The 112612-nt window shown below is 62.0% G+C and carries 110 protein-coding genes and 2 pseudogenes (2 of these 112 only partly in view); 64 read left to right on the forward strand and 48 right to left on the reverse strand.

Annotated elements, in window-relative coordinates; genetic code table 11:
- A protein-coding gene (locus DDQ68_RS06735; RefSeq protein WP_109655615.1) for an efflux RND transporter permease subunit crosses the window boundary here: on the forward strand, positions 1–649 show its final stretch. 2621 nt of this gene lie to the left of the window's left edge; the window shows 649 of its 3270 coding nt (coding positions 2622–3270); the start codon falls outside the window, past its left edge; its stop codon occupies positions 647–649.
- A gap of 29 nt (positions 650–678) precedes the next feature.
- Here the strand turns inward: DDQ68_RS06735 and DDQ68_RS06740 are convergent, their stop codons facing one another.
- A complete protein-coding gene (locus tag DDQ68_RS06740) occupies positions 679–1683 on the reverse strand; it encodes an IS701 family transposase (RefSeq protein ID WP_109654472.1) in 1005 nt (334 codons plus the stop codon).
- A gap of 127 nt (positions 1684–1810) precedes the next feature.
- On the opposite strand from DDQ68_RS06740, the gene DDQ68_RS06745 reads away from it, so the two are divergent.
- The 4 genes from DDQ68_RS06745 (at position 1811) to DDQ68_RS06760 (ending at position 5624) form a co-directional block, all read left to right on the forward strand.
- Positions 1811–2953, forward strand: a complete 1143-nt coding sequence (locus tag DDQ68_RS06745; protein WP_109655616.1) for an efflux RND transporter periplasmic adaptor subunit — start codon at positions 1811–1813, stop codon at positions 2951–2953.
- Positions 2954–3379: 426 nt separating this feature from the next.
- Positions 3380–4204 (forward strand): BON domain-containing protein, encoded by an 825-nt coding sequence (locus DDQ68_RS06750; protein ID WP_109655617.1) that lies wholly within the window; start codon positions 3380–3382, stop codon positions 4202–4204.
- Complete coding sequence (locus DDQ68_RS06755) at positions 4204–4608, forward strand: hypothetical protein (RefSeq protein WP_109655618.1); 405 nt, start codon at positions 4204–4206, stop codon at positions 4606–4608. Before DDQ68_RS06750 ends, DDQ68_RS06755 begins: the two co-directional genes overlap by 1 nt.
- 179 nt (positions 4609–4787) lie before the next feature.
- The gene (locus tag DDQ68_RS06760) at positions 4788–5624 is read left to right on the forward strand and encodes a DUF6544 family protein (protein ID WP_109655619.1); all 837 of its coding nucleotides are present in this window, start codon (positions 4788–4790) and stop codon (positions 5622–5624) included.
- Positions 5625–5812: 188 nt separating this feature from the next.
- On the opposite strand, the gene DDQ68_RS06765 is transcribed toward DDQ68_RS06760, so the two are convergent.
- From DDQ68_RS06765 to DDQ68_RS06780, 4 genes are all read right to left on the reverse strand, one after another.
- The gene (locus tag DDQ68_RS06765) at positions 5813–6124 is read right to left on the reverse strand and encodes a hypothetical protein (RefSeq protein ID WP_109655620.1); all 312 of its coding nucleotides are present in this window, start codon (positions 6122–6124) and stop codon (positions 5813–5815) included.
- A gap of 178 nt (positions 6125–6302) precedes the next feature.
- Complete coding sequence (locus DDQ68_RS06770) at positions 6303–6677, reverse strand: hypothetical protein (RefSeq protein ID WP_109655621.1); 375 nt, start codon at positions 6675–6677, stop codon at positions 6303–6305.
- A 284-nt stretch (positions 6678–6961) separates the two neighbouring features.
- Entirely contained in the window at positions 6962–8014 is a 1053-nt protein-coding gene (locus DDQ68_RS06775; protein WP_109655622.1) for a response regulator, read from the reverse strand.
- The gene (locus tag DDQ68_RS06780; protein ID WP_109655623.1) at positions 7992–9602 is read right to left on the reverse strand and encodes a sensor histidine kinase; all 1611 of its coding nucleotides are present in this window, start codon (positions 9600–9602) and stop codon (positions 7992–7994) included. The genes DDQ68_RS06775 and DDQ68_RS06780 overlap by 23 nt, the downstream gene beginning before the upstream one ends.
- Before the next feature lie 412 nt (positions 9603–10014).
- Here DDQ68_RS06780 and DDQ68_RS06785 point away from each other — a divergent pair, with 412 nt between their 5' ends.
- The 5 genes from DDQ68_RS06785 to DDQ68_RS06805 all read left to right on the forward strand — a co-directional run bounded on the left by DDQ68_RS06785 (position 10015) and on the right by DDQ68_RS06805 (position 14038).
- Positions 10015–10338 carry a thioredoxin domain-containing protein gene (locus DDQ68_RS06785; protein WP_211320238.1) on the forward strand — a complete coding sequence of 108 codons (324 nt, stop codon included), beginning with the start codon at positions 10015–10017 and terminating at the stop codon, positions 10336–10338.
- A 186-nt stretch (positions 10339–10524) separates the two neighbouring features.
- The gene (locus DDQ68_RS06790; RefSeq protein ID WP_109655624.1) at positions 10525–10974 is read left to right on the forward strand and encodes a BLUF domain-containing protein; all 450 of its coding nucleotides are present in this window, start codon (positions 10525–10527) and stop codon (positions 10972–10974) included.
- A 401-nt stretch (positions 10975–11375) separates the two neighbouring features.
- Entirely contained in the window at positions 11376–12506 is a 1131-nt protein-coding gene (locus tag DDQ68_RS06795) for a PAS domain-containing sensor histidine kinase (RefSeq protein ID WP_109655625.1), read from the forward strand.
- Between the two features lie 501 nt (positions 12507–13007).
- A complete protein-coding gene (locus DDQ68_RS06800) occupies positions 13008–13508 on the forward strand; it encodes a general stress protein (RefSeq protein ID WP_109655626.1) in 501 nt (166 codons plus the stop codon).
- 119 nt (positions 13509–13627) lie between these two features.
- Positions 13628–14038, forward strand: coding sequence for a phosphohexomutase domain-containing protein (locus DDQ68_RS06805; RefSeq protein ID WP_109655627.1), 411 nt, complete (start codon positions 13628–13630; stop codon positions 14036–14038).
- Here DDQ68_RS06805 and DDQ68_RS06810 read toward each other — a convergent pair.
- Both DDQ68_RS06810 and DDQ68_RS06815 read right to left on the reverse strand, forming a co-directional pair.
- Complete coding sequence (locus DDQ68_RS06810) at positions 14026–14466, reverse strand: transposase family protein (protein ID WP_109654769.1); 441 nt, start codon at positions 14464–14466, stop codon at positions 14026–14028. The genes DDQ68_RS06805 and DDQ68_RS06810 overlap by 13 nt on opposite strands.
- Positions 14467–14471: 5 nt before the next feature.
- Entirely contained in the window at positions 14472–14975 is a 504-nt protein-coding gene (locus tag DDQ68_RS06815) for a transposase family protein (RefSeq protein WP_109654390.1), read from the reverse strand.
- A 95-nt stretch (positions 14976–15070) separates the two neighbouring features.
- Between DDQ68_RS06815 and DDQ68_RS06820 the strand changes: the two genes are divergently transcribed.
- The gene (locus tag DDQ68_RS06820) at positions 15071–16297 is read left to right on the forward strand and encodes a phosphohexomutase domain-containing protein (protein WP_245897355.1); all 1227 of its coding nucleotides are present in this window, start codon (positions 15071–15073) and stop codon (positions 16295–16297) included.
- Positions 16298–16367: 70 nt separating this feature from the next.
- Positions 16368–17792: an alpha-glucan family phosphorylase gene (gene glgP, locus DDQ68_RS06825; RefSeq protein WP_109655629.1), complete on the forward strand. Its 1425-nt coding sequence runs from the start codon at positions 16368–16370 to the stop codon at positions 17790–17792.
- Here glgP and DDQ68_RS23420 read toward each other — a convergent pair.
- The 3 genes from DDQ68_RS23420 to DDQ68_RS06835 all read right to left on the reverse strand — a co-directional run bounded on the left by DDQ68_RS23420 (position 17789) and on the right by DDQ68_RS06835 (position 19412).
- Positions 17789–18400 (reverse strand): IS630 family transposase, encoded by a 612-nt coding sequence (locus DDQ68_RS23420; RefSeq protein ID WP_245897320.1) that lies wholly within the window; start codon positions 18398–18400, stop codon positions 17789–17791. The two genes, glgP and DDQ68_RS23420, sit on opposite strands and share 4 nt — an antisense overlap.
- A 35-nt stretch (positions 18401–18435) precedes the next feature.
- Positions 18436–18879 carry a helix-turn-helix domain-containing protein gene (locus DDQ68_RS23425; protein WP_211320155.1) on the reverse strand — a complete coding sequence of 148 codons (444 nt, stop codon included), beginning with the start codon at positions 18877–18879 and terminating at the stop codon, positions 18436–18438.
- A gap of 332 nt (positions 18880–19211) precedes the next feature.
- A complete protein-coding gene (locus DDQ68_RS06835; protein ID WP_109655630.1) occupies positions 19212–19412 on the reverse strand; it encodes a YqaE/Pmp3 family membrane protein in 201 nt (66 codons plus the stop codon).
- A gap of 43 nt (positions 19413–19455) precedes the next feature.
- Between DDQ68_RS06835 and DDQ68_RS06840 the strand changes: the two genes are divergently transcribed.
- The gene (locus DDQ68_RS06840; RefSeq protein ID WP_109655631.1) at positions 19456–19668 is read left to right on the forward strand and encodes an alpha/beta fold hydrolase; all 213 of its coding nucleotides are present in this window, start codon (positions 19456–19458) and stop codon (positions 19666–19668) included.
- 156 nt (positions 19669–19824) lie between these two features.
- Here DDQ68_RS06840 and DDQ68_RS24230 read toward each other — a convergent pair whose 3' ends face one another.
- On the reverse strand, positions 19825–19950 hold the full coding sequence (locus DDQ68_RS24230) for a hypothetical protein (protein ID WP_281271090.1): 126 nt from the start codon (positions 19948–19950) through the stop codon (positions 19825–19827).
- Positions 19951–20297: 347 nt separating this feature from the next.
- Here DDQ68_RS24230 and DDQ68_RS06845 point away from each other — a divergent pair, with 347 nt between their 5' ends.
- The 5 genes from DDQ68_RS06845 to DDQ68_RS23755 all read left to right on the forward strand — a co-directional run bounded on the left by DDQ68_RS06845 (position 20298) and on the right by DDQ68_RS23755 (position 25647).
- Positions 20298–20690 (forward strand): hypothetical protein, encoded by a 393-nt coding sequence (locus tag DDQ68_RS06845; protein ID WP_109655632.1) that lies wholly within the window; start codon positions 20298–20300, stop codon positions 20688–20690.
- Positions 20691–21349: 659 nt separating this feature from the next.
- The gene (gene katG, locus DDQ68_RS06850) at positions 21350–23614 is read left to right on the forward strand and encodes a catalase/peroxidase HPI (protein WP_109655633.1); all 2265 of its coding nucleotides are present in this window, start codon (positions 21350–21352) and stop codon (positions 23612–23614) included.
- 719 nt (positions 23615–24333) lie between these two features.
- Positions 24334–24471 carry a TMEM175 family protein gene (locus DDQ68_RS23750; RefSeq protein WP_245897357.1) on the forward strand — a complete coding sequence of 46 codons (138 nt, stop codon included), beginning with the start codon at positions 24334–24336 and terminating at the stop codon, positions 24469–24471.
- 75 nt (positions 24472–24546) lie between these two features.
- Entirely contained in the window at positions 24547–24675 is a 129-nt protein-coding gene (locus DDQ68_RS24235) for a hypothetical protein (protein WP_281271091.1), read from the forward strand.
- 267 nt (positions 24676–24942) lie between these two features.
- Positions 24943–25647 carry a VOC family protein gene (locus tag DDQ68_RS23755; RefSeq protein ID WP_245897359.1) on the forward strand — a complete coding sequence of 235 codons (705 nt, stop codon included), beginning with the start codon at positions 24943–24945 and terminating at the stop codon, positions 25645–25647.
- Between the two features lie 27 nt (positions 25648–25674).
- On the opposite strand, the gene DDQ68_RS06865 is transcribed toward DDQ68_RS23755, so the two are convergent.
- Together DDQ68_RS06865 and DDQ68_RS06870 are read right to left on the reverse strand one after the other, a co-directional pair.
- Positions 25675–26619: a sugar phosphate isomerase/epimerase family protein gene (locus DDQ68_RS06865; RefSeq protein ID WP_109655634.1), complete on the reverse strand. Its 945-nt coding sequence runs from the start codon at positions 26617–26619 to the stop codon at positions 25675–25677.
- A gap of 135 nt (positions 26620–26754) precedes the next feature.
- Positions 26755–27543 carry an NIPSNAP family protein gene (locus DDQ68_RS06870; RefSeq protein WP_109655635.1) on the reverse strand — a complete coding sequence of 263 codons (789 nt, stop codon included), beginning with the start codon at positions 27541–27543 and terminating at the stop codon, positions 26755–26757.
- A gap of 132 nt (positions 27544–27675) precedes the next feature.
- Here DDQ68_RS06870 and DDQ68_RS06875 point away from each other — a divergent pair, with 132 nt between their 5' ends.
- Positions 27676–28308, forward strand: coding sequence for a hypothetical protein (locus tag DDQ68_RS06875; protein WP_109655636.1), 633 nt, complete (start codon positions 27676–27678; stop codon positions 28306–28308).
- Between the two features lie 142 nt (positions 28309–28450).
- Here DDQ68_RS06875 and DDQ68_RS06880 read toward each other — a convergent pair whose 3' ends face one another.
- From DDQ68_RS06880 to DDQ68_RS06900, 5 genes are all read right to left on the reverse strand, one after another.
- Positions 28451–29170, reverse strand: coding sequence for a dienelactone hydrolase family protein (locus DDQ68_RS06880; protein WP_162549907.1), 720 nt, complete (start codon positions 29168–29170; stop codon positions 28451–28453).
- A gap of 102 nt (positions 29171–29272) precedes the next feature.
- The gene (locus DDQ68_RS06885; protein ID WP_109655638.1) at positions 29273–30733 is read right to left on the reverse strand and encodes a GH1 family beta-glucosidase; all 1461 of its coding nucleotides are present in this window, start codon (positions 30731–30733) and stop codon (positions 29273–29275) included.
- The gene (locus DDQ68_RS06890) at positions 30730–31779 is read right to left on the reverse strand and encodes a glycosyltransferase family protein (protein ID WP_109655639.1); all 1050 of its coding nucleotides are present in this window, start codon (positions 31777–31779) and stop codon (positions 30730–30732) included. The genes DDQ68_RS06885 and DDQ68_RS06890 overlap by 4 nt, the downstream gene beginning before the upstream one ends.
- 183 nt (positions 31780–31962) lie before the next feature.
- The gene (locus tag DDQ68_RS06895; protein ID WP_109655640.1) at positions 31963–32892 is read right to left on the reverse strand and encodes a UDP-2,3-diacylglucosamine diphosphatase; all 930 of its coding nucleotides are present in this window, start codon (positions 32890–32892) and stop codon (positions 31963–31965) included.
- A complete protein-coding gene (locus tag DDQ68_RS06900) occupies positions 32889–33128 on the reverse strand; it encodes a hypothetical protein (protein WP_109655641.1) in 240 nt (79 codons plus the stop codon). The genes DDQ68_RS06895 and DDQ68_RS06900 overlap by 4 nt, the downstream gene beginning before the upstream one ends.
- 232 nt (positions 33129–33360) lie before the next feature.
- On the opposite strand from DDQ68_RS06900, the gene DDQ68_RS06905 reads away from it, so the two are divergent.
- On the forward strand, positions 33361–33963 hold the full coding sequence (locus DDQ68_RS06905; RefSeq protein ID WP_109655642.1) for a hypothetical protein: 603 nt from the start codon (positions 33361–33363) through the stop codon (positions 33961–33963).
- 321 nt (positions 33964–34284) lie between these two features.
- Here the strand turns inward: DDQ68_RS06905 and DDQ68_RS24665 are convergent, their stop codons facing one another.
- The 4 genes from DDQ68_RS24665 to DDQ68_RS24670 all read right to left on the reverse strand — a co-directional run bounded on the left by DDQ68_RS24665 (position 34285) and on the right by DDQ68_RS24670 (position 35488).
- Positions 34285–34539 carry an integrase core domain-containing protein gene (locus DDQ68_RS24665; protein ID WP_369076537.1) on the reverse strand — a complete coding sequence of 85 codons (255 nt, stop codon included), beginning with the start codon at positions 34537–34539 and terminating at the stop codon, positions 34285–34287.
- A gap of 156 nt (positions 34540–34695) precedes the next feature.
- Complete coding sequence (locus tag DDQ68_RS06915; protein WP_109655644.1) at positions 34696–34965, reverse strand: hypothetical protein; 270 nt, start codon at positions 34963–34965, stop codon at positions 34696–34698.
- 202 nt (positions 34966–35167) lie between these two features.
- Entirely contained in the window at positions 35168–35311 is a 144-nt protein-coding gene (locus tag DDQ68_RS22655) for a hypothetical protein (RefSeq protein WP_162549908.1), read from the reverse strand.
- An 18-nt stretch (positions 35312–35329) separates the two neighbouring features.
- Entirely contained in the window at positions 35330–35488 is a 159-nt protein-coding gene (locus DDQ68_RS24670; protein WP_109658345.1) for a transposase, read from the reverse strand.
- A 30-nt stretch (positions 35489–35518) separates the two neighbouring features.
- On the opposite strand from DDQ68_RS24670, the gene DDQ68_RS06925 reads away from it, so the two are divergent.
- Both DDQ68_RS06925 and DDQ68_RS06930 read left to right on the forward strand, forming a co-directional pair.
- Complete coding sequence (locus DDQ68_RS06925) at positions 35519–35962, forward strand: helix-turn-helix domain-containing protein (RefSeq protein WP_162549909.1); 444 nt, start codon at positions 35519–35521, stop codon at positions 35960–35962.
- Positions 35963–35967: 5 nt separating this feature from the next.
- Positions 35968–36666, forward strand: coding sequence for an IS630 family transposase (locus DDQ68_RS06930; protein ID WP_109655646.1), 699 nt, complete (start codon positions 35968–35970; stop codon positions 36664–36666).
- Between the two features lie 177 nt (positions 36667–36843).
- On the opposite strand, the gene DDQ68_RS06935 is transcribed toward DDQ68_RS06930, so the two are convergent.
- On the reverse strand, positions 36844–37284 hold the full coding sequence (locus DDQ68_RS06935; RefSeq protein WP_109654769.1) for a transposase family protein: 441 nt from the start codon (positions 37282–37284) through the stop codon (positions 36844–36846).
- Between the two features lie 5 nt (positions 37285–37289).
- A complete protein-coding gene (locus DDQ68_RS06940; protein WP_109654390.1) occupies positions 37290–37793 on the reverse strand; it encodes a transposase family protein in 504 nt (167 codons plus the stop codon).
- Between the two features lie 262 nt (positions 37794–38055).
- Between DDQ68_RS06940 and DDQ68_RS06945 the strand changes: the two genes are divergently transcribed.
- Positions 38056–38856 (forward strand): hypothetical protein, encoded by an 801-nt coding sequence (locus DDQ68_RS06945; protein WP_109655647.1) that lies wholly within the window; start codon positions 38056–38058, stop codon positions 38854–38856.
- Positions 38857–38885: 29 nt separating this feature from the next.
- Here DDQ68_RS06945 and DDQ68_RS06950 read toward each other — a convergent pair whose 3' ends face one another.
- The 5 genes from DDQ68_RS06950 to DDQ68_RS06970 form a co-directional block, all read right to left on the reverse strand.
- Positions 38886–39299, reverse strand: coding sequence for a hypothetical protein (locus DDQ68_RS06950; protein ID WP_109655648.1), 414 nt, complete (start codon positions 39297–39299; stop codon positions 38886–38888).
- Positions 39300–39390: 91 nt separating this feature from the next.
- Positions 39391–39915, reverse strand: coding sequence for an META domain-containing protein (locus DDQ68_RS06955; RefSeq protein WP_109655649.1), 525 nt, complete (start codon positions 39913–39915; stop codon positions 39391–39393).
- 34 nt (positions 39916–39949) lie between these two features.
- Entirely contained in the window at positions 39950–40777 is an 828-nt protein-coding gene (locus DDQ68_RS06960; protein ID WP_109655650.1) for an META domain-containing protein, read from the reverse strand.
- A gap of 75 nt (positions 40778–40852) precedes the next feature.
- Positions 40853–41125 (reverse strand): hypothetical protein, encoded by a 273-nt coding sequence (locus tag DDQ68_RS06965; protein ID WP_109655651.1) that lies wholly within the window; start codon positions 41123–41125, stop codon positions 40853–40855.
- Between the two features lie 151 nt (positions 41126–41276).
- Entirely contained in the window at positions 41277–42521 is a 1245-nt protein-coding gene (locus tag DDQ68_RS06970) for a helix-turn-helix domain-containing protein (RefSeq protein WP_109655652.1), read from the reverse strand.
- A 669-nt stretch (positions 42522–43190) separates the two neighbouring features.
- On the opposite strand from DDQ68_RS06970, the gene DDQ68_RS06975 reads away from it, so the two are divergent.
- From DDQ68_RS06975 to DDQ68_RS07005, 7 genes are all read left to right on the forward strand, one after another.
- Complete coding sequence (locus tag DDQ68_RS06975) at positions 43191–43661, forward strand: hypothetical protein (protein WP_109655653.1); 471 nt, start codon at positions 43191–43193, stop codon at positions 43659–43661.
- Between the two features lie 127 nt (positions 43662–43788).
- Positions 43789–45339, forward strand: coding sequence for a carboxylesterase/lipase family protein (locus DDQ68_RS06980; protein ID WP_162549910.1), 1551 nt, complete (start codon positions 43789–43791; stop codon positions 45337–45339).
- Positions 45340–45464: 125 nt separating this feature from the next.
- Positions 45465–45953, forward strand: a complete 489-nt coding sequence (locus DDQ68_RS06985; protein WP_109655655.1) for a DUF2541 family protein — start codon at positions 45465–45467, stop codon at positions 45951–45953.
- 73 nt (positions 45954–46026) lie between these two features.
- A complete protein-coding gene (locus DDQ68_RS06990) occupies positions 46027–46257 on the forward strand; it encodes a mechanosensitive ion channel family protein (protein ID WP_109655656.1) in 231 nt (76 codons plus the stop codon).
- Entirely contained in the window at positions 46254–46835 is a 582-nt protein-coding gene (locus tag DDQ68_RS06995; protein WP_109655657.1) for a mechanosensitive ion channel family protein, read from the forward strand. The genes DDQ68_RS06990 and DDQ68_RS06995 overlap by 4 nt, the downstream gene beginning before the upstream one ends.
- Before the next feature lie 69 nt (positions 46836–46904).
- A complete protein-coding gene (locus DDQ68_RS07000) occupies positions 46905–49199 on the forward strand; it encodes a patatin-like phospholipase family protein (RefSeq protein WP_109655658.1) in 2295 nt (764 codons plus the stop codon).
- A 162-nt stretch (positions 49200–49361) separates the two neighbouring features.
- Positions 49362–49550 carry a helix-turn-helix domain-containing protein gene (locus DDQ68_RS07005; RefSeq protein WP_109655659.1) on the forward strand — a complete coding sequence of 63 codons (189 nt, stop codon included), beginning with the start codon at positions 49362–49364 and terminating at the stop codon, positions 49548–49550.
- Between the two features lie 402 nt (positions 49551–49952).
- Here DDQ68_RS07005 and DDQ68_RS07010 read toward each other — a convergent pair whose 3' ends face one another.
- The 4 genes from DDQ68_RS07010 to DDQ68_RS07025 all read right to left on the reverse strand — a co-directional run bounded on the left by DDQ68_RS07010 (position 49953) and on the right by DDQ68_RS07025 (position 53824).
- Positions 49953–51764 (reverse strand): DUF262 domain-containing protein, encoded by a 1812-nt coding sequence (locus tag DDQ68_RS07010; protein WP_109655660.1) that lies wholly within the window; start codon positions 51762–51764, stop codon positions 49953–49955.
- 44 nt (positions 51765–51808) lie between these two features.
- Positions 51809–52546 (reverse strand): IS630 family transposase, encoded by a 738-nt coding sequence (locus DDQ68_RS07015; RefSeq protein WP_162549911.1) that lies wholly within the window; start codon positions 52544–52546, stop codon positions 51809–51811.
- Positions 52504–52974 carry a helix-turn-helix domain-containing protein gene (locus DDQ68_RS07020; protein WP_109655662.1) on the reverse strand — a complete coding sequence of 157 codons (471 nt, stop codon included), beginning with the start codon at positions 52972–52974 and terminating at the stop codon, positions 52504–52506. Before DDQ68_RS07020 ends, DDQ68_RS07015 begins: the two co-directional genes overlap by 43 nt.
- 334 nt (positions 52975–53308) lie before the next feature.
- On the reverse strand, positions 53309–53824 hold the full coding sequence (locus tag DDQ68_RS07025; protein WP_109655663.1) for an NUDIX domain-containing protein: 516 nt from the start codon (positions 53822–53824) through the stop codon (positions 53309–53311).
- A gap of 297 nt (positions 53825–54121) precedes the next feature.
- On the opposite strand from DDQ68_RS07025, the gene DDQ68_RS07030 reads away from it, so the two are divergent.
- Positions 54122–55621: a DEAD/DEAH box helicase gene (locus DDQ68_RS07030; RefSeq protein WP_170121919.1), complete on the forward strand. Its 1500-nt coding sequence runs from the start codon at positions 54122–54124 to the stop codon at positions 55619–55621.
- A 112-nt stretch (positions 55622–55733) separates the two neighbouring features.
- Positions 55734–56213, forward strand: coding sequence for a hypothetical protein (locus DDQ68_RS07035; RefSeq protein ID WP_109658346.1), 480 nt, complete (start codon positions 55734–55736; stop codon positions 56211–56213).
- Between the two features lie 142 nt (positions 56214–56355).
- On the opposite strand, the gene DDQ68_RS22660 is transcribed toward DDQ68_RS07035, so the two are convergent.
- The 3 genes from DDQ68_RS22660 to DDQ68_RS07050 form a co-directional block, all read right to left on the reverse strand.
- Positions 56356–56532, reverse strand: a complete 177-nt coding sequence (locus tag DDQ68_RS22660) for a hypothetical protein (RefSeq protein ID WP_162549912.1) — start codon at positions 56530–56532, stop codon at positions 56356–56358.
- A 729-nt stretch (positions 56533–57261) separates the two neighbouring features.
- A complete protein-coding gene (locus tag DDQ68_RS07045) occupies positions 57262–57855 on the reverse strand; it encodes a helix-turn-helix domain-containing protein (protein ID WP_109655665.1) in 594 nt (197 codons plus the stop codon).
- Between the two features lie 274 nt (positions 57856–58129).
- Positions 58130–59908: a L,D-transpeptidase family protein gene (locus tag DDQ68_RS07050; protein ID WP_109655666.1), complete on the reverse strand. Its 1779-nt coding sequence runs from the start codon at positions 59906–59908 to the stop codon at positions 58130–58132.
- 230 nt (positions 59909–60138) lie between these two features.
- Here DDQ68_RS07050 and DDQ68_RS07055 point away from each other — a divergent pair, with 230 nt between their 5' ends.
- The 3 genes from DDQ68_RS07055 (at position 60139) to DDQ68_RS07065 (ending at position 70299) form a co-directional block, all read left to right on the forward strand.
- Positions 60139–61980: a M1 family metallopeptidase gene (locus DDQ68_RS07055; RefSeq protein WP_109655667.1), complete on the forward strand. Its 1842-nt coding sequence runs from the start codon at positions 60139–60141 to the stop codon at positions 61978–61980.
- 149 nt (positions 61981–62129) lie between these two features.
- On the forward strand, positions 62130–62999 hold the full coding sequence (locus tag DDQ68_RS07060; RefSeq protein ID WP_109655668.1) for a cyanophycinase: 870 nt from the start codon (positions 62130–62132) through the stop codon (positions 62997–62999).
- A gap of 580 nt (positions 63000–63579) precedes the next feature.
- On the forward strand, positions 63580–70299 hold the full coding sequence (locus tag DDQ68_RS07065; protein ID WP_109655669.1) for a polyketide synthase: 6720 nt from the start codon (positions 63580–63582) through the stop codon (positions 70297–70299).
- Between the two features lie 29 nt (positions 70300–70328).
- Here DDQ68_RS07065 and DDQ68_RS23430 read toward each other — a convergent pair whose 3' ends face one another.
- Positions 70329–70550, reverse strand: coding sequence for a hypothetical protein (locus DDQ68_RS23430; protein ID WP_109655670.1), 222 nt, complete (start codon positions 70548–70550; stop codon positions 70329–70331).
- A 19-nt stretch (positions 70551–70569) separates the two neighbouring features.
- On the opposite strand from DDQ68_RS23430, the gene DDQ68_RS07075 reads away from it, so the two are divergent.
- Entirely contained in the window at positions 70570–74622 is a 4053-nt protein-coding gene (locus DDQ68_RS07075; RefSeq protein WP_109655671.1) for a non-ribosomal peptide synthetase, read from the forward strand.
- An 81-nt stretch (positions 74623–74703) separates the two neighbouring features.
- Here DDQ68_RS07075 and DDQ68_RS07080 read toward each other — a convergent pair whose 3' ends face one another.
- Positions 74704–75633, reverse strand: a complete 930-nt coding sequence (locus DDQ68_RS07080) for an isoaspartyl peptidase/L-asparaginase family protein (protein WP_109655672.1) — start codon at positions 75631–75633, stop codon at positions 74704–74706.
- Between the two features lie 147 nt (positions 75634–75780).
- Between DDQ68_RS07080 and DDQ68_RS07085 the strand changes: the two genes are divergently transcribed.
- From DDQ68_RS07085 to DDQ68_RS07100, 4 genes are all read left to right on the forward strand, one after another.
- Complete coding sequence (locus DDQ68_RS07085) at positions 75781–76215, forward strand: DUF3127 domain-containing protein (RefSeq protein WP_070742470.1); 435 nt, start codon at positions 75781–75783, stop codon at positions 76213–76215.
- A 131-nt stretch (positions 76216–76346) separates the two neighbouring features.
- Positions 76347–76979 (forward strand): AlbA family DNA-binding domain-containing protein, encoded by a 633-nt coding sequence (locus tag DDQ68_RS07090; RefSeq protein WP_109655673.1) that lies wholly within the window; start codon positions 76347–76349, stop codon positions 76977–76979.
- A gap of 45 nt (positions 76980–77024) precedes the next feature.
- Positions 77025–77414 (forward strand): helix-turn-helix domain-containing protein, encoded by a 390-nt coding sequence (locus tag DDQ68_RS07095; protein ID WP_211320143.1) that lies wholly within the window; start codon positions 77025–77027, stop codon positions 77412–77414.
- On the forward strand, positions 77333–77974 hold the full coding sequence (locus DDQ68_RS07100) for an IS630 family transposase (protein WP_245897119.1): 642 nt from the start codon (positions 77333–77335) through the stop codon (positions 77972–77974). The genes DDQ68_RS07095 and DDQ68_RS07100 overlap by 82 nt, the downstream gene beginning before the upstream one ends.
- 408 nt (positions 77975–78382) lie before the next feature.
- Here DDQ68_RS07100 and DDQ68_RS23760 read toward each other — a convergent pair whose 3' ends face one another.
- Positions 78383–79930, reverse strand: coding sequence for an alpha/beta hydrolase-fold protein (locus DDQ68_RS23760; RefSeq protein WP_245897361.1), 1548 nt, complete (start codon positions 79928–79930; stop codon positions 78383–78385).
- Between the two features lie 174 nt (positions 79931–80104).
- Here DDQ68_RS23760 and DDQ68_RS07115 point away from each other — a divergent pair, with 174 nt between their 5' ends.
- From DDQ68_RS07115 to DDQ68_RS07150, 8 genes are all read left to right on the forward strand, one after another.
- Positions 80105–80809 carry an esterase family protein gene (locus tag DDQ68_RS07115; protein ID WP_109655675.1) on the forward strand — a complete coding sequence of 235 codons (705 nt, stop codon included), beginning with the start codon at positions 80105–80107 and terminating at the stop codon, positions 80807–80809.
- A gap of 43 nt (positions 80810–80852) precedes the next feature.
- Complete coding sequence (locus tag DDQ68_RS07120) at positions 80853–81950, forward strand: ATP-grasp domain-containing protein (RefSeq protein WP_109655676.1); 1098 nt, start codon at positions 80853–80855, stop codon at positions 81948–81950.
- Positions 81951–82126: 176 nt separating this feature from the next.
- Entirely contained in the window at positions 82127–83224 is a 1098-nt protein-coding gene (locus tag DDQ68_RS07125) for a carboxylate-amine ligase (protein WP_109658348.1), read from the forward strand.
- 98 nt (positions 83225–83322) lie between these two features.
- Positions 83323–84156, forward strand: coding sequence for a type 1 glutamine amidotransferase (locus tag DDQ68_RS07130; protein WP_109658349.1), 834 nt, complete (start codon positions 83323–83325; stop codon positions 84154–84156).
- 71 nt (positions 84157–84227) lie between these two features.
- Complete coding sequence (locus DDQ68_RS07135; RefSeq protein ID WP_109655677.1) at positions 84228–85442, forward strand: hypothetical protein; 1215 nt, start codon at positions 84228–84230, stop codon at positions 85440–85442.
- A gap of 55 nt (positions 85443–85497) precedes the next feature.
- Positions 85498–86007, forward strand: a complete 510-nt coding sequence (locus DDQ68_RS07140) for a YkvA family protein (RefSeq protein ID WP_109655678.1) — start codon at positions 85498–85500, stop codon at positions 86005–86007.
- Between the two features lie 55 nt (positions 86008–86062).
- Positions 86063–86362 carry a hypothetical protein gene (locus tag DDQ68_RS07145; protein WP_109655679.1) on the forward strand — a complete coding sequence of 100 codons (300 nt, stop codon included), beginning with the start codon at positions 86063–86065 and terminating at the stop codon, positions 86360–86362.
- Between the two features lie 37 nt (positions 86363–86399).
- Positions 86400–87263, forward strand: a complete 864-nt coding sequence (locus DDQ68_RS07150; protein ID WP_109655680.1) for a LysM peptidoglycan-binding domain-containing protein — start codon at positions 86400–86402, stop codon at positions 87261–87263.
- 189 nt (positions 87264–87452) lie between these two features.
- On the opposite strand, the gene DDQ68_RS07155 is transcribed toward DDQ68_RS07150, so the two are convergent.
- Positions 87453–88319: an SDR family oxidoreductase gene (locus tag DDQ68_RS07155; protein ID WP_109658350.1), complete on the reverse strand. Its 867-nt coding sequence runs from the start codon at positions 88317–88319 to the stop codon at positions 87453–87455.
- Between the two features lie 170 nt (positions 88320–88489).
- Here DDQ68_RS07155 and DDQ68_RS07160 point away from each other — a divergent pair, with 170 nt between their 5' ends.
- From DDQ68_RS07160 to DDQ68_RS07170, 3 genes are all read left to right on the forward strand, one after another.
- Positions 88490–89350 (forward strand): NAD(P)-binding domain-containing protein, encoded by an 861-nt coding sequence (locus DDQ68_RS07160; protein ID WP_162549914.1) that lies wholly within the window; start codon positions 88490–88492, stop codon positions 89348–89350.
- A 37-nt stretch (positions 89351–89387) separates the two neighbouring features.
- Positions 89388–90683 carry a BaiN/RdsA family NAD(P)/FAD-dependent oxidoreductase gene (locus tag DDQ68_RS07165; protein WP_245897363.1) on the forward strand — a complete coding sequence of 432 codons (1296 nt, stop codon included), beginning with the start codon at positions 89388–89390 and terminating at the stop codon, positions 90681–90683.
- A gap of 140 nt (positions 90684–90823) precedes the next feature.
- Positions 90824–91276, forward strand: coding sequence for a PA2169 family four-helix-bundle protein (locus DDQ68_RS07170; RefSeq protein ID WP_109655682.1), 453 nt, complete (start codon positions 90824–90826; stop codon positions 91274–91276).
- A gap of 213 nt (positions 91277–91489) precedes the next feature.
- Here DDQ68_RS07170 and DDQ68_RS07175 read toward each other — a convergent pair whose 3' ends face one another.
- Both DDQ68_RS07175 and DDQ68_RS07180 read right to left on the reverse strand, forming a co-directional pair.
- A complete protein-coding gene (locus tag DDQ68_RS07175; RefSeq protein ID WP_109655683.1) occupies positions 91490–93529 on the reverse strand; it encodes a DEAD/DEAH box helicase in 2040 nt (679 codons plus the stop codon).
- 833 nt (positions 93530–94362) lie between these two features.
- Complete coding sequence (locus DDQ68_RS07180) at positions 94363–94557, reverse strand: cold-shock protein (protein ID WP_068239330.1); 195 nt, start codon at positions 94555–94557, stop codon at positions 94363–94365.
- Between the two features lie 150 nt (positions 94558–94707).
- Here DDQ68_RS07180 and DDQ68_RS07185 point away from each other — a divergent pair, with 150 nt between their 5' ends.
- Positions 94708–95130 carry an acyl-CoA thioesterase gene (locus DDQ68_RS07185; protein ID WP_109655684.1) on the forward strand — a complete coding sequence of 141 codons (423 nt, stop codon included), beginning with the start codon at positions 94708–94710 and terminating at the stop codon, positions 95128–95130.
- An 8-nt stretch (positions 95131–95138) separates the two neighbouring features.
- Here the strand turns inward: DDQ68_RS07185 and DDQ68_RS24940 are convergent.
- Positions 95139–95276, reverse strand: a pseudogene (locus DDQ68_RS24940) (IS701 family transposase); the annotation flags it as partial.
- A gap of 397 nt (positions 95277–95673) precedes the next feature.
- On the opposite strand from DDQ68_RS24940, the gene DDQ68_RS07190 reads away from it, so the two are divergent.
- On the forward strand, positions 95674–96306 hold the full coding sequence (locus DDQ68_RS07190; protein WP_109655685.1) for an outer membrane beta-barrel protein: 633 nt from the start codon (positions 95674–95676) through the stop codon (positions 96304–96306).
- Between the two features lie 21 nt (positions 96307–96327).
- On the opposite strand, the pseudogene DDQ68_RS24945 reads toward DDQ68_RS07190, so the two are convergent.
- Positions 96328–97416, reverse strand: a pseudogene (locus DDQ68_RS24945) (IS701 family transposase).
- A 41-nt stretch (positions 97417–97457) separates the two neighbouring features.
- Positions 97458–98342, reverse strand: coding sequence for a sugar phosphate isomerase/epimerase family protein (locus DDQ68_RS07205; protein ID WP_109655688.1), 885 nt, complete (start codon positions 98340–98342; stop codon positions 97458–97460).
- A 645-nt stretch (positions 98343–98987) separates the two neighbouring features.
- Between DDQ68_RS07205 and DDQ68_RS07210 the strand changes: the two genes are divergently transcribed.
- On the forward strand, positions 98988–99554 hold the full coding sequence (locus DDQ68_RS07210; RefSeq protein ID WP_109655689.1) for a gluconate 2-dehydrogenase subunit 3 family protein: 567 nt from the start codon (positions 98988–98990) through the stop codon (positions 99552–99554).
- On the forward strand, positions 99541–101259 hold the full coding sequence (locus DDQ68_RS07215) for a GMC oxidoreductase (protein WP_109655690.1): 1719 nt from the start codon (positions 99541–99543) through the stop codon (positions 101257–101259). The genes DDQ68_RS07210 and DDQ68_RS07215 overlap by 14 nt, the downstream gene beginning before the upstream one ends.
- 11 nt (positions 101260–101270) lie before the next feature.
- Here the strand turns inward: DDQ68_RS07215 and DDQ68_RS07220 are convergent, their stop codons facing one another.
- The gene (locus DDQ68_RS07220; RefSeq protein ID WP_342767442.1) at positions 101271–101792 is read right to left on the reverse strand and encodes a GNAT family N-acetyltransferase; all 522 of its coding nucleotides are present in this window, start codon (positions 101790–101792) and stop codon (positions 101271–101273) included.
- A gap of 74 nt (positions 101793–101866) precedes the next feature.
- Between DDQ68_RS07220 and DDQ68_RS07225 the strand changes: the two genes are divergently transcribed.
- Both DDQ68_RS07225 and DDQ68_RS07230 read left to right on the forward strand, forming a co-directional pair.
- Positions 101867–102511 (forward strand): methyltransferase domain-containing protein, encoded by a 645-nt coding sequence (locus DDQ68_RS07225; RefSeq protein WP_109655691.1) that lies wholly within the window; start codon positions 101867–101869, stop codon positions 102509–102511.
- A gap of 145 nt (positions 102512–102656) precedes the next feature.
- Positions 102657–103769 (forward strand): glycoside hydrolase family 43 protein, encoded by a 1113-nt coding sequence (locus tag DDQ68_RS07230; RefSeq protein WP_109655692.1) that lies wholly within the window; start codon positions 102657–102659, stop codon positions 103767–103769.
- Positions 103770–103934: 165 nt separating this feature from the next.
- On the opposite strand, the gene pncA is transcribed toward DDQ68_RS07230, so the two are convergent.
- Positions 103935–104552, reverse strand: coding sequence for a bifunctional nicotinamidase/pyrazinamidase (gene pncA, locus DDQ68_RS07235; protein WP_109655693.1), 618 nt, complete (start codon positions 104550–104552; stop codon positions 103935–103937).
- Between the two features lie 119 nt (positions 104553–104671).
- Between pncA and DDQ68_RS07240 the strand changes: the two genes are divergently transcribed.
- Positions 104672–105409, forward strand: a complete 738-nt coding sequence (locus tag DDQ68_RS07240) for an SDR family oxidoreductase (protein ID WP_109655694.1) — start codon at positions 104672–104674, stop codon at positions 105407–105409.
- A gap of 79 nt (positions 105410–105488) precedes the next feature.
- On the opposite strand, the gene DDQ68_RS07245 is transcribed toward DDQ68_RS07240, so the two are convergent.
- Positions 105489–106391 carry a dienelactone hydrolase family protein gene (locus DDQ68_RS07245; protein ID WP_245897365.1) on the reverse strand — a complete coding sequence of 301 codons (903 nt, stop codon included), beginning with the start codon at positions 106389–106391 and terminating at the stop codon, positions 105489–105491.
- Between the two features lie 382 nt (positions 106392–106773).
- Between DDQ68_RS07245 and DDQ68_RS07250 the strand changes: the two genes are divergently transcribed.
- The 6 genes from DDQ68_RS07250 to trpB form a co-directional block, all read left to right on the forward strand.
- Positions 106774–108207, forward strand: coding sequence for an anthranilate synthase component I family protein (locus tag DDQ68_RS07250; protein WP_109658354.1), 1434 nt, complete (start codon positions 106774–106776; stop codon positions 108205–108207).
- Positions 108208–108388: 181 nt separating this feature from the next.
- A complete protein-coding gene (locus DDQ68_RS07255; RefSeq protein ID WP_109655695.1) occupies positions 108389–108958 on the forward strand; it encodes an anthranilate synthase component II in 570 nt (189 codons plus the stop codon).
- Positions 108959–109155: 197 nt separating this feature from the next.
- Positions 109156–110151, forward strand: coding sequence for an anthranilate phosphoribosyltransferase (gene trpD, locus DDQ68_RS07260; protein ID WP_109655696.1), 996 nt, complete (start codon positions 109156–109158; stop codon positions 110149–110151).
- A gap of 128 nt (positions 110152–110279) precedes the next feature.
- Complete coding sequence (gene trpC, locus DDQ68_RS07265) at positions 110280–111110, forward strand: indole-3-glycerol phosphate synthase TrpC (RefSeq protein WP_109655697.1); 831 nt, start codon at positions 110280–110282, stop codon at positions 111108–111110.
- Between the two features lie 19 nt (positions 111111–111129).
- Positions 111130–111825, forward strand: a complete 696-nt coding sequence (locus DDQ68_RS07270) for a phosphoribosylanthranilate isomerase (RefSeq protein ID WP_109655698.1) — start codon at positions 111130–111132, stop codon at positions 111823–111825.
- A gap of 48 nt (positions 111826–111873) precedes the next feature.
- A protein-coding gene (trpB, locus tag DDQ68_RS07275; protein ID WP_109655699.1) for a tryptophan synthase subunit beta crosses the window boundary here: on the forward strand, positions 111874–112612 show its 5' portion. 470 nt of this gene lie beyond the right edge of the window; 739 of the gene's 1209 nt are visible here — the first part of the coding sequence; the start codon lies at positions 111874–111876; its stop codon lies beyond the right edge, outside the window.

Consider the following 112612-nt stretch of genomic DNA (forward strand, 5'->3'; position numbering starts at 1 on the left):
GGGCTCGGTGGTGGAGCTGCGCGGCCTGGCCAAGCTGCTCACCGAAACCCTGAGCAGCCTGCAAACCGGCCTGGGCCTGGCCGTGGTAGTCATTTTCCTACTGCTGGCTGCCAATTACCAGTCGCTGAAAGTGGCCGCCGTGGTGCTCGTGACAGTGCCGGCCGTGCTGGCCGGCGCGCTGGCCCTGCTGCTGCTCACGGGCCAGACCCTGAACCTGCAATCGTACATGGGCGTCATCATGTCGGTGGGCGTGTCGGTGGCCAACGCCGTGCTCATCGTCACCAACGCCGAAAGCCTGCGCCTGCGCTACCGCGACGCCGTGGCCGCTGCCCGCCTAGCCGGCGCGGCCCGCCTACGGCCCATTTTGATGACCTCGCTGGCCATGGTGGCCGGCATGCTGCCCATGGCCTCGGGCCTGGGCGAAGCGGGCGAGCAGTCGGCCCCGCTGGGCCGGGCCGTGATTGGGGGCCTGCTGGCCTCCACAGTGGCGGCCCTGTTCGTGCTACCGGTGGTGTTCGCGGCCTTGCAGCGTAAGACGACGTTCGCCTCCGTCTCGCTCGATCCCGACGACCCGGCGAGCGCTACCTACGACGGCTACGAAGCGCCCGCTACCGAGCACAGCCTGAGCGAACAGCCGGTGCTGGTGTAAAAAAGAGTTAAAAGTTATAGGTTTAGGACTTACGCAAACGCGAGCGAAGGCTGGCGTAATTCATGTCGCATATACTCATCCAAAAAGCCTTGTTTGAGCTGATAGACGGTTTGTTTGGTTTGGTAGGCGGCTTGTTTAAGGCAGGTCCAAGCGCGCACGGCCAGGGCAATATGATTGCGCTGACTGCGGGCCAGCCGGCACTGGCAGGCCTGCACGCCGGTGAGTTGCTTGAGTTCGCGGTGAAACTGCTCAATCGTCCAGCGGACGCTGCTTTCGTGTTCGGCAGCGGCCGTGTGCAAGGGCTCAACCTCGTTGGTGAGGAGGTAGTCCGTCCGGTGGGTGGACACCAGTACGCGGAAGAGTTTCAGTTTGAAATCTTTGGGCATGCCCTTCACTTTCAGGATTTTGCCAGCTTCTACTTCGGCGGCCGACCAGCACAGGCAGGCCACGGGCTGGTAGGGCTGCTGGCCGCCGGAATCATCGACGAGCCGGTTGCTTTTCAGCGGGCAGTAAAATGTTTTGCCTTCGTCCAGCAGCCACTTGAACAGGGCCGTGGTGGCGTACCAGCTATCCATGAGCACCGTGCGGTATGGGATACTGCGCGGGGCCAATTGCCCGAGCATGTCGGCCACATGGTCGAGCTTGGTCTTGCCGTCGGTGTCGGGGGCGAAAAGGCGGTAGTCAATGAGCCAGAACTGGTCGGTTTCGGGGTTGACGTACACACACGTCACCAGGCCGATGCCGGCAATCACGCCGTGGGCGTTGCCGCTGTACTGGCGGCGTACGAGTTCGATGCGCCGGCTGTGGTGCTTGTCGAGCACCGTGTCGTCAAACAGGACGTAGCCCCGCGCGCTGAGCATCACCTGTGGGCGTACTTGCTGCCAGAGCTGGCGGGGGGTGAAACGCCGGGTTTTGAGAAAATAGCGCACGTTGTCGTGCGAGAGGCCCTCCAGATGCTCGGCCAGATACGTCCCCGTGTAGTTGACCTGGCTGCTCACCAAAAACTGCCCGTACAGTTGTGCCGTCACTTTCATGGCTTTTCCTTTCAAGTTACACTTTTTGCGTAAGTCCTAAGGTTAAAAGTTAAAGATCCACCGTGATTTCTAATTGGCTTAACCATTGATTTTCAACTACTAATCTTCATCTTATAACTCCTTTATTATGCCCTTTCCCGCTCCTTTGTTGCGTGCTTTGGCTGCGCTGGGCCTGGCGGCCACGGCGGCTCTGTTCGGCGGCTGCAACTCGACCGACGCCGCGCAGGGCCAGGCCGCCGCCGAAGCAACCGCTGCACCGGCGCCGGCCGATGTGCGCTACGATGCCGTGCGCGTCACGGCCACCCAGCCGGCCCAAAGCCTTAGCCTGCCCGGCGAGCTGGACAGCTACTTCCAGACCGACATCATGCCCCGCGTGAGCAGCTACGTGAAGGCCCTGCACGCCGACATTGGCGACCACGTGCGCCGGGACCAGGTGCTGGCCGAGCTGGACGCGCCCGAGCTAACGGCCGCCCTGAGCGAGGCCCGCTCCAAGCAGAGCGTGACCCAGGCCAGCTTCCAGGCCAGCCGGGGCACCTACCGCCGCCTGCGCCAAACGGCCCGCACCGCCGGGGCCGTGTCGCCCCTCAGCCTCGACCAGGCCCGCACCCAGGCCACCAGCGACAGCCTGAACGTGGTGGCCGCCCGCGCCCACTACCAGGCCGCCGCCCAAATGGCGGCCTACCTGCGCCTCACGGCTCCGATGGCCGGCGTCATCACCGAGCGCAACGCTGCCCCCGGCGCGCTGGTGGGGCCCGGCGGCCAAAGCACCGTGCCCCTGTTCCGGCTCAAGCAGCTCAGCCGGCTACGCCTGCGCGTGGCCGTGCCCGAAGCCTATGTGGGCGACATCCACCAGGGGGCCCCGGTGCAGTTCAATGTGCGCACCTTTCCGGGGCGCACGTTTGCGGGCAGTATTGACCGCGTGGCGGACAACGTGACGCCCGGCACCCGCGCCGAAACGGTGGAAATCGACATCCCTAATCCCCAGGAGCAACTAAAACCCGGCATGTTTGCCTCAGCTACCATTCCCATCAAATCTCCCAAAACCAGCCTCTACGTGCCCAAGTCGGCCGTGGTCAGCACCGCCGAGCGCACCTACGTCATCCGGGTAGTAGCCGGCAAAACCGAGCTGGTGGACGTGCAGAAAGGCGACGAAAACGCCGGTCAGGTGCAGGTGTTCGGGCCCCTGAAAGCCGGCGACGTAGTACTGAAAGCGGGTAACGAGGAAATCGTGGCCCAGCAACCGGTGCAAGTGGCACTGGTGGGCCGGTAGGCACCCGCCCGGGCCCCGCATCCCGGGGGCTTCGCGGCAGAGCCCGCCCCGCTGATACCAGCCAGTAGCTACTGCGCGCGCTGCCCTGCCAGCGCAGTTTTCAGGTCCGGGTACGGCCCGGTCGGCCGGCTTTTTCAGCCGGCCGACCAGCTGACTCGCCGCCAGTTGTTTTCCCTGATGAGAACCGGTCGGGCGGCTGAAAGAGCCTGCGGCCCGGCAGCAGCCAGACTGTACCTGGATCCAAAAAATGCGCTAGTATACTCATTACCAGATTTTCACAGCGAATAGGGAGAACCCATTTAACCGATGAGCATGACGTAAATCAGCCTTTTGGCTGACCCCCATCAGCGCGGGTGCTCCTGCCAGGGCGGAGCTTTGCTACCGTTCCACGCGGCCGGCCGGGGCCTCTCCTTTTCCCTCCCCACCATGTTCCTCCCCACTGGGTTGCCCACCACAGAAGCGTACCTGGTCGCCGCAATCGGCCGCCTGGCCGCCGCTGCCTACGCTGCCGGGACCGGCCGCGCCGAGGCCCGCAGCCCACTGGCAGCCCACTGGAATCCTGGCTACGCCCAGGCCCACCCGGATTTCCGTCCCCAGCCCGATATAACTGTGGCCCAGGCCGTTCGGGCGGCGCTGCGCGCCGAACCGTGCCTCGCCGCCCTGCTCCTCGCAGTGCAGGTGCGCGCCGGGGTGGCAACGCTGCTGGGCACGCTCAGCAACCTGCGCGCCCGGCAAGCCGCCGAGCAGGTTGCGCGCGCCGTAGCAGGTGTGCGGGAGATACATAACTTGCTGAAGGTCCGCAGCAATGAGCCCGACGCCACTATTCAGGCGCAGGTGCGGGCAGCCCTGCTGCACGACCCCTACGTACACCGCTGCCGCTTTGCGGTACAGGTGGCCAACGGGTGCGTGCAGCTGTCGGGGGTGGTGGTGGACTGCTTCGACCGGGAGCGGGCGGCCGACGTGGCCGCTGGCATCAACGGGGTGGTTGAGGTGATAAACCACGTGCACCTGGCGGGGGCCCCCACCCAGGGCCCGCCCCGCGGCGAGGCCTGGGATGCCCAGCTGGCCCAGCACCTGCACCCCTACCGGCCGGCCTTGTTCCACAACCAGCTGATTGGCCCAGGCGTGTGGGCCGGCCGCGTCGCGCTCAGCGGCGCCGTGGAGCCGTGGCTGGCCCGCCAGCAGGCCGGGCGCGGGGCCAACCTCGACGGCGCCACGGACGTGAACAACCACTTGCTTATCAGCGCTTGATGGGTACTGCACCGGCCCCAACGCACTTCGCCGGGGCCCCCACGGGCTTCACGGCCCAGCACCGCACCCTGGGCCGGGCGGCGGCCTGGGCGGTGTTTGGCTTGGGCGTGGCCTACGCGGCTGTTACAGGGCTTGGCATGTATGGGCTTCGGTCGCCGGCTGACCCAATCGGCGAGCCCTTCTTTTCCCTTATGGAGCTGCTCATCGTGCTCATGGTGCCGCCGCTGGTGGTCAGCCTGGTGGCGGTGCAGGCCTCGCCCGCCCGGCCAGGAAAAGATACAGCGCGGCGGCCCTGGCGTTTATGCTCGTGCTGGCCGGCATCACGTCCAGCGTCCACTTCGTCATCCTGGCGGTGGGCGGGCCGCTGGCGGCAGCTGTATAAAAAACCTGGCGCTAAGTATTGAGCCTTAGCGGGAGACTTCGAGCAGCCCTTAGCTGACAGCTATTAGCTTTCTTATTGATGATTAGATTATTGCATCGGAATTAATGTATGATTAATTCAGGCCAGGAGGCACCTACCCCCCCCCAACCAAGCCGTAGCCGCTGCTCCAACCCCTATTTCCTCCCCTCAACCAACGCGGCTATGAACCAGAAACTCGCGTGGCCGCTGGCCGCGGCCGCCCTGGCCTTGCCCGTGCTGGGCACCTTGCTGGGCCGGGCCCTGGCCGCCCGCCAGCTACGCCGCGACGTGGGGTGGCTGTTTGCCCAAGCCACCGGTGCTGCGCCCCAGATTTTTTGCGGGGTGCAACCGGCCGGGCTGCCCGCGCCGGTGCAGCGCTATTTCCGCCGCGTGCTGCCCGAGGGCCAGCCCTACCTGCGCGGCCTGCGCTGGCGCCACACCGGGCAGTTCAAAACCGATTTGAAAAAAGACTGGGTGGCCATTACCGGCGAGCAGTACGTGACGGCCGACCCGCCCGGCTTCATCTGGCAGGGTTCCACGCGCTGGTTCACGGCCCGCGACGAATACATGGCCGGCCGCGGGGCCCTCACGGTGCGCCTGTTGGGGGCCCTGGCCATTGTGCAGGGCCACGGCCCCCACTACGACCAGGGCGAGCTGCTGCGCTGGCTGAGCGAGAGCGTCCTGCTGCCCACCGCGCTGCTGCCCGGCAGGTGGCTCCGCTGGCAGGCAGTGGACGCGCATTCGGCCCGCCTACTGTTCACCTACCGGGGCGAGGAGCTGGCCTGCCTCGTGCGCTTCAACGACGACGACGAGCTGGTGCAGTGCGAAACCCAGCGCTACTTCGGCGACGATGCCTTGCGACCGTGGGTGGTGCGCTGCGCCCACTACCAGGAATGGCACGGCGTGCGCATCCCCACTGTGCTGGAAGCCAACTGGCTACTAAGTAGTCGCGCAAAAGTAACCGTAGCAAAAAAGGCGGTCATGCTGAGCGCAGTCGAAGCATCTCTACCGCAACAGTAATTATTTACTTACGAGGTAGAGATGCTTCGACTGCGCTCAGTATGACGTTCAATTCAATACGCTTACTTATGCGTGAGTACTTAGACGGTTACTTGCAGCCCTACGCCCGCTTCACTATGCGCGCGCTGGCCTACGACTAGCTGCGGCCGTTTTAAGCCTACCCATTTCTTCCTACCAGGGCCCCGGCGCTACGCCATGTTCCGGCTCACCTTGCCGTTATGGACGAACCACTCGACCGGGCGGCGCTCGGCCGTGGGCTCGGGGTAGTCATCCAGGTAGCCGCAGCGTAGCAGGAACTGGGTGGGCTCGGCCAGACCCAGGGCACCGTTGGCTTGCTGGGCGAAGGGCGCTTCCTCCAGTACCTGCGTCATGGGATGCAAGGCGATGCCGCGGCCCCACACCTGCACCCAGAAGCGCTGCACCCGCCGGCCGGTATCGAGCAGTATGGGGGTGGCACGGTCGGGGCTGGTGAGCATCAGCCAGCCCCCCGACTGGCCCACCTGCTCGGCTACCTTGGCCAGGCCAGCTTCCCGGAAGCTCGGTTTCAGTACCGTGGCCGGGGTGTAAAAATGCTACATCCACCACCCGGCTACCCCCCCGACTTCCATGCTGGCGGGCGTGAGGCCGTCGCGGTGCCGGGCGGCTTCCTGGCCCGAAAACCGAACCCAGCGTTAGCTCCTACTCGGCCGCGTCGCGGTAAGTTTGCTGGTGATTAGCGGCCAGGGTTTGGGGGTCCAGCCACTGGCCCTGGGGCGAGTCGCGGCGGAAGAAGTGGTAGCCGGGCTCGCCGGCAGTCAGGGCGCGCACGTCAGCCGGGGCCAGCGGCTGGTTGCGGTAGCCGGTGCGCACCGTGCGGCGGCGCAGCAGGCCCGCAATGTCGACGGCGGGCAGGCCGGCGGCCTTGGCCAGGGCCACATCCATTACACTGTCCGCCTGGTTATTGTCGGCCAGTAGCTGCCAGTGGCAGGCGTAGCCGAGGTGGGCGGCGGCGGCTTCCAGGTTTTGCAGGAAGGCCCCGAGGGACAAGATGGTTTCGCGCTGGGTGGGGTCCACGGCCAGCAGCCAGCGGGTGCGGTCGTTGCCGATGGTCCACTGGAAGGGCGCGCGGAGCCTTTTACTGCGCCCGGCCGGGCCGGTGGCTAGGCCCTACCGGCTTCGTCGCGCTGGGCCTGCTGGCGCTGCCACTTACGCCCCTGGCCCGCGTATTTGGCTTCGTGTCGCTACCCCTGGTGCTGTACGGGGCCGTGCTGGGCATCGTGGGGGCCTACGTCGCGGCGGCGGAGCTGCTGAAGCGCTGGTTTTACCGGCGCTACATGAACCAGTAGCCCACGGTGGGCTTACCAGCGCGCCCGGCGCAGCTTCTCCGGTTCCAGTATCCGGATGTTCTTGGGCGTCAGCTCAATCAAGCCGTTCTGGTTAAACTCGCTCAGGGTGCGAATCAAGGATTCGGGGGCGGTGCCCACCATGGCCGCCATGTCGTCGCGGGTGAGCTGGATGGTGGCGTCCGGGTCGTCAGCCGTGGGCGCGTAGAGGCGCAGCAGCGTATCGGCCACGCGCCGGCGGATGGAGCTGTAGGCCATCGCCAGCAGCTGCTGCTCGCGCTCGCCCACGCGGCCCGCCAGCAGGTGAATAAACTGCTGGCTGACCGCCGGATTACGCAGCAGCAGCTGCGAAAAATCGTCTTGCGGAATGTACACCAGCTCCGAATCATCGACGGCCACGGCCGAGTCGGTGTGCGGGGTGTTGCCCAGCAGGGCCAGGTAGCCAAAAAACTCGCCGGGGCCATAGAAGCCGGTAATCAGCTCCTTACCAGCCTCGGTGGTTTTCACGGTTTTGATGCGGCCGGCCTGCACGAAATACACCCGCGTGGGCTCGTCGCCTTCCAAGTACACGTCCTGCTTGCGGCGCACCGGGTGCGCGCGGCGGTCGGCCGAGAGGCCAGCCAGGTTGCCCACGGCGCGGGCATCGTCCAGAAACTCATCCAGGCCCCCGGCCTTCAGGTCGTAGTCGGGCTTGAGGTGCTGAAAGCGGTCGAGGCGGCCGCTTACGGCGTTCAGCAGCTCGTTCTCGCTAAAGGGCTTGGTGAGGTAATCGTCGGCGCCCATCTCCATGCCGCGGCGCTGGTCGGCACGCTCAGTTTTGGCGGTGAGGAAGATAAACGGCACGCCCGCCAGCTGCGGGTTCTGGTTGAAGATGTGCAGCACGCCGAAGCCGTCGAGCACCGGCATCATAATATCGCAGATGACGAGGTCGGGCCGGGCGGCCAGAGCGTTTTCGATGCCGATTTTACCGTTTTCGGCGGTGTGCACAGTGTAGCCGGTCAGGGCGAGCAGCTCGGCCGTATTTTCCCGGATGAAGGCATCGTCCTCAATCAGCAGAATCGTTTTCATAGGGAACGGTGATGGTGACGGTGGTGCCCTGGCCCAGGGTGCTGCGCAGGGCAATGGTGCCCCGCAGCAGCTCCAGGTAGCTGGCAATAATGTAAAGACCTAGCCCGGTGCCGGGCACGGTACTGACACTGCGGGCCCGGAAAAACCGCTCGAACAGGTGTGCCTGGTCTTCTTTGGAAATCCCCACACCCTGGTCTTCCACACTCAGCACCAATTGGTTGGCCTGGCAGCTGGCCCGCACTGTAACGACTGAGTTTTCGCCCGAATACTTGAGGGCGTTGGAGAGCAGGTTGACCACAATTTTGCGCAGCAGCGACGAATCGAGGTGCACCGGGTCGGGGCATTCCACCAGCCGCACAATAGTTTGGCCGGGCTTGCGCAGGCTTTGCACGTCGGCCAGGGTTTCGGTGAGCAGCGTGGCCAGGTCGAAGGTGGTGGCCCGCGTCTCCATGGTGCCTTCCTCGATGCGGCCCACCGAGAGAAACTCTTCCAGGATGGTGTTAAGGTGGTTAACCGAGGTTTCAATACGCTTCAGGTGGCGCACGCGCTGGGCCTGCTGGTCGCCGCCGGGGTACTTGCCAATGAGCGTGGCCGAAGTGAGCACGGCCGTGAGCGGCGTACGAAACTCGTGCGAGGCGATGCTCACGAAGCGTGATTTCAGCTCGCCCAGCTCGCGCTCAGCGGTCAGGGCCAGGGCCAGCTCCTGACCGCGCTTTTCGAGGTCGGCCAGGGTGCTGAGTAGGGCGTGGGTGCGGTCGGCCACCTTCTGCTCCAGTTCGGCGTTGAGGCGGGCAATTTGCTGGTGCTGGGCAATTAATTCCTGCTCGGCCGCTTGCTTGAGGCTGATGTCGAGCATGTAGGCCACCACGTACAGCTCCTCGTCGAGGTAGAAGTAGCTCAGGCTGACTTCTACCGGAAACACCGAGCCATTCTGGCGCTGGCCTTGCAGCACGCGGCGCACGCCCGCGCTGTGCACCTCCGGGCGCTGGTTGAACGTTTCGCGCAGCAGCTCGTGCTGGTAGCCGGCGGCACCGGGCACCAGCACCTCGATGCGCTGGCCCAGCAGCGCGGGCAGGGTGTAGCCAAACAGCTGCCCGGCCAACTCATTGGCCGACACCATAATGCCGGCTTTATTGCAGACGATGATGCCGATGGTAGCATTGGCAAACACCGCCTCGAAGCGGCGCACGCTGTGGGCCAGGTCCCGCTCGGCCCGTTGCAACGGGCTTTGCTCCGTGAGGCACACGAGGAGCGTGGCGCGGTCCTCGGCTTCAAAATACGTGAGCCGCATGTAGGCCAGAAACGGCTCGCCGATGTGGCGGCGAATGGTCGTTTCCTGCTCGTGGTGGCCTTCGCGCTGCGTGAGCTCGCACAGGCCCCGCCACTCAGCGACCGTCCAGGGCGGCGTACGCAGCGAGTGGTCGGGGTCGGTGAGAAAGGCTTCTTCCGAGGCGTAGCCCAGCAGCTGCACGGCCACGGGGTTTACCTGCGTAAACCAGCCTGTTTCAACATCATAAATACCCACAAACTCGCGGGAGTGCGTGTAGAGCAGGTTGGAGAGAGTGATGGTGTAGGAAACCGGAAGCATGGGCGGGCGCGAAAAAAACGGGGTTCTGGGCTAAGCCTCGCTCGAATCAAAGGTCGGCGGTAAGCGGGGCCCTTCTCATGACGAACGTCAGGTATTTACCCGACAACTGTCATAGCAGTACCCCAGACGGTCCGATAGTTTTGCGACACCTGCTAATTGAAATTGGCAAGGCCGTTCCTATAAGCGCCACTGCGCTGGCCGGGTAGACGCTTGGGGCTTTGGCTTCTGACAACTGCCCCCCAGTCCCTGCGGCAAACTAGATAGCACTATTGTATTACCCTTATCTCAAATTAACATGACACGTATTAACTATCTAAGCAAGTATTCTCTTACTTGCGGGCACGGTAAGGCACTACATTTACCTTTGTTCTTTTTTCCTATTGCCAGCCAGTTGCTTGCCATGTCCAATCCTGTGTCCGCCCCAACCTCTGCTCTGGCCGCCGATGCGGCCGTGCTGCTGGTGCTGCTGCCAACGGTAGGCACGGCCCTGCAAGTGCGGGCGGCCACGCTGGCGGCCCTCCAAGTATTGCAGCAGCGGCTGGGGAGCGCTATCCGGGTACTGTCGGTGGACGATACCAGCCATCCGGTCGTGGTGCACAGCTTCCGGGCAACCACCTTGCCGGCCTTCGTGCTGATGCGGCAGGGCGTGGAGCTGTGGCGGCAGCAGGGCCTACCCGAGGGCGAGTTCATCGTGCCCCAGTTGCTGGCCCGGCTTGCCGAAGTCCCCGCCAATTAGCTGGCCGGCCGAGGCTGGCGGGTGTTGAGGCTGGCGGGTATTGAGGCTAGCGGGTATTTTAATACGTTTGAATTGGGTTGATTATCAAAAAATACGCGTAACTTCACTGCCCTTATAATGGTAAGCGCCGCGTTAGCCAGGAATAGTCTTCTTCATCGGCGGGCTCGTATCTAAATTACTGACACCATGGGCCTGTACCACCTCATTTACCAAAGCCGAGCCCTGCAGCCCTTCGATACGCCGGCCCTGACGGCACTGCTGTACCAAGCCCGCGCCTTCAACCGCGCGCATCATCTTTCGGGCCTGCTGCTACACACGCCCGACGACCGGTTTTTTCAGATTCTGGAGGGCGAGGAAGACGTGGTGCGGACGCTCTACTACGACCATATCATGGCCGACCCGCGCCACTACCGCTGCCGCCTGGTGGGCGCCGGGGCCTGCGCCGAGCGCAGCTTTGCCGATTGGAATATGGGCTTCCGCGTGGCCAGCGCCGCGGAGCTGCACGCGCTGCTGGCCGCCGCTACCCCCACCGGGCAAGTGCCATTTGCCCCGCAGCCCCGTGTGCGCCCCGAGCTGCTAAAGATGCTGCTGGATTTTGTAGCCAACCACGAGCTGGAACCCATTAGCCACTCGTAATCACCGGGTTGTTAGCTGTTTATAATAATTTTTAAGTAAGATTCCGCGTCCCGATCCGACGGTGAAGCCGTCCAACCAGTTACCGTGTGCTCCGTCTGGCCGGTCGTACGGGCATCGTTCACGCAACAACCGGTCGGACGGCTTCACCGTCGGATCGGGGCGTGGGCAACCGTAGTAAGCAAAAGCTGCGGCTTGTCAGCCTGGGACCTGATTTTCGTCATAGAAGCTGCTTTCGGGCGAGCGTAATCTTGTAGTGTGCCACTCGCACCGCGCCCGCTGGGCGGGCGAGTGGCATTTTTCGAGGGGCCCTACCCCCGTTTTGGCGGTTGCAGGGCCCCGGCATCGTCAATGCCGGGGCCACCCGCGCATCATCCCAGCCTCACTTTATCGATTAAATACTAATGCCAGATTTAGCCGATTTCTTTCAGGACCAGGCGGAAACCAGCACCCACGTTCAGTTTGTGTACGACCTCACGGCGGGCAGCATCGTGTACGTCAACGCCGCGTATGAGCAGGTTTTCCAGGGCACCTGCGGCCTGGTGAACGCTGAGCTGCCGGACTTGCTCCAGCGCCTGCACCCCGACGACCGGGCCTACCTGGCGCACTACTGGGCGCGGTGGCAGCAGGGCCCGCCCGCCAACGAGGTAGAGGTGCGCCTGCTGCAAGCGGGCCAGCCGCACCAGTGGTTCTGCCTCACGCCCTCTTACCAGCAAGATGCGCAGGGCCGGGTGCTACTCGGGGGCACCCTGCGCGATACCAGCGTGCTGAAGCGCTACCAGGAAAACGCCGACCTGTTCAACAGCCGCAAAAACGCCACGCTCGAAATTCTCTCGCACGACCTCAGCGGCGCGTTCATCATGGTACAGCAGATTGCCGAGTTTCTGCGGGAGGAAGTAACCGCGCCGCTCAACAGCCGGGTGCCCGATATGCTGGGCGTGCTGGAAACCACCAGCCGCGACAGCGTAAAAATGATTCGCGAGCTCATCAACCTGGAGTTCCTGACCTCGGCCAATACCGACCTGAAAGTGGACCGCGTGGACGTGGGGGCCGTGCTGCGCGTGCCCCTCGACCAGCTCCAGACCGGCCAGCGGGTGCTCGGCCACGCCTTCACCTACACGGTGCCCGCCGAGCCGATATACGCCAACATCGACGTCAATAAGTTCACGCAGGTGCTCATTAACCTGGTCAGCAACGCCTTCAAATTCACCCCCGACGCTGGCCTCGTGGCCGTGCACATCGAGCCGGGCCCCGGCGTAGTCCGCATTCGCGTGGTAGACGAGGGCATCGGCATTCCACTCGCCATGCAGCCGTACTTGTTCGAGCGGTTTACCAAGGCCCGCCGGCCGGGCCTGCGCGGCGAAACCACCACCGGGCTGGGCCTGGTCCTGTGCAAAACCATCGTGGAGTGGCACCACGGCCACATTTCCGTGGCCAGCCAGGAGGGCCAGGGCAGCACATTCACCATCGAGATTCCACGGGCCGAAACCGTGGACACGACGGCTCCGGTGGGAGCGGTTGAGGTGCTGAAGTAAGCCTAAACCACCAATTCGCCACCCCGCGAACGTGACGCACACGCTGGCACAGCTGCCGGCTCATGGGGGCAGCCGCCAGCAAGGCATTCGAGCAGCGAAAATTACGGGGGGCCCAGCGGCCCTCGATAAGCGCGATACCCGCAGTTCCGCAAAGCTGCGAAGCAGAGCCGTAGTACCGCCCCGCCTTAGCGCGGCCAGCGTCGTGGCGCACTATGAGAGTACCCGCCGCCCGCCGCTCGCTAATGGCCCCGACCAAGTGGCTGGTATAGGTCAGGGCTTGGCCGGCGGGGCAGAAAAAAATAGGCAACCAAATGGAAGTGCCTGACACAAAAACGTGTTAAAAATCAACACTAAGCATAATATTAGTCATGCGGACGGCTGCTGACCGCGCGTAACTTTGCATTACCGCTTCGCTGGGGCCGCCGCCGGGTAACGGGCCAGCGCGGGGGCCATTGCTTGCTGCCCATTCACTTTTAAGTACCATCCAAAACCCTTCCCTTTATGAAACAAAACCAGATAATGTCGGCGCTCTACGACACCCACGCGCAGGCTGAGCGGGCCGTCGAGGAGCTGCAAACCAACGGCTACGACATGAAGCAGCTCTCCATCGTGGGCCAGGAATACCACACCGAAGAAAAAGTAGTGGGCTACTACAACGTGGGCGACCGCATGCTGAACTGGGGCGGCACCGGCGCGTTCTGGGGCAGCATCTGGAGCCTGCTGTTCGGCTCCGCGTTTTTTCTGGTGCCAGGATTCGGGCCGCTGCTCATTGCCGGGCCATTTGTGATAACGCTGGTGGCAGCCCTTGAGGGGGCGGTGGTGGTGGGCTCCGTCGGCGCGCTGGCCGGGGCCCTGGCCAGCATCGGCATTCCGGAGAATAGCGTGCTCGAATACGAAACGAAAATCAAGGCCGGCAAATTTCTGCTCATCGCGCACGGCACCACGGCCGAAGTAGCACGGGCCCGCGAAATCCTGGGCGTGGGCGAACTCACCACGATGTAGCCCGATAGACAAGCTTATTGGCAGTCGAGGGCCAGGCGGAATCCGTCTGGCCCTCATTGTAGTCGGCCATCGGCGGCCAGCAACTGAATCAGGAAATTACCCGCCCCCTGCCCCGCATTATGCAGATAAGCCCTTTGGCTGGCCGGCCGGCCCCACCCGATATCCTGGTTAATATTCCCCAGCTCATCGCGGCCTACTACACCGACGCGCCGGACCCGAATATTCCGGCCCAGCGCGTGGTATTTGGCACGTCCGGGCACCGGGGCTCGTCGCTGACCCGGACGTTCAATGAGGCGCACATCCTGGCCATTACCCAGAGTATTTGCCTTTACCGGAAAGCCCATCAGATTGACGGCCCGTTATTTATGGGCATTGACACCCACGCCCTGTCTGGTCCGGCGCTCGAAACGGCCCTGGAGGTGCTGGCCGCCAACGGGGTGCAGGTGCGGCTGGCGGGCAATGAAGAATACACGCCTACGCCGGTTATCTCGCACGCCATCGTGACCTATAATAAAGCTTATTCGGCGTAGTTAGCGAGTTTCGCGTGGACAGGTGCGCGATAGGCGCGGTGCGGGCTGCGCACGCGCAGGTTGTGCAGCCCACAGGCCACGACCATGACCGTATCGCGCACCCATTCGCCGCGCAAGCGGATAGTGCCCTGCACCATGTGCAGGCGCTTGATACCGCTGTGCGCGTGTTCGATAACGACGCGCAACGGACTCAGCAACTGGTTATACAGCTTTTGGGCAAACGTCAACTCCCGCTTCGGCGGCTTCTTGTGGGGCATCTCCACCACGACCCCGGTCGGGGCGTGGCCCAGCAAGCCCAAATCCTGCCGTAACACGCAGCCCGCCGGTAGGTGCAGCGCGTACTCGTCGGCCAGTTTTTTGTCGTGCGCTCGCCCGCTTTCCGTAGCCGAGAGAAAATGCACGTACTGCGTGGAATCGCATAAGGTCATGTTTTTCACGCGGTGCGCTTTTTTTTGGCGCTGTACTCCTCGGCCTGGGCCTCCCGGTCCGTGTTACGTGGTACGCCCCGCTCGACCCCGTCGTAGGCAAAGACCGGCTCCGGGTGGTTAGCCAGGCGCTGAGCCAACTCGCCGCCGTCGCGCACGGGCAGCAGCCCGCGCCGGGCCAGCACCTGGTTGAGCACGCCCAGCAGGGCGGTAGCCAAGTGGCTGACGCGCGCTTGCGAAATGCCAAAGCTGGCGGCCTGGTGCTCTTGCAAGGCGTTGCTTTTGAGGTAGGTGAGCAGAAAAAAGAGCTTTATATCGCTGCCCGCCAGCACGGCGTTGGCCCGCTCGCGGTGGGCGGGGAACGCCCGTTTGGTTCCTTCCAGGGTGTGGTAGCGGTGGTGGCGCTCCCAGGCCGGGGCAAAGTCGGTCAGCAAGTCGTCAAACTCCGCCGCTCGCAAGCTGGTTAGGGCCAGAAACTGGCGGGGCCGCTCGCGCAAACTCAGGTAATCCATAGCCAAATTTACGCCTCGCCTACGGGTAGTAACTTAACACACACTTCCGAATTAGCTTTAATACAGGCCGGCAGAGCGGCTGGGCCGACGGCATCGTGCTGACGCCCTCGCACAACCCGCCCCACGACGGCGGCTTCAAGTACAACCCGCCCCAGGGCGGCGGGGCCGCTACGGCCGTCACGCAGTGGATTGAAACCAAGGCCAACGAGCTGCTGGCCAATGGCCTGCGCATGGTGCAGCGCATGCCGCCAGAGCAGGCCCGGCGGGCCCCCACCACGCAGCTACACGACTACCTCAACCCCTACGTGGCCGACCTGGGCAATGTGGTGGACATGGACCTGATCCGCGACAGCGGCCTCCACCTGGGCGTTGACCCGATGGGCGGGGCCGGGGTGCACTACTGGGGGCCCATCGCGGCGCGCTATAAGCTGAACCTCACGGTTATCAACCCGGCGGTGGACCCCACGTTCCGGTTCATGCCCGTGGATTGGGACGGGCAGATTCGGATGGACCCGTCCTCGGCCTACGCCATGCAGGGCCTGATTGCGCAGAAGGATGCGTTCGACATCGCCTTTGCCTGCGACACTGACCACGACCGGCACGGCATCGTGACCCGCAGCCACGGCCTGCTGCCGCCCAACCACTACCTGGCTGTGTGCGCCGATTACCTGTTTCAACACCGGCCCGACTGGGGCGGCGCGGCGGCCGTGGGCAAGTCGGTGGTCACCAGCCAACTGCTCGACCGGGTGGCCGCCCGCTTGGGCCGCCCACTGTACGAAACGCCCGTCGGCTTCAAGTGGTTTGCGGCGGGCCTGCTGGATGGCTCGCTGGGCTTTGCGGCCGAGGAAAGCGCCGGGGCATCGTTTGCGCGCGGCAACGGCCAGGTCTGGACCACCGACAAGGACGGGTTCATCCCGGCGCTGCTGGCAGCCGAAATCACGGCTCGCACCGGCCACGACCCCGGCCAGCGCTACCAAACCCTCACCCGCACGCTGGGCGAGCCGGTAACGGACCGCGTAGAAGCGCCCGCCACGCCCGCGCAGCAGCACCTGCTGGCAACCCTGACGGCCGGCCAGGTAGCCGGCACCGAGCTGGCCGGCGAGAAAATCACCGCCATCCTAACCCAGGCACCAGGCAACCACGCCCCCATCGGGGGACTGAAAGTAACGACCCAGAACGGGTGGTTTGCCGCCCGGCCTTCGGGCACGGAGGCCATCTATAAGATTTACGGCGAGAGCTTTCTGGGGCAGGAACACCTTGATAAGATTATGACGCAGGCCCAGGAGATGGTCGACGCGGCGTTAGCGAAATCGCCTTCCTAAACTGCCCTGACGTTGCGCCTCACGGGACCCCTGTGAGGCGCACGCAAAAACGGCAAACATCCCTCCCAGCATGAATACGGACAACCTCAATTTCAGCCGGCAATACGGTTTCATGCCCACCGAGCTGTCCGGCCTCGATACCCTAATGGAACTGGCCCTGGACCTGCAATGGTCGTGGAACCACGCGGCCGATGCCCTGTGGCAGCAGCTCAACGCCGAGCTGTGGGACCGGACCCACAACCCCTGGGTGGTGCTGCAAACGGCCTCGCGCGAGGCCCTGGAGCAGCACCTCGCCGACCCCGCTTTCCGGGGCCAGGTGGCGGCGTTGATGACGCAAAAACAGCAGGCCGCCGACCGCCCCAAGTGGTTTCGGGAGCAGCACCCGGCGGCAACGCTGAGCTGCGTGGCCTACTTCAGCATGGAGTTTATGTTGAGCGAGGCGCTGCCGATTTACGTGGGCGGGTTGGGCAACGTGGCCGGCGACCAGCTCAAATCGGCCAGCGACCTGGGCGTGCCCGTGGTGGCGGTGGGGTTGCTTTATCAGCAGGGCTACTTCCGGCAGGAGATTGACCGCCAGGGCGCGCAGCAGGCTTTATTTCCCTATAACGACCCCGGCCAGCTGCCCATCACCCCGCTACGGCTGCCTAACGGCGAGTGGCTGCGGCTGCCGATTCGGCTCTCGGGCTTCCCGGTATGGCTGCGCACCTGGCAGGTGCGGGTGGGCGGCGTAAGGCTCTACCTGCTCGACAGCAACGACCCGGCCAACCTGCCGGTGCACCGCGGCATCACGGCCGAACTGTACGGCGGGGGCATGGAGCAGCGCATCCAGCAGGAAATCATTCTTGGGATAGGCGGCTGGCAACTGCTTAAGGCGTTGGATATTAAACCTGATGTGTGCCACCTCAACGAGGGCCACGCGGCCTTCGTGGTGCTGGAGCGGGCGCGGGCCTGCATGCAGGAAACCGGCCTTGGCTTCGAGGCAGCGCTGGCCGTGACGCGCCCCGGCAACCTGTTCACCACCCACACGGCCGTGGCGGCGGGCTTCGACCACTTCAGCCCGGCGCTGGTGGACCAGTTTCTGGGTGACTACGCCCGGCAGGAGCTGGGCATCGACCTCGATACCCTGCTGGCGCTGGGCCGCCAGAGCCCCACCAACCCCACCGAGCCGTTCAACATGGCGCTGCTGGCCATTCGGGGCTGCGGGGCCGTGAATGGCGTGAGCAAGCTGCACGGGGTGGTGAGCCGGCAACTGTTTGGCGGGCTGTTTCCGCGCTGGCCTACCGAGGAGGTGCCGGTAGCCCACGTCACCAACGGCGTGCACATGCCCAGCTGGGACGCCGAGGCCGCCGACGATATCTGGACCACCGCCTGCGGCAAAGACCGATGGCGCGGCGACCTCGCGGCCCTGGCCCAAACCATCACACAGGTGCCCGACGCTGCCCTGTGGCAGCTGGCGAACAGCTGCCGGCAGGACCTAGTGGTTGAAAAACATTAGCTAGTCGGGTATAATTTAGCTAGTTTGATGCGAGCGTCGGCCGTTTTGAACTGCCAGTTGCGGGGCTTAGGCCGCGCATTCTGGCGGTCTTGCCACTGTTCTACCACGTGGCGGACCTGCTCGCTGGAGGTGAACGGCTGGTCGAGGACCTGGCGACTAAGGACGGAGAATTCGATTTCGGCCATGTTCAGCCAGGAGCCGTGGGCCGGGGTGTAGGTGATGTCCATCCGTCGCAGATAGGCCTGGGCCACGGCAGGCGGAAAGTGGGCGTAGAAAAAGCTGCGCTTGTGCGTACGCAGGTTATCCATGACCCAGTGCACCTTCTTGGCCTCGCGGTAGGTCGAGTCCATCTGCCGGGCCACAAACTGCACCCAGGTGGCGGCTTTGTGGTCGGCCTCGACCGTCAGGCAGCGCCAGCCCCGTAAGGGCTCCGTGGCCACGAATAACTCCACCACGCCCCGGCGCACGTATTCCGAATCGCGGCAGCGCTGGCCGGTAGAGGTGATAAACGTTTCGTAATCCAGTAGTTGCTTGGGCGACTCGTCCAGGCAAACGACCGGATAGTCTGCGTCATAGGGTTGCTCGTAGAGGTCGAGTACCTGCTCCATCTGACAGACAAAAGAAGCGCTCTGCTCCGCCGGAATCACCCACTGCTGCGGGCCGTTGAACGGCTTGAGTTCGTTTTTTTTAGCAGCCGCGCCACCATCGTGGTCGAGATATGTTCGACCACTTGGAGTTCGACCAGCTGGTCGGCCAGCAACTGGAGCTGCCAGCGGGGCTGCTCGTCGGGCGGGGTCTGGCAGAGCAGGGCCAGTAAATGGGCTTCCACCCGCCCATCTATCTTCTTGTCCGAACGCGTTTTACGCGGCTTCGGCTCAAACAGGGCCATCCCTTCTTCGCAGAACTGGCGGCGCACCCGTTCGACGGTTCGGGTACAGACACCCAGCACGGCGGCTAGGTCGGCCGCCGGCCGGCGGCCAGTCTGTTCGTCGCTATTCAACAGAATCTGAATTCGTTGCAGTTTGGGCGAATGGCTTTTGTATTTCTTTTGCCAGCCTTCCAGGGTCTGGCGTTCTTCTGGGGTCAAATGCAGCCGATACCGTATCATATAGCAAGTGCTTTTGGAATAAACACCAACCGACTCAGTACTGTTTTTCAACCAGTAGTCCCCGCAGCGGCCCAAAGCTGCTTCAGCAACCCGCCGCCCGCGCCCGGCCCCGGCGGGGGCATGATGAACATCATGGGTTTCGCGGATTATCGTCAGGGGGTGGGCTTGGGGGAACGGCCAACTTTACCAGGGCCGCCCCGCTGGCCGGGGCTTGGGCCTGATTGCCGGACTACTCGCTACCCTTATGAACCGCTGCTACGCAGCGCAGCATCGGGCCGCAGCCGCCGGGGCCCCCGCCGGCTGCGCACGGGCTAGCGGGGGCCCCGGGCCAGGGCAGCCAGCGTTTCGCGGTGGCGCTTTTCGGCCTGGTCCTGGTTGTGCGACGCCACGGCCCAGATGGCGGCCGGAATCCAGCCGATGAGGGTGATGTGCAGCACCCCGCAGAGCAGGCCCTTGAGGAAGTGGCCCCGGAACATCATCGAAATGCCGGGCAGCAGGATGGCGAACAGCATGGCACAAGAGGAGAAAGGGTGGAGCGAGCAAACATAGTGCATTTTGCACCCCGGGGCCCCGGCGCTCATCGTGGCCGGCGACGGCAACGTGATTACCCTCACGCACACGGCGGCCATCTACTGCCACTTGCCGCGCGCCCAGTTTTGGGTAGTGCCCAACAGCGGCCATAGTACCCCCGTCGAGCACGCCAACGAATTCAACCGCAAAACCGACGCGTTCTTTCAGACCAGAGCCATTCCCGCTCGCCCGCACTAACCGCGCTTAATGACCGCCCGGGCCAGGGCCACTCACAGCGCGCCAAAAGCAGCCAGCAGGGTTGCCAAGTGCGGGTCGTCAATAGCAACCTGCGGGAGCACTAAGTGCCGGCGGTGCGCCTCCAGGTAGCCAATCAGCCAGTGAAATTCCGCCGTTTCAACCCAGGGCCGTGGCCCAGGCAATGGCATGGCGGCGCGCGGTTTCGGTCAACAGTTCTTCCATAATGGTATCTAGGGCCAGGGCCGCGCCAGCAGCGGCCCCGAAAGCCCGGAAACTACGCAAATGCTCCGTGATTTATACGTAAATACGGTACGTTATAATCGCCGCCGGCCCTGCTTTTGCACGGCGCAATGTATTTTCCGGAGCACTGGGCCGAAGCTGCCCCCCGCCCTGGGGGCCCCACAAGCGGCGGATTCAGCCGCAGCGGCCAGGCAGCAACAAGCGGGGCCCTTCAAAAACCGGCCAGAAGTTTGGGCGAGCGCGCCATGCTTTTCGTCGGGCAATTTTCACCCTTGAGCTAAATTATTACCCCTTCCCCTAGCACCTAATTATTAGCAGGTGTAATCTTGTGAGTCAATTCGTTCCCCCTATATATTATTTCTAGATAAACCTTTAAAAAAGCATATTCTATGGCCTATCTATACGACTTATTATTAGCTGAGTATTTGCAAGTGTGGCTGCACCAAGTGCACCTGGCCGACGCCTGGGCATCCGACGGCGAGGCGCGCGTGCGGGCGCTCGTCCAGCACGTGTTGGCGCAGGCGGGCCGGCTGCCGGCTGAGGCGCACCCCAACGCGCCCGCCCTGCTGGCCGCCTTGCAAGTGCTGGCGCGGCGGGCGGCGCAGGGCCCCGCGCCAGCCGCGGCGCTCAAGCAGGAGTTGACCGCGGCGCTGTACACCGCCCTGCGGCGGAGCACCGCGGCCGCCAGGGCCCCAGAGGCCGCACCCCAGGCGTTTGCCTTTTCACCCCCACCCGAGTTCGCGCCCCGGCCCTCGGCGACGGACTTTGTGAACTGGACGTAGGAACGGGATGACGCAGCACGGGAAGCAGCAAGCCGTTTCCCCCTATTTGCAATCGACACGTACGGGGCCCCGGGGCGCGAGCAACCCGCACTGGGTTCTGGAAAGATGCACCCGGACAATCGCGGGGGAAATGTGAACTAAAGTGGTAAAAACAACTCTTATTAGGCCGGCAGGGCACAAATACCGGGCGACAACCTATCCTGGTATAACATAATTCTATTTTCGCTTCTGCAAATCTGGGACGTACTTTGTAGTAGTTCATACACACTTCTGACTTCCCTTTTTAGCTATAGCAGCAGACCTAAACGGCCACCCGGCCAGCAACGATGCGGGCTTGGCCTGCAAACGCTTACGGTAGCAAACCATGCTTAGTGCGCGAGCAGGCGCGGGGCTGGATCCAAAGCTCTTCCAGCAGTACAGACTCGGGCGGGTACCTGGTTTTCCCCCGTCCGGCTTTGGCCGCAGCCGGCACGGCTTCTCTGCCGAATTATGCGCCGCCGATGACTCACCATCACCTGGTTGGCTTGGGGCCCCGCCGGAAGCCATGGTTGCCGCAACTGCCAGCCAAGGGCACAATAATAATGATGCGCTGTAAATCAGTACGAAACAGGGATAATCCCTTCCAAACCGAAATTTCAATTAATCATAATTCTTAGATAATGGCTAAAGAACACAACAAGCACGCGCCCGCCGCCAACACCACGGAGTTTTTCATGAACGATCCCTCGGCGGCCAAGTGCCCATTTTTGGAAGGGCAGGCGCAGCAGGCGGCCGGCGGTGGCACCCGCAACCGCGACTGGTGGCCCAACCAACTGCGGCTCAACATCCTGCGCCAGCACTCGACGATGTCGAACCCGATGGGCGAGAACTTCAACTACGCGGAGGAGTTCAAGAAGTTGGACTTCAATGCGGTGAAGCAGGATTTGTTTGAACTGATGACCACCTCGCAGGACTGGTGGCCGGCCGACTACGGCCACTATGGGCCGTTCTTTATTCGCATGGCCTGGCACAGCGCCGGCACCTACCGCATCGCCGATGGCCGCGGGGGTGCGGGCTCGGGTATGCAGCGTTTTGCGCCACTCAACAGCTGGCCCGACAACGCCAACCTCGACAAAGCCCGCTTGCTGCTGTGGCCGGTAAAGCAGAAATACGGCGAGCAGATTTCCTGGGCCGACCTCATGATTCTGGCCGGCAACTGCGCCCTCGAGTCGATGGGCCTGAAGCCGTTTGGCTACTCGGGCGGCCGTGCCGATGTGTGGGAGCCGATGGATGAAATCTACTGGGGCTCGGAAAAAGAGTGGCTCGGCGACAAGCGCTACACCGGCGACCGCCAGCTCGAAAACCCGCTAGCCGCCGTGCAGATGGGCCTGATTTACGTGAACCCGGAGGGCCCCAACGGCAACCCCAACCCGCTGGGCTCGGCCCGCGACATCCGCGAAACCTTCGGCCGCATGGCCATGAACGACGAGGAAACCGTAGCCCTGATTGCCGGCGGCCACACCTTCGGCAAAACGCACGGCGCGGCCGACCCCGCCCAGTACATTGCGCACGAGCCCGCCGCGGCAGGCATCGAGCAGCAAGGCAAGGGCTGGCTGAACTCGTATGGCACCGGCAACGCCGGCGACACCATCACCAGCGGCCTCGAAGGTGCCTGGACCGCCACGCCCGCCAAGTGGGGCAACGGCTACTTCAACAACCTGTTTGGCTTCGAGTGGGAACTGACCAAGAGCCCCGCCGGTGCCCACCAGTGGAAGCCCAAGGGCGATGCCGGCGCGGGCCTGATTCCCGACGCCCACGATCCCAACAAGTCGCACCAGCCGTTTATGCTGACGACGGACATCGCCCTGCGCGAAGACCCGATTTACGAGAAAATCTCGCGCCGCTTCCACGAAAACCCTGAGGAGTTTGCCGATGCTTTCAGCCGCGCCTGGTTCAAGCTCACGCACCGCGACATGGGGCCCCTTTCGCGCTACGTAGGCCCCGAGGTGCCCGGCGAAGTGCTCATCTGGCAAGATCCGCTGCCCACTGCCGATTACACGCAGATTGACGAGCAGGATACCAACGCATTGAAAGACCGGCTGTTGGCCTGCGGCCTCACGGGCTCGCAGCTCATCCGCACGGCCTGGGCTTCGGCCTCCACGTTCCGCGGTTCCGACAAGCGCGGCGGTGCCAACGGTGGCCGCCTCCGCCTGGCACCCCAGAAATACTGGGATGCCAACAACCCAGCCGAGCTGGCCAAAGTGCTCGACACGCTGACCGGCATCCAGACCGAGTTCAACGCTGCGCAAGCCGGTGGCAAGCGCGTATCGCTGGCCGACCTGATTGTACTGGGCGGTGCCGCCGGTATCGAGCAGGCTGCCAAAGAAGGTGGCTACGACGTGCAGGTACCCTTCCACCCCGGCCGCACCGACGCTTCGCACGAGCAAACCGACGTGCAGTCGTTCGAGGCCCTGGAGCCGCACGCCGATGGCTTCCGCAACTACCTGCGCGCCAACCACGAAGCCGCTCCCGAGGCGATGCTCATCGACCGGGCGCAGCTGCTGACCCTCACAGCCCCCGAAATGACGGTGCTGGTAGGCGGCCTGCGCGTGCTGGATACCAACTTCGACCACTCGAACCACGGCGTATTTACCGACCGCCCGGGCACGCTCACCAACGACTACTTCGTGAACCTGCTCGACATGGGCACCACCTGGGAAGCCACTTCGGAGGCTGACCAGCTGTTTGAAGGCCGCGACCGCAAAACCAACGTGGTGAAGTGGACCGGCACCCGCGTCGACCTGATTTTCGGCTCGAACTCAGAGCTGCGCGCCATTTCCGAAGTGTACGGCACCAATAACGCCGGCCCCAAATTCGTGCGCGACTTCGTAGCCGCCTGGGCCAAGGTGATGGACGCCGACCGCTTCGACCTGGCGAAATCGTAAGGTTGGGCTGGCGAAGTATTTCTTGCTGCTTATGTTGAAGAAGCGCCGCCCTGGCAACGGGGCGGCGCTTTTTTGTGGGGTTGCCTTAGTCTCATTAATATGGTGGCAGAATCCAAGGCCTAAGGTGCGGTATGAAGCCGTTTTCATTGCTCCGAAACTGCCTATATAGTAGTGCCAGCGTCTGCTTAACAGGGACTGTAGTCAACACTTTTGGCAGTTGCGGATTGAGTGGCGTTTATGTGACTGTAGCGCTGATATAGTCTGTAAAGAAGCACACTATAAATAAGGGGCGAAAAACTAAACGACTGTGGACTAGAAGTCCATAGGTTTGGGTTGCGAATGGAATTCGCGGGTTTCGGCTCAGACCAACTGAAAGAAACCACTGAAAATGGGCTAGACCAGAATGAATTCTATTCCAACACGCTTCCTGCTACTCATATCATAAGCAGACCATACGCTTTAACTACCTGGCAAAAGCGCAACGACCCAAAGGGAGTAGCAACTAACGTCTTACCCTGAAGGGCATAGCTTGAACTAGCATGCTTGAAAAGTCAAATTGACGCAAAAATTCAAGGAGAACTCTTTTGAAGAAATTTTTAAAGCAATAAAAAAGCCGCTTCAATAGTGGCTTTTTATTGCTTTAGCTTCCCACCTTCCCTACCCAATGTCAAAAAAGCCGCCTCGAAGCATTTAGCAACGGTATACTCACCATCACGGTATTGGAGCTTAAGGTGCTGCACAGCGCCGACTTTGTGGCGTTGCGACGGCTGCTGCCCGTGTTTCTGAGTTACGTGCTGAGCTTCGTGTACGTGGGCATTTACTGGAATAACCACCACCGCTCAGCAGCACCCGGCTGATTAGTGGCGGGGTGCGGTGGGCCAACCTGTACTTGCTGTTCTGGCTCTCGCTTATCCCCCTTCGCCACCGGCTAGATGGGCGAAAACCACTTTGCGCCGGCCACGCTGGCCGTGTACGGCGGCGTGCTGCTGGGGTCGGCCGTGGCGTATTTCGTGCTGCAAAACACATCATTGCCGTCAATAGCGGGTCGGCCTCGCCGCTAGCGCGGGCGCCGGGGCAGGACTGGAAGGGCAAGCTCTCACCGGTGCTCTACGTGGCGGGCATCGTCAGCAGCTTCTGGCTGCCCTGGCGGGCGCGGCCTGCGTGGCCGTGGCCTTCGTGTGGCTGGTGCCCGGCCCGCGCATCGAGCGCACGCTGGCCCCCGAGAACCCGGACTAGCGGCCCGGCCGGGGCCCCAGCCGGGGATTCCGGGGATATCCAGTACCTTGCCCCCGCCGGGGCTACCGTTTTAGCCCCCCCGCCCTGCGCCCATGCCTACAAAAATTCTCGCTATTCAGCCGTTGCCGGCCCGGCGCCTGGCCCGCGCCACGGGCTACCAACCCAAAGCCGGGGCCCCGCCCGGCGCTATTGCGGCGGCTGGCCCCGGCGGCTCCCTGAAAACAGCAGCGGCCAACCAGTTACTGGGCGGTGAGCAGCCCAGCAACTGGCCAGGAGGGCATCGCCGCTTGTGTAGCGGCGCAATTCAAGGCGCTGGGGCGGTAACCCGGGGCTGGAACGCCATGAAGAAGTATTTACTAGCCGGTTTGCTGGCCGTTGCCACCGGGGCGGCAACGCCCCTGCCCGCCACGGCGCAGGGCCCCACGCTGCTCAACCACGTGGCGTTGTACGTGGTCGATTTGCAGAAAAGCGCGGACTTTTACAAAAACGCGCTACTGCTACCCGAGCTGCCAGAGCCCTTCAAAGACGGCAAACACGTGTGGCTGCGCGTGGGGCCCCACAGCCAGCTGCACATCATCCAGGGCAACAAGGCGCAGGCCCACGACATCAACACCCACCTGGCCTTCAGCGTGCCGGACCTACCCCGCTTCATGGCGCACCTCGACCGGCTACACGTGCGCTACGGCAACTGGCGGGGCGAAGCCGGGCAGACCACGCCCCGGCCCGACGGCGTGCAGCAGATTTACCTGCAAGACCCCGACGGCTTTTGGCTGGAAGTCAACAACGACAAGTTTTAGCAAGAAATTTTAGCGGGCCCCGGGACCCTACCCCAGCGTTTTCAGCACCTTTTCCAGCAGGGCTTTGGTTTTGCGTACGCCGTCTTCTTCGCTGGCCACTTCGCCTTCGTACTCGATGCCCACGTAGCCGCGGAAGCCCGAGTCTTTGATGATTTTGAACATCTTGTAGTAGTCGGTTTCCACACAGTTGCCGTTGGCGTCGAAGTCGAAGGTTTTGGCACTCACGCCCTTGGCCACTGGCATCCACTCGCGCACGGCTTTGTACTTGTCGTACTCTTCGATGCACTTGCCGCGGTAGAGGTCGCCGGTGTCGCGCCGGATGCAGAAGTTGCCGAAGTCGGGCAGAATCCCCACGTTGGGCTTGCCCACCTGCCGGACGGTGGCCAGCAGCCACTCGCCGTTGGAGGTATAGCTGCCGTGGTTTTCCACTATCACGTTGATACCCGCTTTTTGGGCGTACTCGGCCAGGCGGGCCAGGCCGTCGGCGGCGGCTTTTTGCACCTCCGCGGCCGTGCCCTTGCCGAAGGCGTTCACGCGCACGGTGGGGCAGCCCAGGTACTTGGCCGCGTCCACCCATTTGTAGTGGTTTTCGACCGCCTTGATGCGCTCCGTCTCGGTGGGGGCCCCCAGGTCGCCCTCGCCATCGACCATAATCAGGTGGTTTTTCACGCCGTTGTCGTGGCAGCGCAGCAGCAGCTCAGCCAGGTATTTCGAGTCCTCGGCCTTGTCTTTGAAGAACTGGTTCACGTACTCCACCACACCGATGCCATACTGCTTTTTGGCGATGACCGGGAAGTCCAGGTTACTGATCTTGTTGCTGAACAGTGCCTTGTGAAACGACCATTCGGCCAGGGAAATTTCAAAAAAAGCCTTGGCCGGCAGTTCCCGAGCCGCTAAAGCCTGCGGCGCCACGGCGGCGGCGGCTATCAGGGCCGCGGCGTTTTTCAGGAAATCACGACGGGAAGCAGGCATAAGGCGGGGCGGGTTTGAACGGGATGGGAAAGATGTTCTTTTAAGCTATTGGGACTGTTCAGCAACGTCCTTTAATACGTCATGCTCGTCTGGCGTCCGCGCAGCCGAAGCATGACGTTCTCCCAGATTGGTTACTTACAAATCCGAGTAATTCGCGGGCCGCAAGAACGTGATGTCGATGTGCGCCACGTTGTTCTGGTACTCCGGCAGGCCCGACAGCCGCTTCCACTCAGGGTCGGCGCTGAAGGCTTTCCAGTGCGCCTCCCGGTCGGGCATGTTTTTGAACGAGGTCATGTACATCAGGTTCGGCATTTTCGGCCCGAACAGGACTTCGCCGTAGAAAATGCCGTTGAAGCCAAGCCGGTCGAAGAGCTTGATTTCGCCGCCTGCGTTAAACATCTGCACCTTGTTACGGAAGATTTTCTCGCTGGCGCCCTCGTAGCTGCGCAGCTCGTACACCCGCTCGCTCTTGGGCGCGGCGAGGTTGGGGGCCCGCAGACCGGTCATTTCATCAAGAGCTTTGATGAAAATGTTTTCCTGGCGGCCGTAGGCCGGGCTGGTGTAAGCCGCGTTTTCGTAGCCGCCACCGGCTATCAACATCTTGGCATCCACGGTTTTGTCTACCTGTTCCCACTGCTTCATGGAGGTGTAGGGCGTGAACACGTACACGCGGCGGTCGGCGGCGGTATCGTTGCCCACCGGCTTGAACACGCCGATGGCGGGGATACCCGCCGCGTGCAGCGCCGGCACGTACTGGTGCTGCAAAAAGCTGTCGACGAGCGCCTCCTGCCGGCTGGTTTTGAGGTGGTACACCTTGAGGGCAAAGTAGGCTGGGCGCGGCGCCGCGGGCCGGGGGGCGGCGTGGGCGCCGGCCAGCCCGCCGCACAGGGCCGCGGCCAACGGCAGGAGCAGAAGTTTTTTCATGGTTTGGGTGGGATTTGTGCAAGTTGGGCGGCCGAAATTTAGCACTGGCCGCGCGGAAAAAGCCGGCGGGCGCCGAAATTTGCGAGCCCCGCCGGGCCGTGGCCCGGCGCGCTTTTCTCCCTTGCCCCTGCCGTGTCCGATTCAACGCCTCCCCCTACCCTGCCGGCCCTCACCGATTTCGCCTGCTTCTGCCTCTACGGCCTCACCGACAACCCCTACCGCCAGGCGGCCGACGTGGCCCGGTTCGGCCAGCTTTACGACCTGGTGGTGGGGCCCCACGGCGGCGTGGGCGTCGGCAGCACCTTACACCCCTACCAGCTCGTGAGCCCGGCCGGCGTCACGGTGTGGTACGCAGCCTTCGCGCAGCTCTACGCCCAGCCGGGCCGCGACGCGCTGTTTGGGGCCCTGATCGAGGAGCAGGCGCGCTACGTAGTGGTCCCGCCGGCCTCGTTCGCTGACTTCCACGTGTGGCCCGACGCGCGGCTGACCAGCGCCGCCAACCCAGTGTTCAGCCACTACATCCCGTTTGTGCTGCCGCTGCTGGTGCGCAAGGGCCCCGGGGCCCTGCGCTGGGACACCGAAGCCGCCGCCGCCACCGCCGAGCCCGAACGCTTCCGCACTTACCGCAACGCCGTGAATGAAGCTCTGCGCTTTGTGCAGCCCCAGCCGGCGTTCGTGCTGGGCTTTGCCGGGTTCGACGAGCAGCACCCGACGCGGCTTATCGACCGGTTCATCGCAGCCAAGCCCCTGCTGGGGGCCCTGTAGCGGGCGCGGGCTTCGCCCCGGAACGACAACAGAACAATTCCAAGAGAACGTCATGCTTCGCTGCGCTCTGCATGACGTTCTCTTGGAATTGTTCTGTCGGCAACGATTTTAAAAACGCGCCACCGAAAAATCGAGCGGCTCCTTACTTCGTCGCCTTAAACTTATCAGCCAAAAATGCCAGCGTAAGAGCCCAGGCCTCATGGGCGGCGGCGGGGTTGTAGCCGGGGCGCTCGTCGCAGTGGAAGCCGTGCTCGGCGTCGGAGATGACGGTGTTGACGTAGAGCTTCCCGGCCGCGTCCACGGCCTCGATAACTTCCGCAATGCTCTCCTTCGAAATGTGCTCGTCGCGCCCGCCCCAGAAGAACAAGTGCGGGGCGTGCAGGTCGGCGGCGCGGTCTTTGATTTGCTCGATGCCGCCGCCGTAGTACGACACGCCGGCCGCCAGCGGCAGCACGGCGTTGGCCAGGAACGAGACGCGCCCGCCCAGGCAAAACCCGACGCTGCCGATTTTGTCGGCCACCACGCCGGACTGGCCCGTGAGCCAAGCGTAGGCCGCTTGCAAGTCGGCCGTCAAGTCGTCGTTGTTGATGGCCATGTAGTGCGACATAGCGCTGGGAAAGTCGTTATAGGGGATTTCCAGGCCCGACGCGGCCGTGCGGTGAAACAGCTCGGGGGCCACCACGGCGTAGCCGGCCTGCGCCAGCCGGTCGGCTACGCTGCGGATGTAGTGGTTCACGCCGAAGGCTTCCTGCAATAGAATGATGCCGGGTACCGCACCGTTGGCTGCGGCGGGCTGGGCCGCGTAGACCAGCATGGTGGTGCCGTCGCCGACCGACAGGGAGAGGGTTTGGGAAGTACTCATAAGGTTTGGTATTTGGGAGGGGAATAGAATAGCGCGAATTAAAGGCATACGCAACCAGCCGCAGCGCGGCGGGGATGACCAAGGGGCCCCGCCAGCTTGTACCTAGTCGGCCGCCCCGCCCGCAGCTTGCCGCTGCGCGGCGGCACCGGAGGCCCCGGCCGGGGCCCCGCGCAGGAAGTCGCGGTACCACAGGCCCGAGTCCTTCACGGTGCGCGCCTGGGTTTCGTAGTCGACGTGCACCAGACCAAACCGGGGCCCGTAGCCCTCGGCCCATTCAAAATTGTCGGTGAGCGTCCAGGCGAAGTAGCCGGCCACGTCGACGCCCTCGCGCCGGGCGCGCAGCACTTGGCCCAGGGCCGCCTGCAAGTAGGCCCGGCGTTGGGCATCGGGCACGCCACCATCGGTTTTCACATCTGGGAATGCTGACCCACTTTCAGTTACGAATAATTGTGGTGCATTTGAATAAGCGCTATATTGTTTTAACATTTGGCAAATACTCTCCGGGTACACCTCCCAGCCCATGTCAGTGTGGGGTACGCCACGCTGCTTGGCGGGCACCAGCGTAGCCCATTGCAGCGGCAGCCAGGGCGAAAACCTCACCACCTCGCGGGTATAGTTTTGGACACCCCAGAAGTCAAAATCGAACGCCAGCCGCTGGTCGTCGCCGGGCTTGTAGTAGCGCTCCAGCAGCCAACGCAGGGCGGGCAGCTCGGCCACGGGGTAGCCCAGGCCCAGGGCGGGCTCCACGAAAAAGCGGTTCAGCAGAGCATCGGCGCGGCGGGTGGCGGCCTCGTCGCGGGCGTTGCCGGGGCGGTGCGGCGTGAGGTACGAGCACGAAAACGTGGTGCCGATGCGGACCGCGGCGGGCAGAGCGGCCCGCAGGGCCCGGCCGCCCTCGGCCTGGGCCAGCGTGGCGTGGTGGGCCGCCGCCAGAAACGCCCCCAGGTGCCGCCGCCCCGGCGCGTGCACGCCCAGCAGGTGCCCCGCCCCCACGAACACCATCGGCTCGTTCAGCACCATCCAGTGCTGCACCCGGTCGCCGAGGCGGCGGGCCAGCACCTGAGCGTAGTCGGCCAGCCAGCCCACCACGCTGCGGTTGGCCCAGCCGCCCTGAGCTTGCAGGGCGCTGGGCAGGTCCCAGTGGTACACCGTGAGCCAGGGGCGCAGGTCGCGCTCCAGGCAGGCGTCCACGAGGCGGTCGTAGAAGTCGAGGCCGCGCCGGTTTACGGGCCCCGTGCCGCTGGGCAGCACCCGCGGCCAGGCCACCGAGAATCGGAAATCCGTCAGCCCCATGGCCTGGGCCAAGTCGAGGTCGGTGGCGTGGCGGTGGTAGAAATCGGTAGCCACCCGCCCGTGCTCACCGCGCCGCACGGCCCCCCTGCGCCGCGTGAAGTCGTCCCAGATGCTGGGGCCCTTGCCTTGCAGCTGCCAGGCGCCCTCGGTTTGGTAGGCAGCCGCAGCGGCCCCCCAGTGGAAATCGGGTCCAAAATCGGCGCGGGTGAACGCCGGGGGCCCCGAGGGCGGAAAGAACGCCGCGGGCAAAGCAGAAGAATCGTCGGTCATGCGCGAGGCGCGGGGGCGGAAGCGGTCAGCGAAGAAACAGGGGGCTGGGGCCCCGGCCGCTGCTCGGCCAGCATCTGGTCGAGCACGGCGGCCGTGCGGTCGGGGTAGTCAACGGGAACGACCCGGCCTTGGTGCAGCCACTCGTCTAATGTGGCCAGATGCTTGTCTTTGAGGTTCTTAATAACGGGTATATTCATTTGGATAAGCGCCGCGGCGTTGCATTGTTGCTCGTATTGCTGCTTCATGGGTACCACGAGCAGCTTTTTACCCAGGTACAGAGCCTCGGCGGGCGTCTCGAAGCCAGCCCCGCACAGCACCCCCGCCGCGCGCGCCAGGCTGTCGAGGAAGGCCCCGCCGCTCACCGGCCACACCCGCACGTTGCCGTACTCAGCGGGCTCGGCACTGTGCTTGCTGAACACCTCCCAGCGCGTGGCCCGGCTCAGGTAGCGCAGGCGCTCCACGAGCAGTTTCTCCTCAAACGCGGGCAGGTACACCGTGTAGTGGCCCTCGTTGGTGGGCACTAGGGCCCGCACCTGCTGCCGGATAACGGGCGTGGCGATACCCGGCGCGTACTCCCGGAAGTGGAACCCATACTGAGCCGTGCTCGGCGCGTAGTGGCGCAGCACGGCCCGGCCGGCGGGGTCCTCCACGGCCGGGCGCGGGGCGGCGGGGTGCAGCACGGCGCACTGGTGGCTGAGGGCCACGCAGGGCACCTCGCGCAGCCGGCACGCCCAGCTGGCCACGGGCTCGAAGTCGCTGATGACCAAATCGTAGTCTTCCACCGGCAGCGCGCGCACCTCGCGCAGAAACTTGGCCGAATTGAACTGCCAGAACGTTTTCACGAAGTTGATGCCGCCCTTTTTACCGAACAAAAACCCCATGCCCTGGGCCCGGTAGCGCACGTCGAACGGCAGCGCCAAATCGGCCGGCGGGCCGCTGATCAACAAATCTAACTGGTCGCAGCGGGCTTGCAGCAGCGGCACCACGTCGAGGGCGCGGGCCAGGTGGCCGTTGCCGGTGCCCTGAATGGCGTAAAGAATGCGCATAGAATAGAAGTGGGGCTTTGTTACAACTGTATTTGCCTGGCCGTAGAACGTCATGCTGAGCGAAACCGAAGCATCTCTCCCGCTGACTAAACTCAACAGATTGGGTTAGTTGCGCGGGAGAGATGCTTCGGCTTCGCTCAGCATGACGTTCTACGGCCAATAATCAAAAACCAGCAGTCAAAATCATTTAATCTTAAATTCAGCCAGCAGCCCCGCCAATAGCTGCGCGGGGTGGGCGTCGGCGGCGGTATCGGTGGCGTCGTCGGGTTCGGCTAGGCCCTGCATGCAGGGGTCGTCGGCGTAGCGGTACAGCGCCCAGCCGGCGGCGGCGGTGTACTCCAGGGCTGTCAGGTTTTCGACCCAATCGCCGGAGTTGAGATAAGTGATGGGGCCCTTGGCGGTGGCGATTTCCTTGATTTCGGGTTGGTGGATATGGCCGCAGGCCACGTAGCGGTAGCCGTCGTCGGCGGCAATGGCGGCCGCCGTTTCCTCGAAGTTATTGACGGCGGCCACGGCGGTTTTTACCCGCTCCTTCACCAGCTTGGACAGCGCCACTCGGGGCCGCCCCAGCTTATCGAGCAGAAAATTGGCGAACCGGTTGATGAGAATCAGCAAATCGTAGCCCTGCCCGCCGAGCTTGGCCAACCAGCGCGAGTGCCGCATAGTCACGTCGAACACGTCGCCGTGGAATAGCCAGGTGCGGCCGTGGGGCAGGTCGAGCACCAACTTGTTATCCAAATGAAACTGCCCGATTTTGAGGCCCGCGAACTTGCGCAGCAGCTCGTCGTGGTTGCCGGTGAGGTAGTAAATTTTGGTACCCTTGGCGGCCAGGCCAGCCAGGTAGCGCACCACCCGCATGTGGGCAGGCGGCCAGTAGTTCTTGCTGAACTGCCAGATGTCCACGATATCGCCGTTTAGCACCAGCACCTGCGGCCGGATGCTTTTGAGGTAGCGCAGCAGCTCGCGGGCGTGGCAGCCGTACGTACCCAAATGGATATCCGACACCACTGCTACGTGCACCCGGCGGCGCTTGCTGCGGCCAGCTTTGGGCGGTGGGGCCCCTGGGCCGGCGAGGCCTATTTTTTCAAATGAGAAAGCCAGGGATTCGCTCATGCAGCGGCGGGCTGGGGAATGGGCGCGCGGCCCCGCCGGGCTTCGGGCCGGCGCGGGCGCACAGCGGGGCCGGCCCAGCGGGGGGGCTGGTTGGTGCGCCCGCCGCCGCCGAGCGCCGAGCGCAGGCTGCCCGGCAGCCGCAGTCCAAAGGCCACGCCCAGGGCCAGCTGAAACAGCTCATACAAAAACCAGCGCCCCAGGCGGCGCCCCCACGAAACCAAAGCCGGGAAATGCATGGCACGAACGATTAAGAAGAGGAATAATACCTATCCTCAAATTTCGGCCCCTCGTATGACGCGGCGGTTACGGGCGGGTTACGTTTTGGTAAAAAAACAAGGGCCGGGCGGGGCCCCAGCCGGGTGGTTTGCGGCGGCGATTGTTTCTTTACGGGCTGAAACGAGCCGATTTTAGTCTTTTTTATCCACCAGGGAATATCCTCTGGCTTCTACCCTATTTTATCTTTATCCAATGCACAACGCTACCACCCAGTCCCTGCGCGGCCTGCTATTCATGGCCGGCCTGGGGCTGGGCACCGCCGGGGCCGCCCGCGCCCAGGCCCCCGATGCCAGCAAGTTCACCACCAACAAGCGCCATTACGTGTTCGCACAGCGCGACGCCGAATCGCCGGCCGTGCAAAATGTGACCAAGAACACCGACGAGGAAGCTGACGTGAATGGCACCTACACCCGGCTGGCCTACCGCCCCTACGCCCAGATGCTCACGGAAATCGACGAGCTGCGCCGCCTGCACACCTGGGCCGACACCACCTATCAGCGCCGCCTGGCTGCCCTGCCCCCCGGCGGCACGCTCCAGGTCACCATCCGCCGCAAGGGCCCCGGCAGCGCCAACCTAAGCAACCTCGTCATAGTAGCCACCGACAAGGCTGGCCAAGAAGTGTTCAAGCTGGTACCGCCCCCCACCCCAGGCCGCTTCTTCGGCCGCGACCTCTACCAGGCCCAGGGCCTGCTGCCCCTGCCCAAAGCCGGGCCCCAGGAGCTGAAGGTGCGCGTGGGCGACGCCAAGCTCTACCTGGCGTTCGAGTACGTGGTGACGGTGCCGCCGGTGCAGTAGCCAGTAAGCTGGTAGTTGGAGCTAAGCAGCATAGTGCTGGAAGGCAAGCGCTATCAAAACCGGTACTGCACGCAGAATTACAAACTGTATTTCCGAATAGTGTAAAAATGTTAGCGGTGGTCCAAAGCGGGGTGATTCCAGCATTTAATTCTGCTTCTTGACACACTGTTTTCCGCTTTTCTGACTCTATTCAAGTAGTTTCCATTAGAATGCGCTAACAACTGAAAATAGGATATTACCCCACTTTGGACCACCGCCAAAATATTTACACTATTCGGAAATACAGTTTGTCTTGGTATGAGAGAAACTGAGGTGGTCCGATTACGCTGGACAGTTTAGGGCATTAAGTTGAAAAAGCTGTTGGTGAGTATGATACGGCAGCTGATAGCCGATACTAGAATGCAAACGCTCGTGATTATAGTAGTCAAAATAGTCGGCCACGCTGGCCTGAGCGTCGGCTAAGTCGGCGAAAACGGGCCGCTCGCGCAGTTCGAGAACCTCCGTTTTAAGACGGGACCAGCGGCTTTCAGCTTGGGCGTTATCGTAGCAATCGCCTCGCCGGCTCTGCGAACGCACGGCCTCGTGGTTGTGGAGCAACTGCCGGTAGGCGTTGCCGCACTACTGCCCACCTCGGTCGGAGTGGACGAGCAAGCCGGGTGTGGGTGGTTGCGCCCAAAAAGCGCTGCTAATGAGTTCCTCCGGCATTGAGGTACCGACCTGCCAGCCCAGCACCTACTTGCTGGCCATATCCTGGTTCGCGCATAGGTAGGCCCAGTCGCCGTTCGCCAGCGGCAGGTACGTAAGGTCGCTGACCCAGAACCGGTTGGCCTGGGTGGGCTTGGGTTGGTCGAGCAGCCGGTTGGGCGCGCAGCGCAGGCCGTGGGTGGCGTCGGTGGTGCGTGGGGTATAGGCCTTGGGTTGCAGCGCGTGCAGGGCTCGTCGGCGCAGGGCGGCGCGTAGGCGCTGGCGGCCCACCTGGTAGCCCTTTTGGCGCAGGGCCACCCGCAGCCGGCGGGTGCCGTAGCGGCGCTTGTGGTGCGCAAAGACCTGGACCAGGGCCGCTTCCCACGCGGGCGCAATCTGCTTTTACGCTGTTGCTGAGCTTGTTGCCACGCATAGTATCCACTGACCGGCACGCCCAGCACCTGGCAGGGCAGACGCACGGGGTACTGGCCGCGCTGCGCCTCGATAAAGCGGTAGCGGCTCATAGGTTGTCGGTCGCCGAGAAGATGGCAATGGCTTTTTTTAAAATATCCAGTTCCTGGGCCTGCCGCCGATTGGCGGCCCGCAGCTGCCGCAACTCGGCCGCCGTGGCCGGGTCCAGCTCCGCCCCACGGGCGGCCGCCACGGGCGTGAGCGCTTCCTTCTACCACTTATAGAGGCGTTTGGGGTCGCTGTTGAGCGCGCGTGCAGCGGCCTGGGTCGAGCGGCTTTCCCCGGCTAGGCGCAGGGCTTCAGCTCGGAAGGCGGCATCATAGCGCCGACGTTTACTAGTGGTCTGACAACTTAATTCCGTTTGTAACAGTAACGAGTGGACACCATCCGTTTTTCGCTAATGCCCCGCCTCACCAAACCCGTCAATCTACCGCCTGCCGATGCCGCCAAATTGCAGGCGATTGTCAAAAAAGGCACCCACAAGAGCCGCAAAATCGCGCGTGCCCGTGCCCTACTGGCCATGAGCAGCGGCAAAGGAGCCGCCGCCGTGCAGGCCGAAGGGGGCATTTCCACCACCCAGTACTACCGCCTCAAGCGCCGCTACCTGGCCGGGGGGCTGGCCCAGGCGCTGGAAGAGCGCCCGCGCAGCGGGCAACCGCCGAAGGTGACGCCCGCCCTGGAAGCACGTATCACCAGTCTGGCGTGCAGTGAATTGCCGACCGGCGCGGCCCGTTGGACGCTCTCGCTGCTCAACGAAACCCTCGTCTGCCTCGACTACGGACCGGCCGTTTCCAAGGAAACGATTCGCCAGGTGTTAAAAAAAGCCACCTCAAGCCCTGGCTAAAAGAAATGTGGTGCATTGGCACCATCACGGGCGAATACCTGGCCAATCTGGAGGACGTGCTCGACGTCTACAGCGCCCCGGCCGCAGCGGGCGTGGTGCGCCTGTGTTTCGACGAGCGGCCCTGCCAACTGCTCGACCACGTGCTTACGCCGCTGCCGCCCAAGCCCAACGCGACCCAAAAAGAACACCAGGAGTACGTGCGAAAAGGCGTCTGCAACGTGCTGCTGGCTTATAACATCGACACAGGTCAGCGCCACTTGCAGGTGACGACGACCAAAAACAAGGGCGATTACGCCCGTTTTATGGACTGGCTCGTGCAAACCCACTACCCCGAGGCGGCCAAAATCCAGCTCGTGCAAGACAATTACAGCACCCACACCTACGGGGCCTTGTACGAACACCTACCCCTCGAGACGGCCCGCTACCTGCGCCACACCCTCGAATTCCACTACACGCCCAAGCACGGCTCCTGGCTCAACATGGCGGAAATCGAATTTGCCGCCCTCTCCCGCCAGTGCCTGGCCCAGCGTATCGCCACCCAGCAACGACTCGAACAAGAGGCATTGGCCTGGCAAGCCAAGCGCAACGCCGCCGCCACCAAAGTCAATTGGTCCTTCACCACCAAAAAGGCCCGCGATAAGTTGAAAAACAGATACGCTGAATTAACCAAAAAAACTGACGAAACTAAGTTGTCAGACCACTAGGTTGGGGGCTGTCTTTCATGACGTTCGAAAGTTAAGACCCTATTCTGTCCAGATTTACCCGACCACCTCACATTTGTACCAAACTTTTAACCAAGGCCACGTATGCTTGGTGAGCGGTGGGTGCAGGCTGGTTCACACCCGATATTAACGCCGTTAAATCGGTGAAAAGATTAAAGCTTATTCGGCGTAGTTAGCGAGTTTCGCGTGGACAGGTGCGCGATAGGCGCGGTGCGGGCTGCGCACGCGCAGGTTGTGCAGCCCACAGGCCACGACCATGACCGTATCGCGCACCCATTCGCCGCGCAAGCGGATAGTGCCCTGCACCATGTGCAGGCGCTTGATACCGCTGTGCGCGTGTTCGATAACGACGCGCAACGGACTCAGCAACTGGTTATACAGCTTTTGGGCAAACGTCAACTCCCGCTTCGGCGGCTTCTTGTGGGGCATCTCCACCACGACCCCGGTCGGGGCGTGGCCCAGCAAGCCCAAATCCTGCCGTAACACGCAGCCCGCCGGTAGGTGCAGCGCGTACTCGTCGGCCAGTTTTTTGTCGTGCGCTCGCCCGCTTTCCGTAGCCGAGAGAAAATGCACGTACTGCGTGGAATCGCATAAGGTCATGTTTTTCACGCGGTGCGCTTTTTTTTGGCGCTGTACTCCTCGGCCTGGGCCTCCCGGTCCGTGTTACGTGGTACGCCCCGCTCGACCCCGTCGTAGGCAAAGACCGGCTCCGGGTGGTTAGCCAGGCGCTGAGCCAACTCGCCGCCGTCGCGCACGGGCAGCAGCCCGCGCCGGGCCAGCACCTGGTTGAGCACGCCCAGCAGGGCGGTAGCCAAGTGGCTGACGCGCGCTTGCGAAATGCCAAAGCTGGCGGCCTGGTGCTCTTGCAAGGCGTTGCTTTTGAGGTAGGTGAGCAGAAAAAAGAGCTTTATATCGCTGCCCGCCAGCACGGCGTTGGCCCGCTCGCGGTGGGCGGGGAACGCCCGTTTGGTTCCTTCCAGGGTGTGGTAGCGGTGGTGGCGCTCCCAGGCCGGGGCAAAGTCGGTCAGCAAGTCGTCAAACTCCGCCGCTCGCAAGCTGGTTAGGGCCAGAAACTGGCGGGGCCGCTCGCGCAAACTCAGGTAATCCATAGCCAAATTTACGCCTCGCCTACGGGCAGTAACTTAACACACACTTCCGAATTAGCTTTATTATAACTTGCCAGCTTACAGCGGTTTTGTAAACGAGGTATGTGGTTGTCTAGCTCCCCTCTCCGGGAGAGGAAGGCTGGCGGCGAGGTTGGCCGGCCGCGCCGTGAACACGGTTTCTAAAACTGCGCTAGCAGTTAGCTAAGAAGTACCAGCGGCTAGAGTTCCAGCAGTTAGTTCGGCTACTATTTCTAGTTTTCAATCTATGTGGCGTAGCCTGTTCGACACACTTTTTTTCACCCTGGCTTATCCGCTGTCGCTGCTGTTAGCGGTAGCAGTGGGCTACTTGTTTGCCGAAATAAGCTACCGCCGCCGCGGCCGGATTTGGAAACCATCCGGCATTGAAAACGCGCTTGTTACCATTTTCGGGCTCCTCCTGTCCTTCACCCTGCTCTCGTCCAACAATTCGCTTAAAGAGCGAACGGTTCTGATTCATCAGTCGTCGGATGCCGTGGCCGAATTGTACCGGGAAAGCGAGTTGCTGCCGGCTGCCGGTCCTGTTATCGTCCGGGGCTTACTGCTGCGGTTTTTGGCGCTGGAGTTGGCCGAGCATCGCCCCAAACCACTACCCGACCCGGCGCACGCACGCAAAATTATGGTTCTCTATCGCCAGGCCTGGCAACAGCTTCGCGACGCTACCAGGGCCGCTACCCTCCGGCCCGACGATGTGCGCCGGCTACTACCGGCCTTTTACAAGCTCAACAACGCCACCTCCCGGCTGCACTATTCTTACCAGGAAGGCACTCCCTATTCTATTATCGCGCTGCTGCTAATTTCGTCCTGGGCGATTGGGGTGCTGGTGGGCTTCAGTAACAGCGCCCAGGAAACCCGCCATTACTTCGTGCCCATCCTGTTTGTGATTATTTCCGTGCTGACCGTGCAGGCCATCCGCGACCTCGACAACCCCGAGGTGGGCTTTATCCGACCCAACTATAACAACCTCCAGGATTTGCAGCGCCTCATTGCGCAGGACCAGCTTCCCGCGCCCCGTCGCGCTGGCAATTGAGTGGTCAAGGCTGCGGGGCACAGGCCACTTTACTCAGCTTGTATTGGTAGCCTTATTGGGGGTTCACTAAGACCCATTTGCCTCCTTTTTCGGTGCGTGCGCCACCGCAGCGAGTCGCCGGTGAGGGTGAATGTTACCTCGTGCACCTGAGTCTGACCCTCGCCGGCCCGCTGCCAGTCGGCCACGATTTGCTGGCCGATCAGGGTACCGCTCAGGGGGCCCCGGGCGTGGTCTTTTTCGGCGGGCAGCACCGCCAGCTCGCCCGTCACGGCCGCGCCACTGATGCTGAGGCGAACCAACGTAGTGTCACGCCCCAGTACCTGCCGGTAGCAGACTTGGCAGGCCTGCGCGGCCGGAGCCGTGGCGGCAGTTTCGGCAGGTGGGGAGGAAGTAGTGGAGGCCGAACGGTTATCACAGCCGCTGAGCAGTGCTAGAATAACCACTGCTAAAACCGGCTTACGCAAGTTACTTGGGTTCATCGTGTTTCCTTTAGTAGCAAGAGTCTTAATGAGGACTGCTGGCTGGGCACCCAGGTTATTTTTCCGGGGTCACCGGGGTGGCGCGAAACCGGGCCACGATGGCCGTGCCATCGCGTAGTTCCAGGGCCGCATCGGTCACGTAGTAGGACTGCACGGTAGTCAGGGCCTGCACCATCCGGGTTTCCGTTTGAGCGGCGGCGGGCTCGGCGCACATCATGCGCGTGGTGGCCAGCGGCGAAAACGTCATTCGGCCGGTGCCGGTCAGCTCGAAGGTGCCAGTCAGACGGTTGCAGCCAGTGGAACCGCTCAGCCGGCTGGGCGGGAAGAAGAGCAGGTGCGCCTCGCGGGCGTCGCCGGTAGGCGTCACGGGCTGGCCGGCAGCTTCGGTCAGGGCCCAGCGGTGCGCAAATAGCTTCTCGCTGCCCCCGCCCGGCGGCTCAGCCGAAGTAGCAACGGGCACAGTGGGCACAACGGTCGGGCCGCCGGGCGCTGGCAGCGCCGCAACAGTGGCGGCCGGCCGGGTTGGCTGGCAGGCGGCGGCCAGCAGCGCGGCACCCAGCAGTAGGGTTTTGGTTAGCATAAGAATAGAGAAGCAGGCTGGTTAGGGCGGCGCGTCAATCGACTTTCTTAAAAACCAGTTGGTTAACTCGGTTTTTTAACGTCAGCCGGCGGTTTTCAAGGCGGTAGGTAAAGGAATTCCCGGAAAGAGCGCCCAGGAATTTGCGCTCGAAGGGCAGGGCAGGGCAGGCCAGCATCGTGCCGCGCAGGGTGCCGAACTTCAGGCCGGCCCGCTCCGGCGTCAGCGAGCCGCCGAAGCCGTTGCAGCCAGCAAAACCCAGGGCTTCCTCGCGGGTCAGGTTCAGCTCCAGATACGGCTTATCCTTGGTGGCAAATTGCGCGGCGGCCACGGCCTGCCCATCAATGGATTCGAGGGCCCAGATGTCGTGCAGCCGGTAGTCGCCGAGGTAGCGCCCGCAGCCGGTAAGTTCGCGGGCGACCGGCTGGGCAGCCATCCGGGCCTGCACCGTGACGGTGTAAGGCGACACCTCGCCCGACATGTTGTTTGGGCAGGGGCGCTGCGCGATGGTCACGGTCAGCTCTCCGGCCGCTGTCAGGGCCCGGTAGCGCAGCACGGGCGCATCCTGGGCCTGGTTGGGGGCCGGCAGGGGCACAACCAGGGAGTCGGCGCCGGCTACGGTGCGAAAGCGCATCTGCCCCTGATTGGTCAGCTCCAGCGACCAGAACGGCTCGCTGCCCATCGCCACGAAGTCCACGCCACGACGGCGCTGGGCATCCCAGCGGCCAACGAGCTCGGTTTTTACGGCCGCCGGCCCGCTGCTGGTTGGCTCGGCGGCGGCGGGTAGAGTCTGCTTCGGCAGGGCCGCCGGGGCACAGGCCGTGGTGAGCAGACTTAGGGCAATTAAAAGCGCACAAGAGTTCATGAGTCGACTTTTAGGAGTGCGTCTCTCCGTTGTTATGAGCCGGTAGGCAAGCCGGCTTGCCTGCTACAATTCGGACTAGCTCAGCAAACCGGCCAGGTCAATCTGGTCAAGGTAGGACTGCAAATAGATGGGCTCGTGGAAGGCGCGCAGGAGTTCAAAATCGGAGGGGGTAGGAAAGTAGATTTCTACGAAAAAGGCGTCCACCTGATATACACGGACCAGGCCCGACGCGCCCGCCGGGCGGGCCGCCAGGTAGTAGCCCTGCTCCCAGACGAAGGTGAGCTGCGCGGGCGGCGGCAGCTGATTGAATGCCGCGAGGGCGCGTATGATTTCCGCCGCTGATGCCATTTGCCGCGGCCTTGTGGTAAAGACCAGTCGCAAACGTAGGCTACTCACCGGGCGCGGGCAAGCCTAACCCAGCCCAATCGCGTTACACTTTCTAATATGTGACAGCAAAGGCCGAAGCTACTGGCGCGGTCGCTATCCAATTATCTGCTAATCAATAAGAAGAGGTGATCTGGGCCATGTACTCGGAGGGCGTGCAGCCGCTGAGCTTCGTGAAGGCGCGAAAGAACGTGGTGCGGTTGCTGAAGCCCGCTTCCAGGGCCAGGCCCTCCAGCGTCAGCTGCCGCCATTCGGGCCGGCCCATGCGCGCCTTGACGTACTCGACCCGGTAGCGGTTGAGGAAGTCACTGAAGTTCATTGCGTATTCCTGGTTGATGAGGGCCGAGAGGTGGTGGGGCGGGATGCCGGTTTCGGAACCCAGGTCCTTAATGCCGTAGCCTTTGCACAAGAACGGCTGCTGCTCCCGCATATGGACTTCCAGGCGGGCGCGGTAGGCGTGTTTGCGCTCATCGCTCAGCGAGTAGGCGCGCGCCAAGTCTTCTTTCTTATTGGCGGTGGGCGACTCGGTGGACGGGGCTGCTGCTTCGTCGGCCACCGGCACTGCCTCTGGCTCGGCGGCGGCCGGGTTGCGCATTCCGTACAGAACCTGGGGCTGGAAGAACAGCAGCGTGGAGGCCACCAGCAGGTAGCTACCCAGCGCGCAAACGGCGAAAATAGTCACGTAGGTGCCATTCAGAGGCAGCAGCATCGCCAGCAGCACGGGCGGATAGAGAAGCAGGTTGAGTAGCGTAAACACACGTAGCCAGCGCAGCAGGGCCTCGTTTTCGGGGTGGCGGGTGGCGGGTACCCGCCGACTAAACTGCCACAGCAGCCGCCCCTGCATTAGCCCATAAGCGGTACCGAGCCCAAACTTGAGTACCGGATGATAGTAGGCCGGCAGAAGGCCCTCCTGCTGCTTGGTGACGCCCGCCACATCCACCAGCAGCAGCTGCAGATAGTGGACTTTATAGGCGGTTCCGTGCAGTAAAAAAGGCAGCAGCTCCAGGGTATGCAGCCCAAAGGGTATGAAGAATAGCCAGTCGAAGCGGCGAAAGCGAAGTTCCTGATTCAGCACCGAGCGCACATACAGGTAAGCACAGGGCGCAACCAGGTAGTGCAGCGGCATATTCACCCGGAATAGGTGCGGCACCACGAAGATGGCGTGGTTGATGAGCAGCGCACTGGTAAGCGCAAACAGGGCCACGCTGAACAGCGATACGCCCAGCAGGCGGTTGGCATGGCGCTGCACGTTATTAACGAACGCCAGAATCGCGCTCACGAGCAGGCCGACGAAGGCGCTCAGAAACATGAACACCATGAGCAGCTCAGCGTGGGGCATCAGGGGCAGGTCGGGAATCATGCGGGCAGCGCGTTAGAGCGGTTCCGAAGTTAGTGAAGGTAGGGGCAGGGCTTGCCCCCGCCCGGACGTTCGCGCCAAGTCTACCGATTCCGTTCAACGACGGGCGGAGACAAGCCCCGCCCCTACCTCGTCCAAACTGTATGGTAACTGCGAAACCGCTCTAGGACTGGCGTTCGTTCTACTAATGTACTGCTACCGCACAAGTGCTGCACGGGTCGAAAGGCTGGCCGCAGGCAAAGGTGGAGCAAGTGGCGCCCCGGTTGCAGGTTGCATGTTTTATTGAGCTATAGTAAGATAGAACTGAAAGTTTTGAAGAGCCGACTTTCTCCGGATCCTATCGCCAAGGAAGCTATTTCTGTTCCTTAACACTCCACCTAGCTCCCACCGGAAGACAAGGGCCATGTATTATTATATCTTTACAAATCAAATAGTTATAAGCCTACTTCGGTTTTTTCAGGGCGCTATTCTGTTACATTTTACAAAGTGTAACATGCTGGGGCAGTCCGCGCTTGGTGCCAGAAAATGGCTCCGCTACTATTACAATTGGAAGCGGCTGGCTAGCCGGGCGGGCGGCGCTGGCCTCCCCCGGAAACGACCAGTGAGCCGGACTATTCCCGGCGCTTCGTTCGACAAATTCTTTTTCTCAGCATCCTTAAACATCCCTTCCGTATGCGTAAACGACTCATCCAATCGGGCCTGGTGCCCCTAATTTTTCTGCTGCTGGGGTGGGTATCGCCAGCCGCCGCGCAGGTATTATCGCCTCGCGGGCAGTTGCGCGACTCGCTGGTGCGGGTCTATGATGTCCGCACAATTTATGGCTATGGCGATAAGTACATCATGGGCGGCAAGCAGGTGCCGTTTCGTAAGCTGAAGACGGAATTTACCACCGGCATAACCAGCGACCTATACCAGCAGGGCCGGCGAGACCGGACCGTGAGCCACCTGCTGAGCATAACGTCCGTGGTCGCGCTGGTGGGCAGCTCGGTACTAAGCAAGAATCACCAAGCCGGCAGCATTGCCCTGCAAGTGGTTGGCATTGGCCTCAACCTGGGCAGCCTGCGTTTCAGCAGGAGGTCTAACGAGCTGGTGGACCGGGCCTTGTGGCAGCGCAACAGGGACGTCTTATTTGGCGGCCGCTAACGCGGGTTTTTCGGCCTGGGGGCCCGTTACTCACACTATCAGCTGTCCCGACGGGGCTCATTCAACTCCAGTTTTCAACATCCAGCTTCCAGGCACCATGCAAAGATTATCTACGCTACTCTTACTTATGGGCTTGCTCCTAGCCCGTATCCCCTCGGCCACGGCCCAGGACGACGGCGGGCTGGTGGCGACTACGGAGAAGGGCCAGGTCCAGGGGCAGCGCGTGGGGAATGTGCTCATCTTCAAGAGCATCCCCTACGCCGCCCCACCCGTGGGGGCGCTGCGCTTTGCGGCCCCGGCCCCGCACCAGCCCTGGCCAGGCGTGCGCGACGCTACCCAACGCGGCCCGACCGCGCCGTTTAACCGCCCGCCGGAAGGGGCCATCGATGGCCAGCCCATTTTCGGGTCGGGCTGGGTGAAGGGCGATGATTATCTAACCACCAACATCTGGACGCCCGCCCTGACCGGCCCAGCCCGGCCCGTGCTGGTGTTCATCCACGGGGGCGCGTTTGTGCTGGGGACCAGCGACGTGCCGCTCTACGACGGCACGACCTTCGCCCAAAAGGGCGTCGTGCTAGTTTCGCTTAACTACCGGCTAGGCATCGAGGGCTTCCTGAAAATCAAGGGAGTGCCGTCCAACCTGGGCATCCGCGACCAGCTGGCGGCCCTACGCTGGGTGCAGGCCAACATTGGCCGCTTCGGGGGCGACCCGGCCAACGTGACCATCTTTGGCGAGTCGGCCGGAGCGATGAGCGTGGCCACGCTGATGGGCAGCCCAGCCGCGAAGGGCCTGTTTCGGCGGGCCATTATGATGAGTGGCTCGGGCCAGGCCGTGCTCAGTGGCAAGCAGGCCGACCTCATCGCCGCCAAGTACGCCAGCGTGCTGAAAATCAAAAATACCGCCGAGGCCTACCGCCGGTTTACCCCCGAGCAGTTGCTGGCCGCCCAGCAAAAAGTCACGCCCAAAATGGTGAAGCTCAATACCGATGAGTACGCCGACCCGGGCTCGGGTACCGTACTTTATTTTCCGGTGATTGACGGTGACATCGTGCCCGCCATGCCCATGACCAGCGTGCAGCAGGGGGCTAGTGGCGCTAGTGATCTGCTGTTGGGCTACAACTCCGACGAGGCCAACTATTTCCTGATTCCGTCCGGGCTACTAAAGAAAATCAAGTCCAACTTCGTTCTGTTCTTAGCCGTGAAGCGGCTTCATCCCGCCCCGGCGGCCCTGATTACCGTGTATAAGCAAGCCTACCCTACCAAGAGCCTGGGCGAGCTGCTTTCTGCCATGGTCACGGCCTACCAGTTTCAGGTACCTTCCGTGCAGCTGGCCGATGCCCACGCCCGCCAGCCCGGCCGCACCTACATGTACGAGTTTGCCTGGCCGTCCTCGGTGGCCGGCGGCACCTACGGAGCCTACCACGGGCTGGGGCTGCCCTTCGTATTCAACCAGCGCGCCCTGGCAACGGGGCCACGCGGCATGCTGGGCCCCGGCGGCGGCCCCGCCGAGCTAGCCGAAAAGATGCAGGACGCCTGGGTGGAGTTTGCCAAAACCGGCAGCCCCGGCTGGGCCCCCTACACCACCGCCGAGCGCCAGACCATGCTGATCAATACCACCTGGCAGCTCCAAACTAATCCGCACGCGAAGGAAATCCGGGCTTGGGAAGGCGTGCGCTGAGAAAAAAAAGGGGGGGGGGGAGGAATACGGCGCTGGTTTAGCCACAGCTGCTGGAGAAACTTTGGTTAGCACGCCATTTCTTGATCAATCACCGCCGGCAACCGCTGGTCTATTCTCCCTTACCGATGAAACGGTCCCTCTTCTTTTATGCGCTGCTGAGCGTGCTACTGGCTTCCCGGCCCGGCGTGGCGCAGGAAATGGTTCAGCCTACGCGGCCCCAACCGCCGCGGCCGCCCTATCCCCCGCAGCCGCCCCGGCCGTCAATTCAGCCGCCACGCCCGCCTGCCAGCGGCTGGATTCCCGTCGCCATTATTGCGGTGCGGCAGCCGGTTGGGCATGCCGGCACGGTGCTGGGCGGGGCCTACCACAGCTTCCGCTACTTAAAGCTCCGGGTCAACAACCGAGCCTTGACCCTAGACCACCTGCTGGTGAGCTATGACAACGGGCCAGCGAGCAGCCTGCCGCTACGCTACCGCCTGCTGCCGGGCCGCGATAGCGCTCCACTCAGCCTGCAGAGCCTGGGCGGCCGCTCTATCCGCCGCGTTGACCTCTGGTATAGCACCGACGGCGGGCTGTTCAACCCGGTCAGCGTGACCATCCTCGGCATGCGCTAGCCTTTTCGCCCCGTATTCTGGTCATTGCCCCCTGCTATTTTGCCAACCTCTCGCTTTAATTCTTTCTACGTCCATGGAACGTCTTTCTGCTTACTCCGAGCAATTGCAGGCCATGATTTTACTCTACCTGCCACGGGTGGTCATGGCCGTAGTGGTGCTAATAGTGGGCTGGTGGGTTATCCGGCAGGTGAGCCATATAGCATCGCGTGCCATGTCGCGCCTCGACGTATCGCTGCGTGGCTTTCTGACCAGCCTGGTGAGCGTAGTCTCAAGGTGCTGCTCATTATCAGTGTGGCTGGCATGATGGGATTGCAAACTACTTCGTTCGTGGCCGTGCTGGGCGCGGCGGGGCTGGCTGTAGGGCTAGCCTTACAGGGCACGCTGGCTAACTTCGCCGGAGGCGTGCTCATCCTCATGTTCAAGCCTTTCGCGCCGGGCGACGTGATTGAGAGCCAGGGCAAAACGAGCATGGTCAAGGCCATTCATATCTTCGATACCATCCTGAGTACCCCGCAGGGCGACACCGTAATTTTGCCTAACGGCGCACTCTCCAATAATATTCTGATTAACAAGACTATCGAAAACCGGGCGCTGGTCGAAATTCTGCTGGACGTGGACGGCCAAACCAACCTCGACGAGTTGCGCGCCTTGGTTCTGCCGCTGCTCACGGGCCACGCACAGGTACTACCGGACCCGGCACCCAGCCTGGGCATTGTGGCGCTGGTGCCCGGCGGCATGAACCTTGCCTGCCGGGCCTACACCCTGCCCGGCGACAACGCGGCAGTCCACGGCGCGCTCATCGAGCAAATCCAGCGCGTGCTACTAAGCCATGGCATTCAGGCGCCGGCTAAGCAGAAAAAAAAAGACAAAAAAACGGCGTAAAGCTTTCGCCCGCCGCAGGAAACCCCGTTGCCTACCCCTGCTTCCCCGCAAGCCCCGCTGCACAACCCCATGAAGCACGACTACCGCCCGGCTGCCCAACCCATTCCATACCAGCGCTGGCTGGGCTTGGCGTTGCTGCTGCTGTTACTTACCGTTGGCCTGGCCTGGGGCCAAACTCCGGCCCAGCGCCCGCGCATGGGCCTGACGCTGAGCGGCGGCGGGGCCCGCGGCCTGGCCCACATCGGGCTGCTCAAGGCCCTGGACTCGGCCGGCGTACGGGTCGACTACGTGACGGGCACCAGCATGGGGGCTGTGGTTGGCTCGCTGTACGCGGCGGGCTACTCCGGGACCGAAATTGAACGGATAGCCCGGGGGTTGGATTGGGACGCGTTGCTCACCAATGCGGCCCAGCTCAGCACGATTACGCTACCGGGAAAGGACGATTTTGGTCACTACCTCCTGGAGCTACCGGTGGTAAAGGGCAAGTTCCAGTTTCCCAACGGCGTCATCGAATCGGAGGAGCTATGGCTCAAGCTCAGCGAGTTATTCCTGCCCTACTACCGCACCAAAGATTTTGCGCGCTTCCGGCGGGGGTTTCGGTGCGTGGCAACGGACATCATTTCCGGCGAGCCCGAAGTGCTGCGCACGGGTGAAATCGTGGCGGCCATTCGGGCGAGCATGGCCATTCCGTCGGTGTTCACGCCCGTGCAGTACCAGGGGCACCAGCTGGTGGACGGCGGAGTGGTGCGCAACTTTCCGGTGTCGGAAGTGCAGGCGATGGGCGCGGGCGTCATCATCGGCAGCAACGTGTCGGCCGGGGCCTACACCGAAACCAGCCTGCGCAGCCCCGTGGACGTGCTGCTCCAGATTTCCTCGTTTAAGGACAACGCGGACTTTAAAGCACAAAAAGCCCTTTGCAGCCTATACGTCGATTATCCGTTGGGGAATTACTCAAGCGGCAGCTTTTCGGCCGCGGGGCCCATCATTGCACTGGGCTTGCAGCAGGGCCGGGCTGTGTATCCGAAGCTGAGGGCCCTGCGTGATTCGCTGGATGCGCTCTACGGCCCCGCCCCGCCCTACCCCCCCGCAGCCCGGCGAGCCGACTCCGTTTACGTTGAAGGATATCAGGTACGGGGACTGCCCCAGGCGTCCGAGACGCTGCTGCTGCGGCAGCTACGGTTGCGTTCTGGGCGCTACTACTCGGCTCCGCAGCTGTCGGCGGCCGTGCGCGACGCGTTCGGCACGCGGGCATTTCGCAAAATCACTTACTCGCTGCTGCCCGCTTCCGACTCGTCGGCCCGCCTCGTGTTCGACGCCGAGCGCAGCCCGGCCGCGCGCATCGGGCTGGGGCTCAACTACAACTCGCTAATCGGCCTCGGCCTCATCGGCAGCGTGACGCTGCAAGATAAGCTGGCCTCCGCCTCCACGAGCCAGGTGGCGTTCAGCATCGGCGAGAACCCCCGCCTGCGGCTCAAGCACGTGCAGTACTTCACCGAACACCAGCGCCTGGTGCTGCGCCTGCTGGCGCAGGGCGAACGGGTCAGCATCACTACGTACAGCACGAGCTTCAAGAAAGCGGGCCTCTACACGCAGAACTACGTGCTGGCCAACGCACAGCTGTTTCACCTGCTCGACCGCAACCGGGGCCTGGGCCTGGGCACGCGCTACGAGTACGGGCGCTTCACCCCCGAAATCACCTCGCGCCTCCAGCTCAACGGCCGCATTAGCCTGCTCAACAGTTACTTATTCTACGAAGAGAATACGCTAAACGCGGTTGCCTATCCTACCCACGGCCGCAGAATTGATGCTGAAATCGGCGTGGTGTATGCTCAGCGGCCCAGTTTTCAGGTCCTGAGCGATACTACCGTTACCGGCACCGAGCAGTCGCCTGGGTTTTCGTTCCGGCCCTATGGTCACGCGCGCCTCAACGTGGAGCAGTACCTGCCGCTCAGCAAGCGCGCCACGCTGCTGGTCCAGACCCAGGTGGGCCTCAACTGGAACTACCAGCAGGCCATTGCCAACGACTTTGTGCTGGGCGGCCTCACCAGCGGGCTGCGCAACCAAATCACGTTTGCCGGCCTGCCCGAAGCGGGCCTCTACACCGGCAGCGCCGTGGTCGGGCTCGTGGGCTGCCAGTACGCGGTGGCCCCCAAAATATTCGTCATTGCCAAGGCCAACGCCCTCTACCACGACTTCCTCGCCAACGCTGCCCGGCCGCAGCCGGCCCAGATGATTTATGGCGGCTCCCTCACCCTGGGCCTTAATTCATTCCTGGGCCCCATCGACGTGAGCCTGATGTACTCCGACGCGACGAAAAAGCTACTGCCCTATTTCAACATTGGGTTTCCCTTCGGCTACCGCTAGCGCGGTTTCCAGGACAGTGCACAGCTACGAATCAGTGGCGCAAATTTTGACGCTGGCGTCGTCCCAGCGGTTACCGGGCAACGCCAAACTCTACCCGGCGTTCGGGTACGCGGTGACGGTACTGCCCGCCCCGGCCACCGCCCCGCCGCGCCCACCTCGCTGGTGGGCATCCTGGAGCGGGAAATGGTGGCGCGGCACCTGAAGAAACAGGAGTTGGTGGCCCTGCTCGGCGTGGCCAACAGCCGATTGAGCGAAGTGCTGAATGGCAAACGCGCCATTAACCTGGACCTGGCCAAGCGGCCGCACCAAAAGCTGGGCATTTCGGCCGAGCTTATTCTGGAACACGCCTGATATTTAGCGAATCTGGGCGGTGCCAAGCTCTATCTGGTGTTCAAATACTGGTGACGGTACCGCCGGCTCAGTAGCAACGAGAAAATAAATTAGGGCGTAACGATATCACATTCCAAACGGTGGAACGTGATATCGTTACGCCCTAATTTATTTTCATTTATTTCTCTACTAATATGTAAAATAATAATTACTTAGACAGAAAGATGTGTAGAATTCAATATCAAGGACTTCTTTTTAATTTCTTTCAAAGCTTTCAAGCTATTACCCACATAATAATCTGGCAGTGGTCCAAAGCGGGGTGATATTCTATTTTCAGTTATTGGCACATTCTAATGGGAACCACTTGAATAGAGTCAGAAAAGCGGAAAACAGTGTGTCAAGAAGCAGAATTAAATGCTGGAATCACCCCGCTTTGGACCACCGCCAATAATCTTTCAACAGGTTTACGACTCGTATATGGTTTTTCTGAATAGCGTCAATATCCCACTGTTGGTTATTAATAAAGACGTGATTAGTATTGGCACGACCTTCAATATATGTACTGTATTTGTGTCGCTTATCCAGAAATGAAGAATTGCTTAAAGATGCGTTCTTTTTCATATCTACGAGCACTATATTACCCAAGCGATGCAGCCATTCTTGGTGTAATTCCTCTGCAATATTCCAAGCGGGGGCATTTGGCTTCTGTGGCAAAATATGTTCAACAGAAGCATGTGATTTATTAAACTGTAATTTGTTATTCAAGTTACCTGTAAGCAAATCTAATTTAAGCAATAAATAGCGTGTCTTATTAATTCGAGTGCCTGAGAAACTTCCCCACTTTTCCTCATTCAGTAATGTAAAGAATTTATCGATATTGATAAGTGTGTTAGCCTTCTCATCTTGATAATCATAGCGCAGTACGTTATCTTGTAAAAATTCTAAAGATGCGAGCTGCTTGTCTTTTACTCTTTCGCGTATTTCGTCCATTTTACGTAGCATAAAAAATATACGTGTGTTCAAATTAAATGATACAGTTATCCACGCGACTGAAAATAGATTATCAATCTTGATTAAAAATTCAAGAATATTTACTTCACCAAAACATTCACGATAGTGCATTAATACCATGATATACTGGTTTCCAAAAGTATTAGAAAGAATATAATTTAAGTTTTCGTAAAGACACCCTGCCTCTTCTGATTGGTAATTAGAATTAAATACGGCATCCAAATGCTTAACATATTTACCCATAAAATCAAAAGTGGGTTCACCTTTTGACAGTAATTTTCTATCGTATATATAATTATAAGCCTTACTAATACCGCTAAGCTCACCACTAGTGAACTTCACTAAAATAAATATCATAGCCCACAGAAACTCATCGAATGATTTGTAAGGTGATTCAATAGCACTTTGGTACTCATCCCACTTGGCTGCATACTTCTTCCGGGCTTCTTCATCCTTAATAACGCGCAAGTTCTGAGCACGCAAGATATCACTAGATTGAAGCTGTAAACCCCGGCTGTTCAAAACTGTAAATAAGTTGTAGGCATCGTCTAAATTATCGGAAGTAGCTAAGTATAGAACTAACACTTTATTACCGAGATATAAAAAGAAGTCATAGATAAACTTCTGATAATTTTCTTCCGATGTATGTTCTTGTAGTTTGCTCGCCCACCAATCATGAATGGACAGCAAGGCTGTTGCCATATTACGAACAGATGTTGCCTCCCCATTACCATCTGAAATTATCCTTAACTGCGCATTCTGTAACGTACCTTTTTCCGTAAGTACAAACTGCTGGAAAAATTTATCATCGTGCCGAACAGTAAATTTTAATCGGTTGCGCTCTGGGATATTTTCTAGGTCATTACCAACCTGCTGAAGGCGCTTAGTAACAAGATCTTTTACACTAGAATTAGTGGAAAGGTCTCGAATAACACCGTGTAATAAATATAAAGTAATAAACCGTTGCTGTCCGTCTAGAATATCGTTATAAGCATAAGGATTACCCCCGTTTTGGTCAATTTTGGCATTCCAAATCATACAGCCTAGAAAATACTCACGGTTTTTACCATGAGCGAAAGCTGAGGCAATATCCTCGCACATCACAGTAACTTGGTCAGGACCCCATACATAGGGACGTTGATATTCAGGAATATTATAGAATCGTTCCGGATAAAAAATTTCTTTGATATACTTTTGACCAGTGTCAAGGGTAGAATCAGCCATAAAAAAAAGGGGGGGGGGGAAGTAACGGACTAGCAATCTAGTGCTTAGTCAGGCAAATTAGCTGCCCTAATTTTCCGATAGTGTCGGTCGAGTTTGACGCGGGCTTTTTCGAGGGTGAACTGCCATTTTACGGTGGCCCGCGCCGCATTACGCTCAGCCACGCAAGCGGCGACGTGGGCCGTGAGTTCGTCTTGCGTGGGGATGCGCTGGTGCAGGCACTGGCGGGCGATGGCCGAGCGTTCGAGTTCGACCATGTTGAGCCAGGAGGCATTTTTAGGCGTGTAATGCACCTCGAAGCGAGCGGCTAGCACCCGCGCTTCGGCCGCCGGCAGGTGCTGATAGAAGACGGCATCGGTGTGGGTGTTGAGATTGTCCTGCATCAACACGATTTTCTCGGCCTGCGGGTAGTGAGCGGCCAGTTGCTGCATAAAGCGGCAGTAGTCGGCCCCGGTGCGGCGGGCGGAGACCTCGACCAGGCGCTGGCCCGTGCCCGGCTCGAAGGCGGCCAGCAGGCAAGCCGTGCCCTGGCGCACGTAGGTGTTGCTCTCGCGGCGGGGCCGCCCGGCTTTGGCCGGTTGCTTGCCCACCGCCGGTTGGGCTGGCACCGGGGCCAGCGGCTCGACGGGCTGGCCGTGGAGCACGCAGGGCCGCTCATCGAAGCAGACAACGGGAAAACGCGCGTCATAAGGCCGTTCGTAGACGGCCAGTACGTCCTCCATCCGGGCTACGAAGGCGGCGTTCACCGCCCCCAGGCACCAGTGCTGCTGGCGGTGAGGCTGCAACTCGTTTTTTTGAGCACCTGGCTCACCGTCTCGTGGGAAATAGTTTCCACCAGTTCCAGCTCCACGGCTTTGTCGGCAAGCAAACGCAACGTCCAGCGGCTGTGGCCTACCGGGGCCGGGGTGCAGGCCAGAGCGGTGAGGGCGGCCCGCTGGGGCCCGTCGAAGCGCGGGGGCGTGCCACTACGCGGGGCCTCAGATAGCGCGAGCTCCCAGCCGCCCGCTTCGTAGCGGCGGCGCAGCTCACTGACGGTCTGCCGACTCAGGCCGATGGCCTTACCGGCCGCCTGTTGGCCGATGCCCGTAGCTAAGGCCAACAGGGCCTGGGCGCGGCGTACGGCCCGCACCGGGCGGCAGCCCGTGCGGGTGAAGTTTTCGAGGGCAGCCTGGTCGGCGGCCGCTAGGGTAAAAGGAGTGATTGGTCGGGCCATACCAGGCCAACCTAAACTACCTGTATTCTGTTAGTCAACTTCGCTGACTCAGCACTAGTACGGCAAATAAAAAGACTCGAATTTACTACTCTATCTACTTAATAGCGTTATTATTTTTTCTGATTAGAGATGCTTCCAGGTCAATATACAGTATCGTTCAGCAAATCATCCTACCACACAGCCCCTTCCCGAAAAATAACGGATAATGAGTAGATTGGTGCCGTACATATATCTAGATTTAAATTTGGATAAGATATTTGACACCAGCTCGTTAACAGCACGCATCTTGGTTACCACAGGTGCATCCAACCAGGAGCCACCTATATAGCACCCGCTACCGTTGCAGCCGGGCCCACTGCACGGCCACCAGGGTTTTGGCGTCCTGGAAGGGCTCGGCGAGGAGGGTGTCCCAATCCAGGGTGACGATTTTGATGTATTCGTTTTCGCCGGCCACGCCGCCGCCGGGGCCCGTTTGGAGGCTCACCTCGGCGTAGTAGATGGCGATGGTTTCGGTGCTGGCGCCGGGCGTAGAGTACACAGTGGCGATGTGGGTGAGCATGTCGACCTCGTAGCCCAGCTCTTCGTGGATTTCGCGGCGCACGGTGGCATCGGGCGTGTCGTCGTGGTCAATCATGCCGGCCGCAATTTCCAGCACCTCGCGCTCGGGGCCGTAGCGGAACTGCCGGGTGAAGATGTAGAGCTGGCGCGCGGTATCGAAGACCAGCGCCGCCACGGCGTTGCCGAAGATGAATTGCTCGCGGGTGAACTCCTGGCCGTTGGGGGCCCGCACGGCCAGCTCGTCAATCTTGTAGTGGCCGTTAAAGACGCGCTTGCGGTCGGTAATCTGCATGGGGGGAAGCTGTGTTGTACCTTTGTCTAAACCAGGGCCGCCGTCGGAGCAGCCCGCCGCCCGGCTGTGCCGGGCAAAGCCCCGCGCCTCGGCTGCCTCCGCAAGTAAGCGCACCTCACCCCAACTTCTCCTGTTTCAGGGAATGCGGCGGCCTCCGACGAGCCGCCACCCCCGCACGCGCCTGGCCATCCAGCGCGGCCATGCCCGCCTGTGCTACTTCGCCAGGCCCCACCGGCGGCTCCTCCTGAGCCGCTGCCCCTCAACCCGATACCTAGTTTCGCGCACCCAACCCCCTTTATGACGTTTAGCGAATTAAACCTGATTGACCCCATCCTCAAGGCCCTGACCGAGGAAGGCTACACCACCCCCACCCCTATCCAAGCGCAGGCCATCCCGCAGGTGCTCGAAGGCCACGACCTGCTGGGCGTGGCCCAGACCGGCACCGGCAAGACCGCGGCTTTCACCGTGCCCATCCTGCAACTGCTGCACCGCTCGGCGCAGCTCGAAAAGCAGGCCCCCCGCCGCATCCGCTGCCTCGTGCTGACGCCAACGCGCGAGCTGGCCATCCAGATCAACGAATCGTTTGGGGCCTACGGCCGCCACCTGAGCCAGATTCGCCACACCGTTATTTTCGGCGGCGTGGGCCAAAACCCCCAGGTGGCGCAGTTGCAGCGCGGCGTGGAGGTGCTCATCGCCACCCCCGGCCGCCTGCTCGACCTCATGAACCAGGGCTTCGTGGACCTGCGTGGGGTGGAGATTTTCGTGCTTGACGAAGCCGACCGCATGCTCGACATGGGCTTCATCAACGACATCAAGCGCATCCTGCCCAAGCTGCCCGCCAAGCGCCAGACGCTGTTTTTCTCAGCCACCATGCCGGGCCAGATCCAGGAGCTGGCCAGCACCATCCTGCGCCCCAACCCGGTGCGCGTGGCCGTGACACCGGTGAGCAGCACCGCCGAAACGGTGACGCAATCGGTGTTTTTGGTGGAAGGCAACAACAAGCCCGCCCTGCTCCGCCACGTGCTGGAGGACAAAGAAATTCGCCGCGTGCTCGTCTTCACCCGCACCAAGCATGGCGCCGACAAGGTGGTGAAGGCCCTGGCCCAGTACCAGATTCCGGCCGAGGCCATCCACGGCAACAAGAGCCAGAACCACCGCCAGCGGGCCCTGTCGAACTTCAAGGCTGGCAGCACCCGCGTGCTGGTGGCCACCGACATTGCCGCCCGCGGCATCGACGTAGACGAGCTGACGCACGTCATCAACTACGAAATCCCCAACGAGCCCGAAACCTACGTGCACCGCATCGGCCGCACGGGCCGCGCCGGGGCCTTCGGCACGGCCTTCTCGTTTGTGGAAGACGAGGAGCGCGCCTACTTGCAGGATATCCAGAAACTCATCAACCGCCAGATTGACCTGGCCACCGACCACCCCTACACCACGGCGCACGTGCGCCCAGTGGAGCTGAACGGCCGCGAGCGCATCATCCGGCCCAAGGGCCCCGCGGGCCGGCCCCAGCGCCCCAGCCGCGACGGTAGCAGCGGTGGCGGCCGCTCCGGCGGTAGCCACGGCGGCGGCGGCCGCTCCAGCGGCGAGCGGTCCGGCGGCGGCGAGCGGTCGTCGTCGGCCACCAGCAACCGGCCCGCGGGCGGCAGCCGGGCAGCCGCGCCAGCCGCAGGCAGCGGCGGCGATGCCAACCGCCGCTTCGGCAGCGGTGGCCAGCGCGTGCAAGCCGGCGACGGCGGTGGGCGCGATGGCGGCCGCCGCGAGGGCGGTGGCACGCGCCGCAACTCATATTAGGGCTGGCTGCCGCTGGCTCAGCGGCTAACTATTGATTTTCTTGAACGGGCCGGAAAACTTTTTCCGGCCCGTTTTGCTTTTTCAGACCAGTACCTCGTCATTCGCACCCGTTATGGCCACCACCTCGCTTTCCGTTATTCAGGCCCTGCGCAGCACGGCCCAACGCCTCGCCACCCAGGCCCCCTACCAATGGGGCCACATGGGCAGCTGCAACTGCGGCCACCTGGCCCAAACCGTCACGAAGCTGACCAAGGGCGAGATCCACGCCCGAGCCATGCAGCGCTACGGCGACTGGGAGCGCCAGCTCATCGATTACTGCCCCACCAGCGGCCTGCCCATAGACGCCACCATCGACGAGATGCTGGCCCTGGGTTTCACCCGCACTGACCTTACCCACCTCGAACGCCTCGCCGACCCGGCCATCCGGGGGGCCATCCCGTTCGAGCGCCGCGACCAGTTGCGCCACAACCAGCGCGACGACGTGGTGCTATACCTGCGCACCTGGGCTGATCTGCTGGAGCAGCAGCTACTGGCCGGCATAACCCTGCCCAGCTTCGCCACGGCTCCGCAGCTAGTGCTAGTGGCCAACTAGGGGCCCCGCACACCACCGCACGCAAAAAGCCCCCGCCAATTAAAATTGGCGGGGGCTTTTTTGCGCTCAAAGATTAAGGAAGCTGCCCGTGGTCGGGCAATGGGTTCCGGACCACGGGCAACGGGTGACTAGTGCCGACAGCTTAGTTGCGGGTCACGTCGCTCGCCTGGGCCTTGCGGTACATCTCGGTCCGGTTGGCACGCTTGTAGGCAGCATCGGCGTTAGGGTCTTTCTCCGCGTCGGGGGCCTGAGAGCAGGAGGCGGTCAGGAACAAAACTGCGCTGGTGGCCAGCAAGGCAATGACTCGGGTCGATTTCATGGTACGAAGATAGCTAAGGGGCACCAAACCGCCAACCTGAGCCATACCGTATATCCCCAAGTACCGCACGCAACAGAGCCCGTTCAACTGATAACATTTGGCAACCATTTCTGGCGCACAGAAACAACGAGTGGCAACAGCCTCCTGGCCATGCAAGCATTACCTACCCCCGTATACCGCGTGCACCGCAGGCCTTGCACAAGGGAAAATCCAGGGGCCCCAAGGCTCATTTGCTTAGCAGCGGCGATACAAACGAATCACTAGAAAATGACTTTTTTAAAGTTGTCTTTTTCACCAAAAGGCTTAGTACGAGTTCGAGTACAAAATATAGGACCATCTTTTAAGCACCAACTAAAAGGCAAAATGAAAACACTATATTAAGTTGCCAAAGGCAATAATAATGACTTCACCTAACGATTATATTAGTAACTAATTTAATTCTGATTTACAGGCATTTATACACCCAATAAATTCTCGGTTTGATACCACTAAGCATCCTAGCAGTACCCCGCAATACAGGACGGTACAGTGCAAGGACCAAACGTTTTATACTAACCCAAAACGATCGGTCAATCTCTACTTATCCAACAGGACGGCAGCTACTGACAAATTGTATTATCAGTAGAAATTTTCATTCCCTGCCCATAGGGTTGTATGCACGAGCAACGGCACTGGCCAGCACCCACACGGCGCAATGCACCAGCGTCACCGGGGCCCCAGTGGCGCTGCTTATTCCGGCTGGTAATCCGCAAAAGTGCCGTCGCGGTAGAAGATGACGATGCGCCGAATCACTTTCCCTGGTTCAGCAAACAGCGCCAGCTCGGGCGGGATATTCCCCGCCGGCGCCGCCACGGCGCTGGCCGCGGCTCCGGCTACCTCAGCCGGGCCAGCCAAGCCAGTAGCTCCAAGGACGGGTGCGGGCATGGTGGGCGCAAGGGCAACGGCGGGCACCGCGGCCAGCACAGTTTCTGGGACCGGCGCAGGGGCCTCCAGAGCAGGGGCCCCTGGCGCCACAACTTCTGGCATGGGGGCCACAGGGCGGCGCGGGACGGGCACGCGGGACGCAGCCGGAACGGCTTCCAGGGTAATTTCGGGGGTGGTGGGCTCCGCGTCGGTGGCCAGCATGGGGCCCGTGCCGCTCAGCAACCAGGACATTGAGAGGTCGGGGAAGGCGGCCAGCACCTTCTGGACCACCTCCAGGCTAGGCTTGTTACGGCCCGATAAAATGTGGCTCACGATGGGCCGAGCCACGCCAATGGCATCCGCGAATTGCGTAGGGCTCAGCTGCCGGGCCAGTAACAGCGCCCGAATCCGGTCGACCATGTAAGCTTGTGATTTATTTACAAATGTGCGACAAATAAATCATTGTCCCGAACCAAAGCTTCTCACTCCTGATTGTTTACAATTATGCACCATAACGACAAATATCTATCCTGTTTACACTTGTAATTACAAGTGTAAACAGGGCTTCGCGCTTCCCTGAGGCCTTAGCGCTTGGCTGGCCGGGTTTCGTTGCCCACAAAAAAGGCCCGGCTTGCCGAAGCAACCGGGCCTTTTTTGTGGGCAATGCGAAAATTTTATCGGCCTGGCGCGGGTACTAATCACGCTTCGCGCTGGCGGCCAGGGCAGCCGTTTTAGCCGGCTGTGGGCGGGTGGCAACCCGCACCGGGGCAGGTCCGGCGGGTTTGTCAAACAGCTCTAACGCCAGGGCTTTGTCGTGGCCGTAGATGTCGTCGCGGAAGTGGGCGTGGCCTTCGGCATCGGCCCAGGCCGTGAGGTAGACGAGGTACACGGGCAGCTTTTTGGTGAGCGTGATGTACTTCTCGCGGTGGGTGGCCACGGTATCGAGGATGGTCTGTTCGTCCCATTCAGGCTTGTCGCGCAGCAGGTACGCGGCCAGCTTCATGGGCTCCTCTACCCGCACGCAGCCGTGGCTGAAGTTGCGGCTGACCTGCGAAAACAGCTCACCATGGGGCGTGTCGTGCAGGTACACATCGTTCGAGTTCGGGAAGATAAATTTAACGTTGCCCAAGTCGTTTTTGGGCCCCGGGCGGCGGCGCACCGTGTACCTGAAATTGGCCTGCGTCACGTTGGCCCAGTCGATGGTGCCGGGGTCGATGACGGTGGCCTTGCGGCCGTAGCCCTTCACCACTTCCATGTCGAGGCGGTCGAGGTAGCGGGGGTTGGCAGCCAGCTTATTTTTCAGCTCCTTGTCGACGATGCTGAAGGGCACGTACCAGTAGGGGGCCAGCACCACGTACTCCATCTTGTCGCTGAAAATCGGGGTGGCCGTAAGGGTCTTGCCCACGATGACGCGCATGGTCAGCGCCTCCTGCCCGTTCTCCACCACGCGCAGCCGGTACTCCGGAATGTTGACCAATAAATAATCGGCCTCAAATTTTTTGGGGAGCCAGCGCCAGCGCTCCATGTTCAGCAAAATTTGGTCGATGCGCTGGCCAATAGGTACGTTCAGCTCGCGCAGCGTGGCCCCGCTCACCACGCCGTCGGGCCGCAGGCCGGCGTCGTTTTGGAAGGCTTTCACGGCGCTCACCAAGGCCTTGTCGTACACCGGCGAGGCGTGGGCAGCGGTGTCATCCGGGGCCCCCAGCAGGCGCTGGCGCAGCGCCGACACGGCCGGCGAAGCCTGCCCCGGACGCAGGGCCAAGCCTGTTGGCAGCGCTGGCCAGCCCCCTGCGGCCTCGCGGGTGCGGTAGGCGGCCAGGGCTTTTTTCAGGTTGTTGTATTCGGGGTGCAGGGGCGCAAACTCATAGTAGCCGTACTTGCTTTTGCGGTCGCCGAGGTACGTGAGCAGGGCTTTGTGGAGCTTGATTTTGTTGGGCTTCACCTGCCAGGCGGTGTTCTTGGCGTCGTGCGGATTGGCCACACCGCGGTAGAAATCGGACGCCCACACGAAGTAGGTGCCCGACAACGCCACGTCAGTCTCTTGTTCCAGCGCGTCGCGGTGGGCTTCATCGGGCGCTACCTTCAACGCGCTGAACAACTTAGCCAAGTCCTTTACCTGGTACTTGCGGGGGTCCAGGCCCTCATCAGCGGCTTTGGCGATGGTTTGCAGCAGCTGCGTGGCTTGTGGCACCAGCTGGTGGTCTTTAAACCACCCCAGGCGGTACTGCCGCTCGCGGTAGAACTTCTCCGCCCACGGCAGCTGGGCCCGGAACTGAGGCACCGCCCCCAGAGCGCGCGCCACGTAGGCGCTGTCGAGCAGCGGCTGCGGGCCGCTCACGCCGGCGGCCGGCGCGGCGGTACTGGCAGCTTGCTCCGGCTTGTCGGAGCCGCAGCCGCTCAGCAGCGCTGCGCCCAGCCAGCCGCCGAGCAGCACCAGAAAATACGCAAAAAGGGAACGGCGAACGAAAGGCATGAAGAAGACAGGGCCCGGGGCCCGTCGGGAAAAACGACAGATGGGCCGTTGTACTGGCCGGCGCGTGGCGGGATTGTGGCCCCCCCTAAGCCACCACGTGCCAGCGCAAGTTACGGTATGCCGACCTGCTTTGCACGTCTGGGGCCAAAACGGCTAGGCGGGCCGCGTACTTTTGCAGGGCCCGGCCGGGGGAAACCCCGGGCCCCGGGCGCTCTCCTTCTACCACCGCCATGCCCCCCGCCTCCCTACCCCCGCCCGCCCCCGACCCCCACAGCCGCGCCGGCACCGGCCCAGCCCGGGTGCGCCACCTGGCCCTCGACCTCACCGTTGACTTCGCCGCCCGCACCCTGGCCGGCACCGCCACCTGGCACCTGGCCCAGCCCGCCGGGGCAGCCGATGCGCTGGTGCTTGACGCCCGCGGCCTGGCCATCGAGGCCGTGGCCGCGGGGCCCCACGCCGGGGGCTCCGCCCTTGCCTGGGACCTGGGCCCCGACGATCCCGTGCTCGGCCAGGCCCTGCGCATTGCCCTGCCGCCGGGCACGGTGGCCGTCACCATTCGCTACCGCACGGGGCCCGGCGCGGCGGCCTTGCAGTGGCTGGCGCCGGGGCAAACGGCCGGCACTGAGCCGTTCCTCTTCACGCAGTCGCAGGCCATCCTGGCGCGCACCTGGCTGCCGTGCCAGGACTCGCCTGGCATCCGCTTTACCTACGATGCCACCGTGCGCGTGCCGCCCCACCTACTGGCGCTGATGAGCGCCGAGAACCCGCAGCGCCTCGACCCCAGCGGCACCTACCGCTTCCGAATGGCCCAGCCCATCCCGGCTTACTTAATGGCGCTGGCCGTGGGCGACCTCGCATTTGCCCCGCTCAGCGGACGCACTGGCGTGTACGCCGAGCCGGCCACACTGGCAGCGGCCACCTACGAGTTTGCCGACCTGGAGCAGATGGTGGCCACGGCCGAGCAGCTCTACGGGCCCTACCGCTGGGAGCGCTACGATTTGCTGGTGCTGCCGCCCAGCTTTCCGTTCGGAGGCATGGAAAACCCACGGTTAACATTTGTAACACCTACTATTCTGGCCGGCGACCGCAGCCTGACGAGCCTGGTGGCCCACGAGCTGGCGCACTCGTGGAGCGGTAATCTAGTTACAAATGTAACGTGGAATGATTTCTGGCTGAATGAGGGCTTCACGGTGTATTTCGAGCGCCGCATTATGGAACAATTGTACGGCCGGCCCTACGCCGACATGCTCCAGGTGCTGGGCCGCGCGGCCCTCGCCCACACCATTGCCGCGCTGGGCCCCACCAGCCCCGACACCCACCTGCGCCTGCACCTGGCCGGCCGCGACCCCGACGACGGCCTCACCGAAATTGCCTACGAGAAAGGGTGCGCCCTGCTGCTGGCCCTGGAGGCCCGGGTGGGCCGCCCCCGCCTCGACGCTTTTATTAAGAAGTACTTCGCCCGCTTCAGCTTCCAGGCGATGGACACCGACGCCTTCGTTGCGTACCTGCGCACTGCCCTATTCGACGCCACGCCCAGCCTCGAAGCGGCGGTCGAGCTGGCCGCCTGGGTCGACGGCCCCGGCCTGCCCGCGGCGGCGGTATCCGTGGTGGCCGCCCGCTTCGCAGACGTGGACGGAGCCCTGGCTCAGCTTGCCGCCGGCACCGCGCCGGCCGCCCTGGCCCCGCCCACCGCCGGGTGGAGCAGCCACGAGTGGGTGCACTTTCTCGGCGGCCTCCCGCCCACCCTCGGGCCGGAAGGCCTCGGGGCCCTCGACGACGCGTTCCACTTTACGGCGTCGGGCAACGCCGAACTTTTGGCGGCCTGGTTTCCGCACACCGTACGGGCCGGCTACGGCGCCGCCGACGTAGCGCTGGAAAACTTCCTGCTCCGCGTGGGGCGGCGCAAGTTCATCGTGCCCTTGTACCAAGCGCTACTAGCCACGGCCGGGGGCCCCGCCCGCGCCCGCCGCCTGTACGCCGTCGCCCGGCCCAACTACCACGCTGTGGCCACCACCACCCTCGACGCGCTGCTAGCCGAAGAACCGGCGGTGGGCGCGGGCGCGGCGGGTTAGCCATACCTTATATATAGGTAGCCGCGGCGGGGCCCACCCTTCTTACGTACCAATGGCCGCGGCGGCCCGACTTTTGCCGGGGCTCCGCCCAACCCGGGGCCCTGGCTCAGGTTGTTTTTTTTTCCCGCAGTTTAGATTTTAGCATTCCGTTGAAAACCACTCATCCCCTGGGCAAGCTCATCGCCATCGGCGGCAACGAAGACAAGGGCACCTACCCCAACCCCCGCACCCGCCGTAAGTACTACCTGAATTTTTTCGAGCTGGGCATCCTCAAGCGCGTCGTGTCCGAGTCGGGCAAAGATGATCCGCGCATTGAGGTCATCACCACGGCCTCTATGATTCCACAGGAAGTGGGGCCCATCTACACGGCTTCCTTCGCCATGCTCAATTGCCATAACGTGGGCATTATGGATATCCGCACCCCGGCGGACGCCCGCCAGCCCGAGTACCTCGACCGCCTGCTGGCCGCCGATGTGGTAATGTTTTCGGGCGGTAACCAGGGCCGCCTGCGCGAGATGTTCGGCGAAACCGACTTCCTCGACGCCATGGTGCGCCGCTACCGCGCCGAAACCCACTTCGTGATTGCCGGCACCAGCGCCGGGGCCATGGCCATGTCGCAGCATATGATCCGGGGCGGCTCCGTGCCCGACGCCCTGCTCAAGGGCGCCGTGAAGATGGGCCCCGGCCTGGGCTTGCTCACCACCGCCGTCATCGATTCGCACTTTGTGAAGCGCGGCCGCTTCGGCCGCCTCATCGAGGCCGTGAGCCTCTACCCCAAGCTCATCGGCATCGGCCTGGGCGAAGACACCGGCGTGCTCATCACCGGCGGCAACATGGTCGAAACCATCGGCTCCAACCTCGTCATCATCCTCGACGGCCACAACGTGGTGCACAACAACGCCGCCGCCGCCAAAAAAGGCACGGCCCTTTCCATCGAAAACCTCACCATGCACGTGCTGGCTAAAGGCAACGTGTACCACATAGAGGAACGGAAATTCTACCCCAGCCAAGCCTCCTGAGTATGCTGGGACATGGGGAATTTTTATTTCATGTCGTTATTCTCTATATTTAACCATTGAAATGTTCGTTCTTGTGTAGGTAGGCGAGGATTTGACGGATTACTAAGGTCTCGGCATCAGCCCCTTAATGTGCCAGGGACCGACAAACGGCTCTTTTTTGTAAGGTGAGACAAATCCAGCATGCCCGTCCGATTCTTCGTTAAATGCTGGAACTAACCACAAAAAAAATTACTGATATTTTTATATAATTCTTATTTTTCAATTATCAAGCTTAGGTTAAGAAGAACAAAACCGCAAGCATTACTTTTATATTATTACCTGCGTACCAATAACCTATTCGGATAAAGTGTTGCACTTTATTTAGGGCAGTGGTCCAAAGCGGGATAGTTTCGGCATTTAATTCTGGTTCTCGACATACTGTTTTTCGCTTTTTTAGCTCGATTAAAGAGGTTTTTATTAGAACGCGCAAATAGCTAAAAGCAGAACATCACCCCGCTTCGAACCACCGCCTTATTCAGTACGTACCACATTTTCAAACTACCGCTCTTAAAGCAAATTTTATCCGGCAATAATATTAATTATGGATGCTATTCTCGTTGGCGGGTTGGTTACGAACGAAGCTCAGGGCCCTGAGTTGGTCCACCGTTTGGTCGAGCAAGCAGCCGCTACATATGCCGACAGACCAGCCGTAGTGTTTGGTAATCAAGCCCTTACTTATCAACAGTTAAACGATCAAGCGGAAGCGCTTAGCCAAACCCTATTACGCGAAGCTCCAGATGCCGGACTGATTGGTATCAGCAGCACGCGCGACTTAGACCTAATTGTTAGGGTACTGGCCATTTTAAAATCGGGCAAAGCCTACTTACCGCTCGACCCAGGGTATCCAGCGGCGCGCTTACAACAAATTATCACTGATTCCGGAATTCGTTTTGGTTTAGCGTCGGGCGATGACGTGTCGGTGATGGAAAGCCACGGCCTACAAGTTATTTCGGCTCTTACTAGCGCGGATTTCTCCAGCCGACTCATCGCGCGACCGGGTCCCCTTGCCTGCGTACTTTACACTTCCGGCTCGACAGGAAAGCCTAAAGGCGTACAAGTGCGGCACGAGAGCGCGGTTAATTTTTTGCGTTGCCAATTGGCACATGGAGTCGCCCAGCCGGGGGTAAATAGTTCCCTGTTTAGCCCGTTAAGCTTTGATGTGTCGTTTCAAGAGATTTTTGTGCCGCTGGTAACGGGCGGCACCGTCTACCCACTCTCTGACGCAGTTCGGCTTGACTCCAATCAATTACTGCGTTTCCTTATTGATGCTGGCATCAATCGGGCATTCCTTCCCTACGGAGCACTCCAGTACCTTGCCGAGGCAGCCGACGCCGAAAGCTGTTACCCAACTGCGCTAAGAGAAGTCATCACGGGGAGCGAAGTAATCCGCCTTACCCCCCTCATTACCCGTTTTTTTGCGGCTATGCCCGCCTGTACGCTAATGATCGGCTACGGGCCCACCGAGGCTACCGTTTGGGTAACTGAGCACCGGCTCACTGGCGACCCACAGAACTGGCCGGTTTTGCCGAACATTGGCAAATCTATTGCTGGCACCGAGATCTTTATTTTGGACGAAGAAGGGCAGCCCGCGCCCAACGGCGCACTCGGCGAGATCAGCATCACCGGAATTTGCCTGGCCGCTGGCTACCTGAACCAGCCCGAACGAACGGCCGAGCGGTTCATCCAGTGGCAGCATCCGCAGAAAGGCAGCGTCATACTGTACCGCACTGGGGATCTAGGCCGCTACCTGCCCGACGGCGCGCTTGAGTTCAGCGGCCGGCGAGACGGCCAGGTTAAGATTCGGGGTTACCGAGTTGAATTGGGCGAAATTGAGTTAGCCCTGGCCCAGCAGCCCGGCGTACGGCAAGCCGTAGCGGTGGTTCGTGAGGACGTACCAGGTCAGCAACGCTTAGTGGCCTACGTGGCCACCGGCCCTAACGCGGCTGACTTGGCCGACTTGCGCCGCGCCCTCACGCAACGGCTACCCGCCTTTATGGTGCCGGCGCACATCATAGGACTCGACCGGTTACCAGAAACGCCCAGTGGCAAGATTGACCGAAGCGCTTTGCCCAAGCCCGATGCAAACCGGCCCGATCTTGGCGTGATTTACCGTAACCCAGTTACCGTCGTCGAAAAAGCCGTGGCCAGCGTTTGGGCCGCATTGCTCCAAATAGATAAAATCGGGCTGGACGACAACTTTTTTGAGTTGGGCGGCAACTCGCTGCTGGCCCAACGCACGGTGACGGACCTGAAAGCCAGGTTTAGCTACGTGCTGCCCATTACAAAGCTGTACCAGTACCCCACTGTGGCTAGCCTGGCACCCTACTTCGGCCAAGCCGATGGGGCTCCCAGCCTCTTTCGGGCGCTTACCCATAAGACCAACTCCAACTTAACCGATATCGCGGTGATCGGCATGGCGGGGCGCTTTCCAGGAGCCAATACTATTGAGGAGTTATGGGAGGTACTTAAAAACGGCCGCGAAACCATCCGTTTTTTCACCCTCGATAAGATTGATTCGTCCGTTCCCGAAGCGCTCAGGAACGACCCGGCCTACGTGCCGGCGCGGGGTATCATCGACCAAGCCGACCAGTTTGACGCCGGCTTTTTCGGCCTCACGCCAAAGCTGGCCGAGGCCATGGACCCGCAGCACCGTATTTTTCTGGAAATCGCCTGGGAAGCCCTGGAGCAAACCGGCCACCTGCCCACGCACTACGCCGGCCGTGTGGGGGTCTTTGCCGGATGCGGCTACAATACGTATTTCCTGAACAACGTGCTGGCCAACCCAGACCACGTCGAGCAGGTGGGCAGCGTGCAAGTGATGCTGGCCAACGAAAAGGACTATATTGCCACCCGCACCGCCTACCAGCTCGACCTTAAAGGCCCGGCGGTGAGCGTGCATTCGGCCTGCTCCACCTCGCTGCTGGCCATTGCCCAGGCGGTGCAGAGCATCCGCAGCGGGCAGTGCGAGGTGGCGCTAGCGGGCGGGACCAGCATCACGGCGCCCGTGCGCAGCGGCCACCTGTACCAGGAAGGCTCGATGCTGAGCGCCGACGGCCACTGCCGCCCGTTCGACGCCAACGCCCGGGGCACCGTGTTCAGCGACGGGGCCGGGGTGGTGGTGCTGAAAGATGCCGCCGCCGCCCGCCGCGACGGCGACACGATTTACGCCGTCATCAAGGGCGTGGGTGTGAACAACGACGGCGGCGGTAAGGGCAGCTTCACGGCCCCCAACGCCGACGGGCAGGCCGGCGCCATCCGCATGGCCCTGGCCGACGCAGGTGTGGCCCCGGCCACCCTCAGCTACGTGGAGGCCCACGGCACGGCCACGCCCGTCGGCGACCCCATCGAAATGGAGGGCTTGATCAGCGCGTTTGGCGAACAGGCCGAACGACAGTTTTGCGCCCTCGGCTCCATCAAGAGCAACATGGGCCACCTAACGGCCGCCGCCGGTGTGGCCGGCTTCATCAAAACCGCCCTGGCCCTGCACCACCGGCAAATTCCGGCCTCGCTGGGCTACGCCGTCCCCAACTCGCTCATCGACTTCGCCAACAGCCCGTTTTTTGTAAACACCGCTTTGGCCGACTGGCCCGCGGGCGCGGGGCCCCGGCGGGCGGGCGTCAGCTCGTTTGGCGTGGGCGGCACCAACGTGCACGTAATAGTAGAAGAAGCGGGGCCCCCAGCCGACGCTCCAGGGGCCCCCGCCCCGGCGCGCCCGGCCGAGCTAGTGGTGTGGTCGGCCAAATCGACCGCCAGCCGCGAGGCCTATGCTCAGCGCCTGGCCGACGCGCTGGCCGTGCCCGACGCGCCGGTGCTGGCCGACGTGGCCTTCACGCTGCCCACCACCCGGGCCCCCTTTGAGCACCGCCGGTTTGCCATTGCCGCCGATGGGCCCGAGCTGCGGGCGCAACTCCAGGCGCCGGCCGCGGCCGGCACCGCTGGGGCCCTGGCCGCGGCCCCGGGCGACTTGTTTTTCCTGTTTCCGGGCCAGGGCGCGCAGTACGTGGGCATGGGCCGCGAGCTGTACGACCACGAGCCCGCCTACCGCGCGGCGGTGGACGAGTGCGCCGCCTTGCTGGGCCCCCACCTGCCCACCGACCTGCGCGCGGTGCTGTTTGCCGAGCCCGACAATGCGGCCGCGGAAGCCCGCCTGCGCGACACCCGCTACGCCCAGCCGGCGCTATTCGTGACCGAATACGCCTTGGCGCGGCTGTGGGCCAGCTGGGGCGTGGTGCCCACCGGCTACTGCGGCCACAGCGTGGGCGAATTTGTGGCCGCCCACCTGGCCGGCGTATTTTCGCTGGCCGACGCGCTGGCCCTAGTGGCCACCCGGGGCCGGCTGGTGAGCGCGCTGCCCGGCGGCAGCATGCTGTCGGTGCGGCTGGCGGCCAACCGGCTCGCCGCGCTGTTGCCCGCAGGCCTGTCGGTAGCGGCCCAGAACGGCCCGGCCGCGGCCGTGGTGGCGGGCCCCGCCGAGGCCGTGGCGTGCTTCGCCCGGACGCTTGACGCGCAGGACGTTCCTAACCGCGTGCTGGCCACCAGCCATGCCTTCCACTCGGCCATGATGGACCCCGCGGTGGAAGCGTTTCAGCAAGCCCTGGCCAATGTGCCACTGCACCGGCCCCAAAAACCAGTGGTTTCGACCGTCAGCGGCACCTGGCTGACCGACGCCCAGGCCACCGACCCCAACTACTGGGCCGCCCACCTGCGGCAAACCGTACAATTTACCGCCGCCCTCGACACCCTGCTTGCCGAGCAGCAACCCATTTTGTTGGAAGTGGGCCCCGGCCACGTGCTCTCCGCCCTGGCCCAGCAGCAGCTGGCCGGCCGGCCGGCCGCCGTGCTCGCCAGCCTGAAAAAAGGTCCGGGGCCCCATCCCGAATACCGCGCGCTACTCGGGGCGCTGGGCCAGCTGTGGCTCCGCGGTGTGGCCCCCGACTGGGCAGCGGTGCACGCTGGGCGAAACCCGCGCCGCGTACTACTGCCCACTTACGCGTTCGACCGCAAGCACTGCTGGTTGGCCCCCACGGCAGTGGCTCCGGTGCCTGCGGCCGCGCCACCGATTACGATCGTTGCGCCGCCCGCTGCTTCGGCGGCCGGGGCCCCTGTTTCTTTTATTCCTCTGGTTATCCCTATGCGAAAATCTATACTACTTACTACCCTTAGCGAAGTGCTGGAGAATAGCTCAGGCATTGAAATGGCCGGCGTTTCGCCCGACCTGACGTTCCTGGAAATCGGCTTCGACTCGCTGCTGATTACCCAGTTGGCCCTCACCATCAAGAAGCAGTTCGGCCTGCCCATAACTTTCCGGCAGCTCAACGAGAGCTACGCCACCCCCAACCAGCTGGCCGACTACCTCGACCAGGCCCTGCCCCCCGCGGCGTACCAGCCCGCGGCCGCAGTTCCTGCGCCGGCGCCAGTTCCCGTGCCTGCTGCAGCTGCGGCACCCGCTCCCCCGGTTGGGGCCCCGGTAGCCTTCGCCCCGCTGGCCGAGACGGGTGCTGATTCGGCCCTGGGCCTCATTGCCCAGCAGCTGCAAATTTTGGCCAAGCAAATGGCCCTCTTGCAAGGCACCGGCGCCACCCCAATGGCAGCATTAGCCCCGCTGCCCGCGGCGGCCCCCGCGCCTGCCACCGGGGCTCCGGCCAGTGTACCTGTGGCCGGGGCCCCGGTGGCCACGCCGCAAATTACGGCGGAGGAAGCGGTGGAAATCAAGAAGCCCTTTGGGGCATCACCGCGCATCGAGAAGCAGGCCAGTCAGTTGACAGGTAGGCAGCAGGTTTTTTTGCGGGATTTAACCATGCGCTACACCCAGAAAACCAAGGCCAGCAAAGCCTATACGCAGCAGCACCGCGCGCGCATGGCCGACCCGCGCGTGGTATCGGGCTTCCGGCCCCTTACCAAGGAGCTGGTGTACCCGCTGGTGGTCGACCGCTCGAAGGGTAGCAAGCTGTGGGACCTCGACGGCAACGAGTACCTCGATGTGCTGAACGGGTTCGGCTCGTGCATGTTTGGCCACCAGCCGGCCTTCATCGCCGAGGCACTGCACGCACAAATTGAGCGCGGCTACGAGGTGGGGCCCCAGCACGCGCTGGCCGGCGAAGTGAGCGACTTAGTGTGCGAATTCACGGGCGCCGACCGCGTGGCCTTGTGCAGCACCGGCTCAGAGGCCGTGCTCGGGGCCATGCGCATCGCCCGCACCGCCACGGGCCGCTCGCTGGTGGTGGCCTTCACCGGTTCCTACCACGGTATCATCGACGAAGTGCTGGTGCGCGGCACTAAGGCCCTGAAGTCGTTTCCGGCCGCGGCGGGCATTATGCCGGAGGCCGTGCAGAACATGCTCATCCTCGACTACGGCACCGATGAAAGCCTGCGCATCATCACCGAACGGGCGTCCGAGCTGGCCGCCGTGCTGGTGGAGCCCGTGCAGAGCCGCCGGCCCGAATTCCAGCCCGTGGCGTACTTGCAGCAGCTGCGGGCCGTGACGGCGGCGGCGGGCACGGTACTTATTTTCGACGAAATCATCACCGGCTTCCGCCTGCACCCCGGCGGGGCCCAGGCCCTGTTCGGCATCCAGGCCGACCTGGCCACCTATGGCAAGGTGGTAGGCGGCGGGCTACCCATCGGCGTCATCGCTGGCCAGCGCGCCCTCATGGATGCCCTCGACGGCGGGGGCTGGCAATTTGGCGACGACTCGGTGCCCGAAGTTGGGGTGACCTACTTCGCCGGCACCTTTGTGCGGCACCCGCTGGCCCTGGCCGCGGCCCGGGCCTCACTGCTGCACATGAAAGCCCAGGGGCCCGCCCTCCAGCAAGGCCTCACCGCCAAAGCCACGCGCCTGGCCGACTTGTTGAATCAGGCCTTCGCGCAGCAGCAGCTGCCCTTTTTCGTGGCCCAGTTCGGCTCGCTCTGGAAGATTAAATTCCGTGAAGAAGTTCCCTACAGCGAGCTCATGTTCACGCTGTTGCGCGAAAAAGGCCTGCACATCTGGGATGGTTTCCCGTGCTTCATGACGGAGGCCCACACCGACGCCGACGTGACGCTGATTGCCGACTTGCTGCTGGCGAGCGTGCGGGAAATGCAGGAAGCCGGTTTTTTTTCGGCCGCTTTGGCGCCGGGCCCGGTACCAGCCGCGCACAGCTCCGCCCTCAGCCTCAACCAGCCCCCGGCGCCGGGCGCCCGCCTCGGCCGCGACCGCAACGGCAACCCCGCGTGGTTCATTGCCAATGGGCAAGCTGGAGAATATATCCAGGTTGATTTGTAATAAGAAATTGCGGTAACCTTTGGTAAGGCTTAGGCTTCTAGCTGCACCAGTAGTGGTGCCGTGCGGGCACAGGATGCGTACCTAGTGCTCTGGCAGCTCAGAATGCCAATAGCCGTTGCGGTGGCCCAAACCTTGGGGCCCCGGCGTCCCCACGATGCCATTAAATCAATAAATTTTTTATAAATATCTTTTTTTGATATATTAATTATCGATTTATCGTTTATTTTATTGTAGAAATCGCCGGCCAGCACAAATTATCCTCGTTACTCTATGGAAGCACTCGATACCAGCCACATTCTTGATTTTGACCCGTTTGCCGGGCCGGAAATTGTGCGGATTGCGCCGATTACCGAACCCCAGGCCGAGATCTGGGCGGCGTACCTGCTGGGCAGCGACGATGCTAACCGCGCCTACAATGAAGCCGTAGCTCTGCGCCTGGCCGGGCCCCTCGACCGCGCAGCCCTGCAACGCGCCCTCGATGCGCTGGTAGCCCAGCACGAAGCCCTGCGCGCCACTTTCAGCGCCGACGGCCGGCACCTTTGCATTCTGGCCCCCGAGCCGCTGCCGCTTGCCTACCACGACCTAACCCAACAAACGCCCGCCGAGCAGCGCCAATGGCTGGCTGCGCATGCGCAGATGGAGGCAGAGCACGTATTCAGCCTCACCGAGGGGCCCCTGCTGCGGGCGAGCCTGGCGGCGCTGTCGGCCACCGACCACTGCCTCACGCTCACGGCGCACCACATCGTGTGCGATGGGTGGTCCATCGGCGTGATGCTCCAGGATTTGGGCCAGTTGTACTCGGCGTATGCCCAGCAGAAGCTGCCGTTTTTGCCTGTCCCGCCCGCCTTCGGTGACTACGCCGACGACCAGGCCGCGTTTTACCAAAGCGCGGAATACGAGCGCGTCAAGCAGTTTTGGGTGGAGCAGTACCAGGGCGCGGTCCCGGTGCTCGACGTGCCCACGGATTTCCCCCGGCCCGCTGCCCGCACCTATGCCAGCCGCCGCCAGGACTACCCGCTGCCCCCCCCTTTGCTGGGGGCCCTCAAGAAAATGGGGCAGAAGGCCGGGTGCAGCTTCGTGACCACGCTACTGGCTGGCTTTGAGGTGTTGCTGTACCAGCTCACCGGCCAAACCGACCTGGTGGTGGGGCTGCCCGCGGCCGGCCAGGCCCCCCTCGGCGCCGCCCGCCTGGTGGGCCATTGCGTGAACCTGCTGCCGCTGCGCAGCCGCCCCACCGGCGAGCTGCGGTTCGTGGACTACCTAAAACAGCGCAAAACAGCCCTTTTCGACGCGTACGACCACCAGAACCTGACGTTCGGCAGCCTGCTCAAAAAGTTGCCCGTGGCCCGGGGCGGGGGCCGGCTGCCGCTGGTGCCGGTGGTGTTCAACATTGACCTGGGCTTGGGCGACGCGGTGGCTTTCCACGGCCTCACCCACCAGCTCACCAGCCTGCCCCGCGCCTACGAAAACTTCGAGTTATTCGTCAACGCCAGCGGCTCGGAGGCAGCAATGACCGTGGAATGGTCGTACAACGCCGCCCTGTTTGAGCCGGCTACCATCGACCAGCTGATGGCCCGCTTCGAGCAGTTGCTCACCGAAGTGGCCGAAAACCCGGGCGTTAAACTTCAGGACCTGCGCGCCCCCCTGGCCCCGGCCTACTCCGCCCTGAACGCCACGGCCCAGCCCTACCCCGCCACCCAAACCCTGCACCAGCTGGTGACGGCCCAGGCCCGGGCCACGCCCACCAAAACCGCTGTGCAATGCGGCTCCACCGAAGTATCTTACCAGCAGCTCGATGGCCGGGCCAACCGGTTTGCCCACTACCTGCTGGCGCAGGGCGTGCGGCCGGGTGACGTTGTGGCGCTGGTGGCCGACCGCTCGCCCGACCTACTGGTAGCGCTGCTGGCCATCGTGAAGTGCGGGGCCGCCTACCTGCCCCTCGACCCGGTGTACCCACCGGACCGCATCGCCTACATGCTGGCCGATTCGAACGCCCGGGTGCTCATCGCCTCGGCCCGGCTCCGCCACGATTTTGGGGCCCCGGCGCAGGCGCTCGTACTGGAAGAAATCCTGGTCGCGATGGCCGGTTACTCCGATCAAGCCCCGGCGGTACCCGTAACGAGCGACCAACTGGCTTACGTGCTGTACACGTCGGGCTCGACGGGCCAGCCCAAGGGCGTGCAGGTCACGCATCGCAACGTGGTCAACCTCCTATGCGCCATGCAGCAGGTACCGGGCCTGGAGGTAGCGAATAAGTTCCTGGCTATCACCACTATTTCCTTCGACATTGCTGGCCTGGAGCTCTTCCTGCCGCTCGTTGCCGGGGCCACGGTGGTACTGGCGGAGGCCGCCGAGGCCCGCGACGGCCACCTGCTGCTGCAACTGCTCGAAACCGCGCGCATTACCGCCATGCAGGCCACTCCCGCCACCTGGCAGATGCTGCTGGACGCCGGCTGGACCCGCCCGCTGCCCCTCAAGGCCCTGTGCGGCGGCGAGGCCCTGCCCGCCGGGCTAGCCCGGCAGTTGGTGCCCCTTTGCCAATCGCTGTGGAATTTGTACGGCCCCACCGAAACCACCATTTGGTCGGCAGTCAAACAAATTACCGACCCGGCCGCACCCATCACCATCGGCCACCCCATCGCCAACACCCAGTTCTACGTCGTCGACGAAAACCTGCGCGCCGTGAAACCCGGCACGGTTGGCGAGCTGCTCATCGGGGGCGACGGGGTGACCAACGGCTACCTGCACAGGCCCGAGCTGACGCGTGAGCGGTTCATTGCCAACCCCTTCGGGGTCTCGCCCGGGGCCCTGCTCTACCGCACCGGCGACCTGGGCAGGCTCCTGCCCAGCGGCGAATTGCAGTGCCTGGGCCGGCTCGACCAGCAGGTGAAGCTACGGGGTTACCGCATCGAATTGGGCGAAATCGAACACGCCCTGGCCACCATCGACGGCATAAAGGCCGCCGTGGTGGTGGCGGGGGCCCCCAACACCCCCCAGGCCCACCTGCACGCCCACGTTCTCGCCGACGACAACTGGCTACCCAGCGACCTCGACACCCGGCTTAATTCCTGGAAGAAGCTATTGAATAAGCAATTACCGGCCTACATGGTGCCGGCCAAGTTCACCATCCAGCCTAATTTCCCACTCACTGCCAACGGCAAGATTGACCGCCTGGCCCTGGCGAGCCTGACGGACCCTGGCCTGGCCGCCCCCACTACCAGCACCGGCCAACCGGAAGCCGTCCCCATGAAAGTTGGCTACATCGGCCCGCGCACCGACGTTGAAAAAATGGTAGCCGCCATCTGGGCCCCACTGCTAGGCCTGGAAAAAGTAAGCGTATACGACGACTTCTTTGAGTTGGGCGGGCACTCGCTAATTGCCGTGCAAGCCATGGCACAGCTGGCCCAGGAAACCGGCAAACGCCTGCCCCTGGCCGCACTCTTCGAGCACCCGACGGTGGAAAAAATCGCGTCGATGCTGGAGTTGGACAGCAAATTCATCACCTGGGATTCGCTGGTGCCTATTAAGCCCGGCGGCACCAAAACCCCGCTCTACATTGTGCACGGGGCCGGACTGAACGTATTGATATTTAACGCCCTGGCCAAAAACCTAGATTCTGAGCAACCCGTGTACGGTTTGCAGGCCCGCGGGCTCAACGGCATCGACGAGCCCCTGGGCACGGTCGAGGAAATAGCCGCGCACTACGTGGCCGCCATCGTGGGCAGAGACGCAGTGGGGCCCTACGCACTGGCCGGTTATTCCTTTGGAGGAATTATTGCCTACGAGATGGCCCGGCAGCTAACGGCTTCGGGGAAAAAAATTAAAGCACTTGTTGTTTTCGATACTTATGCCGGCGAGGAGTATTGTGCGAAAAGCAACTTAAAAAAGCGTTTTTTTCGCCTTAAATACAATGTTGGCATGCTGATTCACAACGTTATATTATTGGGTAAAAATCCGCGCGGCATCCTCAAACACCGGTACACCACGGCCAAGTTAGCTTTTGATAAATATTATCTTCGATTCCGAAATAAAGAGGCAAATCAGCACGAATTATTTTTCCAACAACCGCTTAGAGTAGAAGCTGTAATCGACCAAGCAGCTCGCTGCTATGTTATTAGCCCCCAGGATATAACCCTCGATTTATTCCGCGTGAAAGAGACTTTTTATTACATGCACGACGCCCATTACATGGGCTGGAAAAACCTCGCGCTGGGCGGTATTAATATTCGCGAAATTCCCGGCGAACACAATTTATTATTTGCTCCACCACACGACGTTGAGATTGCCAATACCCTGCAGAATGTATTGGATGGCTACAATTAACCCGTGCAGCTACGCACAAAAGTCCCGCCCAGCAGCTGCTGGGCGGGGCTTTTGTGCGTAGCTGCACGGGGCCCCGGCAATTTAATAAATAGCTGTTACTTCTTCGCTCTGTTCCGTACGGCTGGCGCGGTACATGCCTTCTGAATTAAAGGGCAATGCTAAATTACCTAGGGCATCAACGGCAATGAGGCCGCCCTCGCCACCGGCCGGGGCCAGCTTGTCGTGCACCACCACGCGGGTGGCTTCGGCCAAGCTCAGGCCCCGGTATTCCATCAGGCAAGCCACGTCGTGGGCCGCCACGGCCCGGATAAAGTACTCGCCGTGCCCAGTGCAGCTGATGGCGCAGCGGGCGTCGGCCCAGGTACCGGCCCCGATGATGGGCGTGTCGCCGATGCGGGCATAGCGTTTGTTGGTCATGCCGCCGGTGCTGGTGGCAGCGGCAAGGTGGCCGCGGGCGTCGCAGGCCACGGCCCCCACGGTACCTTTTTTCCAGTTTGGGTCGGCGGCGGGCGCGGCGGCATGGTCGAGCTGCATGCGGCCGGCGGCAATGGCCTCCTGGAGCTGGTCGTAGCGCTGCTGGGTGAAGAAATACGCGGGCGGCTGCACGGGCAGGCCGTGCTCCAGGGCCAGCTCGTCGGCGCCGGGGTAGGCCAGCAGCACGTGCTCGGTGGCGTCCATAACGAGGCGAGCGGCGCGGATGGGGTTTTGCACCTGGCGCACGCCGGCCACGGCCCCAGCGCGGCCGGTATGGCCGCAGGCCAGGGCGGCGTCCATCTCGTGGTGGCCCTCGTGGGTGAACACGGCCCCGCGCCCGGCGTTGAACAGCGGGCAGTCTTCGAGGCTGCGCACGGCGGCCTCCACGGCGTCGAGGGCGGGGCCCCCACCAGCCAGCACGGCGTAGCCGGTGGCCAGGGCCGCTTGCAGGGCGGCGCGGTACTGGGTTTCGGCGGCGGGCGTGAGGGTGGCGCGGGCAATGGTACCGGCGCCGCCGTGGATGGCCAGGGCGAGCATAAGGGGCTTTTATAAAATGAAAAGATGGACGTAGCAAAGGTAACGGGCCAACCGCCGGGGCCCCGCGCCAGCCAAAATCGGGCAAAACAAGGATTTTTTTCGTAGGTTTGGTGTTCTAGTTTCAACCCTACCAAAAGACCAAGTTTTATGGCTTACGATGTAACCGGCCGCCTGATTGAGATTTTCGACGAGCAGCAAATCAGCGAGAAATTCCGCAAGCGCGAGTTTGTGCTGGAAGTGCAAGACGGCCAGTACCCCGAGCAAATCAAGTTCCAGCTGGTGATGGATAAAACCAGCCTGGTGGACCAGTTTAAAGTGGGCGACGAGGTGAAAATTGCCTTCAACCTGCGTGGCCGCGGCTATAACAAAAACGGCCAGATGATGTACTTCACCAACCTGGAAGCCTGGCGCATCGAGCCCGCCGGCGCCGCCCAAGGCGGTGGCGGCGCAGCCAACTACGGCGGCCAGCCCCAGCAGCAGGCCGCCCCGCGCCCCGCCGCTCAAAACCAAAACCCGACCCTGCGGGCCCAGCCTTCGGCAGCCCCCATCGCCAGCGACGACGACAACGACCTGCCTTTTTAAGCTGTTAGCTTGCTACTCAGTCGGGCTGGACTGGATTTGTAAAAAAACTATTAGTCAATAGCCCATAAAAACGTGCCGTTCCGGTTTTACCGGGGCGGCACGTTTTAGTTTCGGCCCGCGTACAAGGCCGCATGGATTTAGCCGAGATGATTGCCCGCGGCGAGGGCGAAACGCTGGAGTTCAAGCAGAAAACCACCCATGTACACCGCATTTCGCGCACATTAGCCTCCCTGGCCAATACACGCGGGGGCCACGTGCTAGTGGGCGTCGACGATGCGGGCCGGGTGGTGGGCGTGCGCGACGCGGAAGAGGAATTGTTTGTGTTGCGCAATGCCGCGGCCCACCACATCGAGCCGCCGCTGACGGACCTGCGCTTCCGTGAGGTGGAGGCCGACGGGCGCACGGTGCTAGTGGTGACGGTGCCCGAGAGCATCGCCAAGCCCCACCGGGCCCAGGTAGCCCCCGGCGACTGGCGCGGCTACGTGCGGGTGCGCGACCAAAGCGTACAAACCAGCCGCCTCACCGAGCAGGTGCTCGAGCGCCAGGCCCCTCCTACCGAACCTATTTTCGAGCGCGTCCCCCTGAACCGGCACGAGTTAGCAGCCATTGAGTACGCCAAAACCCACCCGCGCCTCACGCTGCCACAATTTATGAAACTAGTAAATTTTGGTAAACGCCGCGCTTACCAGATGCTGATAAAACTAGTGCTGCACGGCTACTTACGCTACCACGACAAGGAAAAAGAGCCCTACTATACTATCTAGAGCGGATTTCAGAATAGTATACGGGTTTGGTGGTATCTTCTGATTATGAAAGCGTATTCTCTTGATTTGCGCGAACGCGTGGCGGCCGCTAGTGCGCAGCCCGGCCGCACCATGCCAGCCGTGGCCGCCCAGTTCAGCGTCTCGGTGTCGTTTGTGGAAAAGCTGCTGCACCGCCAGCGCACTACGGGCTCGGTGGCGGCACTGCCCCCGCATCCTGGTCCAGCGCCGGAACTGGACGCGGCCGCCCGGAACGAATTGCGGGCCTGCCTGCGCCAGGAGCCCGATGCCACGCTGGCCGAATTGTGCACCTGGCTGGCCGCCATTGGTGGTCCGGCCGTGAGCCAATCGACCTTGTGGCGAGCCGTGCAGGCGCTGGATTGGCGGCGAAAAAAAAGAGCGTTCACGCCGCTGAGCGCGACACCCAGCGGGTCGTAGCCCTGCGCCGGGCCTTTGTCGAAGCGGTGCAAGCCGCAGATTTCACCTGTTTGAAGTTCGTGGACGAGACCAGTACCAACCTGACCTATTGCCGCCGCTACGCCCGGGCCGAAGGCGGGCAGCGCGCCCACCAGGCCACGCCCCTGCACGGGGGGCCGAACGTGACGCTCGTAGCTGCCCTGACGCCCACCGGCCTGCAAGCGGCCATGACCCTGAGCGGGGCCGTCAACGGGGACGTGTTTGCCGCCTATCTCGACCAGGTGCTCGGCCCCACCCTGGTGCCCGGCGACGTGGTCGTGCTCGACAACCTGCCGGCCCATAAAGTCGCTGGACTGGCCCAACTCGTGGAAGCCCGCGGAGCCCGCCTGCTTTACTTACCCCCTTACTCGCCTGACTTCAATCCCATTGAGTTGGCCTTCAGCAAGCTCAAAACCTGGCTGCGCAGGGCCCAGGCCCGCACCCGAGAAGCGCTGGAAGGCGTTATCCAGACGGCCACTGAATGGATAAGTGAGCAGGATGCTAGAAACTGGTTTGACCATTGTGGATACCACGTACAGTAACCTGAAATTCGCTCTAAACCACGGATTTATCGGATTAGCCGGATTTCGGGGACGATTACTATCAAGTTGACAGTTCTGGACAAAAAAAGCCCGCTGAAGCGGGCTTTTTTTTACGTTGATGGGGAATGTATGCGGCAAAGCAATTATCCCCAAAACCCGATAAATCCGGCTAATCCGATAAATCCGTGGTTCAGGATTAGTCCTGGCGCATGTCTTTTTGGCGCTTCTTCTCGTCTTTCTCCGCTTTTTTCTCCTTGGTGGTTTTAGCGGGCTCTTTCTTTTTCTCTTTGCGGGCGTCGGTGCTCTTGGCCATGGTTGAAAAGCAGGGTTAAGGATGGAAACAGGTGAAAAACGCGGCGGCGCGCCGCGTGTTGTGCAAGGCGAAGGTAAAAAATCTTCGGAGTTTATTTACGGATGCAGCACCGGCACGTACCGCTCGTGGAACACGTGGAGGTGGTGGCGCTCGTGGCCGGGCAAGATGAACAGCAGGGCCCGCACCGTAACGGCTGCCCCGTTGGCGGTACCGCGCCGGTCGAGCTGCGCATCTTTGAAGCCCTCGAACAGAGCCAGCGTGGCGGCGCGCGTGGTGGTATATTCCACTAGCAAGTCGCTCACAGAACGGGCGTTGGCATCGCCGGTGTCGGCGTAGGCGTTTTCATCGAAGCCAGCCAGCGCTTGGCCGTCGGCGCGGGCGAAACGCAGGGCCCGGTAGGCAAATATGCGCTCGGCATCGGCCAGGTGCAGCAATACCTGCTTGGGCGTCCACTTGCCGGGGGCGTAGGCAGTTTGGGCCTGGGCGTCGGTGAGGGCCCCGAACGTGGCCTGCACCTCGGCGGTTTGGGCGCGCAGGGCGGCCAGGGGGTCGTGGCCGGCGGGTACTAGGGCTACGTAGGTCTCGTAGAAAGGGGCGAAATCGCCGGCTTCGGGGCGGGTAGTACGCATGGCAGCGGTGGGGGTTGGTGAGCAGAGAACCAGTGGGGGCCCCGCGGCGTGGTGGGCCGGCGGCGGCAGGTTGATGCTGGCCGGCACCGCCGCCACGGCCGCCGGCAAAGCCAGCGCGGGGGCCGGGTGCGGGTCGACGTGCAGGCGCACCACGGGCAGCGGCGGTGGCAGCGCGGCCACCGCGGCGGGGGCCCCAAAAGCCCAGGCCAGGAAATCGGGCAGCACCCGGCCCCAGGTGTCGGGGTGGTGATGGCCGCCTTCCACCTGCACATAACGCAACTGCCGGGCCACGTCGAGGCCTTGGGCCTGCAGGGCTTCTACCAGGTCCAGGGAGTCTTCGATGGCGTCGATGACGCCGTTTTCGTTGCGGTCGTTGCGCTCGTCGAGCGTACCGGTTTGCAGCCAGAAGGCGTGGGCAGGATGCGCCGGGCGGGCCTGGATCTGCTGGTGCATGAGGCGGTCGGCGGGCGTGTAGCCGTCGCCCACGGCCCGCCCGCGCCACCAAAACGAGCCCGAGAAGGCCCCCGCCCGCGCAAACGCCTCGGGATGGTGCCACACGGCGTCGAAGGCCATCAACCCGCCGAGCGAAAACCCGGCAAAAACGGCTTCGGCGGGGTCGGCGGTGGCGCGGCACTGGGCCTGGGCCCAGGGCAGTAGCTCGCGCAGCACAAAGGCGGTGTAGGCGTCGGCGCGGTTGCCGCGGCCGTTGTAGTCGGGCCGGCCGGCGATGCCGTACTCGTGCAGGCGCTGCTCGTTGGCGTGGGGGGCCACCACCACGAAGGGCCCCAGGGGCCCCTGGGCCCACAGCGCGGCCAGCGTAGCGCGCAGGTGCAGGCGCGCCAGGTCCTGGCCGTCGTTGAGGTACAGCACGGGGTAGGGCGCGGGGCGGGCCGCGTCGTGGCCGGGGGGCAGCAGCACGCTCACCGCCACTAGGCGGCCCAAAAACTCCGACGCCAGCACTTCTTCACGCTGCCGCACGGCCAGCAACGCCGCGTCTGCATTTACCACAATCATGCGGCAAAGTAACAGCAGCCCCAGCACTTGCCGTAAAAACCCGGCCGGGACCCTAGGCATTTGGCGGGGCCCGCAACATTATTTCCCCCTTTATTTCTACGGCCAATAATTTTCTTGCTAGTTTGCCGCGCCAGCCGGCCTAGCCTTCCACCCTTATCCCCCCCGCCCCCGATTTTGCACGAACAGCACCGCCGCTTTTATTCGCACCACCTGGGCCAGGACATCGACCTGCTCGTGTTCGGCACCTGGGGCTACCCCGTGGTCATTTTCCCCACGTCGGGTGGCCGCCACTACGAGGCCCGCGACTTCAACCTCGTCGAAGCCGCCCGCCCGCTGGTGGAGGCCGGCCGCGTGAAGCTGTACTGCATCGACAGCATCGACCGCTACTCGTGGTACGCCAAGGACTTAGCGCCCGCCGTACGGGTGCAGAACCACATTTTTTACGACCGGTTTCTCTGCGAAGAGTTAGTGCCGCAACTCCAGAAGGAGTGCAACGTGGACAAGATTGCCGTGGCCGGGTGCAGCTTTGGCGGCTACCACGCGCTCAACTTCGCGTTTCGGCACCCCGACCAGGTGGCGCACCTCTTTACGATGGGCGCGGCGTTCGACATCCGCCAGTTTATCGACGGCTACCACGACGAAAACGTGTATTACAACAACCCGCCCGAGTTCATGCCCGGGGCCCACAGCGAGCATTTCCAGTGGATGAATATCATCATGGGCACGGCTGAACACGATTTTTGCAAGGAATCCAACTACCAGATGGCCGCCCTGCTAAGCCAAAAGGGCATCCCGTACCGCCTCGACGTGAACCCCTACGGCACCCACGACTGGCCGGTGTGGCGCGAAATGTTCCCGCAGTACCTGAATACGATTTAGCTTTAGCCTCTCTCTACTCCCAATACCACCAACACCCTTTCCCATGAAAAAAATTGGCATCCTCTTTGGCCAGGAAAACACGTTTCCGCAGGCCTTTATTGACCGTGTGAACGCCAAGGCCCCGGCCGACATCCGCGCCGAATTTGTAAAAATTGACGACGTGGAGCAGCACGTGGCCCCCGACTACGCCGTCATCATTGACCGCATTTCGCAGGACGTGCCCTTCTACCGCGCCTACCTGAAAAACGCGGCCCTAATGGGCACGGCGGTGATTAACAACCCGTTCTGGTGGTCCGCTGACGAAAAATTCTTCAACAACGCGCTGGCCGTGCGCCTGGGCGTGCCAGTGCCCAAAACCCTGCTGCTGCCCAGCAAAGAGCGCCCCAGCGACACGGGCGAGAACTCGTTCCGCAACCTGAACATGATGGATTGGGAAAAGGCCTTTGCCCACATCGGCTTCCCGGCCTACATGAAGCCCCACTCGGGCGGCGGCTGGAAAAGCGTGTACAAGCTCCACTCGCCCGACGATTTTTTCCGGGCCTACGCCGAGACGGGACAGCTGGTAATGCTGCTCCAGGAGTCGGTGGACTTCACCGATTATTTCCGCTGCTACTGCATTGGCGGCACCGAGGTGCTCATCATGCCCTACGAGCCCCGCAACGAGCCGCACCTGCGCTACGCCACCGAGATGAAAACGACGGGCGAAGCCGGTGAAAAGCTGCTGGCCACCATGAAGGAGTACGTGTTGAAGCTGAATGAGGGCCTGGGCTACGACTTCAACACCGTGGAATTTGCCGTGCGCGACGGCATTCCGCTGGCCATCGACTTCGGCAATCCGGCCCCCGACGCCGACATTAACTCGGTGGGAGAGAAGAACTTCGAGTGGGTGGTGGAAGCCGCCGCCAACATGGCCATTGCCCGCGCCCAGGCCCAGAAGCCCGGCCAGGATAACCTCACCTGGGGCACTTTCGTGCACCCGCACCGCGCCCGTAGCGGGGCCCCCACCGAGTTCACGATGGCCAACGCCCCCACCCCCACGCCCAAAAAGCCTGCTGCGCCTAAAGCGGCGGCGGCCCCCAAGGCCGATGGGGCACCCAAAAAACCCGCCGCCAAAAAACCGGCACCCAAAAAACCCGAATAATTCGGCTTGCCACGGGGCCCCGGGCACGCCGGCGGGGCCCCGTGGCAAGTTGCCAGGCATTGGTTATCAGTTGTTAGCAGGCCTATAACCCACTGACTAACAATTGACAAATCGCTTTTTTTTGCACGGCCCCTTAGTCATTTCTTCCTCCTTTTTCTACTTCGCCCACCATGCCGCTGCCCACGTTTACCCTCGGCATCGAGGAAGAATTTCAGACCATCGACCCCGACACGCGGGAGTTGCGCTCGCACATGTCCAAGATCGTGGAAAACGGCAAAATCACGCTCCTTGAGCAGGTGAAGGCCGAAATGCACGAGTCCGTAGTGGAGGTCGGCACCAACATTTGCCAGAATATCCACGAGGCCCGCACCGAGGTGCTGCATCTGCGCCGCCAGGTCATTGAGCTGGCCGGCAATGTGGGGCTGCGCATCGGCGCGGCGGGTACCCACCCGTTTTCGCGCTGGCAAGACCAGCCCATCACACCCGATGCCCGCTACGACAAAATTGTGGAGGAATTGCAGGAGGCTGCCCGGTCCAACCTCGTGTTTGGGATGCACGTGCACGTGGGCATCGAAAACCGCGACATCGGCGTGTACATGATGAACGCGCTGCGCTACTTCCTGCCCCACTTGTTTGCGCTGAGCACCAACTCGCCGTTTTGGGAAGGACGCGAAACGGGTTATAAGTCGTTCCGCACCAAGGTGTTCGAGCGGTTTCCGCGCACCGGCATCCCGGGGTATTTCACGAGCGCCAGCGACTACGACGAATTTATTCAGCTGCTGATCAAGACCGGCTGCATCGACAACGGCAAGAAAATCTGGTGGGATTTGCGCCTGCACCCGTTCTTCGACACCATTGAGTACCGCATCTGCGACATGATGATGCGCCCCGACGAAACCATCGCCGTGGCCGCCATCATGCAGGCCCTGGTGGCAAAAATTTACAAGCTCAAGCGCCAGAACCTCAACTTCCGCCTCTACCGCAGCGCCCTTATCAAGGAAAATAAGTGGCGCGCCGCCCGCTACGGCCTCGATGGTACCATGATTGACTTTGGCAAGCAGCAAGAAGTACCTACCCGGGCCCTGATTCTGGAGCTGCTCGACTTTGTGGACGATGTCCTCGACGAGTTGGGCAGCCGCCACGAGGTAGAATACATCCTGAAAATGATGGAAATGGGCAGCGGTGCCGACCGCCAGCTGGCCGTGTTCCGCGAAACCGGCGACCTCACCAAGGTCGTGGACTACATCCTGGCCGAAACCATGCACGGGTTGTAATTTTGGGGCTTTACTAAACCAGAACGCCAGCCACTCAGTTGGCGTTTCTGTTTATCCCACTCCACGCGTTGTCGTTGATTACCAAATTCTTCGTTTTCATGCCTACCATTCGTTTAGCTATTCTGGATATGTATATGGGCGCAGCCAATGAGGGCATGCGCTGCATTCGCCAGCTCATCCGCCGCGCCGAGGCCGAACACGGTATTCATTTCGCCACCGAAACCTTCGATGTGCGGGGCCAGGACCAGTTGCCACGCCTCACCGACTTCGACGTATTTATTTCCTCCGGGGGCCCCGGCAGCCCCTTGGCTACCGATGACGCGTGGGAAAATAATTATTTCCAATTCGTTGACGAGTTGTTTGCCCACAACCAAACGCTGGGACCCCGCAAATATTTATTGTTGATTTGCCACTCGTTTCAGCTCGTGAGCCGTCACCTGGGCTTGGGCGAGCTGGGCAAGCGCAAATCCACCTCGTTTGGGGTAATGCCCGTGCACCTCACCGATGCTGGCCACGCCGACCCGGTGCTGCACGCGCTACCGGAGCCGTTTTTCGCCGTCGACTCGCGCGACTACCAACTCACCCACCCCAATCTGGAACGGCTGGGGGCCCTGGGCGCCGAAATATTGTGCCTCGAAAAAGAGCGCCCCCATGTGGCGCTGGCCCGCGCCGTGATGGCCATCCGCTTTTCGCCCGAGGTGCTCGGCACCCAGTTCCACCCCGAAGCCGACGGCGAAGGCATACTCCGCTATATGCTCACCGACGAGCGCAAGCAGCAGGTAATCACCGCTTACGGCGAGGATAAGTACGACGAAATGGTGCGCTTACTTGCCGACCCCGCCACCATCGAGCTTACCGAAGGAATTGTGGTGCCCACGTTTTTGCGCTTGGCCGTAGCCCAGTTCGCCCCCGCACTGGCCCTGGCCAACTGATTTGCTACCGGGCAATTAATTAGCAGTCGCTAATTAATTGCCCGGTTAATTTACTTCAGCCCGCTTCGCTTATGATTCGCGCATACCGCCAGGTTTTCAACGCCGCGTTTTCGCCGGGTACGTACCGGGATATGATGGCCGACATGGACCAGCAATTGCCCGGCCAACTGGATTTTCGGGTGGCCGAAACCCCGGTTTTTGTGCCCGCTGCCTTACGTGACAAATTAATTGCCGCCGGCGAGAATTTAATCGACGTCATCGCGCAGCCAAACTTCAAGGCGCGCACTGAGGCCGCCATCCCGCCCCACCAGCGCGTACCCAACGAAGACGAGCGGCCTGAATTCCTGACGTTTGATTTTGCCGTATGCCGCGACGCACAGGGCGAGCTGGAACCCCAGCTGATTGAGCTGCAAGGGTTCCCGTCGCTCTACGCCTTCCAGGCCTGGCTGCCTGGCATTTTCCGCCAGCACTACCCTATTGCCGATGGCGTGTCGGCATTTTTGGGCGTGCCCGATGTCGAGGCGTACCACGCGCAAATGCGCCAATTAATTCTGGGCAACGAAGCGGCCGAAAATGTGGTGCTGCTGGAATTATTTCCTACGCTGCAAAAGACCCGGATTGACTTCGCACTGTCAAAAAAAGCGTGGGGCATCGAAGCTGTACATTTAGGTGATGTGCGCAAAAGGGGCCGGCAATTATTTTACGAGAAAGATGGGCGCAAAATCCCGATTAAGCGCATTTACAACCGGATTATTTTCGATGAGCTGGCGCGCCACCCGGAACTAAAAACCGAGTTTAATTTGACCGACGACGTGGACGTGGAATGGGTGGGCCACCCGAATTGGTTTTTCCGCGTCAGCAAGTTCACCATGCCGCTGCTGCGGGGCCCTTTCGTGCCAACGAGCTACTACGTGAGCGATTTGGCAACGTACCCACCGGATTTGGAAAACTACGTATTGAAGCCGCTCTACTCGTTTGCCGGGGCCGGGGTGAAGCTGGATTTTACCGCCGCCGACCTCGACGCGCTACCCAACAAGGCGCATTATTTGTTGCAGCGCAAAGTGGCTTACGCGCCCGTGGTGCAGGCCCCCGACGAACTTGTGAAGTGCGAAATCCGGTTGCTGTACGTGTGGCAGCGCGGCGAAGCGCGCCCACGCCTGCTCACCGGCCTGGCTCGCCTAAGCCGCGGCGCCATGATCGGCGTCGACTTTAACAAAGATAAAGACTGGGTGGGCGGCACCACGCCGCTGTTTGAACGGGCGGCCCCCGCGGCGGCGCAGCCCTAGGAACATCCGGTTACGGTTGTGCGTATCCGGCTCATTAATCTATAGCCCGCATATCATGTCCAGTCTCGCCGAAAAAGGCTTTCGCATTTCTAAAAATGCTGTTTTCAACCTGTTTCTTCAACGAGCCACTAAGCTTCTCGGGCGTCCGTTCAAAGTAGTCGCCATCCTGAACGAGGTGGCCACCAAACTATCTACCGAAAAAAGTAAAGACAATAAATTTAAGCAATTAATAAACGTGGCCCTGACGCTGGTGCGGCTGGTACGCCGCTACATCAGCGGCGACTACCGCCAGGTTTCCAATAACACCATCGTATCGGGGCTGGCGGTGTTGCTTTACGTATTGTCGCCGGTTGATTTAATTCCTGACTTTATCCCCGTCGTCGGCTTCCTCGACGATTTAAGCCTGGTAAGTTGGTTTGTGGGCAAGTTCCAGGTTGAAATCGTCAAGTTTCAGGAATGGGAAAAATCTCAGGGTGGCGACCTAATCGACGCGCCCGACACGGCGGCGGAGCCCGCTCGAGGCGATGCTTCGCTGCCCGCGGTGGCTGAGTTAGGGCATTCGTAGGCCCGCGCAGCTGCTGTTAGCCCAGCATTTTTTTGGGTTTGCTTTTCTACTTGCTATGCCCACGTTCGTCATTACTATTTCATTGCCAGATACCTACGAAGACGATTTCCTGGCACTTATTCCCCGGCACTGCTCGGTGATCAATCGCCTTTTATCGGAAAAAGTTATCGAAACCTATGCCATCAGTGCCGACCGTTGCCGGGGCTGGATCACCGTCAACGGCGACGACGCAGGCGCAGTACGCTCCATTGTGGAGCAATTTCCACTGTACCGTTATTTTCACGGCATTGAAATTGATAAACTGTTTATTCTCGATTCGGTAGCTACCCGTTTCCCCGTCATCAGCCTGAACTAGGGCTGGGGCCCCTGGCCATCTTTTACCTTTTGCGTTAATGACTGTTTTACTTATTCGCCGTTTTATATTTTTAGCAGTTGTATCGGTAGCGTTGGGCAGCCTACTGACGGCGGCCCGGCCTGCCCCGGGCATCACCACGGGGCAATTGGTGGAGCGCATGACCAGCGCTATTGAGAACCTACGCTACCTGCGTTGCGCGGCCAGAGCCCAGGAGCGGCTCGGCCGGGAAATCAAGCCTTCCAGCAGCCTCATGAAACTGTCTTTCAACCCTTTCCGGGTGTACTTAAAGGATAATAAGAACGTGGAGGTGCTGTGGGTAGCGGGCCAAAACGACGGCGATGCCTGGGTATACCCGGCCAGTTTCCCGTACGTCACGCTCAGCCTCGACCCCACGGGGGCCCTGATGCGCAAGGGCCAGCACCACACCGTGTTGCAGGCCGGCTTCGGCACCATCGCCGACCTGCTGCGCCCAACTGCTCTGCGCCAGGACGCTGCGTACAGCTGCACGTTTCGCTATACCGGCGACACCACGGTGCTGGGCCGCCCGTGCCACGTGCTGCGTTCTGATTTCCCGCAATTTCGCTACGTACCCTACCGCACCGGTAAAAAAGAAACCGTGGCCGCCGTGGCTGAACGGTTCGGCTGCGGCGAGTACCGCATCCTGGAGCGCAACAACCTGAGCCCCGGCGCAGCGCTAACCGAAGGCCAGGTGCTGCAGGTACCCAACGGCTACGGCCGCCGCGTTACCTTGTGCGTCGACCCCCAGAATTACCTGCCCATCGTGGTGGACGTGCGCGACGACCGGGGCCTGTTCGAAAAATTCGAATTCTATAACCTCGTAGTAAACCAGCCCATTCCAACCGAGGAGTTCACCAAGAACTACCGCGGCTATAAGCTCTGACCACAGATTTAACGGATTTTTTGGGGTTCCGCTCCTAACGAGATGATGCTCGAAAATCAACAGATAAAAAAAGCGACCCAAGCGAGGCGCCTTTTTTATCTGTTGATTTTTTATTGATCCCGTATTATCAAGTGCGGAACCTCGAAAAAATCCGTTAAATCCGTCAGAAATCCGTTAAGTCTGCGGTCTTTAGCGGCGCATATTTTTCTCAATTTGGTCCCACATTTCGGGCGTAAGGGCCCCCAGCTTGTTGAACTCGCCGGCGCCGTTGAGCCACTCGCCGCCGTCGATGGTGACCACTTCGCCGTTGACGTAGGCCGAAAAATCCGAAACCAAATAGGCGGCCAAGTTGGCTAGCTCCTGGTGCTGGCCCACGCGCTTGAGGGGCACGCTGGCGGCGGGATCGAGCTGGCTGGCCAGCGGCTCGGGGAAGAGGCGGCTCCAGGCCCCCTCCGTCGGGAAGGGCCCCGGCGCAATGGCGTTGCTGCGGATGCCGTACTTGGCCCACTCCACGGCCAGCGAGCGGGTCATGGCCAGCACGCCGGCCTTGGCGGCGGCCGAGGGCACCACAAAAGCGGAGCCCACCGAGGCGTAGGTGGTGACGATGTTGAGGATGGTGCCGGGCTTTTTGTCGGCAATCCAGCGCTTGCCCACGGCCAGGGTGCAGTTGTAAGAGCCGCGCAGCACGATGTCCACAATCACGTCGAACGCCTTGTGGCTCAGGCGTTCGGTAGGCGAAATAAAGTTGCCGGCGGCGTTGTTGAGCAGCACGTCCACGCCGCCAAATTCGGCGATGGTGGCGGCCAGCATGGCTTCCACCTCGTCGTACTTGCGCACGTCGCAGGCTACGGCCAGTACCCGGCCGCCGGTTTGCGCGCGCAGCTCGGCGGCGGTAGCTTCGAGCACGTCCATCTTGCGGCTGGTGATGGTGACTTGGGCCCCTAATTGCAGGAAATACGTAGTCATGGCGCGGCCCAGGCCAGTGCCGCCGCCGGTCACGATGATGGTTTTACCAGCCAGGGCGTTGTCGCGCAGCATGGGTTGGGCAAAGGGCATGGTCATATAAGATGCACGAAAAAGAAGGTGAGAAATTGGCCGGCCGAAGGTACGGTGGGGCCCGGGCCGGGGCCCACTGGCAAAAGTTTTATTGGTAGAAGTATATATTACTGATGGTTTCCTTCGCAGTTTTGCTGTTTATTGTTGCGCTTCACTTTTACCCTGCGCTTATGAATCCGGCTCCCCTTGCTCCTTTGCCCAAGTTGCCCACCGTAGTTTTGCTGGGGTGCGGCTGGCTGGGCACGGCCCTGGCCCGGCACTTGCTGGCCGCCGGGCACCCCGTGGTGGGCACCACCACTACCCCGTCGCAGCTGCCAGTGCTGGCTGAAATGGGGGTGCAGCCGCACCTGTTGCAGCTCGGCGCCGAATTTGGCCCGGCCGCCTACGACCAGCTAACGAATTTACTGCGCGCCGCCGACGTGCTCGTGTTGAACGTGCCGCCCCGCACCGCCGCCGCGGGGGGCTACCCCGCCCTGCTGCGGCCCGTGCACCGGGCCGTAGCGGCGGCTGGCATCGGGCACGTGCTGTTCGTAAGCTCTACCAGCGTGTACCCCGACGAGCCGCGGCTCATGCGCGAAGCCGATGCTACCAGCAACCGCGACGCCGCCTCGGATGTGCTGCGGGCCGAGGGCCACTTCGTGCCGCGCTACGGGCAGTGGCGCAGCACAGTCGTGCGCCTGGGGGGCCTCATCGGGCCGGGCCGGGCCCCGGGGCGCTTCTTGGCCGGCCGCCAGGAGCTAGCCCAGGGCAACGCTCCCGTCAACCTGCTGCACCTTACCGATGCGGTGGGCGTGCTGGCCGCCATCATCGAGCACCAGGCCTGGGGCCACACCTTCAACGTGGCGGCCGCCGGGCACCCGCTGCGGCGCGATTTTTACCCCGCCGCGGCCAGCTACCTCGGCCTCGTGCCCCCCACATTCTACCCCGAAACCGGCCCCACCGGCAAAACCATCGACAGTAGCCTGGTGCGCGAAATGCTGCCTTACGTGTTTCAGCACGACGATGTGCTGGCGGCCCTGCCTTATTGCTAAGGAGCTGGGGGCCCGTGCCCGTGCGTAAATTTGCGTTGTGAATAATTTTCCTTCCAACGTCCCCGTGGTAGCCGTGCTGGGCGGCGGGGCAGCCGGCTTTTTCGGGGCCATTGCCTGCGCCGAAGCTAACCCCGGCCAGCCCGTGCTGCTACTCGAAAAGACCGGCAAGCTGCTGGGCAAAGTGCGCGCCTCGGGCGGCGGCCGCTGCAACGTGACGCACGCCTGCGACTCGGCCGCCCAGCTCGTGGCCCACTACCCGCGCGGCGGCAAGGCCCTGAAGGCGGCGTTCCAGCGATTCGGAGTGGCTGACACCGTGGCCTGGTTTGCCCAGCGCGGCGTGGCCCTCAAGGCCGAGGCCGACGGCCGCATGTTCCCCACCACCGACAGCAGCGAGACCATTGCCCGGGCCCTGGAAGACGCCGCCCGCCGCGCCGGTGTGCAGGTTTTCACCAACACGGCCGTGGAAGAAATCATGCCGCTGCCCGGCGGCGGCTTCCAATTGCAGCTAGCTGGCACCGGCCGGCCGGGCCCCACGCTAGCCGTGGCGCGCCTGCTGGTGGCCACCGGCGGCCAGCCCAAAAGTGCCCAGTACGATTGGCTGCGCCCCCTGGGCCACGCCGTGGCCGAGCCCGTGCCGTCGCTCTTCACCTTCAACGTGCCCGAATCGCCGCTGCGCGAGCTGCCCGGCGTGAGCGTGCCCCGCGCCCGCGTGACGCTGGCCGGCGAGAAGCTGCACTACGAGGGGCCCCTGCTCGTCACGCACTGGGGCGTGAGTGGGCCGGCCGTGCTCAAGCTTTCGGCCTGGGGGGCCCGGCGCCTGAGCGAGCTAAACTACACCGGCACGGCGCTCATCAACTGGCTGCCCGACCATACCGACGACACACTGCGGCCCTGGCTGCACCAGTTCCGGCAGGAAAACGGCCGCAAAGGCATCGCCGCCAACCCCCAGCTCGGCCTGCCCCAGCGCCTGTGGCGCACCCTGGCCGAGCAGGCCGGCATCGGCCCCGACGTGCGCTGGAGCGACCTCGCCGCCAAGGCCCAGAACCGCTTACTGGAGCTACTATTGCGCACCCCATTGGCCGTGCGCGGCAAGACTACCTATAAGGAGGAATTCGTGACTTGCGGCGGCATTTCCTTGGCCGACATCGACTTACAAACTATGCAGAGTCGCTGCGCACCCGGCCTCCACTTTGCCGGCGAAGTGCTCGATATTGACGGCATTACGGGAGGCTTTAATTTCCAGGCGGCCTGGACAACGGGCTTTTTGGCTGGGCAAGCCATGGCGCAACTGGGCAACACGACCGCGGTACCGGTGGCCGCAGTGGGCGCCTGAGGACCCTAGCGTGGGCCTGAGGCACTAATTAATTTGCCCTTCACCTGCCAACAGCTCCAATAAAAGGCCGGCTGTAACCTTCCCCGGGCTCCGGTAGTAAACAAGGGCATAGTTTCTCACCCTAGCATTTCCTTTTCCCCATGGAAGCCAAAGCCACCCAAGCCCTGCTCAACGAACTGGTTGAAACCCTGAAAGATGGCCAGAAAGGCTACGCCGACGCCATGACTGACGTGGAAGATTCATCGCTGAAAGACACCTTCAAGCACCTGGCCGTGCAGCGCGCCGGTTACATCACCGAGATTGAGGACCAGATGTTCAAGCTGGACCTGCACCCCAAAACCGACGAAGGTTCATCGGTAACCGGTACCGTACACCGCGCCTGGATCAACCTTAAGGCGGCCCTGACCAGCAAAGACAACCACGCCGTCCTGACCGAGTGCGAGCGCGGCGAAGACTACGCCAAGAAAGCTTACGAAACTGCCCTTAAGGCCCAGGACCTCCCCAGCGCTTTGAAAACGGTACTCGAAAAGCAGTCGCAAGGCATCCACGAAGCCTACGACAAGATCAAGTCGCTGCGCGATTCGTCGAAATAAATGACTCGCCGCATTCGATGACGGATTTATTAACCTAATCCAGTGCCGTCGAGGAAGCAACGCTAATTATAGGCCAATAAAAAAGCCGCTCAATTGAGCGGCTTTTTTATTGGCCTATAATTAATTTAACTCAATACTTCACGCTAATAAGAACCAGTAGGAGGCCTTAGCCAACCCGTCTAATTTACGAGTGGCTAAGGTCTTCCGGATTGCCTACTCGTCGAAACTTTCGGTACGGGGCGGGCGGGCGTCGTTGTCACGGGTGCCGCCTTTGTTGCCGTAGGGCTTGCTGCCGTACGCTGGGCGGTCGCCAGCAGCGCCACGGTTGCCATAGGGTTTGGGGCGGTCGCCGTAGGCCGGACGGTCGCCGTAAGCAGGCCGGTCGCTGGCGCCGCCGCGGTTGCCGTAGCTGCTGCCACCGTCGCGGTTGCCTTTGTAGCCGCCGCCCGAACCGCCTTCGCGGCGCTCGCCGTAGCTGCCACCGCCGCGGTTGCCGCCGAAGCTGCCGCCGCCACGGTTGCCACCGAAGCCGCCTTCGCGGCGCTCGCCGCCAAAGCCGCCGCGGCGCTCGCCGCCGCCGAAGCTGCCGGGGCCCCGGGTGTTGCCTTCTTCCTTAGCCGCCGCGTCCTGCACGGGCGTGGCGATGCTGAAGCTAACGGGCTGGCCCTGAATGCTACTGCGGCCCAGCTGGCCCACAACCTCGTCGGCAAACTCGCTGGGCACTTCCACAAAGCTGAACTTGTCGTAGAGGGCGATGTCGCCCACTTTACCGCCTTGCAAGTTGGTGCTCTCCGAAATCAGATCCACGATATCGCGGGGATGAATCCGATCTTTCTTGCCCATCGAGATGAACAAGCGGGTGAAACCGGTGCGTACCACCCCAGCCGTGCGGCTGGCGTCGAGGCTTTGCTCGGCCCGCTTGTCTTCCTTCATAGTCATCTTGAGCAGCGCGGCGGCGATGTCGAGCGAAGTAATTTCCTCGCTTTGGTCGAGCAGGCGCTGCACGCGGCCCACGTATTTCTCTAGGTTGCCCTTCTCCACCAGTTCCTTGATCTGGTTCAGAAACAGCGTAGTTTTCACTTCCGATACGTCGGCGAACGACGGCACCTGCTCCAGTTTGATCTGGGCCTTGGTGAAACGCATGATGTCGCGCAGCTTATAGATGTCGCGGCCGCTCACGAAGGTAAAGGCTTTGCCCGACTTGCCGGCGCGGCCCGTGCGGCCGATGCGGTGCACGTAATATTCTTCGTCGGCGGGCAGGTCGTAGTTGAACACGGCCTCCACGTTTTCCACGTCGATGCCGCGGGCGGCCACGTCGGTGGCCACCAGCACTTCGAGGGTGTTTTTGCGGAATTTATCGAGCGTGTTCTGGCGCTGCTGCTGGCCCATGTCGCCGTGCAGGCCCTCGGCGAAATAGCCTTTGGCTTGCAGGTCGGCAACAATCTCGTCCACCATGCGCTTCGTGTTGGCGAATACGATGGTCGACTTCAGGTTGTACATGTCGAGGATGCGCGTGAGCACGTCCTTTTTCTGGGGGCCCCGCACCTCGAAGTAGCTCTGCTCGATGTTGGTTACCGTCATCGTCTGGTGGTTGACCTTCACTACCTGCGGGTCGCGCTGGTACTTTTTGGTCAACTCCATGATGGGCTTGCTCATCGTGGCCGAAAAAAACACCGTCTGGCGATCAGCCGGCATTTTGCTGAGCACGAACTCGATGTCCTCGCGGAAACCCATGTCGAGCATCTCGTCGGCTTCGTCGAGGATGATTTTCGTGGTCTTGTCGAGCTTCAGCGTGCCGCGCTCAATGTGGTCCATCACGCGGCCGGGGGTACCGATGACGATTTGCACGCCGCGCTCCAAGGCCCGGAACTGGCGGTCGTAGCTGCTGCCACCGTAAATCGGCACCACAGCCAGGCCGCGCTTATACTTGCCCAGTTTCTGGATTTCGCCCGATACCTGCACTGCGAGTTCGCGGGTGGGGCAAAGCACGAGCACCTGCACGTCGCGCGAGTCGCCGTCGACGCCCTCAATGGCGGGAATAGAGAAAGCAGCGGTTTTGCCGGTGCCCGTTTGGGCTTGGCCGATAACGTCTTTGCCGGCGAGTAGCACGGGGATGGCGGCGGCCTGGATGGCCGAAGCTTCCTCGTAGCCCATCTCGGTGATGGCGCGCTGCACCTCAGCGGAGAGGTTCAACTCATCAAATCTTACTACGTTTTTCTCCGTAGTTTTTTCTTGGGTTTTTTCGGGTTCCATAAGTTGGAAATAGAATGGGGAAAGAGACTACGCTCTGAAAACAGCCGATACAGCGACGTTTCCCCTCCTTCTACCTTCGACAAACAGGCGGGAAAAAACTATCGGAAAAACTACGCGGCCAACGCGTTAACGCCAACTCCTGGCGGGTGCGGACATGAGGCCATTCTCAAATGCGGGTGCAAAGATACGCAAAATCTGCGGCAAACCCTACAATTGTCGCCCAACATATTTTGCAAACCGCATCTCGTCCGGTGCCGGATGCCGGTGGCCCCAACGCCGTGGTGCACGGGGCTATGCGCGACGCAAAGGGATTTGCGAGAACGGGGTTAGCGACGCGAAATGTCGCTAACCCCGTTTCAGTAGCCAAAAACTAAATTAAACAACTGCTTAGCCAAGGGGGGCCAGCAGTGTCCATAAGGTAAGCTGCTTGCCCTTACTATCGCGCCGGTTGTCTCTCGGGGGCCAGCACTTTTTAATATCCACCCACCCGATGAAGCATTTATTACGTTTCTGAACTGCCTGCTCGAGGGCCCCGGCCTACCACGCAATACCGCTAGGCGGCAAATTCCCAGCGCGGTAGTGCAGTTGTTGGCGATAGATAGGCTTTGCGGCAGCGGGTGGGCTGCCCGTATATATTCAATGCGGCAGGCAAACGTTAGGGCTCCGGGCTGGCGGCACGGCAGATGGCCCAGGGTCTTAACATTGAGAGCGACGAAGCTGGCACTGTCGCCCACGGCAGCCACGGCCTTCTTGCCCGGGATCTTAACAGAGCAATAAGCATAAAAAAAGCCCGCCGGTGGCGAGCTTTTTTATCACAAAGCAAAAGCTGGAAACTAAACCAGCGACACTTTAACAGCGTTCGGGCCTTTCTTGCCTTGGGCTACTTCGTATTGCACTTTGTCGTTTTCGCGGATCGAGCTAACTTGGAGGTCGCTGATGTGAACGAAGATGTCTTCGCCAGTTTCGTCGTTTTTGATGAAACCAAAGCCTTTGGTGTCATTAAAGAATTTTACCGTTCCGGTGGGCATGGTGGTGGGTTGTGGAGTTTCGCTAAGCGTTTGGGCCACCGTGGCTTGATGTCTTAGGTTGCGTCAAAGATAAGCATACTTTTCAATTGCGCAAGGCTGCCGAAATTTTCTAGGGCCCCGACCTTTGCACTCGTTCCCCTTCATCCCTGCATGACTACCCCGCCCCTTCCCGACGCTTCCGCATTTCACTTCGCCCACCAATTTGTGGTGCCCGCAACCGCCATCGATGCCCTTGGCCACGCCAACAACGTGGAGTACGTGCGCTGGGTGCAGGACGTAGCCGGGGCCCACTGGCTGGCCATTTGCCCACCGGTGCGGCAGGGCGCCTACGTTTGGGTGGTGCGTGAGCACCGCATTCGCTACCGGCAGCCCGCTTTTGCCGGCGACGTGCTGCGCGCTACCACGTGGGTGGGCGACACCAGTGGGGCCACTTCGGTGCGCCACACCCGCCTCACCCGTGCGGCCAGCAACGCACTGCTGTGCGAGGCGGAAACGACCTGGGTGCTGCTCGATCCCAAAAGCGGCCGCCCAGTACGCATCGACGCCGAAGTGCTAGGTTGGCTGAAAGGCTAAGGAGCCCTTTCCCCGCTGCTATGCACTAAGTTGACCAACCCTATGCAGGTCACTACACCGGGCACGTTGCTCAGATACGGCCGTTGCGCCACTTCAACGAAGCGACTACAGGGCTTATACTGCACGTTATCATTCAACAGCAGGAAGGGGGCGCCAAACTAAGACTTCCAAGGCCACCCATGCCGCCACAGGCTACATGCACGAGTCATCCTCTAAAGACGGTCCCAAGCGATTTACCCGCGCCTAGTTTGCCTGGGCCAACACCATTTACGGCAGGTTCCGCTGGAGGAAGTGTCAGGAAAAGCCACGGCTTCTAGCCTAGGGCCGTTTTGGAATTCAGGACACACAGGGGGCGGCTCCAACGGTACCGCCCGGCTGCGCTTTGCCTTGCCCCAGGGCAGCATTGGCAAGCGCAGCTTGGCGGTACAGTTGAGGCCCTGAGCAGCATTTGATCGTTGTGGAAGCAACGGGCCGATGCTATTTTTAGCCCCGGCCCGTTACATTTAGGGCCCTAGCTGGCACCGCATAGGCGTTATTTGCGGCATGAAGCAGCTGCTACAAATCGTCTTTTTCTGCGGGGCGGCGCTAGCGGCGGTGGCCCAGCGCACCACCAGGCAAGCTAACTATTACGGCCGTCCGGCCAAAGTCAGGTTCGGGGCGAAGGTTGGGCTGAACCTGTCAAACACCGATTTTAACCGCGGCTTTCCGACGCCGGCCGTGCCGGTCGAAACCAACTGGCGGCCCGGTTTTGCAGCTGGTTTCACGTTGCAGGTACCCGTGGGGCAGCGGAGCTTTTCAGTGCAGCAGGAGTATCTGTTCTCGCAGCTCGGCGGCCGAGTTTCGGCCACGGGCACCACGTACACGCTGCGCTACTTGTCGCTACCGCTGCTGCTCAAGTACGGCGTTTCGCGGCGGCTGGCGGTGCTGGCGGGGCCCCAGGCCGATTTATTAATTCAAGCCAATCAGCAAGTTGGCGGCGTATCTACCGACATTACGCACGACACTGAGGAGCGCAGTGTTGGGGCTACGGTGGGCCTTGAATACTTCCTGGGGCCCCGCCTGAGCCTGACGGCCCGCTACGTACACGGCCTCAACCACGTCGGCCTGGGCCAGCGCTCGGCCGTCACCGAATTTAAGTTTGAGGCCGTGCAGCTGAGCGCCGACGTGAAGTTTTAACGACGGTTTATTTAACAATTATTAACTGATGTTACGCGGTAATTTCGGGCTAATTCGGGCTAACTCTTGGCTCATTGCTTTGAGCCCCGTCAAATAGAGTTGGGCTTTTAAGCGAAAATGACCCATGCCCAACTGTAATTTCAGGATTTCCAACTTCGTGTAAGCCAGAATAGAAGCAAAGAAATGATTGGCTTGGGTATTGGGGGTTTTGGTAGGTGATTTACCCAGCGACGTATTTTGTTTCAATGGTTTGTGGTGTTCTTCAACTTTCCACCGTCTTTGGTAGATTGTCGTCAACTGGGCCTGGTCCAGGCTCGTATCACTGCTCACCAGCTATAGCACGCCCTGCGACCCATCTTTGTTGAGAAAGACTTGCCGAGCCACGAGCACCGCCGGTTGGACGGAGCGCAACCAGACGCGCAGGGGCTGCTCATCGGGAAAAAGCAGGGTATCGAGGGCCTGAAACTGGCCATTCTTGCGGCCCTTATCACGCAGGGCTACGGCGCGCGAGGATGCGAGAGCCAGCACGAAGTCGTGGCCGAGTTCGAGCACCGTGTTCAGGTTCTCGGCCGAGGCATACCAACTGTCGGCCAGCAGGTAGCGGTAGCGCACTTGCTGCTGGGCCACGCGCAACATGGCCCGCAGGTACTCGTTTTTGGTGAACTTACTTTTAGCGCTGGTTTTCTGGGTCTTGGGGTCCACCACGGCTTCGGTCTTTTCGATGAGCTCGACGGCGATGGGCAGGGACAGTTCGCCGGCCTGATAGCGTAGGCTCACGAAGTTGAGGCCTTTGACGAAGCGGCCCATGCGGTGGTCCCAGTGGGTGCAAATCAGCGCACTTAGGTCCGTGTGGGTCTTTTCCAGGATGGAATCGTCCACGATAAGGACCGCAAATTCCGCCGCCGGCCGCTGGCACTCGGCTTGGCGAATTACGGGCTTGGCGGCGGCCCAGACCTAGGCCGAGTCCAGGTACGAACTGCTCAGCCAGCGCGTCACCTGGTCGTGGCTCACGGCCCCACCCAGGAGCCGCGACAAGCCCGTGGCGGAAGTTTGCCCCGTCGAGCTAATCAAGTAATCCGTGTGCAAATCCAGCGTGCAAGTCCTGGCCAGTTCGAAAATTACTCCCCAAATATCCGCGTAACATCAGCTACTTACACCAGGTTTTTCTTAATGTAGGAAATACTTTTGGTAATGCTATCGAGGGGCGAACCGGGGGTGACGTCTTGCTCCACGAAGAAGTACTGCAAACCAGCTTCGTCGGCGTGAGCGAAAATCTTTTTGAAGTCGATGCTGCCGTTGCCCACTTCGGTGAAGGCCCTCTGCAACGTCCGGTCCATGTCCTTCACGTGCCAGAGCGGAAAGCGGCCGGGGTGCTGCTTGAATAAGGCAAGCGGGTCTTGGCCGGCCTTGGTGACCCAATACAGGTCTAACTCCATCTTTACCAAGTTCTTTTCGGTGATATTCAGCAGCGTGTCGTACGGGAGTTTGCCGTCTTGGGCCGCAAATTCAAAGTCGTGGTTGTGGTAGCAGAGCTGGATACCGGCTTTTTTGCAACGCTCGCCGGCCTTGTTGAGTTGCTCGGCCACGTACTTGTAGTGCTCCAGGGAGCCGCGCTCGGAATCCAGTAAGTAGGCGCACACCATGTATTTCACGCCGGCCGCGGCGGCATCGTCCACGGCGCGGTCCCACTCGTGCAGTATGGTACCCTTCGTGGGGGCCCCGTTCGTTTGCGCTTCGCCCAGCATGTAGTGCGCGCTGGGCATGATGAGGCCGTTTTGCTTGAGCACGGCGGTGAAGGCCTTGGGCGTCATGCCGTAGAACTTCTGGGTGCCCGTGTAGGTGGCGCCTTCCACCGAGTTGTAGCCGATTCTGGCTACCTGGGCCAGGGTACTGGCGGGGTCCTTGGCCATGGCGTCGCGCACGGTGTATAGCTGCAAGCCGATGTAGCGCTTGTTGTAGGCAAATACGGACGGCGATACCAGCAACCCGGCGGAGAGCAGGGCGGCTGATGAGAGAAAGTTTCTGCGGGAAATCATGGGCGGAAAGGGGATGGGTGGGGGAATACTTGCCGGCGGGTAAAAGAACAAAACGCACAACAAGATAGGGATCTGCGCAACTTTGGTACCTAAAAAGCGCAGCAATTGGCAACAAGTACTGGGAAATAAAATGAACGGCGGGGCCCCACCGTTCTGTTACTGATTTTCAGGCGTTCAATTGGCTAGATTTGATGCGCGCTTCTGCCTTAATTAATTACCGCGGCTTCCCATGAAAAAATAATTTTTGCGTCGCTCGGGGCTGCGTTGCTGCTGGGTAACTAAGGCAAACAGCCAAGTGGTGCTGGCCGTGCGCAATTCGTCGGCCGTCGTCAACAGCTAGTGCCAGCACCTCACGCACGGTAATATCCGGCTGCAAAGCAGAACTGCCGAGTTGTTTTACAAAGGCATCGTGGTAAAGCTGCTCGGCGCCATGCTGGCCAGCACGTTAAGTATTTTTCTATTTACTAAAGGCAATTGGGCTTGATTTTTTGAGGCGCTTCCGCCTTCGGTGTGGGGAGCGTGCCGGAAGTGCTTGAAAAAATTCATTTGCTAGTACTAAAACGACGCGCGCCGCCGGCCCGACCGCACAATATGATAGAAAATTTATAATTTGCCGAGCTTCCTACCGCCCACAACCTCCCTGCCATGAACCGGCGTACTGCCCTCAAAACTTTTGCCCTTGTGGCCGGCGCCGCGGCGCTACTGCCCGCCTGCTCGCACCCCCCGGCCGAACTGCCAGCCTCCGTGCCGCTGCGACACCTGGCTGTGAACGCCCGCCAGGAAAAAACGCTGGCCGAGGTCTGCGAAACCATCTTGCCCAAAACCGACACGCCCGGCGCTAAAGACCTCAGCGTGCACCTGTACGTGCTGAAAATGCTGGATGACTGCTCCAGCCCGGACGAGCAGCGCGCGTTTCAGGCCGGCCTGGGCCAGCTCGACGAGGCTGCCCAGCAGCGCCATGCGCAGCCATTTTTGGGGTGCAGCCCCGCACAGCGGCTAGCTCTGCTGCAAGGCGTCGAGCAGGGGAAAGGCTTCCCATCCGACTTGGTGAGCTTTTATAAAACGGCCAAGCGGCTGACGGTTTCGGGCTACACCGGCAGCAAGTATTTCCTGACCCAACAGATTGTCTACGAGCTCGTACCGAGCCGCTACAACGGTTATTTTCCCATCAAAGACGTCAACCTGTCCAAATCTCACCATGGCCAATCTTAACATCGACAGCGTGAAGGCGCGGACCTACGACGCCATCGTTATCGGCTCGGGTATGGCGGGCGGCTGGGCAGCCAAGGAACTGACCGGCAAGGGTTTGAAAACACTGGTGGTGGAGCGCGGCCGCGATGTGCAGCACATCAAAGATTACCCCACCACTAATATGATGCCTTGGGAATTTCCGCACGGCGGGGCCCTACCGCTCGACGTGAAGGAGGCCAACCCGGTCGTCAGCCGTTGCTACGCTTTCCGGGAGGACGCCATGCACTTTTTCGTGAAGGATGCCGAGCACCCCTACGTACAGGAAAAGCCGTTTGACTGGATTCGGGGCTACCAGGTGGGCGGCAAGTCGCTGATGTGGGCCCGGCAAACCCAGCGCTGGAGCAGCTTCGATTTTGAGGGCCCCGCGCGCGACGGCTTTGCTGTGGACTGGCCCATTCGCTACCAAGACGTGGCCCCGTGGTACAGCTACGTGGAGAAGTTTGCCGGCATCAGCGGGCACGCCGACGGCCTGGCCGAGCTGCCCGACGGCGAGTTTTTGCCCGCCTACCCGCTGAACGCGGTGGAGGACTATTTCCGGCAGCAGGTGAAGCAGAAGTATCCTGGCCGCCATGTCATCAGCGCCCGCTGCGCGCACCTCTCCAAGCCTAACCCCGTGCACTACGAGCAGGGCCGCGTGCAGTGTCAAAACCGGGTGTTGTGCCAGCGCGGCTGCCCATTTGGCGGTTACTTCAGCAGCAACTCTACCACGCTGCCCTGGGCCCAGAAGTCGGGGCTCCTCACGCTCAAGCCCAACCAGGTGGTGCAGTCCATTCTGTACGACGAGCAGCAGCAGCGCGCCACCGGCATCCGGGTGGTGGATACGCACACCAAGGCCACGACCGAGTACTACGCCCGCATCGTGTTCGTGAACGCCGGGGCCCTGAATACTAATTTGTTGCTGCTGAACTCGACCTCGCACCGTTTCCCGCAGGGCTTGGGCAACGACAACGGGCTAATGGGCAAGTTTGTGGGCTTCCATAATTACAGCGCCCGCATTTCGGCCGAGTACGACGGCGCCAAAGACCTGACCACCGACGGGCGCAACCCGGCCGGCGGCGGCTACATCCCGCGCTTCCGCAACGTGTTCAAGCAGGAAACCAACTTTCTGCGCGGCTACGCCGCTGGCCTGGAGGCCCACCGCGGCCTCGACCACACGGAGCACGCCATCGGCAACGGGTTCAAGGACAGTATCCTGCACCCGAAGTTTGGGCCCTGGACCGTGGGCTCGCATATGATGGGCGAAACCATCCCGAAGGAAACCAACTACGTGCGCCTCGACCCCACCCGCAAAGACGAGTGGGGCATGCCGCTGCTGAACATTTCGGTGGCCTACGACGACAACGACGCCAAAATGAAGCAGGACTACTTCGATCAGTTCAGTGAAATGTTCACCCAGGCTGGCTTCACCAATATCAAAACCCAGGATTCGGGCCAGGCCCCGGGCCTTGACATCCACGAGATGGGCGGCGTGCGCATGGGCCGCGACCCCAAAACGTCGCTCCTCAACGAGTGGAACCAGTTGCACGCCTGCCCCAACGTGTTCGTGACCGACGGGGCCTGTATGACCTCCACTTCCACTCAAAACCCTTCACTCACCTACATGGCCCTCACCGCGAGGGCTGTGGACTACGCGGTTAAAGCGGCCGCCCGCGGCGGCGTAGTGTAGGGCCCCGGGGGCTACACCAGTTTCTCCAGCACCACCAGCGTCAGCGGCTGGCGGGGGCGGCCGAAGCGCGTGCCGGCCGGGAACGGCTCGGTGGTACCAGTGCGTCCGTAGCCGCGGCGCTCGTACCAGGCCAGCAGCTCGGTACGAGCTGATACAACGGTGATTTTCAGGTGTGTGCAGCCTTGTTGGCGCGCCTGGGCTTCGGCGGCTTCGAGCAGGTGGCGGCCCAGGCCGTGCGCCTGCGCCGCGGGGGCCACGGCCAGCGTGCCGAGGTAGAGGCCGGGGCCCTGTGCCTGTAAGTACACGCCGCCCACGAGCTGCCCGCCGGGCCCCACGGCCAGTAAAAACCCGCCGCCTGGGGCCCCCAGCAGCTCGTGCAGCGCGGTTTCGTCGGTGCGCGGGCCGTCGAGCAGGTGCACTTCGGTGGTCCAGGCCTGGCGCGAGGCCTCGCCCCGGTAGGCATCGTTGATGAGGGCGGCCAGTGCGGGCACGTCGGCGGTGGTGGCGGGGCGAAGGGTGGGGGCGGGTATCACTGCGTAAAAGTAGCTGGCCGGCGCAACCCCCGGGGGCCCCACGGCCGTTTAGCCTGTAGCCACTGCCCCGACTTATGAGCCCCAACGACGCCCACGCCCTCCCGCCCGAAGCCTTCCGCCGCCAGGACGAAACCCCCGACGCGCAGTTTTACCAGGCCCCGCGCTTCGTCACGCACATTGACGACGCGGCCATTGCTGCCGTCACGCAGCTCTACCGCGAGTATTTTCCAGCCGGTGGGGCCCTGCTCGATTTGATGAGCAGCTGGGTGAGCCACCTGCCCGCCGACGTGCCCTACCGCCGCGTGGCGGGCCTGGGCATGAACGCCGCCGAACTGCGCGCCAACCCCCGCCTGACCGAGCGCGCGGTGCGGGACCTCAACCAGCAGCCCACGCTTGAATTTGCTGACAATGAGTTTGATGGGGCCGCCATCTGCGTGTCCATCGACTACCTCACCCAGCCCGTGGCGGTACTGCGCGAGCTGGCCCGCGTGTTGCGGCCCGGGGCCCCGCTGGTCGTCACCTTCTCCAACCGCTGCTTTCCGAGCAAGGCCATCGCCGCCTGGCACTCCCTTGACGACCGCGGCCATCTAGCCCTGGTGCGGCGCTTTTTGCTGGCCGCCGACGGCTGGGATGCTATTGAACTGCTCGACCGTAGCCCCCGCGTCGGCGACCCGCTATTTGCGGTGGTGGCGCGGGCGGCGGGGGCCCCGGTAGCGTAGCGCGGCGGGCCGTTTGGGGGCCCCACGCGGGGTTGGTGCCGGGAAATAATGCGTGAAATATCGTTGCAAACTATCCTCATCGAAACCGATAGGTAGGGCAAAAAACGGGCGTGTACCTTGCGCTAACAACGATTTATCCCGCCCCATGCTCCGCAATTTATTCACGCTCCGCCGCCCGGCCCTGCTGCTGGCGCTGCCCACGCTGCTTGCCGCTTGCCAAAGCCAACCCGCCCAGCAACAAGCTGCCACCGGTGCCGCTGCGCCCGGCGCGAAAGCCGATTCGACCGGCAAAAAGTACTTGGCCCAGCCGCTGGTGCGCGATATTTACACCGCCGACCCGTCGGCGCACGTCTTCAACGGCAAGATTTATATCTACCCCTCGCACGACTTCGAGGCGGGTGTTCCGGAGAACGACAACGGCGACCACTTCGCCATGCGCGATTACCACGTGTTGTCGCTCGATAGCATTGGGGGCAAGGTGACCGACCACGGCGTGGCCCTCGATACCAAGGATATTCCGTGGGCTGGCCGCCAGCTGTGGGCCCCCGACGTGGCCTTCAAGAACGGCACCTACTACCTGTACTTCCCGCTGAAAGACAAGCAGGACGTGTTCCGTATCGGCGTGGCCACCAGCCCGTCGCCCACCGGCCCGTTCAAAGCCGAGGCCGCGCCTATCGCCGGCAGCTTCAGCATCGACCCGGCCGTATTTGCCGATACCGACGGCAAGACCTACATGTACTTTGGGGGCCTGTGGGGTGGGCAGCTCCAGCGCTGGGTCACGGGCAAGTACAACGCCGCCGCGCCCGACAAAAAGCCCGACGGTAACGGGCCCGCCGTGGGGGCCCGGGTGGCCGTCCTTAGCCCCGACATGAAGCACTTCGCCGGCCCGGTGAAGGAAATTACTATCCTCGACTCGCTCGGCAAGCCCCTGCTGGCCAGCGACAGTAAGCACCGCTTCTTCGAGGGCGGCTGGCTGCACAAGTACCAGGGCAAGTACTACTTCTCGTACTCGACTGGCGACACGCACCTGCTGGTGTACGCCGTGGGCACCTCGCCCTACGGCCCCTTCACTTACAAAGGCGTGATTATGAAGCCCGTGGAAGGCTGGACGACGCACCACTCCATCATCGAGTTCAAGGGTAAGTGGTACATATTCTACCACGACACCCAGCTCAGCGGCAAAACCTGGCTGCGCAACGTGAAGGTGACCGAGCTCAAGCGCAACCCCGACGGCAGCATCGTCACCATCACCCCGTAAGAAGGTATCGTTAGCAGCTTAAAAACGGTCATGCTGAACGCAGTGAAGCATCTCTCCCGCAGCAGTAATTATTTACTGGCGCGGGAGAGATGCTTCACTGCGTTCAGCATGACCGTTCTATTCTATAGCAATATATTTAGTTTTATTACTCTGGGTAATTGACGTTTACGGCTCGCGCAGGCCGGCGTGGCTGGTTTGCACCAGGGCCCCCAGGTCCAGCAAATCCTGCCTGGCGGCCTGCCAGCCCGCGGCCGAAATGGCGCGGGTGGCGTCCTCCAGCACCACGGCTTCGAAGCCCTCGGCCAGCGCATCTTTGGCGGTGAAATATACGCAGTAGTCGGCGGCCAGGCCGGCCACGTACACCCGCGTGACGTCGCGGCCGCGCAGGTAGGCTCCTAAGCCGGTGGCTTTTAGGTGGCCATTGTCGAAGAAGGCGCTGTACGAGTCGATGTCCGGGTCGGTGCCCTTGCGGAAGATGGCCTCCACACGGTTTGTGTTCAGGCTGGCGTGCAGGTCCGCGCCCGGCGTGCCCTGCACGCAGTGGTCGGGCCACAGCATTTGGGGGCGGCCCTGCCACTCAATTTCGGTGAACGCCGCGTGGCCCGGATGGGCCGTGGCGAAGCTGCGGTGCCCGGCCGGGTGCCAGTCCTGCGACGCCACCACCAACCCAAACTTAGGCTGCAACGCATTGAGCTGCGCGATGATGGCGTTGCCCTCGGGTACGGCCAGCGTGCCGCCGGGCACGAAATCGTTTTGCACGTCAATCAGCAGCAGGGCATTCATGGGCGGGGGAGGGGCGAAAGGTTCGGGGCCCGAAAAGTAGGGCCCCGGCGCCAAAACCCGGCCGCGGGGCCCTTTGTTGGGGGCCCAACCGAGCGGAGAGTCCGCCCCTTTCTATCCTTATGAACCTTTCCCACAACACCGTTTTGATTACTGGCGGCGCCTCCGGCATCGGCCTGGCGCTGGCCGTGCGCTTTTTGCACGCCGGCAGCACCGTCATCGTGTGCGGCCGGCGGGCCGACAAGCTGGCCGAGGCCCAGCAGCAGCATCCTGGCCTGCACACCCGCGTGGCCGACGTGGCCGACGCCGCCGACCGCGCCGCCCTGGCCGCCTGGGCCACCGCCGAATTTCCGGCGCTGAACGTGCTCGTCAACAACGCCGGTATCCAGAACCGCCTACCCCTCACCGACGAAACTGTGGCCTGGGAAACCCGCCGCCAGGAAATCGCCATTAACTTCGACGCGCCCCTCCACCTGGCCACGCTGCTCGTGCCGCACCTACGCCAGCAGTCCGGCGCGGCGGTTATCAACGTCACCTCGGGCCTGGCCTTCGCGCCCATGGCGCTGATGCCGGTGTACTGCGCCACCAAGGCAGCGCTGCACTCGCTCACCCTCACGCTGCGGCACGAGCTGGCAGCCATGGGCGTGCAGGTGCTCAAAATCATCCCCCCGGCCGTGCACACCGACCTCGGGGGGCCCGGCCTGCACAATTTCGGCGAGCCCCTCGACGCCTTTGCCGACGCCGTGATGGCTCGCCTCGCCGCCGGCGAGCAGGAGGTCGGCTACGGATCCTCGGAACAGTCGCGCCTGGCTTCGCGGGCTGAGCTGGACGCCGCCTTTCAGCGCATGAACAACCGGTAACTCCCAGGGCCCTAAAAGGCAAAAGAGGCCGCCTGGAGCAATCCAAGCGGCCTCTTTTGTTGAAACGTTGGAAAGCCGATTACGCTTTCTTGGCCACTTTGGCGTTGGCGAACTTCGTTTTCAGGTAGGCCAGGGCGAGCTTGTGGGCATCGGCCGCATCGGCCTGCTTGTACTTGGGGTTCGAGGGGTTGGCGAAGGCGTGGTCGGCGTCGTAGCTCTTCACGGTCACCTTTTTGCCGGCGGCGGCCATGTCCTTCTGGAACTGGGCTACTACCTCGGGGTTGATCCACTTATCCTGGGTGGCGAAGATGCCCAACACGTCGGTGTTCAGCGACTTGAGGCGGGCGACATTCTTCTCCGGCATGCCGTAGTACATCACGCAGCCCACCGTTTGCTTGCCGCCCAGCAAGGCTTCCTGCAAGCTCCAGCCGCCGCCGAAGCACCAGCCGATGGAGGCAAACGCTGCCTTGGGGCCCGCGTAGGCCTCGGCGCCCTTGAGGATGGCGGTGGCGCGCTCGGTTTTCACGGCGGACATGTACTGGCCGGCTTCGGCCTGGGTGGTGGCCACCTTGCCGTCGTACAAATCCACGGCGATGACGTTGACGCCGGGCAGCTCCTGGGCGTACTGGGCGGCTTCCTTCTTAATGTAATCGTTTAGGCCCCAGTACTCATGAATCACGAACAAATACTTATTGCTGGGCGTGGCGCTCTTGATTTCGAAGCCGTGACCGTCCATGCCGTCCGAGGTTTTGAACGCAATGGTTTCGCCTGCGCCGGCGTACGTATAGGGCAGCGGCGTATCGTGGCTGTTCACGAATTCCTCGCTGGAAGCCAGCATGGCGAAGGTTTCGGTGGCGGCCACGGGCTTGGCGCAGCAGCTGGCCATCGGTGCCATCGGAGCGAGCTTCCGGGCTTTTTGGGCCAAGGCCGGGGTGGCCAGTAGGGCTAAGGCAGCCCCGGCGGCGAGGAAAAACTGTTTCATCGGTGTTGGATCAGAATGAGAATTACCTGAGGTGGCCCCAGAAGCCGAACGGAACGACAATTGTTTGTTAAGGACGCGGCATTTGGCCGGGCCGCCGGCTTTTCGCTGGCTGCCCGGTGCTACACGCTTGGTTTGGTAATTTAAAAACCGCGCTTACCTTTGCACCGTCGCCAGCAGTTGCCAGGCGCTGCACTTTGATCATGACCGCACAATTTACCGCAAAAGCTTGGTGGTGGCCGCTCCGTACTTCCGGACCGGACAGCCAGTGCGCGCGGTAAAATCAGTGCTTGATTTTACTACACTTCACGAAGAGCCCGGCCCCCCAGCCGGGCTTTTTGCATATCCGGCCGGGGCCCTACCTCACCCGCCTTTGCTCCCTTTCATGCTCGCCCAACCCCACCAGCTCCGCACCCGCCACCGCCGCCTGCTCGCCGATACTGTGACGCCCGTGGGCCTGTACCTGCGCCTGCGCGACCATTACGCCAACTGTCTGCTGCTGGAAAGCGCCGACTACCACGGCCAGCAAAACGCCTTCAGCTACCTCGTGTGCGAGCCGCTGGCCACCTTCGAGCTGCGCCGCGGCGGCGTGCTGCACCAGACGGGGCCCCACGGCCTAGCCACCACCGAAACCCTGGCCGAGCCCCGCGAAGCCCTGGCCCGCCTGCACGCTTTCGCCGCCGGCTTCGTGCCCGATGCCGGGGCCCCCGCGTTTCCGTTCATCAGCACCGGCCTGTTTGGCTACCTGGGCTACGAGGCCGTGCAGGCCTTTGAGGACGTGACGCTGAATCCGGATAAAGTGCCAGCTGGCGACATCCCGCCGATGCGCTACGGCGTGTACCGCTACGTCATCGCCTTCAATCACTTCCGCCAGGAGCTGCACATTTTTGAGCACAGCACCGACGGCGCCGAAGCGGCCCCCGACGGGCTCGACCGCCTCGAAAACCTGGTGCGCAACCCCGGCGTGCCGGCCTTCGATTTCTCCCTGAGCGGGGAAGAAAGCACCAACCAGACCGATGCCGAATTCCTGGTGCGGCTGGCCCAGGGCCAGGGCCATTGCCACCGCGGCGACGTGTTCCAGATTGTGCTTTCGCGGCGCTTCCAGCAAGGTTTCATCGGCGACGAGTTCAACGTGTACCGGGCCCTGCGCTCCATCAACCCCTCGCCGTACCTGTTCTATTTCGACTACGGCGACTATAAAATCTTCGGCTCCTCGCCTGAGGCGCAGCTGCGCGTACAGGGCCCCGAGGCCAGCCTGTACCCCATCGCCGGCACCTACCGCCGCACAGGTAATGACGCCGCCGATACCGCCGCCGCCCAGCGCCTGGCCGCCGACCCCAAGGAAAACGCCGAGCACGTGATGCTCGTGGACCTGGCCCGCAACGACTTAGCCCGCCACGGCACCGACGTGACGGTGCGCACGCTGCGCGAAATCCAGTTCTACTCGCACGTCATCCACCTCGTCAGCCACGTCACGGCCCAGCTGCTGCCCGGCACCGACACGCTGCAAGTGGTGGCCGACACCTTCCCGGCCGGCACGCTCTCCGGGGCCCCCAAGCACCGCGCCGTGCAGCTCATCGACGGCCTGGAACCCACCGCCCGCGGCTACTACGGCGGGGCCCTGGGCCATCTCGGCTTCGACGGCAGCTTCAACCACGCCATCATGATTCGCTCTTTCCTCAGCTACGCCAACCAGCTCTACTTCCAGGCCGGCGCGGGCGTAGTAGCCGCCTCGGATATTAATTCCGAATTGCAGGAAGTGCACCACAAGCTGGGGGCCCTGCGCCAAGCGCTGCAAGCGGCGGCGGCAGTTCGGTAATTGTTCGAACGTCATCCAAAAACGTTATGCTCATCTGGCGTCCGCGCAGCCGAAGCATCTCTCACGCGGCAGTAATCAGAATTAATTCAGCAGTAGAGATGCTTCGGCTGCGCGGACGCCAGATAAGCATGACGGCCTACCAATTTTAATTGATTGGGACAGAAAAGAAAAGTTAACTGAAATGAAAATCCTCGTTCTCGACAACTACGATTCCTTCACCTACAACCTCGTGCAGCTGCTGCGCGAGTTGGGGCACGGGGCCGACACCACCGTTATCCGCAACGACAAGCTGACCCTGGATGCCGTGGACGCCTACGACGCGCTGCTGCTATCGCCGGGCCCCGGGCTGCCGGCGGAGGCGGGGCTGATGCCGCGCATTATTGCGCAATATGCGCCTACCAAGCGCATTTTGGGCGTGTGCCTGGGCCACCAGGGGCTGGCCGAGAGCTTCGGCGCGGCGCTCTACAACCTGCCGGCCGTGGTGCACGGCGTGGCCACGGATGCCGACGTGACCGTGGCCGACGAAAAGCTATTTCGGGGCCTGCCGCCGCGCTTCCGGGTGGGCCGCTACCACTCGTGGGCCGTGCAGCCCGAAACGATGCCCGCCGAGCTGGAAGTCACGGCCCTCGACGCCAGCGGCGAAATAATGGCCCTGCGCCACCGCCGCTACGACGTGCGTGGCGTGCAGTTCCACCCCGAAAGCATCCTCACCGAGCACGGCCCCGCCATGCTGAAGAACTGGCTGGCGTAGGCACCATATTTTTAAGTGTAATTAACAGAAAAGGGCGTCATGCTGAGCATATTGCGCATCAAGCAAGGGACCGGAGCATCTCTACCGCTGACCAATTATTAATTACTTACGCAGTAGAGATGCTTCGGTTGCGCGGACGTTAGATGAGCATGACGCCCTTTTCTGTTCTTGTAACGTTCTGAAAATAACCCATAATTTTGAAAGAGATTCTCACCAAACTATTTGACCAGCAGCCCCTGACGCAGGCCGAGGCCCACGCCGCCATGCGCCAGCTGGGCGAGGGCGGGGCCAACCCAGCCGAAACGGCGGCCTTCTTGGCCGTGTACCGGATGCGGCCCATCACGGTGGCCGAGCTGGGCGGCTTCCGCCAGGCGCTGCTAGAGCTGTGCCGCGACCCCGAGTTGGGTACCCACGAACTGGTGGACATTGTGGGCACCGGCGGCGATGGCAAAAACACGTTCAACATCTCCACGCTGGCCTGCTTTGTGGTGGCCGGGGCGGGGGTGAAAGTGGCCAAGCACGGCAACTTCGGCGTGTCGTCGGTCAGCGGCTCGTCGAACGTGCTGGCGCACTTCGGGGTCGATTTTGAGGACCGGCCCGGTCGGCTGCGGCGGCAGCTCGACGAGGCCGGCATCTGCTTTCTGCACGCCCAAACCTACCACCCCGCCATGCGCCACGCCGGCCCGGTGCGCCGCGAGTTAGGCCTGCGCACGTTTTTCAACATCCTGGGGCCCCTGGTGAACCCGGCCCGGCCCAACGCGCAGGTACTGGGCGTGTTTAGCCTCGAATTGCAGCGCGTGTACCACTACCTGTTGCAGCCCACCGGCACCCGCTACGCCGTGGTGCACGCCCTGGACGGTTACGACGAGCTTTCGCTCACCGATGCGGCCAAGGTCGTGACCGGCTACGAGGGCGAGCAGCTGCTGACGCCCGCTGGTCTGGGCCTGCACGCCGCCACCCTGGCCGACCTGGCCGGGGGCCCCACTGTGGCCGCCGCCGCCGGTGTGTTCAAGAACATCATGGACGGCCAGGCCACGCCCGTGCAGCGCGACGTGGTGACGGCCAACGCTGCCCTGGCCCTGCGCTGCGCCCGCCCCGGCCTGGCCTGGCCCGAGGCGCTGGCCCAGGCCCGTGAATCGCTCGACTCGGGGGCCGCCCGCGGGGCTCTTGTCCGGATGCTGGCGGCGCAGTAGGCCCAAACATTGACGGCCCCTCAGGGCTTGTTTCTGATAATACCTTTAATTTAAACGAGTAGCTGTTTGGTACGGCCGCCTGGGGCCCCGGCAACCGACAATTGCTAACTGCTAACTGTTAACTGAAAATGAGCACCCCCACCATCCTGGAGCGTATTGTGGCCCACAAGCGCCGCGAAGTGGCCGTGAGCCGCGAGCTGCGTCCGCTGAAGTTCCTCGAAGCCAGCCTCTACAACCAGGCGCAGCCGCTTTCGCTGCGGCACTACTTGCAGCGCCCGGGCAGCAGCGGCCTCATCGCGGAGTTCAAGCGCAAATCGCCCTCGCAGGGCTGGATCAACCGCTACGCGCCAGTGGAGCGCACCACGCTGGGCTACATGCAGGCCGGCGCCGCGGGCCTGTCTATCCTGACGGACGGCGAGTTTTTCGGCGGCAGCAACGAGGACCTGACCACGGCCCGGCGCTTCAACTTCTGCCCCATTCTGCGCAAAGATTTTGTGGTGGACGAGTACCAGATTCACGAAGCCCGCAGCGTAGGGGCCGACGTAGTACTGCTCATCGCGGCCGTGCTTGAGCCCGCTGAAATTCTGACGCTGGGCCGCCTCGCCAAAAGCCTGGGCCTGGAGGTGCTGCTGGAAGTGCACGACGGCGACGAGCTGGCCCGCAGCCTGCACCCCGACGCCGTGGACCTAGTGGGCGTGAACAACCGCAACCTGCACGATTTCACCCTGAACCTGGACACGTCGCTGGGCTTGGCTGAGGCCATTCCGGCCGGGTTTGTGAAGGTGTCGGAGAGCGGCATTAGCCAGGCCAAGTCCATCGAGCAGTTGCGCGGCGCGGGCTACCAGGGCTTTTTGCTGGGCGAAACCTTCATGCGCCACAGCCGGCCCGAGCGTGCCTGTGCCGTCCTGGTGCAGGAGCTGGCCGCGTTGGCCGGGGCCCCCGCGCCGGTTTTGGCTTAACCTAATTCTGTCCCAGCTCATGCAAACCTCCGCACCTTCGCAGTCAGCCGCGCCGTCCGACCTGCCTTCGCGCCTCTTGGTGAAGGTGTGCGGCATGCGCGAGGCCGCCAGCCTGACCGCCGTAGCAGACCTGGAGCCCGACTTTCTGGGGTTCATCTTCGCACCGTCCTCGCCGCGCTACGTGGGTGAAGTGCTCACGCCCGACTCGGTGCACGGCCTGCCCGACCGCGTGCAGCGGGTGGGGGTGTTCGTGAACGAGGCTACCGCGCAGGTGCTGGCCACCGCGGGCCGCTTCGGCCTGAGCTTCGTGCAGCTGCACGGCCACGAGGCCCCGGCGCAGTGCGCCGAGCTGCAGGCGGCCGGCCTGCGGGTCATCAAGGCGTTTGGGGTGGGGGAGGATTTCGATTTCGACGCCCTGGGGCCCTACGTGCCGCACTGCGACTACTTCCTCTTCGACGCTCAGGGCCCGGCGCCGGGCGGCAACGGCCGGGTGTTTGACTGGCGCGTGCTGGAAAACTACCCTTGGCCCGTACCCTACCTACTGGCCGGCGGCCTGCGCCCCGAGCACGCAGCCGTCGTCCGCAACCTGCAACTACCCGGCCTAGTGGGCATCGACTTGAACAGTGGCCTCGAAATTGCCCCCGGCGTGAAAGACCCCGCCCGGGTAGCCGCGTTCCTGGACGGACTGGGCCGGGCCAGGAACGCCGCCGCGTAGCTTCATATTTATCTGCAACTAAATGAGCGGGTTACCGCTTCTTCTACCATGACTCCTGCTGCAATTACTTCTTACCGAACCCCCACGGCCCGCGGCTACTACGGCGAGTTCGGCGGCGCATTTGTGCCCGAAATGCTGTTCCCGAACGTGGAAGAGCTGCGCACGCAGTACGAGGAAATCCTGGCCTCCAAGAGCTTCCGTACCGAGTACGAGCAGCTGCTGCGCGACTACGTGGGCCGGCCCACGCCGCTGTTCGAGGCTAAGCGCCTATCCGAGAAATACAACACTCGCATTTTCCTCAAACGCGAAGACTTGTGCCACACCGGGGCCCACAAAATTAACAACACGGTGGGCCAGATTCTACTGGCCAAGCGCCTGGGCAAAACGCGCATCATCGCCGAAACCGGCGCTGGCCAGCACGGTGTGGCTACCGCCACGGTGTGCGCCCTGATGGGTATGCCCTGCGTGGTGTATATGGGCGCAGTTGATATTGAGCGCCAAGCCTCTAACGTAGCCCGCATGCGCCTGCTCGGGGCCGAGGTGCGTACCGCCGTCAGCGGCAGCCAAACCCTGAAGGACGCTACCAACGAGGCCATCCGCGACTGGCTCGCCAACCCCATTGACACGCACTACATCATCGGCTCGGTGGTAGGGCCCCACCCATATCCCGACCTGGTGGCGCGCCTGCAAAGCGTCATCAGCGAGGAAATGCGCAAGCAACTACTGGAAAAAACTGGCTCTGAACTACCTGACTACGTAGTAGCTTGCGTGGGTGGGGGCTCTAACG

The sequence above is a fragment of the Hymenobacter nivis genome, assembly GCF_003149515.1.
GTDB lineage: Bacteria > Bacteroidota > Bacteroidia > Cytophagales > Hymenobacteraceae > Hymenobacter > Hymenobacter nivis.

Bases quoted from the DNA above. Each gene is read 5' to 3' on its own strand.
- DDQ68_RS07245 (WP_245897365.1), bottom strand. From the start codon at position 106,391: ATGAAACAGTTTTTCCTCGCCGCCGGGGCTGCCTTAGCCCTACTGGCC.
- DDQ68_RS06900 (WP_109655641.1), bottom strand. From the start codon at position 33,128: ATGCATTTCCCGGCTTTGGTTTCGTGGGGGCGCCGCCTGGGGCGCTGG.
- DDQ68_RS06755 (WP_109655618.1), top strand. From the start codon at position 4,204: ATGGGTACTGCACCGGCCCCAACGCACTTCGCCGGGGCCCCCACGGGC.
- DDQ68_RS07055 (WP_109655667.1), top strand. From the start codon at position 60,139: ATGCCCCCCGCCTCCCTACCCCCGCCCGCCCCCGACCCCCACAGCCGC.
- pncA (WP_109655693.1), bottom strand. From the start codon at position 104,552: ATGAATGCCCTGCTGCTGATTGACGTGCAAAACGATTTCGTGCCCGGC.
- DDQ68_RS07075 (WP_109655671.1), top strand. From the start codon at position 70,570: ATGGAAGCACTCGATACCAGCCACATTCTTGATTTTGACCCGTTTGCC.
- DDQ68_RS06935 (WP_109654769.1), bottom strand. From the start codon at position 37,284: ATGACCTTATGCGATTCCACGCAGTACGTGCATTTTCTCTCGGCTACG.
- DDQ68_RS06795 (WP_109655625.1), top strand. From the start codon at position 11,376: ATGCCAGATTTAGCCGATTTCTTTCAGGACCAGGCGGAAACCAGCACC.
- DDQ68_RS06865 (WP_109655634.1), bottom strand. From the start codon at position 26,619: ATGCCTGCTTCCCGTCGTGATTTCCTGAAAAACGCCGCGGCCCTGATA.
- DDQ68_RS07010 (WP_109655660.1), bottom strand. From the start codon at position 51,764: ATGGCTGATTCTACCCTTGACACTGGTCAAAAGTATATCAAAGAAATT.
- DDQ68_RS06760 (WP_109655619.1), top strand. From the start codon at position 4,788: ATGAACCAGAAACTCGCGTGGCCGCTGGCCGCGGCCGCCCTGGCCTTG.
- DDQ68_RS06985 (WP_109655655.1), top strand. From the start codon at position 45,465: ATGAAACGGTCCCTCTTCTTTTATGCGCTGCTGAGCGTGCTACTGGCT.
- DDQ68_RS07160 (WP_162549914.1), top strand. From the start codon at position 88,490: ATGAATCCGGCTCCCCTTGCTCCTTTGCCCAAGTTGCCCACCGTAGTT.
- DDQ68_RS07180 (WP_068239330.1), bottom strand. From the start codon at position 94,557: ATGCCCACCGGAACGGTAAAATTCTTTAATGACACCAAAGGCTTTGGT.
- DDQ68_RS07170 (WP_109655682.1), top strand. From the start codon at position 90,824: ATGGAAGCCAAAGCCACCCAAGCCCTGCTCAACGAACTGGTTGAAACC.
- DDQ68_RS06775 (WP_109655622.1), bottom strand. From the start codon at position 8,014: ATGAAAACGATTCTGCTGATTGAGGACGATGCCTTCATCCGGGAAAAT.
- DDQ68_RS07255 (WP_109655695.1), top strand. From the start codon at position 108,389: ATGAAAATCCTCGTTCTCGACAACTACGATTCCTTCACCTACAACCTC.
- DDQ68_RS06870 (WP_109655635.1), bottom strand. From the start codon at position 27,543: ATGAAAAAACTTCTGCTCCTGCCGTTGGCCGCGGCCCTGTGCGGCGGG.
- DDQ68_RS06995 (WP_109655657.1), top strand. From the start codon at position 46,254: ATGATGGGATTGCAAACTACTTCGTTCGTGGCCGTGCTGGGCGCGGCG.
- DDQ68_RS07135 (WP_109655677.1), top strand. From the start codon at position 84,228: ATGATTCGCGCATACCGCCAGGTTTTCAACGCCGCGTTTTCGCCGGGT.
- DDQ68_RS06890 (WP_109655639.1), bottom strand. From the start codon at position 31,779: ATGCGCATTCTTTACGCCATTCAGGGCACCGGCAACGGCCACCTGGCC.
- DDQ68_RS07045 (WP_109655665.1), bottom strand. From the start codon at position 57,855: ATGGTCGACCGGATTCGGGCGCTGTTACTGGCCCGGCAGCTGAGCCCT.
- DDQ68_RS06745 (WP_109655616.1), top strand. From the start codon at position 1,811: ATGCCCTTTCCCGCTCCTTTGTTGCGTGCTTTGGCTGCGCTGGGCCTG.
- DDQ68_RS07095 (WP_211320143.1), top strand. From the start codon at position 77,025: ATGAAAGCGTATTCTCTTGATTTGCGCGAACGCGTGGCGGCCGCTAGT.
- DDQ68_RS23755 (WP_245897359.1), top strand. From the start codon at position 24,943: ATGCCTACAAAAATTCTCGCTATTCAGCCGTTGCCGGCCCGGCGCCTG.
- DDQ68_RS06975 (WP_109655653.1), top strand. From the start codon at position 43,191: ATGCGTAAACGACTCATCCAATCGGGCCTGGTGCCCCTAATTTTTCTG.
- DDQ68_RS07145 (WP_109655679.1), top strand. From the start codon at position 86,063: ATGCCCACGTTCGTCATTACTATTTCATTGCCAGATACCTACGAAGAC.
- DDQ68_RS06880 (WP_162549907.1), bottom strand. From the start codon at position 29,170: ATGAGTACTTCCCAAACCCTCTCCCTGTCGGTCGGCGACGGCACCACC.
- DDQ68_RS07205 (WP_109655688.1), bottom strand. From the start codon at position 98,342: ATGATTTCCCGCAGAAACTTTCTCTCATCAGCCGCCCTGCTCTCCGCC.
- DDQ68_RS07270 (WP_109655698.1), top strand. From the start codon at position 111,130: ATGCAAACCTCCGCACCTTCGCAGTCAGCCGCGCCGTCCGACCTGCCT.
- DDQ68_RS06905 (WP_109655642.1), top strand. From the start codon at position 33,361: ATGCACAACGCTACCACCCAGTCCCTGCGCGGCCTGCTATTCATGGCC.
- DDQ68_RS06815 (WP_109654390.1), bottom strand. From the start codon at position 14,975: ATGGATTACCTGAGTTTGCGCGAGCGGCCCCGCCAGTTTCTGGCCCTA.
- DDQ68_RS06800 (WP_109655626.1), top strand. From the start codon at position 13,008: ATGAAACAAAACCAGATAATGTCGGCGCTCTACGACACCCACGCGCAG.
- DDQ68_RS06810 (WP_109654769.1), bottom strand. From the start codon at position 14,466: ATGACCTTATGCGATTCCACGCAGTACGTGCATTTTCTCTCGGCTACG.
- DDQ68_RS07190 (WP_109655685.1), top strand. From the start codon at position 95,674: ATGAAGCAGCTGCTACAAATCGTCTTTTTCTGCGGGGCGGCGCTAGCG.
- DDQ68_RS07175 (WP_109655683.1), bottom strand. From the start codon at position 93,529: ATGGAACCCGAAAAAACCCAAGAAAAAACTACGGAGAAAAACGTAGTA.
- DDQ68_RS06970 (WP_109655652.1), bottom strand. From the start codon at position 42,521: ATGATTCCCGACCTGCCCCTGATGCCCCACGCTGAGCTGCTCATGGTG.
- DDQ68_RS07065 (WP_109655669.1), top strand. From the start codon at position 63,580: ATGGATGCTATTCTCGTTGGCGGGTTGGTTACGAACGAAGCTCAGGGC.
- DDQ68_RS07080 (WP_109655672.1), bottom strand. From the start codon at position 75,633: ATGCTCGCCCTGGCCATCCACGGCGGCGCCGGTACCATTGCCCGCGCC.
- DDQ68_RS07090 (WP_109655673.1), top strand. From the start codon at position 76,347: ATGGATTTAGCCGAGATGATTGCCCGCGGCGAGGGCGAAACGCTGGAG.
- DDQ68_RS24235 (WP_281271091.1), top strand. From the start codon at position 24,547: ATGGGCGAAAACCACTTTGCGCCGGCCACGCTGGCCGTGTACGGCGGC.
- DDQ68_RS07210 (WP_109655689.1), top strand. From the start codon at position 98,988: ATGAACCGGCGTACTGCCCTCAAAACTTTTGCCCTTGTGGCCGGCGCC.
- DDQ68_RS06930 (WP_109655646.1), top strand. From the start codon at position 35,968: ATGTGGTGCATTGGCACCATCACGGGCGAATACCTGGCCAATCTGGAG.
- DDQ68_RS06780 (WP_109655623.1), bottom strand. From the start codon at position 9,602: ATGCTTCCGGTTTCCTACACCATCACTCTCTCCAACCTGCTCTACACG.
- DDQ68_RS07130 (WP_109658349.1), top strand. From the start codon at position 83,323: ATGCCTACCATTCGTTTAGCTATTCTGGATATGTATATGGGCGCAGCC.
- DDQ68_RS06895 (WP_109655640.1), bottom strand. From the start codon at position 32,892: ATGAGCGAATCCCTGGCTTTCTCATTTGAAAAAATAGGCCTCGCCGGC.
- DDQ68_RS07230 (WP_109655692.1), top strand. From the start codon at position 102,657: ATGCTCCGCAATTTATTCACGCTCCGCCGCCCGGCCCTGCTGCTGGCG.
- DDQ68_RS06990 (WP_109655656.1), top strand. From the start codon at position 46,027: ATGGAACGTCTTTCTGCTTACTCCGAGCAATTGCAGGCCATGATTTTA.
- DDQ68_RS07000 (WP_109655658.1), top strand. From the start codon at position 46,905: ATGAAGCACGACTACCGCCCGGCTGCCCAACCCATTCCATACCAGCGC.
- DDQ68_RS07085 (WP_070742470.1), top strand. From the start codon at position 75,781: ATGGCTTACGATGTAACCGGCCGCCTGATTGAGATTTTCGACGAGCAG.
- DDQ68_RS07225 (WP_109655691.1), top strand. From the start codon at position 101,867: ATGAGCCCCAACGACGCCCACGCCCTCCCGCCCGAAGCCTTCCGCCGC.
- DDQ68_RS07150 (WP_109655680.1), top strand. From the start codon at position 86,400: ATGACTGTTTTACTTATTCGCCGTTTTATATTTTTAGCAGTTGTATCG.
- DDQ68_RS06980 (WP_162549910.1), top strand. From the start codon at position 43,789: ATGGGCTTGCTCCTAGCCCGTATCCCCTCGGCCACGGCCCAGGACGAC.
- DDQ68_RS06845 (WP_109655632.1), top strand. From the start codon at position 20,298: ATGGCCTATCTATACGACTTATTATTAGCTGAGTATTTGCAAGTGTGG.
- DDQ68_RS06750 (WP_109655617.1), top strand. From the start codon at position 3,380: ATGTTCCTCCCCACTGGGTTGCCCACCACAGAAGCGTACCTGGTCGCC.
- DDQ68_RS07050 (WP_109655666.1), bottom strand. From the start codon at position 59,908: ATGCCTTTCGTTCGCCGTTCCCTTTTTGCGTATTTTCTGGTGCTGCTC.
- DDQ68_RS06805 (WP_109655627.1), top strand. From the start codon at position 13,628: ATGCAGATAAGCCCTTTGGCTGGCCGGCCGGCCCCACCCGATATCCTG.
- DDQ68_RS07250 (WP_109658354.1), top strand. From the start codon at position 106,774: ATGCTCGCCCAACCCCACCAGCTCCGCACCCGCCACCGCCGCCTGCTC.
- DDQ68_RS06940 (WP_109654390.1), bottom strand. From the start codon at position 37,793: ATGGATTACCTGAGTTTGCGCGAGCGGCCCCGCCAGTTTCTGGCCCTA.
- DDQ68_RS07035 (WP_109658346.1), top strand. From the start codon at position 55,734: ATGGCCACCACCTCGCTTTCCGTTATTCAGGCCCTGCGCAGCACGGCC.
- DDQ68_RS07155 (WP_109658350.1), bottom strand. From the start codon at position 88,319: ATGCCCTTTGCCCAACCCATGCTGCGCGACAACGCCCTGGCTGGTAAA.
- DDQ68_RS23760 (WP_245897361.1), bottom strand. From the start codon at position 79,930: ATGATTGTGGTAAATGCAGACGCGGCGTTGCTGGCCGTGCGGCAGCGT.
- DDQ68_RS06955 (WP_109655649.1), bottom strand. From the start codon at position 39,915: ATGCTAACCAAAACCCTACTGCTGGGTGCCGCGCTGCTGGCCGCCGCC.
- glgP (WP_109655629.1), top strand. From the start codon at position 16,368: ATGAATACGGACAACCTCAATTTCAGCCGGCAATACGGTTTCATGCCC.
- DDQ68_RS07185 (WP_109655684.1), top strand. From the start codon at position 94,708: ATGACTACCCCGCCCCTTCCCGACGCTTCCGCATTTCACTTCGCCCAC.
- DDQ68_RS07025 (WP_109655663.1), bottom strand. From the start codon at position 53,824: ATGCAGATTACCGACCGCAAGCGCGTCTTTAACGGCCACTACAAGATT.
- DDQ68_RS06925 (WP_162549909.1), top strand. From the start codon at position 35,519: ATGCCCCGCCTCACCAAACCCGTCAATCTACCGCCTGCCGATGCCGCC.
- katG (WP_109655633.1), top strand. From the start codon at position 21,350: ATGGCTAAAGAACACAACAAGCACGCGCCCGCCGCCAACACCACGGAG.
- DDQ68_RS07020 (WP_109655662.1), bottom strand. From the start codon at position 52,974: ATGGCCCGACCAATCACTCCTTTTACCCTAGCGGCCGCCGACCAGGCT.
- DDQ68_RS06790 (WP_109655624.1), top strand. From the start codon at position 10,525: ATGGGCCTGTACCACCTCATTTACCAAAGCCGAGCCCTGCAGCCCTTC.
- DDQ68_RS22660 (WP_162549912.1), bottom strand. From the start codon at position 56,532: ATGAAATCGACCCGAGTCATTGCCTTGCTGGCCACCAGCGCAGTTTTG.
- DDQ68_RS07215 (WP_109655690.1), top strand. From the start codon at position 99,541: ATGGCCAATCTTAACATCGACAGCGTGAAGGCGCGGACCTACGACGCC.
- DDQ68_RS06960 (WP_109655650.1), bottom strand. From the start codon at position 40,777: ATGAACTCTTGTGCGCTTTTAATTGCCCTAAGTCTGCTCACCACGGCC.
- DDQ68_RS07240 (WP_109655694.1), top strand. From the start codon at position 104,672: ATGAACCTTTCCCACAACACCGTTTTGATTACTGGCGGCGCCTCCGGC.
- DDQ68_RS07120 (WP_109655676.1), top strand. From the start codon at position 80,853: ATGAAAAAAATTGGCATCCTCTTTGGCCAGGAAAACACGTTTCCGCAG.
- DDQ68_RS07030 (WP_170121919.1), top strand. From the start codon at position 54,122: ATGACGTTTAGCGAATTAAACCTGATTGACCCCATCCTCAAGGCCCTG.
- DDQ68_RS06945 (WP_109655647.1), top strand. From the start codon at position 38,056: ATGTGGCGTAGCCTGTTCGACACACTTTTTTTCACCCTGGCTTATCCG.
- DDQ68_RS06835 (WP_109655630.1), bottom strand. From the start codon at position 19,412: ATGCTGTTCGCCATCCTGCTGCCCGGCATTTCGATGATGTTCCGGGGC.
- DDQ68_RS06740 (WP_109654472.1), bottom strand. From the start codon at position 1,683: ATGAAAGTGACGGCACAACTGTACGGGCAGTTTTTGGTGAGCAGCCAG.
- DDQ68_RS06885 (WP_109655638.1), bottom strand. From the start codon at position 30,733: ATGACCGACGATTCTTCTGCTTTGCCCGCGGCGTTCTTTCCGCCCTCG.
- DDQ68_RS06965 (WP_109655651.1), bottom strand. From the start codon at position 41,125: ATGGCATCAGCGGCGGAAATCATACGCGCCCTCGCGGCATTCAATCAG.
- DDQ68_RS23420 (WP_245897320.1), bottom strand. From the start codon at position 18,400: ATGGAGCAGGTACTCGACCTCTACGAGCAACCCTATGACGCAGACTAT.
- trpC (WP_109655697.1), top strand. From the start codon at position 110,280: ATGAGCACCCCCACCATCCTGGAGCGTATTGTGGCCCACAAGCGCCGC.
- DDQ68_RS07140 (WP_109655678.1), top strand. From the start codon at position 85,498: ATGTCCAGTCTCGCCGAAAAAGGCTTTCGCATTTCTAAAAATGCTGTT.